At 74.1% G+C, this 109,842-nt stretch carries 112 protein-coding genes and 1 riboswitch (2 of these 113 cut by a window edge); of the genes, 61 read left to right on the top strand and 51 right to left on the bottom strand.

The window, feature by feature from the left end:
• The 8 genes from IE316_RS31615 to IE316_RS31580 all read left to right on the top strand — a co-directional run.
• Positions 1–1,205, top strand: partial view of an ROK family transcriptional regulator gene (locus IE316_RS31615; RefSeq protein ID WP_190207955.1) — the 3' portion only. It extends 4 nt beyond the left edge of the window; the window shows 1,205 of its 1,209 coding nt (coding positions 5–1,209); its start codon lies off the left edge, out of view; its stop codon occupies positions 1,203–1,205.
• A 347-nt stretch (positions 1,206–1,552) separates the two neighbouring features.
• Complete coding sequence (locus IE316_RS31610; RefSeq protein ID WP_190207954.1) at positions 1,553–2,566, top strand: acetamidase/formamidase family protein; 1,014 nt, start codon at positions 1,553–1,555, stop codon at positions 2,564–2,566.
• A gap of 73 nt (positions 2,567–2,639) precedes the next feature.
• Positions 2,640–3,242 (top strand): N-acetylmuramoyl-L-alanine amidase, encoded by a 603-nt coding sequence (locus IE316_RS31605; RefSeq protein WP_190207953.1) that lies wholly within the window; start codon positions 2,640–2,642, stop codon positions 3,240–3,242.
• Positions 3,243–3,448: 206 nt separating this feature from the next.
• Positions 3,449–4,480 (top strand): LacI family DNA-binding transcriptional regulator, encoded by a 1,032-nt coding sequence (locus tag IE316_RS31600; RefSeq protein ID WP_190207952.1) that lies wholly within the window; start codon positions 3,449–3,451, stop codon positions 4,478–4,480.
• 462 nt (positions 4,481–4,942) lie between these two features.
• A complete protein-coding gene (locus tag IE316_RS31595) occupies positions 4,943–6,073 on the top strand; it encodes a glycoside hydrolase family 12 protein (protein ID WP_190207951.1) in 1,131 nt (376 codons plus the stop codon).
• A gap of 241 nt (positions 6,074–6,314) precedes the next feature.
• On the top strand, positions 6,315–7,403 hold the full coding sequence (locus tag IE316_RS31590; RefSeq protein ID WP_190207950.1) for a lytic polysaccharide monooxygenase: 1,089 nt from the start codon (positions 6,315–6,317) through the stop codon (positions 7,401–7,403).
• Positions 7,404–7,527: 124 nt separating this feature from the next.
• Positions 7,528–7,917 (top strand): luciferase domain-containing protein, encoded by a 390-nt coding sequence (locus IE316_RS31585; protein ID WP_190207949.1) that lies wholly within the window; start codon positions 7,528–7,530, stop codon positions 7,915–7,917.
• Between the two features lie 342 nt (positions 7,918–8,259).
• Entirely contained in the window at positions 8,260–9,456 is a 1,197-nt protein-coding gene (locus IE316_RS31580; protein WP_373311364.1) for a phosphodiester glycosidase family protein, read from the top strand.
• Positions 9,457–9,484: 28 nt separating this feature from the next.
• Here IE316_RS31580 and IE316_RS31575 read toward each other — a convergent pair whose 3' ends face one another.
• From IE316_RS31575 to IE316_RS31550, 6 genes are all read right to left on the bottom strand, one after another.
• Positions 9,485–9,679: a hypothetical protein gene (locus tag IE316_RS31575; protein WP_190207948.1), complete on the bottom strand. Its 195-nt coding sequence runs from the start codon at positions 9,677–9,679 to the stop codon at positions 9,485–9,487.
• A gap of 121 nt (positions 9,680–9,800) precedes the next feature.
• Positions 9,801–10,664 (bottom strand): phosphatidylinositol-specific phospholipase C/glycerophosphodiester phosphodiesterase family protein, encoded by an 864-nt coding sequence (locus IE316_RS31570; protein ID WP_190207947.1) that lies wholly within the window; start codon positions 10,662–10,664, stop codon positions 9,801–9,803.
• Between the two features lie 176 nt (positions 10,665–10,840).
• Positions 10,841–11,923 (bottom strand): acyl-CoA dehydrogenase family protein, encoded by a 1,083-nt coding sequence (locus tag IE316_RS31565; protein ID WP_190207946.1) that lies wholly within the window; start codon positions 11,921–11,923, stop codon positions 10,841–10,843.
• Positions 11,920–13,101: an acyl-CoA dehydrogenase family protein gene (locus tag IE316_RS31560; RefSeq protein WP_190207945.1), complete on the bottom strand. Its 1,182-nt coding sequence runs from the start codon at positions 13,099–13,101 to the stop codon at positions 11,920–11,922. Before IE316_RS31560 ends, IE316_RS31565 begins: the two co-directional genes overlap by 4 nt.
• Positions 13,098–14,063: an NADPH:quinone oxidoreductase family protein gene (locus tag IE316_RS31555; RefSeq protein WP_190207944.1), complete on the bottom strand. Its 966-nt coding sequence runs from the start codon at positions 14,061–14,063 to the stop codon at positions 13,098–13,100. Before IE316_RS31555 ends, IE316_RS31560 begins: the two co-directional genes overlap by 4 nt.
• Before the next feature lie 95 nt (positions 14,064–14,158).
• Positions 14,159–14,731: a helix-turn-helix domain-containing protein gene (locus IE316_RS31550; protein WP_190207943.1), complete on the bottom strand. Its 573-nt coding sequence runs from the start codon at positions 14,729–14,731 to the stop codon at positions 14,159–14,161.
• Positions 14,732–14,793: 62 nt separating this feature from the next.
• Between IE316_RS31550 and IE316_RS31545 the strand changes: the two genes are divergently transcribed.
• The 5 genes from IE316_RS31545 (at position 14,794) to IE316_RS31525 (ending at position 19,609) form a co-directional block, all read left to right on the top strand.
• Complete coding sequence (locus IE316_RS31545; protein ID WP_190207967.1) at positions 14,794–15,759, top strand: NAD(P)/FAD-dependent oxidoreductase; 966 nt, start codon at positions 14,794–14,796, stop codon at positions 15,757–15,759.
• Between the two features lie 131 nt (positions 15,760–15,890).
• Positions 15,891–17,429: an ATP-dependent DNA ligase gene (locus IE316_RS31540; protein WP_190207942.1), complete on the top strand. Its 1,539-nt coding sequence runs from the start codon at positions 15,891–15,893 to the stop codon at positions 17,427–17,429.
• On the top strand, positions 17,426–17,884 hold the full coding sequence (locus IE316_RS31535; protein WP_190207941.1) for an NUDIX hydrolase: 459 nt from the start codon (positions 17,426–17,428) through the stop codon (positions 17,882–17,884). Before IE316_RS31540 ends, IE316_RS31535 begins: the two co-directional genes overlap by 4 nt.
• Positions 17,885–17,960: 76 nt before the next feature.
• A complete protein-coding gene (locus tag IE316_RS31530; RefSeq protein ID WP_190207940.1) occupies positions 17,961–19,346 on the top strand; it encodes an NADP-dependent succinic semialdehyde dehydrogenase in 1,386 nt (461 codons plus the stop codon).
• A gap of 26 nt (positions 19,347–19,372) precedes the next feature.
• Positions 19,373–19,609 carry a DUF6213 family protein gene (locus tag IE316_RS31525; protein WP_190207939.1) on the top strand — a complete coding sequence of 79 codons (237 nt, stop codon included), beginning with the start codon at positions 19,373–19,375 and terminating at the stop codon, positions 19,607–19,609.
• On the opposite strand, the gene IE316_RS31520 is transcribed toward IE316_RS31525, so the two are convergent.
• Positions 19,597–20,277: a transcriptional regulator gene (locus tag IE316_RS31520; protein ID WP_190207966.1), complete on the bottom strand. Its 681-nt coding sequence runs from the start codon at positions 20,275–20,277 to the stop codon at positions 19,597–19,599. The genes IE316_RS31525 and IE316_RS31520 overlap by 13 nt on opposite strands.
• A gap of 180 nt (positions 20,278–20,457) precedes the next feature.
• Here IE316_RS31520 and IE316_RS31515 point away from each other — a divergent pair, with 180 nt between their 5' ends.
• The 3 genes from IE316_RS31515 to IE316_RS31505 are packed head-to-tail and all read left to right on the top strand — an operon-like array spanning position 20,458 to position 23,301.
• Positions 20,458–21,534 carry a type III polyketide synthase gene (locus tag IE316_RS31515; RefSeq protein ID WP_190207938.1) on the top strand — a complete coding sequence of 359 codons (1,077 nt, stop codon included), beginning with the start codon at positions 20,458–20,460 and terminating at the stop codon, positions 21,532–21,534.
• The gene (locus IE316_RS31510; protein WP_190207937.1) at positions 21,531–22,772 is read left to right on the top strand and encodes a cytochrome P450; all 1,242 of its coding nucleotides are present in this window, start codon (positions 21,531–21,533) and stop codon (positions 22,770–22,772) included. The genes IE316_RS31515 and IE316_RS31510 overlap by 4 nt, the downstream gene beginning before the upstream one ends.
• Positions 22,773–22,779: 7 nt before the next feature.
• Entirely contained in the window at positions 22,780–23,301 is a 522-nt protein-coding gene (locus IE316_RS31505) for a cupin domain-containing protein (protein ID WP_190207936.1), read from the top strand.
• Between the two features lie 25 nt (positions 23,302–23,326).
• On the opposite strand, the gene IE316_RS31500 is transcribed toward IE316_RS31505, so the two are convergent.
• Positions 23,327–24,553, bottom strand: a complete 1,227-nt coding sequence (locus IE316_RS31500) for an acyl-CoA dehydrogenase family protein (RefSeq protein WP_190207935.1) — start codon at positions 24,551–24,553, stop codon at positions 23,327–23,329.
• A 159-nt stretch (positions 24,554–24,712) separates the two neighbouring features.
• On the opposite strand from IE316_RS31500, the gene IE316_RS31495 reads away from it, so the two are divergent.
• Positions 24,713–25,360, top strand: coding sequence for a TetR/AcrR family transcriptional regulator (locus tag IE316_RS31495; protein WP_190207934.1), 648 nt, complete (start codon positions 24,713–24,715; stop codon positions 25,358–25,360).
• A 22-nt stretch (positions 25,361–25,382) separates the two neighbouring features.
• Here IE316_RS31495 and def read toward each other — a convergent pair whose 3' ends face one another.
• The gene (gene def, locus IE316_RS31490) at positions 25,383–25,925 is read right to left on the bottom strand and encodes a peptide deformylase (RefSeq protein WP_190207933.1); all 543 of its coding nucleotides are present in this window, start codon (positions 25,923–25,925) and stop codon (positions 25,383–25,385) included.
• 158 nt (positions 25,926–26,083) lie between these two features.
• Between def and IE316_RS31485 the strand changes: the two genes are divergently transcribed.
• The 5 genes from IE316_RS31485 (at position 26,084) to IE316_RS31465 (ending at position 30,604) form a co-directional block, all read left to right on the top strand.
• Positions 26,084–27,322, top strand: a complete 1,239-nt coding sequence (locus IE316_RS31485; protein ID WP_190207932.1) for a MurT ligase domain-containing protein — start codon at positions 26,084–26,086, stop codon at positions 27,320–27,322.
• A gap of 26 nt (positions 27,323–27,348) precedes the next feature.
• Positions 27,349–28,077, top strand: coding sequence for a type 1 glutamine amidotransferase (locus tag IE316_RS31480; RefSeq protein ID WP_190207931.1), 729 nt, complete (start codon positions 27,349–27,351; stop codon positions 28,075–28,077).
• Positions 28,078–28,242: 165 nt separating this feature from the next.
• The gene (locus IE316_RS31475; protein WP_190207930.1) at positions 28,243–29,268 is read left to right on the top strand and encodes a 6-phosphofructokinase; all 1,026 of its coding nucleotides are present in this window, start codon (positions 28,243–28,245) and stop codon (positions 29,266–29,268) included.
• A gap of 159 nt (positions 29,269–29,427) precedes the next feature.
• Positions 29,428–30,378: a cytochrome c oxidase assembly protein gene (locus tag IE316_RS31470; RefSeq protein WP_190207929.1), complete on the top strand. Its 951-nt coding sequence runs from the start codon at positions 29,428–29,430 to the stop codon at positions 30,376–30,378.
• Positions 30,379–30,433: 55 nt separating this feature from the next.
• Positions 30,434–30,604: a hypothetical protein gene (locus tag IE316_RS31465; protein WP_190207928.1), complete on the top strand. Its 171-nt coding sequence runs from the start codon at positions 30,434–30,436 to the stop codon at positions 30,602–30,604.
• Between the two features lie 3 nt (positions 30,605–30,607).
• On the opposite strand, the gene IE316_RS31460 is transcribed toward IE316_RS31465, so the two are convergent.
• Genes IE316_RS31460 through IE316_RS31445 form a run of 4 tightly spaced genes read right to left on the bottom strand, consistent with a single transcriptional unit; the run spans position 30,608 to position 34,654 of the window.
• Positions 30,608–31,813, bottom strand: a complete 1,206-nt coding sequence (locus IE316_RS31460) for a sensor histidine kinase (RefSeq protein ID WP_190207927.1) — start codon at positions 31,811–31,813, stop codon at positions 30,608–30,610.
• Entirely contained in the window at positions 31,810–33,528 is a 1,719-nt protein-coding gene (locus tag IE316_RS31455) for a sodium/solute symporter (RefSeq protein ID WP_190207926.1), read from the bottom strand. The genes IE316_RS31460 and IE316_RS31455 overlap by 4 nt, the downstream gene beginning before the upstream one ends.
• Positions 33,529–33,533: 5 nt before the next feature.
• Positions 33,534–33,902, bottom strand: a complete 369-nt coding sequence (locus tag IE316_RS31450; RefSeq protein WP_190207925.1) for a hypothetical protein — start codon at positions 33,900–33,902, stop codon at positions 33,534–33,536.
• Between the two features lie 2 nt (positions 33,903–33,904).
• Positions 33,905–34,654, bottom strand: a complete 750-nt coding sequence (locus IE316_RS31445) for a LytR/AlgR family response regulator transcription factor (protein ID WP_190207924.1) — start codon at positions 34,652–34,654, stop codon at positions 33,905–33,907.
• A gap of 78 nt (positions 34,655–34,732) precedes the next feature.
• Here IE316_RS31445 and IE316_RS31440 point away from each other — a divergent pair, with 78 nt between their 5' ends.
• The 3 genes from IE316_RS31440 to rocD all read left to right on the top strand — a co-directional run bounded on the left by IE316_RS31440 (position 34,733) and on the right by rocD (position 37,401).
• Complete coding sequence (locus IE316_RS31440) at positions 34,733–35,236, top strand: Lrp/AsnC family transcriptional regulator (RefSeq protein WP_190207923.1); 504 nt, start codon at positions 34,733–34,735, stop codon at positions 35,234–35,236.
• A gap of 126 nt (positions 35,237–35,362) precedes the next feature.
• The gene (ddaH, locus tag IE316_RS31435) at positions 35,363–36,184 is read left to right on the top strand and encodes a dimethylargininase (RefSeq protein WP_190207922.1); all 822 of its coding nucleotides are present in this window, start codon (positions 35,363–35,365) and stop codon (positions 36,182–36,184) included.
• Complete coding sequence (gene rocD / locus IE316_RS31430; RefSeq protein ID WP_190207921.1) at positions 36,181–37,401, top strand: ornithine--oxo-acid transaminase; 1,221 nt, start codon at positions 36,181–36,183, stop codon at positions 37,399–37,401. Before ddaH ends, rocD begins: the two co-directional genes overlap by 4 nt.
• 9 nt (positions 37,402–37,410) lie before the next feature.
• Here rocD and IE316_RS31425 read toward each other — a convergent pair whose 3' ends face one another.
• Positions 37,411–37,866 carry an RpiB/LacA/LacB family sugar-phosphate isomerase gene (locus IE316_RS31425; protein ID WP_190207920.1) on the bottom strand — a complete coding sequence of 152 codons (456 nt, stop codon included), beginning with the start codon at positions 37,864–37,866 and terminating at the stop codon, positions 37,411–37,413.
• A 113-nt stretch (positions 37,867–37,979) separates the two neighbouring features.
• Between IE316_RS31425 and IE316_RS31420 the strand changes: the two genes are divergently transcribed.
• The gene (locus tag IE316_RS31420; protein ID WP_190207919.1) at positions 37,980–39,500 is read left to right on the top strand and encodes an MFS transporter; all 1,521 of its coding nucleotides are present in this window, start codon (positions 37,980–37,982) and stop codon (positions 39,498–39,500) included.
• 42 nt (positions 39,501–39,542) lie between these two features.
• Here IE316_RS31420 and IE316_RS31415 read toward each other — a convergent pair whose 3' ends face one another.
• Positions 39,543–39,722 (bottom strand): hypothetical protein, encoded by a 180-nt coding sequence (locus tag IE316_RS31415; RefSeq protein WP_190207969.1) that lies wholly within the window; start codon positions 39,720–39,722, stop codon positions 39,543–39,545.
• Positions 39,723–40,006: 284 nt separating this feature from the next.
• On the opposite strand from IE316_RS31415, the gene IE316_RS31410 reads away from it, so the two are divergent.
• Positions 40,007–40,726 carry a lysophospholipid acyltransferase family protein gene (locus IE316_RS31410; protein ID WP_190207918.1) on the top strand — a complete coding sequence of 240 codons (720 nt, stop codon included), beginning with the start codon at positions 40,007–40,009 and terminating at the stop codon, positions 40,724–40,726.
• A 59-nt stretch (positions 40,727–40,785) separates the two neighbouring features.
• The gene (locus IE316_RS31405) at positions 40,786–41,808 is read left to right on the top strand and encodes an NAD-dependent epimerase/dehydratase family protein (RefSeq protein WP_190207917.1); all 1,023 of its coding nucleotides are present in this window, start codon (positions 40,786–40,788) and stop codon (positions 41,806–41,808) included.
• Positions 41,809–41,872: 64 nt separating this feature from the next.
• Here IE316_RS31405 and IE316_RS31400 read toward each other — a convergent pair whose 3' ends face one another.
• The 7 genes from IE316_RS31400 to IE316_RS31370 all read right to left on the bottom strand — a co-directional run bounded on the left by IE316_RS31400 (position 41,873) and on the right by IE316_RS31370 (position 48,189).
• The gene (locus IE316_RS31400) at positions 41,873–43,480 is read right to left on the bottom strand and encodes an alpha/beta hydrolase (RefSeq protein ID WP_190207916.1); all 1,608 of its coding nucleotides are present in this window, start codon (positions 43,478–43,480) and stop codon (positions 41,873–41,875) included.
• A 129-nt stretch (positions 43,481–43,609) separates the two neighbouring features.
• A complete protein-coding gene (locus IE316_RS31395; RefSeq protein WP_229910637.1) occupies positions 43,610–44,365 on the bottom strand; it encodes an urease accessory protein UreD in 756 nt (251 codons plus the stop codon).
• Positions 44,362–45,045 carry an urease accessory protein UreG gene (gene ureG / locus IE316_RS31390; protein ID WP_190207915.1) on the bottom strand — a complete coding sequence of 228 codons (684 nt, stop codon included), beginning with the start codon at positions 45,043–45,045 and terminating at the stop codon, positions 44,362–44,364. The genes IE316_RS31395 and ureG overlap by 4 nt, the downstream gene beginning before the upstream one ends.
• 129 nt (positions 45,046–45,174) lie before the next feature.
• Positions 45,175–45,849 (bottom strand): urease accessory protein UreF, encoded by a 675-nt coding sequence (locus IE316_RS31385; RefSeq protein WP_190207914.1) that lies wholly within the window; start codon positions 45,847–45,849, stop codon positions 45,175–45,177.
• A complete protein-coding gene (locus IE316_RS31380) occupies positions 45,849–47,570 on the bottom strand; it encodes an urease subunit alpha (protein ID WP_190207913.1) in 1,722 nt (573 codons plus the stop codon). Before IE316_RS31380 ends, IE316_RS31385 begins: the two co-directional genes overlap by 1 nt.
• A complete protein-coding gene (locus IE316_RS31375; protein ID WP_190207912.1) occupies positions 47,563–47,874 on the bottom strand; it encodes an urease subunit beta in 312 nt (103 codons plus the stop codon). Before IE316_RS31375 ends, IE316_RS31380 begins: the two co-directional genes overlap by 8 nt.
• 12 nt (positions 47,875–47,886) lie before the next feature.
• Positions 47,887–48,189: an urease subunit gamma gene (locus tag IE316_RS31370; RefSeq protein ID WP_190207911.1), complete on the bottom strand. Its 303-nt coding sequence runs from the start codon at positions 48,187–48,189 to the stop codon at positions 47,887–47,889.
• A 606-nt stretch (positions 48,190–48,795) separates the two neighbouring features.
• A riboswitch (cyclic di-AMP (ydaO/yuaA leader) is annotated at positions 48,796–48,938 on the top strand.
• A gap of 3 nt (positions 48,939–48,941) precedes the next feature.
• On the opposite strand from IE316_RS31370, the gene IE316_RS31365 reads away from it, so the two are divergent.
• Positions 48,942–49,415, top strand: a complete 474-nt coding sequence (locus IE316_RS31365) for a C40 family peptidase (RefSeq protein ID WP_190207910.1) — start codon at positions 48,942–48,944, stop codon at positions 49,413–49,415.
• Between the two features lie 97 nt (positions 49,416–49,512).
• Positions 49,513–50,214, top strand: a complete 702-nt coding sequence (locus IE316_RS31360; RefSeq protein ID WP_190207909.1) for a DUF6328 family protein — start codon at positions 49,513–49,515, stop codon at positions 50,212–50,214.
• Positions 50,215–50,236: 22 nt separating this feature from the next.
• On the opposite strand, the gene IE316_RS31355 is transcribed toward IE316_RS31360, so the two are convergent.
• Positions 50,237–50,704 (bottom strand): ATP-binding protein, encoded by a 468-nt coding sequence (locus IE316_RS31355; protein WP_190207908.1) that lies wholly within the window; start codon positions 50,702–50,704, stop codon positions 50,237–50,239.
• Positions 50,705–50,921: 217 nt separating this feature from the next.
• On the opposite strand from IE316_RS31355, the gene IE316_RS31350 reads away from it, so the two are divergent.
• Entirely contained in the window at positions 50,922–51,782 is an 861-nt protein-coding gene (locus IE316_RS31350) for a helix-turn-helix domain-containing protein (protein WP_190207907.1), read from the top strand.
• A gap of 9 nt (positions 51,783–51,791) precedes the next feature.
• The gene (locus IE316_RS31345) at positions 51,792–52,019 is read left to right on the top strand and encodes a DUF397 domain-containing protein (RefSeq protein ID WP_190207906.1); all 228 of its coding nucleotides are present in this window, start codon (positions 51,792–51,794) and stop codon (positions 52,017–52,019) included.
• 43 nt (positions 52,020–52,062) lie between these two features.
• On the opposite strand, the gene IE316_RS31340 is transcribed toward IE316_RS31345, so the two are convergent.
• Positions 52,063–53,190 (bottom strand): 8-amino-7-oxononanoate synthase, encoded by a 1,128-nt coding sequence (locus tag IE316_RS31340; protein WP_190207905.1) that lies wholly within the window; start codon positions 53,188–53,190, stop codon positions 52,063–52,065.
• Positions 53,191–53,344: 154 nt separating this feature from the next.
• Here IE316_RS31340 and bioB point away from each other — a divergent pair, with 154 nt between their 5' ends.
• The 10 genes from bioB to mug all read left to right on the top strand — a co-directional run bounded on the left by bioB (position 53,345) and on the right by mug (position 63,470).
• Entirely contained in the window at positions 53,345–54,547 is a 1,203-nt protein-coding gene (gene bioB / locus IE316_RS31335; protein WP_190207904.1) for a biotin synthase BioB, read from the top strand.
• Positions 54,540–55,820: an adenosylmethionine--8-amino-7-oxononanoate transaminase gene (locus IE316_RS31330; protein WP_190207903.1), complete on the top strand. Its 1,281-nt coding sequence runs from the start codon at positions 54,540–54,542 to the stop codon at positions 55,818–55,820. The genes bioB and IE316_RS31330 overlap by 8 nt, the downstream gene beginning before the upstream one ends.
• Position 55,821: 1 nt before the next feature.
• Positions 55,822–56,538 carry a dethiobiotin synthase gene (gene bioD / locus IE316_RS31325; protein WP_190207902.1) on the top strand — a complete coding sequence of 239 codons (717 nt, stop codon included), beginning with the start codon at positions 55,822–55,824 and terminating at the stop codon, positions 56,536–56,538.
• 124 nt (positions 56,539–56,662) lie between these two features.
• Positions 56,663–57,553, top strand: coding sequence for an LLM class F420-dependent oxidoreductase (locus IE316_RS31320; RefSeq protein WP_190207901.1), 891 nt, complete (start codon positions 56,663–56,665; stop codon positions 57,551–57,553).
• Positions 57,554–57,636: 83 nt separating this feature from the next.
• Entirely contained in the window at positions 57,637–58,059 is a 423-nt protein-coding gene (locus IE316_RS31315) for a GNAT family N-acetyltransferase (RefSeq protein ID WP_190207900.1), read from the top strand.
• Between the two features lie 123 nt (positions 58,060–58,182).
• Complete coding sequence (locus IE316_RS31310; protein ID WP_190207899.1) at positions 58,183–59,529, top strand: hemolysin family protein; 1,347 nt, start codon at positions 58,183–58,185, stop codon at positions 59,527–59,529.
• Complete coding sequence (locus IE316_RS31305; protein WP_190207898.1) at positions 59,526–60,539, top strand: hemolysin family protein; 1,014 nt, start codon at positions 59,526–59,528, stop codon at positions 60,537–60,539. The genes IE316_RS31310 and IE316_RS31305 overlap by 4 nt, the downstream gene beginning before the upstream one ends.
• Before the next feature lie 66 nt (positions 60,540–60,605).
• Positions 60,606–61,388, top strand: coding sequence for an SGNH/GDSL hydrolase family protein (locus tag IE316_RS31300; RefSeq protein WP_190207897.1), 783 nt, complete (start codon positions 60,606–60,608; stop codon positions 61,386–61,388).
• A gap of 79 nt (positions 61,389–61,467) precedes the next feature.
• A complete protein-coding gene (purB, locus tag IE316_RS31295; protein WP_190207896.1) occupies positions 61,468–62,910 on the top strand; it encodes an adenylosuccinate lyase in 1,443 nt (480 codons plus the stop codon).
• Between the two features lie 14 nt (positions 62,911–62,924).
• A complete protein-coding gene (gene mug / locus IE316_RS31290; RefSeq protein ID WP_190207895.1) occupies positions 62,925–63,470 on the top strand; it encodes a G/U mismatch-specific DNA glycosylase in 546 nt (181 codons plus the stop codon).
• A gap of 13 nt (positions 63,471–63,483) precedes the next feature.
• On the opposite strand, the gene IE316_RS31285 is transcribed toward mug, so the two are convergent.
• The 3 genes from IE316_RS31285 to IE316_RS31275 are packed head-to-tail and all read right to left on the bottom strand — an operon-like array spanning position 63,484 to position 65,613.
• Complete coding sequence (locus IE316_RS31285) at positions 63,484–63,924, bottom strand: hypothetical protein (protein ID WP_190207894.1); 441 nt, start codon at positions 63,922–63,924, stop codon at positions 63,484–63,486.
• Between the two features lie 40 nt (positions 63,925–63,964).
• Positions 63,965–64,690 (bottom strand): ABC transporter permease, encoded by a 726-nt coding sequence (locus IE316_RS31280; protein WP_190207893.1) that lies wholly within the window; start codon positions 64,688–64,690, stop codon positions 63,965–63,967.
• 2 nt (positions 64,691–64,692) lie between these two features.
• Positions 64,693–65,613 carry an ATP-binding cassette domain-containing protein gene (locus tag IE316_RS31275; RefSeq protein ID WP_190207892.1) on the bottom strand — a complete coding sequence of 307 codons (921 nt, stop codon included), beginning with the start codon at positions 65,611–65,613 and terminating at the stop codon, positions 64,693–64,695.
• Between the two features lie 108 nt (positions 65,614–65,721).
• Between IE316_RS31275 and IE316_RS31270 the strand changes: the two genes are divergently transcribed.
• From IE316_RS31270 to IE316_RS31260, 3 genes are all read left to right on the top strand, one after another.
• Positions 65,722–66,870 carry a sensor histidine kinase gene (locus IE316_RS31270; protein ID WP_190207891.1) on the top strand — a complete coding sequence of 383 codons (1,149 nt, stop codon included), beginning with the start codon at positions 65,722–65,724 and terminating at the stop codon, positions 66,868–66,870.
• Between the two features lie 14 nt (positions 66,871–66,884).
• Positions 66,885–67,550 (top strand): response regulator transcription factor, encoded by a 666-nt coding sequence (locus IE316_RS31265; protein WP_190207890.1) that lies wholly within the window; start codon positions 66,885–66,887, stop codon positions 67,548–67,550.
• Between the two features lie 86 nt (positions 67,551–67,636).
• On the top strand, positions 67,637–68,791 hold the full coding sequence (locus tag IE316_RS31260; protein ID WP_190207889.1) for an ROK family protein: 1,155 nt from the start codon (positions 67,637–67,639) through the stop codon (positions 68,789–68,791).
• Positions 68,792–68,793: 2 nt separating this feature from the next.
• On the opposite strand, the gene IE316_RS31255 is transcribed toward IE316_RS31260, so the two are convergent.
• Complete coding sequence (locus IE316_RS31255; protein WP_190207888.1) at positions 68,794–69,555, bottom strand: GntR family transcriptional regulator; 762 nt, start codon at positions 69,553–69,555, stop codon at positions 68,794–68,796.
• Positions 69,556–69,679: 124 nt separating this feature from the next.
• Complete coding sequence (gene sigJ / locus IE316_RS31250; RefSeq protein WP_190207887.1) at positions 69,680–70,564, bottom strand: RNA polymerase sigma factor SigJ; 885 nt, start codon at positions 70,562–70,564, stop codon at positions 69,680–69,682.
• A gap of 161 nt (positions 70,565–70,725) precedes the next feature.
• Here sigJ and IE316_RS31245 point away from each other — a divergent pair, with 161 nt between their 5' ends.
• Positions 70,726–71,604, top strand: coding sequence for an alpha/beta fold hydrolase (locus tag IE316_RS31245; RefSeq protein ID WP_190207886.1), 879 nt, complete (start codon positions 70,726–70,728; stop codon positions 71,602–71,604).
• On the opposite strand, the gene IE316_RS31240 is transcribed toward IE316_RS31245, so the two are convergent.
• Positions 71,556–72,425, bottom strand: coding sequence for an esterase/lipase family protein (locus tag IE316_RS31240; RefSeq protein ID WP_190207885.1), 870 nt, complete (start codon positions 72,423–72,425; stop codon positions 71,556–71,558). The two genes, IE316_RS31245 and IE316_RS31240, sit on opposite strands and share 49 nt — an antisense overlap.
• Before the next feature lie 123 nt (positions 72,426–72,548).
• Positions 72,549–73,082: an SRPBCC family protein gene (locus IE316_RS31235; protein ID WP_308438953.1), complete on the bottom strand. Its 534-nt coding sequence runs from the start codon at positions 73,080–73,082 to the stop codon at positions 72,549–72,551.
• A 368-nt stretch (positions 73,083–73,450) separates the two neighbouring features.
• Here IE316_RS31235 and IE316_RS31230 point away from each other — a divergent pair, with 368 nt between their 5' ends.
• The 6 genes from IE316_RS31230 to IE316_RS31205 all read left to right on the top strand — a co-directional run bounded on the left by IE316_RS31230 (position 73,451) and on the right by IE316_RS31205 (position 80,288).
• Positions 73,451–74,101 (top strand): HD domain-containing protein, encoded by a 651-nt coding sequence (locus tag IE316_RS31230; RefSeq protein ID WP_229910636.1) that lies wholly within the window; start codon positions 73,451–73,453, stop codon positions 74,099–74,101.
• A gap of 48 nt (positions 74,102–74,149) precedes the next feature.
• Entirely contained in the window at positions 74,150–75,949 is a 1,800-nt protein-coding gene (locus tag IE316_RS31225; RefSeq protein ID WP_190207884.1) for an NAD(P)/FAD-dependent oxidoreductase, read from the top strand.
• A 150-nt stretch (positions 75,950–76,099) separates the two neighbouring features.
• The gene (locus IE316_RS31220; protein ID WP_190207883.1) at positions 76,100–76,624 is read left to right on the top strand and encodes an RNA polymerase sigma factor; all 525 of its coding nucleotides are present in this window, start codon (positions 76,100–76,102) and stop codon (positions 76,622–76,624) included.
• A gap of 69 nt (positions 76,625–76,693) precedes the next feature.
• Positions 76,694–77,419: a hypothetical protein gene (locus IE316_RS31215; RefSeq protein WP_190207882.1), complete on the top strand. Its 726-nt coding sequence runs from the start codon at positions 76,694–76,696 to the stop codon at positions 77,417–77,419.
• A 344-nt stretch (positions 77,420–77,763) separates the two neighbouring features.
• Entirely contained in the window at positions 77,764–79,314 is a 1,551-nt protein-coding gene (locus IE316_RS31210) for an ABC1 kinase family protein (RefSeq protein WP_190207881.1), read from the top strand.
• A gap of 116 nt (positions 79,315–79,430) precedes the next feature.
• A complete protein-coding gene (locus IE316_RS31205) occupies positions 79,431–80,288 on the top strand; it encodes an SAM-dependent methyltransferase (RefSeq protein ID WP_190207880.1) in 858 nt (285 codons plus the stop codon).
• Between the two features lies 1 nt (position 80,289).
• On the opposite strand, the gene IE316_RS31200 is transcribed toward IE316_RS31205, so the two are convergent.
• The 9 genes from IE316_RS31200 to IE316_RS31160 form a co-directional block, all read right to left on the bottom strand.
• A complete protein-coding gene (locus tag IE316_RS31200; protein WP_190207879.1) occupies positions 80,290–81,534 on the bottom strand; it encodes a wax ester/triacylglycerol synthase domain-containing protein in 1,245 nt (414 codons plus the stop codon).
• Between the two features lie 53 nt (positions 81,535–81,587).
• Entirely contained in the window at positions 81,588–82,898 is a 1,311-nt protein-coding gene (locus tag IE316_RS31195; protein WP_190207878.1) for an NAD(P)/FAD-dependent oxidoreductase, read from the bottom strand.
• The gene (locus IE316_RS31190) at positions 82,895–83,476 is read right to left on the bottom strand and encodes a flavin reductase family protein (protein WP_190207877.1); all 582 of its coding nucleotides are present in this window, start codon (positions 83,474–83,476) and stop codon (positions 82,895–82,897) included. Before IE316_RS31190 ends, IE316_RS31195 begins: the two co-directional genes overlap by 4 nt.
• The gene (locus IE316_RS31185; RefSeq protein ID WP_190207876.1) at positions 83,448–83,918 is read right to left on the bottom strand and encodes a type II toxin-antitoxin system RatA family toxin; all 471 of its coding nucleotides are present in this window, start codon (positions 83,916–83,918) and stop codon (positions 83,448–83,450) included. Before IE316_RS31185 ends, IE316_RS31190 begins: the two co-directional genes overlap by 29 nt.
• A gap of 57 nt (positions 83,919–83,975) precedes the next feature.
• Positions 83,976–85,241, bottom strand: coding sequence for an aspartate aminotransferase family protein (locus IE316_RS31180; RefSeq protein ID WP_190207875.1), 1,266 nt, complete (start codon positions 85,239–85,241; stop codon positions 83,976–83,978).
• Positions 85,238–86,362, bottom strand: coding sequence for an SDR family oxidoreductase (locus IE316_RS31175; protein ID WP_190207874.1), 1,125 nt, complete (start codon positions 86,360–86,362; stop codon positions 85,238–85,240). The genes IE316_RS31180 and IE316_RS31175 overlap by 4 nt, the downstream gene beginning before the upstream one ends.
• A 95-nt stretch (positions 86,363–86,457) precedes the next feature.
• Positions 86,458–87,591 (bottom strand): acyl-CoA dehydrogenase family protein, encoded by a 1,134-nt coding sequence (locus IE316_RS31170; protein WP_190207873.1) that lies wholly within the window; start codon positions 87,589–87,591, stop codon positions 86,458–86,460.
• Between the two features lie 37 nt (positions 87,592–87,628).
• Positions 87,629–88,591 carry a bifunctional lysylphosphatidylglycerol flippase/synthetase MprF gene (locus IE316_RS31165; protein WP_190207872.1) on the bottom strand — a complete coding sequence of 321 codons (963 nt, stop codon included), beginning with the start codon at positions 88,589–88,591 and terminating at the stop codon, positions 87,629–87,631.
• Positions 88,575–89,075: a hypothetical protein gene (locus IE316_RS31160; protein ID WP_190207871.1), complete on the bottom strand. Its 501-nt coding sequence runs from the start codon at positions 89,073–89,075 to the stop codon at positions 88,575–88,577. The genes IE316_RS31165 and IE316_RS31160 overlap by 17 nt, the downstream gene beginning before the upstream one ends.
• Before the next feature lie 165 nt (positions 89,076–89,240).
• Between IE316_RS31160 and pdxR the strand changes: the two genes are divergently transcribed.
• From pdxR to IE316_RS31140, 4 genes are all read left to right on the top strand, one after another.
• Positions 89,241–90,689 (top strand): MocR-like pyridoxine biosynthesis transcription factor PdxR, encoded by a 1,449-nt coding sequence (pdxR, locus tag IE316_RS31155; RefSeq protein WP_190207870.1) that lies wholly within the window; start codon positions 89,241–89,243, stop codon positions 90,687–90,689.
• A 291-nt stretch (positions 90,690–90,980) separates the two neighbouring features.
• A complete protein-coding gene (locus IE316_RS31150) occupies positions 90,981–92,567 on the top strand; it encodes an alkaline phosphatase D family protein (RefSeq protein WP_190207869.1) in 1,587 nt (528 codons plus the stop codon).
• Positions 92,568–92,756: 189 nt separating this feature from the next.
• Complete coding sequence (locus IE316_RS31145; protein ID WP_229910634.1) at positions 92,757–94,031, top strand: GNAT family N-acetyltransferase; 1,275 nt, start codon at positions 92,757–92,759, stop codon at positions 94,029–94,031.
• Between the two features lie 131 nt (positions 94,032–94,162).
• Entirely contained in the window at positions 94,163–95,851 is a 1,689-nt protein-coding gene (locus IE316_RS31140; protein ID WP_190207867.1) for a DUF885 domain-containing protein, read from the top strand.
• 17 nt (positions 95,852–95,868) lie between these two features.
• On the opposite strand, the gene IE316_RS31135 is transcribed toward IE316_RS31140, so the two are convergent.
• Positions 95,869–96,714, bottom strand: a complete 846-nt coding sequence (locus IE316_RS31135; RefSeq protein WP_190207866.1) for an SDR family oxidoreductase — start codon at positions 96,712–96,714, stop codon at positions 95,869–95,871.
• A 58-nt stretch (positions 96,715–96,772) separates the two neighbouring features.
• Positions 96,773–97,246 (bottom strand): rhodanese-like domain-containing protein, encoded by a 474-nt coding sequence (locus tag IE316_RS31130; protein WP_190207865.1) that lies wholly within the window; start codon positions 97,244–97,246, stop codon positions 96,773–96,775.
• Between the two features lie 128 nt (positions 97,247–97,374).
• On the opposite strand from IE316_RS31130, the gene IE316_RS31125 reads away from it, so the two are divergent.
• Positions 97,375–97,821 carry an Lrp/AsnC family transcriptional regulator gene (locus IE316_RS31125; protein WP_190207864.1) on the top strand — a complete coding sequence of 149 codons (447 nt, stop codon included), beginning with the start codon at positions 97,375–97,377 and terminating at the stop codon, positions 97,819–97,821.
• Between the two features lie 31 nt (positions 97,822–97,852).
• Here IE316_RS31125 and IE316_RS31120 read toward each other — a convergent pair whose 3' ends face one another.
• From IE316_RS31120 to IE316_RS31105, 4 genes are all read right to left on the bottom strand, one after another.
• A complete protein-coding gene (locus IE316_RS31120) occupies positions 97,853–100,846 on the bottom strand; it encodes an AAA family ATPase (RefSeq protein WP_190207863.1) in 2,994 nt (997 codons plus the stop codon).
• The gene (locus tag IE316_RS31115) at positions 100,843–102,006 is read right to left on the bottom strand and encodes an exonuclease SbcCD subunit D (protein WP_190207862.1); all 1,164 of its coding nucleotides are present in this window, start codon (positions 102,004–102,006) and stop codon (positions 100,843–100,845) included. The genes IE316_RS31120 and IE316_RS31115 overlap by 4 nt, the downstream gene beginning before the upstream one ends.
• A gap of 237 nt (positions 102,007–102,243) precedes the next feature.
• The gene (locus tag IE316_RS31110) at positions 102,244–102,870 is read right to left on the bottom strand and encodes a YigZ family protein (protein WP_190207861.1); all 627 of its coding nucleotides are present in this window, start codon (positions 102,868–102,870) and stop codon (positions 102,244–102,246) included.
• Between the two features lie 47 nt (positions 102,871–102,917).
• Complete coding sequence (locus IE316_RS31105; RefSeq protein WP_190207860.1) at positions 102,918–103,628, bottom strand: hypothetical protein; 711 nt, start codon at positions 103,626–103,628, stop codon at positions 102,918–102,920.
• Between the two features lie 93 nt (positions 103,629–103,721).
• Here IE316_RS31105 and IE316_RS31100 point away from each other — a divergent pair, with 93 nt between their 5' ends.
• Complete coding sequence (locus tag IE316_RS31100) at positions 103,722–104,129, top strand: CoA-binding protein (RefSeq protein ID WP_190207859.1); 408 nt, start codon at positions 103,722–103,724, stop codon at positions 104,127–104,129.
• A 27-nt stretch (positions 104,130–104,156) separates the two neighbouring features.
• Here the strand turns inward: IE316_RS31100 and IE316_RS31095 are convergent, their stop codons facing one another.
• From IE316_RS31095 to IE316_RS31085, 3 genes are all read right to left on the bottom strand, one after another.
• On the bottom strand, positions 104,157–104,714 hold the full coding sequence (locus tag IE316_RS31095; RefSeq protein ID WP_190207858.1) for a YbaK/EbsC family protein: 558 nt from the start codon (positions 104,712–104,714) through the stop codon (positions 104,157–104,159).
• A 35-nt stretch (positions 104,715–104,749) separates the two neighbouring features.
• A complete protein-coding gene (locus IE316_RS31090; RefSeq protein WP_190207857.1) occupies positions 104,750–105,322 on the bottom strand; it encodes a helix-turn-helix domain-containing protein in 573 nt (190 codons plus the stop codon).
• A gap of 91 nt (positions 105,323–105,413) precedes the next feature.
• The gene (locus tag IE316_RS31085; RefSeq protein WP_190207856.1) at positions 105,414–106,178 is read right to left on the bottom strand and encodes an acyltransferase; all 765 of its coding nucleotides are present in this window, start codon (positions 106,176–106,178) and stop codon (positions 105,414–105,416) included.
• Positions 106,179–106,286: 108 nt separating this feature from the next.
• Between IE316_RS31085 and IE316_RS31080 the strand changes: the two genes are divergently transcribed.
• Positions 106,287–106,817 carry a gamma carbonic anhydrase family protein gene (locus IE316_RS31080; RefSeq protein WP_190207855.1) on the top strand — a complete coding sequence of 177 codons (531 nt, stop codon included), beginning with the start codon at positions 106,287–106,289 and terminating at the stop codon, positions 106,815–106,817.
• A gap of 56 nt (positions 106,818–106,873) precedes the next feature.
• Here IE316_RS31080 and IE316_RS31075 read toward each other — a convergent pair whose 3' ends face one another.
• A complete protein-coding gene (locus tag IE316_RS31075) occupies positions 106,874–107,512 on the bottom strand; it encodes a DedA family protein (protein ID WP_190207962.1) in 639 nt (212 codons plus the stop codon).
• 150 nt (positions 107,513–107,662) lie between these two features.
• On the bottom strand, positions 107,663–108,100 hold the full coding sequence (locus tag IE316_RS31070) for a DUF4442 domain-containing protein (RefSeq protein ID WP_190207961.1): 438 nt from the start codon (positions 108,098–108,100) through the stop codon (positions 107,663–107,665).
• 140 nt (positions 108,101–108,240) lie between these two features.
• Between IE316_RS31070 and IE316_RS31065 the strand changes: the two genes are divergently transcribed.
• Positions 108,241–109,263, top strand: coding sequence for a DUF8017 domain-containing protein (locus tag IE316_RS31065; protein WP_190207854.1), 1,023 nt, complete (start codon positions 108,241–108,243; stop codon positions 109,261–109,263).
• A gap of 79 nt (positions 109,264–109,342) precedes the next feature.
• Positions 109,343–109,842: the start of an MFS transporter gene (locus tag IE316_RS31060; RefSeq protein ID WP_229910633.1), read on the top strand. The gene runs 808 nt beyond the window's last position; 500 of the gene's 1,308 nt are visible here — the first part of the coding sequence; the start codon lies at positions 109,343–109,345; its stop codon lies off the right edge, out of view.

Below are 109,842 nucleotides of genomic sequence, written 5' to 3'. Positions count from 1 at the left end.
CCGCACCGCCGCACAAGGCCCACCCGGCCGGACCCGGGCGCGCGCTGCCGGACACCCAGCAGGGAATGCGCCGGCGCAACCTCGCCCGGGTGATGCACACCGTCAGCGCAGAGGGACCGCTCTCCCGCGCGGCCGTCGCCTCCCGGATCGGGCTGACCCGCGCGGCGGTGTCGACCCTCGTGGACGAGCTGATCCGCTCGGGCCTGCTGGAGGAGCTGGGGCCCGAGCGGCCGGGCCGGGTCGGCCGGCCCGGGTCCGCGCTCGCCGTGAGCGCGGGCGGACCGGCGGGGATCGGCGCGGAGGTCGGCGTCGACCATCTCGCGGTCTGCGCGGTCGATCTGCGCGGGCGGATACGGTCCCGGGCCGTGCACCACGGCAGCAACCGCGGCCGCAGTCCGGAGCCGGTGCTCGATGAACTCGCCGGTCTGGTCCGGCGGGTCGTCACCGAGTCCACGGCCGAGGGGCTGTGGCCGGCCGGGCTCGCGGTGGCGGTGCCGGGCCTGGTGGCGCGGGACGCCCGGACCGTCGTACGGGCACCGAACCTGGACTGGCAGGACACGGACCTCGCTCCCCTGCTGCCCCTGGACGTGCCGCTGACCGTGGGCAACGAGGCCAACTTCGGCGCGCTGGCGGAGCTCTGGCTCGGCGAGGGCGCACCGCGCGACTTCCTGCACGTGTCGGCCGAGATCGGCATCGGCGCGGCGGTGGTCGTGGACGGGAAGCTGCTGCGCGGTACCCGCGGCTTCGCGGGTGAGCTGGGCCATGTCCCGGTGCGTCCCGACGGGCCCGCCTGCGCGTGCGGCGGGCGCGGGTGTCTGGAGCAGTACGCCGGTGAGGAGGCGGTGCTGCGCGCGGCCGGCCTGGAACCGGGCACGGACCGCGTCGGCGTGCTGGCCGAGCGCGCCGCCGACGGCGACGAGGGGGTACGGCGTGCCCTGCGCGAAGCCGGTACGGCGCTCGGGATCGCGCTGACCGGGGCGGTCAATCTGCTGGACCCGGAGAGTGTGGTGCTGGGCGGGGCGCTGGCCGGACTGGCGCCCTGGCTGCTGCCGTCCCTGCGGGACGAACTGGCCCGGCGCACGGCGGGCCCGGCCTGCCCGGTGTCCGTGTCGGAACTGGGCTCCGAGGGACCGCTGCTGGGGGCCGCGCACTCGGTGGTACGGGCCGTACTGGACGATCCCGCGGCGGTGGCGGAACGAGCCTGAACACGGGCCACGGCGGTCGCGGAACGAGCCTGAACACGGGCCGCGGCGGTCGCGGAAGGGGCCTGAACACGGGCCGCGGCGATGGCGGAACGAGCCTGAGCACGGGCCACGCAGCCCCCTTCCGGTCCCGCTCGTCCTCTCCTCTCCCGCCCTAACCCTCCCTCTCCCGCCCTGGCCCTCCCTCTCCCGCCCAGGCCGTCGCTCGGACGGGTGACGGAGTTTTCCACAGTCGCGTCGCTGTCCACCGAAATGCTCGGTGTCCTTCTGCCCAACCCTGGGCCGTCGTACGGTGATTCATCCCTCGACCACCGCATCGACCGCCTCGCGCAGAACGGAGCCGCACAGCGATGAGCGACCCCAGGATCCTGACCGTGCGTCCCGAACCGGGCGAGTACGCCTGGACGTTCGGCGGCGCGGCGCCCGTGGCGCGCATCGCTCCCGGCACCGTCCTCGACCTCTACACGGAGGACTGCTTCGCCGGCCGGGTGCGGTCGGAGAAGGACCTCGTGTCCGAGGTGTGCGAGTTCCCGTACCTCAACCCTCAGACCGGCCCCTTCTACGTGGAGGGCGCGGAGCCCGGTGACACGGTCGCCGTGCACTTCGTGTCGATCGAACCGGCCCGGGACTGGGCCGCGTCGACCACCGTCCCCCTGTTCGGCGCGCTCACCTCCACCGCCGCCACGGCCACGCTCCAGCCACCGCTGGAGGAGCGGGTCTGGATATGGCAGCTCGACCGGACCCGGCGCACCGCGCTGTTCCGCGCCCGCGACAGCGACTTCGAGGCGGAGCTGCCCCTCGATCCGATGCACGGCACGGTCGGTGTGGCCCCGGCCAACCTGGAGGTGCGCTCCGCCCTGGTGCCGGACGCGCACGGCGGGAACATGGACACCCCGGAGATGCGGGCCGGCGTCACCTGCTACCTCGGGGTCAATGTGGAGGGCGCCCTGCTCAGTCTCGGCGACGGCCACGCCCGGCAGGGCGAGGGAGAGACCTGCGGGGTCGCCGTGGAGTGCGCGATGCACACGGTGGTGATCGTCGAGCTGCTCAAGGGACTGGCCACGCCCTGGCCGCGCATCGAATCCGACACGCACATCGTCTCGACGGGTTCCGCGCGCCCGCTGGAGGACGCCTTCCGCATATCCCAGCTCGACCTGGTGCGGTGGCTGGTGCGCGACTACGGGTTCAGCGAACTGGACGCCTATCAGTTCGCGACCCAGGCGGTCGAGTCGCCGTTGGCCAATGTGTGCGACACCAACTACACCTGCGTGGCCAAGCTCCGCAAACAGTGGCTGCCCGCGCGCGAGACTCACCGGGGAGTGCACGCGCGGCTGCGCGAGACGGCGGCCGGGCTGCGGAACTGACCTGCCCCCCGCCCGGTCCCCCACCTGCCCGAACCCGACCCGACCCCGACCCATCGGCCGAAAGGTGACCTCCATGGAACGAGCAAGACCGCTGACCAGCAGACGACGGCTCCTCGCGGGCGGTGCCGCGCTCGCCGTCGCGCCCTACGCGCTGCTTGCCGGACCCACGGCCGACGCGCGAGCACGGGCCGTCGACTATCCGGGCGCCGAGTGGCAGCCGGCGAGCACGTCGAACTACACCAGGTCCAGCCGTCCCACGGCCTACCCGGTCGACTACGTGGTCGTCCACGTCACGCAGGAGACGTACGCCGACACCCTCGCCATCTTCCGCAACCCGCAGAAGAAGGTGTCCGCGCACTATGTGGTGCGGTCCGCCGACGGACACATCGCGCAGTGCGTCCGCGAGGCCGACATCGCCTGGCACGCGGGCAACTGGGACTACAACACACGCAGCATCGGCATCGAGCACGAAGGGTGGGTGGACCAGCCGGAATACTTCACCGACGCGCTGTACGAGCGGTCGGCCGCACTGACCGCGGCGCTCTGCGCCAAGTACGGCATCCCCAAGGACCGGGCGCACATCATCGGACACCATGAGGTGCCCGGCAGCGACCACACGGACCCCGGTCCGCTGTGGGACTGGACCCGCTACATCAGACTCGTCAACGTGGCCTGACCGGACGGCGCGGCCTCACCCGCCGCACGGCCGCCCCGAGGCGCCTCCCGACACCCCTCTCCGTCGCCCCGCACCCGCCCGTGACCGGCCGCCTCCGCCCGTATCCGTCACCACCGGCCCTCGCCCGGCCCCACCCACCCCGCCCTCGCTCGATCCCGGCGGCGGGATCACCGTAGTATCGGACGATCTCGTGGGGGGTGACGGGCATGGGCAGGCAGCGTCCTGAAACGCCGACGCTGGAGGAGGTGGCCGCCCTGGCCGGGGTGGGGCGGGGCACCGTGTCCCGGGTCATCAACAACGCGGCCGGAGTGAGGGAGTCGACCCGGCGTGCCGTGCAGCGGGCCATCACCGAGCTGGGGTACGTGCCGAACCTCGCGGCGCGGTCACTGGCCGGGCGGCGGGCCGACGCGGTGGCGTTGGTGATGACGGAGACGGACTGGCGGATGGTCGGGGAGCCGTTCTTCACCGAGATCGTGCGGGCCGTGGGTGACGCGCTGGCCGACATGCCCGCCACGCCGGTGCAGTTGCTGCTCACCCTGGTCCGCACGGACGCCGAGCGGCGACGCTTCGTGGAGTACGCGCGGGGTGGGCGGGTCGACGGTGTGCTGATGATGTCGGTGCACGCGGAGGACCCGTTGCCGGACATGCTGGCCGAGGCCGGGTTGCCGACGGTCATGCTGGGGCGGCGTTCCGGTGAGGAGAGCGTCACCTACGTCGACGCGGACAACACGGGCGGGGCGCGGGGTGCGGTCGCGTATCTGCTGGAGCGGGGGCGTTCGGTGGTCGCGACCATCACCGGGCCGCTCGACATGTATGTCGCCGAGTGCCGGTTGCGGGGGTACAGGGAGGCGCTGGAGCGGGCGGGGGTGGAGGTGCGGTCCTCGCTGGTCGTGGAGGGGGACTTCACGCAGGAGAGCGGTCGCCGGGCGATGACGGGGCTGATCGAACGGCATCCGGAGCTGGACGCCGTGTTCGCCGCGTCGGACAGCATGGCCGCCGGGGCGCTGACCGCGCTGCTGGCGGCGGGGCGGCGGGTGCCGCAGGATGTCGCGGTGATCGGGTTCGACGACTTTCTGCTGGCCGAGCACACGGAGCCGCGGCTGACGACGGTGCGGCAGCCGGTGGAGGAGATCGGGCGGGCGATGGTGCGGTTGCTGCTGGAGGAGATGGAGGACTCGGCGGCTGCCTGGCGGCATGTCATCCTCCGCACGGAGTTGGTGGTTCGGGACTCGGCCTGAGGGGGGGCCGGGAGCGCTCCCGGCCCCCGTGTCCCGTTCCTCTCCCTGCCCACCCTGCGCCCTCGCCTCGCCCTCGCCCTCGCTCCCCCTCGACCGCCTCGCCCTCACTCGCCCTCGCCGCAGTGGGTTTCGCCCCCGCCGCCCCTACCCTTCCCGTCCCTGGGGGCTTCGCCCCCAGACCCCCGTTCTGCGCAGTTCCCCGCGCCCCTGAGGGCGCGGGGTGCCACTCCGCGCCCGTATCCGAGAGCCGGTCCCAACTCTCCCGGCCACACCCCCTGTCACCCACCCCTCCCCCCAGAAAAATGCATCCCTTTCTGCGCACAGTCTTGTCAGGGACATGAACCGCTCCTACAGTCCCCGTCAAACAAGTAATGGGAGCGCTCCCATCAGTGGGGAGGTGGGAGCGCTCCCCCAGTACGGCTCCCCCCAGGTCCAGATCCCCCAGAGAGGTTTCCCCCCCGCATGCGACCGTTACCGCAACAGGCCCAGGCCACGCGTGGTCTTCTGGGAGCACTGCTCTCGGCCCTCGTCCTCATGGGGACGCTGGTGACCGCCGCGGCGCCGGCCCGGGCCGCTGACACCACGATCTGCGAACAGTTCGGCTCGACGACCATCCAGAACCGGTACGTCGTCCAGAACAACCGCTGGGGCACCAGCGCCGAGCAGTGCGTCACCGCCACCGACAGCGGCTTCCGGCTGAGCCGGGCCGACGGCTCGGTGCCGACCAACGGCGCCCCGAAGTCGTATCCGTCGGTCTTCTACGGCTGCCACTACACCAACTGCTCGCCGGGGACGAACCTGCCCGCCCGGATCTCCGGCATCTCCGCCGCGCCCAGCAGCATCTCCTACGGCTACGTCAGCAACGCCGTATACAACGCCTCGTACGACATCTGGCTCGACCCGACGCCGCGGACCGACGGGGTGAACCGGACCGAGATCATGATCTGGTTCAACCGGGTCGGCTCGATCCAGCCGATCGGCTCGCCGGTCGGTACGGCGACCGTCGGCGGCCGGTCGTGGGAGGTGTGGTCCGGCAGCAACGGCTCCAACGACGTGCTGTCCTTCGTGGCGCCCTCGGCGATCAGCAGTTGGAGCTTCGACGTGATGGACTTCGTCCGGCACACGGTCTCGCGCGGGCTGGCCACCAACGACTGGTACCTGACCAGCATCCAGGCCGGTTTCGAGCCCTGGCAGAACGGCGCCGGGCTCGCGGTGAACAGCTTCTCCGCGTCCGTCCAGACCGGTGGCGGGAACCCGGGCAACCCCGGCACCCCGACCGCCTGCAGGGTCACGTACGGCACGAACGTCTGGTCGGGCGGGTTCACCGCCGATGTCACCGTCGCCAACACCGGCAGCGCGGCCGTGGAGAACTGGCAGCTCGCCTTCACCCTGCCCTCCGGACAGCGGATCACCCAGGCGTGGAACGCGTCGGTCACCCCGTCCTCGGGGGCGGTCACCGCGAGCGGCCAGGGATACAACGCGCGGATCGCGGCCGGCGGCAGCCAGACGTTCGGCTTCCAGGGCACGTACAGCGGCACGTTCGTCAAGCCGTCCGCGTTCACGCTGAACGGCACGGCCTGCGCCACCGCCTAGACCTGGTCCGGGCCTGGTACGTCACCCGGCGCGCCGCCCCTCTGCCCCGGGGCACGTCCTGTCTTCCACCCCGCCGACAGGGCGGGCCCCGGCTTCCCCCGGAGGCGTCCGCGTCTCCCCACCAGCCCCTCGCCCGTCCGGTCGGAGCACGTTCCCGGACGGGCGGGGGTTCCAGGGGGTTCCCGCCCTCGAAGGCCGATCCCTTCCCCACCCCACTTCTGCACCCGCAACAGGAGATTCCATGGCTCGACGCAGCAGACTCCTCTCCCTGGCGGCCGTCCTGGCCACCCTGCTCGGCGCGCTCGGCCTGAGCGTGCTCGGGCAGGGCAAGGCCGAGGCGCACGGCGTGGCGATGATGCCCGGCTCCCGCACCTACCTGTGCCAACTGGACGCCATCACCAGCACCGGCGGCCTCGACCCGACCAACCCCGCCTGTCGGGCCGCGCTGAACGAGAGCGGCTCGACGGCGCTCTACAACTGGTTCGCCGTGCTCGACTCCAACGCGGGCGGCCGGGGCGCCGGTTATGTGCCGGACGGCACGCTGTGCAGCGCCGGCAACCGGTCGCCGTACAACTTCACCGGGTACAACGCGGCCCGCTCCGACTGGCCCAAGACGCATCTGACGTCCGGCAAGACGATGCAGGTGCAGTACAGCAACTGGGCCGCGCACCCCGGGGACTTCCGGGTCTATCTGACCAAGCCCGGCTGGTCGCCCACCTCCGCGCTGCGCTGGGCCGACCTGGACCTGATCCAGACGGTCACCAACCCGCCGCAGCAGGGCGGGGCGGGCAGCAACGGCGGCCACTACTACTGGAACCTGTCCCTGCCCTCGGGCCGCTCCGGTGACGCGCTGATCTTCATCCAGTGGGTGCGCTCCGACAGCCAGGAGAACTTCTTCTCCTGCTCCGACGTCGTCTTCGACGGCGGCAACGGCGAGGTGACCGGCATCCGCGGTTCCGGCGGGACGCCGAGCCCGGACCCGACCGACCCCAGCCCCGACCCGACGGACCCGGGGCACACCGGTTCCTGCATGGCCGTCTACAGCATCACCAACGCCTGGAACGGCGGCTTCCAGGGGTCCGTGGAGGTCATGAACCACGGCACCGAGCCGCGTAACGGCTGGGCCGTGCAGTGGAAGCCCGGTTCGGGGACGCGGATCAACACGGTGTGGAACGGCACCCTGTCCACCGGGTCCGACGGCACGTTGACGGTCAAGAACGCGGATCACAACCGGGTGATCGCGGCGGACGGCAGTACCAGCTTCGGGTTCACCGCCACGTCCACCGGCAACAATCTGCCGGTCGGTTCGGTGGAGTGCGTCAACCCGTAGCACCCCTCCCTCCGTCCGGGTTGTCCGGGTTCCGGTGGTGATGCGGGACCCGGACAACCTCACGCGGCGGTTACGAATCGCTCAACCCCTGGTTGCGGGGCGATGATCGAGCGACGATGGGCACATGACTCTGGCCCAGCGTGCCCTGGAGCGACTGCAGGACTGGCCCGACCTGACGGCGGGGCCGGCCAGTTGCGGTACCGGGCGGGCGCTCCGCTCCGCCCGTGCCGAGATCGTGCACTTCCACTCGGACCGGGACGTGGACCTGCATCTGACCCGCCGGGCCATCCAGCGCTTCCACTACGACCTCGGCGGGTCCAGCGCGATCCACCTGGTCCCCGGTTCGCGCTGGGTGACCGTGCACCTCGACTGCGACGCCGATGTCGACCTGCTGATGAGCCTGGTGAGCATCGCGCTCAAGGCCCACCAGACGGGTCCCGCCGGGGAGCCGCCGACGGGCTGCAACTTCCACCGGGTCACGGTCCTCTCCCGCGACGGCGCCCTGGACGGCTGACCGCCCGCACCGCCCGGTCCCGGAACCGGAACCGGAACCGGCCCCGGAACCGAAACCAGAACCGGAGGCCCCGGCCCCGCCCGGGACGGCGAGGCAGCAGTCCCGCCCCGGACGGCGAGGCAGCGGTCCCGCCCGGGACGGCCAGGGCACCGGCCCCGCCGGGACGGCCAGGCACCCGACGGAGTGCGTTTTCCGGCCCTTTCCCGCGTCGTCGGCGCACCGGCACCCGCGAGGCCGCCCGGTTCTGGTGCACTTCCCCTGATCCGCACGTCCGTCGACGAGACATCAGGGGGTCCCGTGGCACATCCCGAGCAACTCGACCGGACCAGGGCGCGCAGACCGGTGCTCGCCCTCCTCGCGTCCTGCGCCGCGCTGGCCGGTGCCGCCCTGATCGGCGCGGCACCGGCCGGCGCCGCACAGGCGGCCGTGGACATCGCGCCGGGCGTGACGTACCGGACGCTGGACCTCACCGCGGGGGCGGGCGCGACCCGCGTCCATGTGCTCGACGTCGACCTGAGCGAGCCGAAGGTCGCGCTGGGGCTGCTCTACCCGGGGGCGGTCGCGGCCCGGGCCCCGGTCTCCCGGCTGGCCGACGCGCAGGGCGCCCTCGGCGGCGTCAACGGGGACTTCTTCAACATCACCGAGAGCCAGCACCCGGGCGTCGAGGCCACCGGCGCCGCCGTCGGACCGGCGGTCGCGGACGGCCGGGCGCTGAAGGCGGCGGTGCCCAAGGGGCAGCGGTTCGGACCCGCGCTGCCGCCCGGCACCAGCACCGAGGACGTCTTCGGGGTCGCCGACGACGGGCGGGCCCGACTGGACGCGCTGTCCCTGGACGGGTCGGTCGGCACGGCCGAGGGCACGCTGCCGCTGGGCGGGTTCAACCAGTACGCGCTGCCGGTCGGTTCGATCGGGGCGTTCACGCACGAGTGGGGAGAGGTCTCCCGGGTGCGCGCGACCTGCGGCACGGACACCGACCGGGCCGCGCCGTGCAGCACGGACACCTACGAGGTGACCGTCCGCGACGGCACGGTGGTGTCCACCTCCGACACCCCCGGCAGCGGGGCGATCGGCGCGGACACCACGGTGCTGGTCGGCCGCGAGGAGGGGGCGGCGAAGCTGCGCAAGCTCGCCACCGGCGAGGCCGTGCGGGTGGCGTACGGGCTGAAGGCCGCGTCCGGGGCGGCGTACCGCTTCGCGCTGGGCGGCTTCCCGGTGCTCGCGGGCGGCGAGCCGCTGGCGGGGCTGGACGACCGGACCTCGGCGGTACGCACCGCCGTGGGCGTCGCCGACGGCGGGCGCCGGGTGCTGCTGCTCGCGGTGGACGGGGCCGCCGCGTACCGTACCGGACTGACGATCGCCGAAGTGGCGGACACCTTGGGCGACTTGGGGGCGACGGAGGGGTTCGGTCTGGACGGGGGCGGCTCGACGACGCTGGTCGCCCGGGAGCCGGGCTCGTCCGGGGTGACGGTGCGCAACCACCCCAGCGGCGGCGCCGAGCGTCCCGTCCCGAACGGCATCGGGGTCTTCGCGGCGTCCTGACCCGCAAGGGCTCGCGGGCGCCGCCGGCTCAGGGGCTGAGGCCGCTGACGATGTCCGCCGTGGCGGTCAGGCCGCTGCTGATGGTGGGGGCGACGCTGGTGCTCGCCAGGTAGAAGCCCAGCAGCAGGCAGACCAGCGCGTGCGAGAACTTCAGTCCGCCGTTGCGCAGGAAGATCACCGCCAGCACGGCGAGCAGCAGCACCACAGAGATGGAAATGGCCATCGACGATCCCTCCGCCACGCCGCCTGTCCGGTTCACGGCGTTTCGGCCGCAAGTGTGGCGTAGCGGAGGGTGCGTCCGGGCGACCGGGCCGTCCGCCGATCGTGTGGTGTCGTCCGGTGGGTCAGGCGGTCCCGCGGGCGTCGAGGAAGGCTTCGAGCCCGGCGAGGTCGTCGGTGTTGAGGTGGTCGGCGCCGGCCGCGAGGAGTTCGGTCCAGACCGCGTCGCGGGCGGGGCCGGGCAGGTCGGGGGTGGCCCAGAAGCGGACCCGCTGTCCCCGGGCGTGGGCGGTGCGGACGATGTCGCGCAGCTTGCGGCGCTCGGCGTCGGGGAAGGCGCCGACGCCCTGCCAGGTGAAGTTCAGCGTCCAGTTGTCGCTGATCAGCGGGATGAAGGAGGCGGGCGCGGCGGTGCCCAGGTCGGTGAGCCGGCCGTCGTAGAAGGCGCGGCGGGTGGTCTGGGCCGCCATGGGCGCGCGGGCGGCGCGGTCGCCGGAGATCACGGCGGTGACCGGGCCGGGGTGCACCCGGCCGTGGGCGTAGGTGGTGAACAGGTGCCGGTAGCGGCGCAGGTGCCGGTCGAGTTCCAGGTAGGTGGAAGCGCCCTCGGTCTTGATGTCGATGAGGAGTTGCAGGGGGCGGTGATGGCCGCGGTAGACGCTGCCGCCCTGGGCGCGGACGCGGGCGGCGAGCGGGTCGAGGTAGAGGGACTCCAGGGTACGGGCGGGGTCGAGGTCCACCGGGTCGTGGGCGACGAGGAGTTGGCCGTCGACGAGGTGGATGTCGGCCTCGACGCTGCCGAAGCGGTGGTCGAGGGCGTCGAGGAGGGGGCGGGGGTGTGCGTAGTCGTTGTGGGCGTGGGCGCGCCACAACGGGCGGGGTCGGTGGGCGCGTTCGCCCGCCAGCGCGGAGGTGGCGGGCAGGGCGAGGGACCCGGCGAGGGCGGCGCCGAGGGTGGTGAGGGCTCTGCGGCGGGTGGTGAGGGCCATGCGCTGCCTCCCTGGTAGGCCGTACGGGACCTCAGTGAGTATGCGAGCCGGACCGGCCCGGGAAGCAGTGCCGCGCGGTGAATTGGCCGAAGGGCCGTCACCTGTTCACTTGGTGACGGCGGGGTACGCGCGAGGGCCCGCCCGGGGTGCGGGCGGGCCCTGGTCCGGCGGCCGTCCTACGGGGCCGGGAGTTCCACCAGGCCGGCCAGGGCGGCGCGGTGGGCGCCGGCCGTGCCGTAGGCGAGGGAGTCGGCCTTGGCGCGCTTGAGGTAGAGGTGGACGGGGTGTTCCCAGGTCATGCCGAGGCCGCCGTGGAGTTGCAGCGCCTCCTCGGCGGCGCGGACGGCGACGGGCGCCGCGTACGCCTGGGCGACGGCGACGGCCACCTCGGTGTCCTGGCCGGTGCTGAGCGCGTCGGCGGCGTTGCGGGCGGCGGCGCGCAGGTGGACGGTCTCCAGCCACATCTGGGCCAGCCGGTGCTTGAGCGCCTGGAAGCCGCCGACGGGCCGGTTGAACTGCTTGCGGTCCTTCAGGTAGCGGACGGTCTCGGTCAGCGTCCAGTCGGCGAGGCCGAGTTGTTCGGCGGCGAGCAGTCCGGCCCCGGCCCGCAGGGCGCGTCGTACGGCGGGCTCCGCGTCGCCGAGCCGCCGCCCCGGCGCCCCGGCCAGGGTGACCGTCGCGAGCGGCCGGGTGAGGTCCAGCGAGGTCAGCGGGGTGACCGTGGCGTCCCCGGCCCGCACGGCGTACAGTCCGCCGTCGTCGGCGGGGACGAGGAGCAGGTCGGCGGCGGCGGCGTCCGCGATGCCGGTCAGCTCCCCGTGCAGCGCGCCGCCTTCGAGCCGTACGGGGGTGAAGGCGGCCCCGGGGGCGAGGTGCAGGGCGACGGCGAGGACGCCGACGCGGCGGCCGGTGGCCAGCTCGGCCAGCAGGTCCCCGGCGGCGCAGTCCAGCAGGGCCTCGGTGGCGACGACGGCGCTGGTGAGGTAGGGCACGGGGGCGACGGACCGGCCCAGTTCCTCCAGTACGACGGCGGTTTCGCGGTGGGTGGCGCCCTGGCCGCCGTACTCCTCGGGGACGAGCAGCCCGGCCAGGCCCATGCCCTCGGTGAGGGACTTCCACAGGGCGCGGTCGTGCGGGGCGTCGGACTCGGTGCGCGCGATGACGCCGGCCGGGTCGCAGTGGTCGGTGAGCAGGTCCCGGACGGCGGCGCGCAGCGCCTCTTCCTCCTCCGAGTACAGCAGGTCCGGCTGGGCGCTCATCGGGCGAGGTCCTTCCATGCGACGTCCTTGTCGGTGCGCGGCTCGGCGGGCAGGCCGAGGACGCGTTCGGCGACGATGTTGAGCAGGACCTCGCTGGTCCCGCCCTCGATGCTGTTGCCCTTGGAGCGCAGGTAGCGGTACCCGGCGTCGCGGCCGGTGAAGTCGACCAGCTCGGGGCGGCGCATGGTCCAGTCGTCGTACAGCAGGCCCTCGGCGCCGCGGAGTTCCACCTCCAGGCCGCTGATCTCCTGGTTGAGGCGGGCGAAGGCCAGTTTCATGCCGGCGCCCTCGGGGCCGGGGTGGCCGGCGGCGAGCTGCTGGCCGAGCCGCTCCCCGGTGAGCCGGGCGACCTCGGCCTCGACCCACAGGGTGAGCAGGCGCTGGTGCAGGTCGTGGGTGCGCAGTTCGGGGCGTTCGCGCCAGGTGCGGGCGGCCGGGCCGATCATGCCGCCCTCGCGGGGCAGGCGCCGGCCGCCGATGGCGACCCGCTCGTTGTTGAGGGTGGTCTGGGCGACCCGCCAGCCGTCGCCGACCTCGCCGAGGCGGCGGTCGTCGGGGATGCGGACGCCGGTGAGGAAGACCTCGTTGAACTCGGCCTCGCCGGTGATCTGCCGCAGCGGCCGGACCTCGACGCCCGGGTCGGTCATGTCGCACAGGAAGTAGGTGATGCCCCGGTGCTTGGGCACGTCCGGGTCGGTGCGGGCGATGAGGATGGCCCAGCGGGCGAGGTGGGCGCTGGAGGTCCACACCTTCTGCCCGTCGACCACCCAGGTGTCGCCGTCGCGGACGGCGCGGGTGCCCAGGGCCGCGAGGTCGGAGCCGGCGCCGGGTTCGCTGAACAACTGGCACCAGACCTCCTCGCCCGTCCACAGCGGGCGCAGGAAGCGGCGCTTCTGCTCCTCGGTGCCGTACTGGAGGATGGTCGGCGCGGCCATGCCGAGGCCGATGCCGATGCGCCGGGGGTCGTTGTCGGGGGCGCCGGCGGCGGCCAGTTCGGCGTCGACGACGGGCTGGAGGGTGCGGGGCAGGCCGAGGCCGCCGAGGCCCTCGGGGAAGTGCACCCAGGCCAGTCCCGCGTCGAAGCGGGCCCGCAGGAAGTCCGTGCGGGCGGTGCTCGCGGGCGGGTGCGCGGCCAGGAACTCCTGGGTGCGGCGGCGCAGTTCGGCTGCGTCGGTCATGCTGCCTCCTCCATCACGACGGCGATCCGGCCGGTGCTCGTGCCGTCGGCGACCTTCTGGACGGCGGCCGCGGCCCGGTCCAGCGGCACCCGCTCGCTCACCAGCGGGGAGATCGCGCCCCGGGCGGCCAGTTCGGTGAGCTGCTCGTGGCAGTGCTGGACCAGCTCGGGGTTCTTCGTGGTGTACAGGCCCCAGTGCAGGCCGAGGACGGCGTAGTTCTTCACCAGGGCGTGGTTCAGCGCCGCGCTGGGGATGGTGCCGCTGGCGAAGCCGACGACGACGATCCGGCCCTCGAAGGCGACGACCTTGGTGGACTGGGTGTAGGCGGTGCCGCCCACGGGGTCGTAGATCACGTCGGCGCCCCGGCCGCCGGTGGCCTCCTTGACGACGGTGATGACGTCCTCGCTCTTGCGGTCGATCACCAGGTCGCAGCCCAGTTCGCGGGCGACGGCGGCCTTCTCGGGGCCACCGACGACGCCGATGACGGTGGCGCCGGCGGCCTTGCCCAACTGGACGGCCGCGCTGCCCACCCCGCCCGCGGCGGCGTGCACCAGCAGGGTCTCGCCGGCCTCCAGGCGGGCCCGGCGGTGCAGGCCGAACCAGCCGGTCTGGTAGCCGATGTGCAGGGCGGCGGCCCGGGCGTCGTCCAGGGCCTCCGGCGCGGGCAGCAGCGCGGCGGTGTGCGCGAGGGTGTACTCGGCGAAGCCGCCGTGCGGCAGCACGGGGGTGGCGATGACCCGGCGGCCGTCCTCGGTCTCGGCGCAGACCTCCACGCCGGGGGTGAACGGCAGCGGCGGCCTGACCTGGTACTGGCCCCGGCACAGCAGCGCGTCGGGGAAGTTGACGGCGGCGGCGCGCACCCGGAGCAGGACCTGCCCCTCGCCGGGCGTGGGCGGGGCCACGTCCGCCAGGCGCATCACCTCGCCCGGCTCGCCGTTCTCGTGCACCTGCCATGCCTGCATGCGGAGCCTCCACCGACTGCGTCGTCCGACCGGGTCCACCGCATACTAAGCGGTCGCTTGCCGATCAGGGAACCGTCGGGGGACCGTCGGGAAGCTCACGCCCGCGCGGGCCGCGCCCGAACGTGCATCCGCTCGCCCTGCGGGCCGAAGAGGCTGAGGAACTCGGCCGGCCCCTCCCCCGCCGCCCCGAACCAGTGCGGCACCCGGGTGTCGAACTCGACGGCCTCCCCGGCGCCGATCACCAGGTCGTGGTCGCCGAGGACGATGCGGAGCCGGCCGGAGAGCACATAGAGCCACTCGTAGCCCTCGTGGGTCTGCAGTTCGGGCTCCTCCTGGCGCGGCGGCACCAGCACCTTGAACGCCTGGAGGCCGCCCGGCTGGCGGGTGAGCGGCCAGTAGGTGCGGCCGTGCCGCTGGACCGGCCGGGAGCGCACCCGGGGGTCGCCGACCGGCGGGGCGCCGACCAGCTCGTCCAGCGGCACCTGGTGGGCCCGGGCGATCGGCAGCAGCAGCTCCAGGCTGGGCTTGCGCAGGCCGGACTCCAGCCGCGAGAGGGTGCTCACGGAGATGCCGGTGGCCTCGGCGAGCGCGGCGAGGGTGACCTCGCGCTCCTTCCTGAGCTGCCGCAGCCGGGGGCCGACCCCCGCGAGTACGTCGTCCGTCGTCATGACTTTATTGCAGTTCCGGCAAACGCGTTTGTCAATGTCGCATCGGCTGGGTGACGCTCGCGGTGGAGGTGGTCACCGTGACCGAGAAGACGCAGAACAGCGAGCGGTACGACGTGGTCGTGGTCGGCGGCGGCACCGCCGGGCTGTCGGCCGCGCTCACCCTGGGCCGGGCCCGGCGCCGGACGCTCGTCGTGGACGCGGGCGAGCCGCGGAACGCGCCCGCCGCCCATATGCAGGGCTATCTGAGCCGGGACGGCATGCCGCCCGCCGAGTTCCTGGCGGCCGGCCGGGCGGAGATCGCGGCGTACGGCGTGGAGCTGGTCCGCGACCGGGTGGTGGGCGTCGCCGGGGAGCGCGACGGCTTCACCGTGGAGCTGGCCGGCGGGCGGACCGTGGGCGCCCGGCGGCTGGTGGTCGCCACCGGCCTGAAGGACGAGCTGCCGGCGGTCGACGGGGTCGCCGAGCGGTTCGGCCGAGATGTGCTGCACTGCCCGTTCTGCCACGGCTGGGAGGTCCGCGACGAGCGCTTCGGCGTGCTGGCGAGCAGCCCGCTCAGCGTGCACCAAGCGCTGATGGTGACCGGCTGGTCGGACGACGTCACCCTGTTCCTGCACACGGTCGGCGAGGACGAGCTGTCCGACCAGGACCTGCGCAGGCTGGCGGCGGCCGGGGTGAAGGTGGTGCCCGGCGAGGTGGCCGGGCTGGTGGCCGAGGACGACCGGATCACCGGCGTCCGACTGGCCGACGGGACCGTGCACGAGCGGTCGGTGGTGTTCGTGGCGCCGCGTGCGGTGCCGCGCAACGGACTGCTGCGGGAGCTGGGCGCGGAGCTGACCCAGACCCCGTTCGGGGCGTACCCGGTGGTGGACCCGACCGGGCTGACCAGCGTGCCGGGGGTGTGGGCCGCGGGCAACGCGATGGGCTTCGCCGAGCAGGTCGTCCACGCGGCCAGCGGCGGCTACCGGGCGGCCTCGGCGATCGTCGGCGACCTGATCATGTCCGACGTGGACGCGGGCCTGGGGGACTGACGGGGGTCCCCGCCGACGACCCGGCCAGGTGCGAGGCCGGCCCTCCCGGGCGTGCCCGCGGGACTGACGGGAGTCGCCGCCGACGGCCCGGCCAGGTGTGAGGTCGGCCCTCCCGGTGCACCATGAAGGGCATGCTGCTCGCCCGCTTGGCCCAGGTGTCCCGGGAGGTCGCGGCCACCTCGGCGCGGTCCCGCAAGACCGCCCTGCTCGCGGAGTTGTTCCGGGAGGCGGAGGCGGCGGACGTCCCGGTCGTCATCCCGTATCTGGCGGGCCGGCTGCCGCAGGGCCGGATCGGCGTCGGCTGGAAGGTGCTGGGCCGGCCGGTGCCGCCCGCCGCCGCACCGACACTGACCGTGCGCGAGGTGGACGCCCGGCTGACCCGGCTCGCGGCGGTCTCCGGCCCCGGATCCCAGGCCGAGCGGACCCGGCTGGTCGGCGAGCTGATGGGCGCGGCCACCGAGGACGAGCAGCGGTTCCTGCTGGGCCTGCTCACCGGCGAGGTCCGGCAGGGCGCGCTCGACGCGGCGGCCGTGGAGGGGCTGGCCTCCGCCACCGGGGCGCCGGCGGCGGACGTGCGGCGGGCGGTGATGCTCGCCGGGTCGCTCCAGGCGGTGGCCGAGGCGCTGCTCGCCGAGGGGCCGGACGCGCTCGGCCGGTTCCGGCTCACCGTCGGCCGGCCGGTGCTGCCGATGCTGGCGCACACCGCGTCCTCGGTCGCCGAGGCGGTGGCCAGGCTCGGGAGCTGCGCGGTCGAGGAGAAGCTCGACGGCATCCGCGTCCAGGTGCACCGCGACGGCGCCACCGTACGGTGCTGCACCCGCACCCTGGAGGACATCACCGACCGGCTGCCCGAGGTGACCGCGGCGGCCCGGGAGCTGCCCGGCGAGCGGTTCGTGCTGGACGGCGAGGTGATCTCCTTCGGCGCGGACGGGCGTCCCCGCTCGTTCCAGGAGACCGCCGGGCGGGTCGGCTCGCGCACGGACGTGGCCACGGCGGCGCGGGCGGTGCCGGTCTCCCCCGTCTTCTTCGACGTGCTCTCCGTCGACGGCCGGGACCTGCTCGACCTGCCGCTGACCGAGCGGCACGCGGAGCTGGCCCGGCTGGTCCCCGGGCCGATGCGGGTGCGGCGCGTGCTGGTGGCCGGGCCCGAGGACGTGCGGGCGGCGGAGGACTTCCTCGCCGAGACGCTGGCCCGGGGCCACGAGGGCGTCGTGGTCAAGGGCACCGACGCCCCCTACAGCGCGGGCCGGCGCGGGGCGTCCTGGCTGAAGGTCAAGCCCGTGCACACCCTCGACCTGGTGGTCCTGGCCGCCGAGTGGGGCCACGGCCGCCGCACCGGCAAGCTCTCCAACCTGCACCTGGGCGCCCGCGCCGCCGACGGCTCGTTCGTGATGCTCGGCAAGACCTTCAAGGGCATGACCGACGCGCTGCTCACCTGGCAGACCGCACGCCTGGGCGAACTGGCCGTCGAGGAGCACCCCTGGGGTGTGACCGTCCGCCCCGAACTGGTGGTCGAGATCGGCTATGACGGCGTCCAGCGCTCCACCCGCTACCCGGCCGGCGTCACCCTCCGCTTCGCCCGGGTGATCCGCTACCGCGAGGACAAGCGCCCCGAGGACGCCGACACGGTGGAGACCCTGTTCGCCGCCCACCCGGAGGCGGCACCGTGAGGCGCAGCGCGGGCCTGCTGCTGTACCGCCGTACCGACGCCGGTCTGGAGGTGCTGCTCGGGCACATGGGCGGCCCGTTCCACGCCCGCCGCGAGCAGGGCGCCTGGACCGTCCCGAAGGGCGAGTACGAGGAGGACGAGCCGGCCTGGGAGGCGGCCCGGCGCGAGTTCCGGGAGGAGCTGGGGCTGGCGCCGCCCGAGGGCGCGGCCGTGCCGCTGGGCGAGGTCCGCCAGTCCGGCGGCAAGCTGGTCACGGTCTGGGCGGTGGAGGCCGACCTGGACCCGGCGGCGGTGGTGCCCGGCACCTTCCGCATGGAGTGGCCGCCGCGCTCGGGCCGGGTCCAGGAGTTCCCGGAGCTGGACCGGGTGGCATGGCTGTCCCTGGACGCGGCCCGCGAGGTGATCGTCACGGCGCAGACCGCGTTTCTCGACCGCCTGGCGGAGCACTCGGGCTGACGAGACGCCTTCGCGTTGCGGTGCGCCGCGCCCGGCGCGAAGGTCGAAGCACAGCCCGCCCCCAGGGAGGTCAGCCATGCCCATCGCGACGGTGAACCCGGCGAACGGCGAGACGGTCAGGACGTACGAGGCCATGGGCGAGGAGGAGACCGGACGCCGTCTCCAGCTCGCCGAGGCCACCTTCCGCACGTACCGGACGACGACGTTCGAGGAGCGGGCCCGGCTGATGCACCGGGCCGCCGATCTGCTGGAGGCCGACCAGGACGAGATCGGCCGGATCATCACCACCGAGATGGGCAAGCCGATCAAGCAGGCCCGCGCCGAGGCGGCGAAGTGCGCCAAGGCGATGCGCTGGTACGCCGACCACGCGGCCGGGCTGCTCGCCGACGAGGAGCCCGCCGAGGCCGATGTGAAGGACTCCGGCGCCTCCCGGGCCCTGGTCCGCTACCGCCCGCTCGGCCCGGTCCTGGCGGTCATGCCGTGGAACTTCCCGCTCTGGCAGGTGATCCGGTTCGCCGCCCCGGCGCTGATGGCGGGCAATGTCGGCCTGCTCAAGCACGCCTCGAACGTGCCGGCGACCGCGCTGTACCTGGAGGACCTCTTCCACCGCGCCGGCTTCCCCGAGGGCTGCTTCCAGACCCTGCTGATCGGCTCGGCGGCGGTGGACGACGTGCTGCGCGACGAGCGGGTCAAGGCCGCCACCCTCACCGGCAGCGAGCCGGCCGGCCGCGCGGTGGCCTCCACCGCCGGGGAGATGATCAAGAAGACGGTGCTGGAGCTGGGCGGCAGCGACCCGTTCATCGTGATGCCGTCCGCCGACATCGACCGGGCGGCCCGGGTGGCGGTGACCGCGCGGGCCCAGAACGCCGGGCAGTCCTGCATCGCCGCCAAGCGGTTCATCGTGCACACCGACGTCTACGACGCCTTCGCCGAGCGCTTCGTCGCCGGGATGAAGGCCCTCAAGGTCGGCGACCCGATGGACGAGGAGACCGAGGTCGGCCCGCTCTCCAGCGAACAGGGCGTGACCGACCTGGTGGAGCTGGTGGAGGACGCGGTGCGCGGCGGCGCCACCGTGCTGTGCGGCGGCGAGCGCCCCGACGGGCCCGGCTGGTACTACCCGCCGACCGTGCTGGCCGGCATCACCCGGGAGATGCGCATCCACCGCGAGGAGACCTTCGGCCCGGTCGCCACCCTGTACCGCGCGGCCGACCTGGACGAGGCGGTCCTGATCGCCAACGACACCGACTTCGGTCTCAGTTCCAACGTCTGGACCCGGGACGACGCCGACGTGGACCGGTTCGTCCGGGACCTGGAGGCGGGCGGTGTGTACGTCAACGGGATGACGGCCTCGCATCCGGCGTTCCCGTTCGGCGGGATCAAGCGGTCGGGGTACGGCCGTGAGCTGTCCGGGCACGGAATCCGGGAGTTCTGCAACATCACCACCGTATGGCACGGGGCGTGAGGCATCCGCGGCTACGATCCCTTTTCGTGACCCGCGAAGTGACCCTCCCCCTGATCGTCGACCACCGCGGCACCTTGCAGGTGGCCGCGGCCGACGTGAGCAAGCTGCTGCGCACGGTGGGCGGACGGTGGCTGCGTCTGGTGGAGAACGGCGAGGTGGCCCTGGACGAGGACACCGTCGCGGCCCTGACCATCGAGCTGGCCAAGCTGGCCGACCGGATCGACGTGGCCTGCATCGCGCACAGCAGCGGTCAGTCGGGCTGAGCCCCCTCCAGCTCCCACAGCGTCCGCCAGAACATCGCCTCGTAGGCCAGCAGGAGCCGCCCGTAGCGCAATGTGAGGTCCTGGTTGAGCCCGCCCGCGGCCAGCCCCTCCTGGACGGCGGCGGTCGCCTTCGCGTCGAGACCGGGCGCGGGCGCGGCGAAGTGGTCGAAGAAGGCGCACGCCTCGTCGGTGAAGCCGTAGTGGCGGCGCAGGGCGGTGGCGATGGTGGCGCAGTAGCCGCCCCAGGCGGAGAAGTTGGCGTGCAGGGCGAGGACGGTCTCGGCGGGCGAGCCGTTGACCGCCAGCCAGGCGACGTACGCCGGGTACGCCTGGCAGCCCGGCAGCGGGTCGTGCCGCACCGCCCGCTCCTCGCCCGCCCCGCAGGCCGCGGCGAACCCGGCGAGCTTCTCGGCGGCGACGGCCTCCCCCTCGGCCAGGGCGGTGAAGTACGCGGCGGTGTCCGGGGCGGGGCCGGCGGTGCGGTGCGCCAGGTACTCGAAGGCCCGGCGGTCGGCCGGGATCACCCAGCGCTGCTCCAGGGCCAGCGCGGCGAGCGTGTCCCGGCTCGCCGCGCCCCGCGCCAGCAGGGGCACCAGCCGGTTGGCGCCGGGGTCGGGGGCCAGTTTTCCGGTGGTGGTCGCCAGCAGTTGCCGTGCCGTGAGGGCCATCGTCTTCTCCGTCGCCTCGGCCGTGCGGTCGTGCTCCACCCTGCCAGGGTCCCCGGTACGGAGTAGCCCGGCGAGAGATCGGCGTCCCGCCGGGTGATCGTGGGTGGACACCCCAAGAGGTGGACCACTTTCCGACCGGGGCGCGCAAGGCCCCCCGGGAGTCGAAAGCAGGCACGGTTCATGGCGACTTTGTGCAGACCCTCGGTGTCCGTACCCGAGCACGTGATCACGATGGAGGAGACCCTTCAGCTAGCCCGTGAGCGCCACGCCGGCCATCCCCAACTGCCGCTGGCCCTCAGGCTGATCGAGAACACCGGGGTGCGTACCCGGCACATCGTGCAGCCCATCGAGGAGACCCTGAAGCACCCCGGTTTCGAGGACCGGAACAAGCTCTACGAGGCCGAGGCCAAGGCCCGGGTGCCCGCGGTGATCCAGCGGGCCCTGGACGACGCGGAACTGCTCGCCAACGACATCGACGTGATCATCTACGTGTCGTGCACGGGCTTCATGATGCCCTCGCTCACCGCCTGGCTGATCAACGAGATGGGCTTCGACAGCACCACCCGGCAGATACCCATAGCGCAGTTGGGCTGCGCGGCGGGCGGCGCCGCGATCAACCGGGCGCACGACTTCTGCACGGCCTACCCGCAGGGCAACGCGCTCATCGTGGCCTGCGAGTTCTGCTCGCTGTGCTACCAGCCCACCGACATCGGCGTGGGCTCGCTGCTCTCCAACGGCCTCTTCGGCGACGGCATCGCCGCCGCGGTGGTCCGCGGCCGGGGCGGCACCGGCGTCCGCCTGGAGCGCAACGGCTCGTACCTGATCCCCAAGACCGAAGAGTGGATCATGTACGACGTGAAGGCGACCGGCTTCCACTTCCTGCTGGACAAGCGGGTGCCGGCCACCATGGAGCCGCTCGCCCCGGCGCTGCGGCAACTGGCCCGCGACCACGGCTGGGACGCGTCCGACCTGGACTTCTACATCGTGCACGCGGGCGGCCCGCGCATCCTGGACGACCTGAGCAAGTTCCTGCGGGTCGACCCGCACGCGTTCCGGTTCAGCCGGGCCACACTGACCGAGTACGGCAACATCGCCAGCGCCGTCGTCCTGGACGCGCTGCGCCGCATGTTCGACGAGGGCGGCGCGCAGGACCGGGCACGCGGCCTGCTGGCGGGATTCGGGCCGGGCATCACCGCGGAGATGTCCCTGGGCCACTGGCGGTCCGCGGACGAGAGCCGAGACGTGAGACGACCGTGAGCGAAGAGACCATCCCCCTGACCGTGCCGCCCGACCCGGCCCCCGGCACCGCCCCGCCGGTGCGGCACTGGCCGGCCCTGGACCTGCCGGGCACCGACTTCGACCCGGTGCTGCGCGAGCTGATGGCCGAGGGTCCGGTGACCCGGATCGCGCTGCCCAACGGCGAGGGCTGGGCCTGGCTGGTGACCCGCTACGAGGATGTGCGCACGGTCGCCAACGACCCCCGGTTCGCCCGGGAGCCGGTGATGGACCGGCAGGTCACCCGGCTCGCCCCGCACTTCATCCCGGCGCGCGGCGCGGTCGGCTTCCTCGACCCGCCCGACCACACGCGGCTGCGCCGCTCGGTGGCCGCCGCCTTCACCGCCCGCGGGGTGGAACGCGTCCGCGAGCGGGCCCGTTCGCTGCTCGACGAACTCGTCGACGCGCTGCTGGCGGAGGGGCCGCCGGCCGACCTCACCGAGGCGGTGCTCAGCCCCTTCCCGATCGCGGTGATCTGCGAGCTGATGGGCGTCCCGGCCGGCGACCGGCACGGCATGCACACCTGGACCCAGCTCATCCTGTCCTCGTCGCACGGCGCCGAGGTCAGCGAGCGGGCCAAGCAGGAGATGAGCGCGTACTTCTCCGACCTCATCGCCCTCCGGCAGGACAGCACCGGCGAGGACGTCACCTCGCTGCTCGGCGCCGCCGTGGGCCGCGAGGAGATCACGCTGGACGAGGCGGTGGGGCTCGCGGTGCTGCTGCAGATCGGCGGCGAGGCGGTCACCAACAACAGCGGGCAGATGTTCTACCTGCTGCTGACCCGCCCCGACCTCGCCGAACGGCTCCGCTCCGACCGGGAGGTCCGCCCCCGGGCCATCGACGAGCTGCTGCGCTGGATCCCGCACCGCAACGCGGTCGGCCTGTCCCGGATCGCCCTGGAGGACGTCGAGATCAGCGGGGTGCGCATCCGCCGGGGGGACGCGGTGTACGTGTCCTACCTGGCCGCCAACCGCGACCCGGACGTCTTCCCCCACCCGGAGACCATCGACCTCGACCGCAACCCCAACCCGCATGTCTCCTTCGGGTTCGGGCCGCACTACTGCCCGGGCGGGATGCTGGCCCGGCTGGAGTCGGAGCTGATGGTGGACGCCCTGCTGGAGCGGGTGCCCGGGCTGAAGCTGGCGGTGGCCGCGCAGGACGTGCCGTTCAAGAAGGGCGCGCTGATCCGCGGGCCCGAGGCCCTGCCCGTCACCTGGTGAGCCGCCGATGACCACCACCGAGGGACTGCTGGTGCCGCCGGGCCACGGCCGGGTCGTCGAGGCCCCGGCCCAGCACGTGACCTTCAAGGTGACGGGTTCGCATTCGCGGATGGCGTCCACCTTCGAGGTGATCGTGCCGCCGGGCTTCGACGTCGGCGCCCATGTGCACACCCGCAGCGAGGAACTCTTCTACGTGCTCGAAGGGGAAGTCGACGTCCTCGCCTTCGAGCCCCGCGTCCGCACCCCCGACAACTGGCAGCGCTGGGAATCGGCCTCGGGCAACCGGGTCGTGCGGGCCACGCCCGGCACGGTCATCGTCGTCCCGCCCGGCTGCCCGCACGCCTTCGCGAACCCGACGGACACTCCGGCGAAGATGTTCTTCCAGGCCAGTCCCCCGCCGGATCACGAACGCTACTTCGAGGAACTGCTGGAGATCCTCCAGGACGGCGGCCCCCCGGACCACGAGGCGATCGAGGCGCTGAGGGCCAAGTACGACATCCAGCAACTGACGCCGCTGAGGCACGGGTGACGCACCCGCACCCGCACCCCGCGGACTACCGAATGGGCATTCCGGAAAGTGTCCGGGCGATCACGAGCCGCTGGATCTCGCTCGTCCCCTCGAAGATCGTGTAGATCGCGCTGTCCCGGTGCATCCGCTCCACCGGGTACTCCCGGGTGTACCCGTTGCCGCCCAGGATCTGGATCGCCTGGGCGGTCACCTTCTTCGCCGTCTCGCTCGCGAACAGCTTGGACATCGACCCCTCGGCCGCCGTGAACGGCTTGCCGTTGATCGCCATCCAGGACGCCCGCCACACCAGCAGCCGCGCCGCGTCGATGGCGGTCCGCATGTCCGCGAGCTGGAAGGCGACCCCCTGGTTGTCGATGATCGGCCGCCCGAACTGCTCCCGGGTCTGCGCGTACTCCAGCGCGACCTCGTACGCGGCCCGGGCCGTGCCGACCGCCATCGCGCCGACGGCCGGCCGGGACGCCTCGAACGTGGCCATCGCCGCGTTCTTGACCCGCTCGCCGCCCTTCCTGGCCTTCTCCCGGGCCCGCGCCAGCCGCGCGTCGAGCTTCTCCTTGCCGCCCAGCAGGCAGGAGCCGGGGACCCGCACGTCGTCGAGGATGACCTCGGCGGTGTGCGAGGCGCGGATGCCGTGCTTCTTGAACTTCTGGCCCTGCGCGAGCCCCTTGGTGCCCGGCGGGACGATGAAGGAGGCGTGCCCCTTGGAGCCCAGCTCGGGGTCGACCACGGCGACGACGACGTGGACGTTGGCGATGCCGCCGTTGGTCGCCCAGGTCTTCGTGCCGTTGATCACCCACTCGTCCTTGGCCTCGTCGTACACGGCCCGGGTGCGCATGGAGGCGACGTCGGAGCCGGCGTCGGGCTCGGAGGAGCAGAAGGCGGCGACCTTGACATCGTTGGCGTCGCCGTACATCTGGGGGATCCAGGTGCCGATCTGCTCCTCGGTGCCGTTGGCGAGGACGCCGACGGCGGCCAGGCCGGTGCCGACGATGGACAGGGCGATGCCCGCGTCGCCCCAGAACAGCTCCTCCATGGTCATGGGGATGCCGAGGCCGGTGGCGTCGAAGTACTGCTGGGCGTAGAAGTCGAGGGAGTAGATGCCGACCTTGGCGGCCTCCTGGATGACCGGCCAGGGGGTCTCCTCGCGCTCGTCCCACTCGGCGGCGGCGGGACGGATCACATCGGCGGCGAAGCCATGGAGCCAGTCCCGGACCTCCTTCTGCTCGTCGTTGAGCTCCATGGTGAACTCGGCCATGTCCCCTCCAGCGGCACCCATGCGTGTTACTTGCGGTAACCGCAGTCTGTTACCGGCTGGTAGGAAAAGTCAACTCCCGGCGGCCCGTTCGAGGTGCGGGGTGTCATGGGTGTTAGTTTGCGCAGGCGTCACCGAATTCAGCACGGGTGGGGAGAGCACATGGACACCACGCAGCGGACCGAGCAGCAGCGGTCCGCCGAGCGCCGGCGGCGGGAGCTGCTGGAGGCCGCCGACCGGGTGGTGCTGCGCGACGGCCCGCACGCCTCGATGAACGCCATCGCGGCCGAGGCGGGCATCACCAAGCCGATCCTCTACCGGCACTTCGGCGACAAGGGCGGCCTGTACGCCGCGCTCGCCCAGCGGCACACGGACGCGCTGCTCGCCTCGCTGCGGGCCGCGCTGGACGCCCCGGCGGAGCGGCGGGCGCGCGTCGAGGCCACCCTGGACACCTACCTTGCGGCCATAGAGGCCCGCCCCCAGGTCTACCGCTTCCTGATGCACCCGGCGGAGGGCGGCGCCGCCCAGGGCGACCAGGGCTTCGACGTCGGCAAGCACTCCGCCCCGCTGCTGCGCCGCATGGGCGAGGAGCTGGCCCAGGTCATCGGGGAGCGCCTCGACCTCGGCCCGGACGGCCAGCGCCAGGCCCGGGTCTGGGGCCACGGCATCGTCGGCATGATGCACGCCGCCGGTGACTGGTGGCTCGGCGAACGGCCCTGCTCCCGGCAGGAGTTGGTGCGCAGCCTGGCCGACCTGCTCTGGGGCCGGCTGGCCGCGGCCGGCGACCGCAGCGGTGGCCCCGGGTTCTAGGACCTGTCGTCTGGATCAGGCCCTAGCCACGGCTCCAGGACGCCTTGGCCGCCTGCCGTTCCAGGCGCCGCTTGCGCCAGCCCGTGAGGCGGTCGGCGTACAGACGGCCCTGGAGGTGGTCGTACTCGTGCTGGAGGCAGCGGGCGAAGAAGCCGCTGCCGCGCACGGTGACCGGCTCCCCGGCCGCCGTGAACCCCTCGATCACCGCGTGGTCGTACCGCTCGGTGCCGGCCTCCAGGCCCGGCAGCGACAGACAGCCCTCCGGTCCGCGCACCACCACCCCGCCGGTCTCCACCAGCGTCGGGTTGACCACATGGCCGAGGTGGCGCGCGTCCTCGTCGTCCGGGCAGTCGTAGACGAAGACCCGCAGCGGTTCGCCGACCTGGTTGGCGGCCAGGCCCACGCCCCGGGCGGCGTACATGGTGGCGAACAAGTCCTCCACCAGGGCGGCCAGTTCGGGGCCGAAGCCGGTCACCTCCCGGCACGGCTCGCGCAGTACCGTGTCACCGAGCAGGGTCAGGGGCCGGACGCGCCCGCGGGCGCCCGGGATCGGGCCGTGTCGCATGGGCGCAAGGGTACGGTCCCGCCGGGTCCCGGCCACCGCGCGGCCCGGGCACGATTCGGGAGTGCGAAGGGATCTCGATAGGCTGAGGCCCACACCACGTGGCCGTCAGGCCCTACAGGCTTCAGGCGCGGCGCGTTCGCAAGGAGGATCGAGAACTGATGGCAGGCACCTCGGACCCGCTCACGCCGCGGGCCAAGCTGGCCGTGACCGCGGGCAAGGCGGTCGCGGCGGCGTCCCGCGCCGCCGGACGCGGCAGCGGATCGGTGATCGGCGGCCGGGTAGCGCTGAAGCTCGACCCCGACCTCCTCGCCCGGCTCGCCCAGCACTTGGACGTGACCCTCGTCTCGGCGACCAACGGCAAGACCACCACCACCCGGCTCATCGCCGAGGCGCTCAAGGCGGCCGGCCCGGTGGTGTCCAACGCGCTCGGCGCCAACATGCCGGCCGGCATCACCTCCGCCCTGGCCGGCGGCACGGACGCCCGGTACGGCGTGATCGAGGTCGACGAGAAGTACCTGGTCGGCGTCGCCCAGGCCACCGACCCCAAGTGCATCGCGCTGCTCAACCTCTCCCGGGACCAGTTGGACCGCGCCGCCGAGACCCGGATGCTCGCCGAGAACTGGCGGGAGGGCCTGGCCGGCTCCAAGGCCGTGATCGTCGCCAACGCCGACGACCCGCTGGTGGTGTGGGCCGCCTCCTCCTCCCCCAACGTGATCTGGGTCGCCGCCGGGCAGATGTGGAAGGACGACGCCTGGTCCTGCCCGTCCTGCGGCGGTGTGATGCAGCGCCCCGGCGACGACTGGTTCTGCGGCGAGTGCGGCTTCCGCCGGCCCACGCCGAGCTGGGCGCTCTCCGGCGACCACGTCCTCGACCCGCACGGCTCGCCCTGGCCGATCCACCTGCAGTTGCCGGGCCGCGCCAACAAGGCCAACGCCGCCTCCTCGGCCGCCGTCGCCGCCGTCTTCGGGGTGCCGCCGCAGGTCGCCCTGGAGCGCATGTACCAGGTGCAGGCGGTCGCCGGACGCTACGACGTGGTCCAGTTCCAGGGCCGGGACCTGCGCCTGCTGCTCGCCAAGAACCCCGCGGGCTGGCTGGAGACGTTCTCCCTGATCGACCCGCCGCCCACCCCGGTGATCCTCTCGGTGAACGCCCGCGGCGCGGACGGCACCGACACCTCCTGGCTGTGGGACGTGGACTACACCCGGCTCACCGGCCACCCGATCTGCGTCATCGGTGACCGCAAGCTGGACCTCGCGGTCCGCCTGGAGGTCGCCGACCAGCAGTTCCAGGTGTGCGAGAACCTCGACCAGGCCGTCCAGGCGTGCCCGCCGGGCCGGATCGAGGTCATCGCCAACTACACCGCGTTCCAGGACCTGCGCCGCCGCGTCGGCAACTGACCCAACGGACCTGTAGGGGACTTGAAGTGAGCGACAACCAACTGCGGGTCGTCTGGATCTACCCGGACCTGCTCAGCACCTACGGCGACCAGGGGAACGTCCTTGTCGTCGAGCGCCGCGCCCGCCAGCGCGGCCTGGACGTGGCCCGGCTCGACGTGCGCAGCGACCAGCCGATCCCCACCTCCGGCGACATCTACCTGATCGGCGGCGGCGAGGACCGCCCGCAGCGGCTGGCGGCCGAGCGGCTGCGCCGCGACGGCGGGCTGTACCGGGCGGTGGAGAACGGCGCGATCGTCTTCTCGGTCTGCGCCGGCTACCAGATCCTCGGCCACGAGTTCGTCAACGACCTCGGCCAGCGCGAGCCCGGCCTCGGCCTGCTCGACGTGGTCTCGGTGCGCGGCGAGGGCGCCCGCTGCGTCGGCGACGTCCTCGGCGACATCGACCCCCGCCTCGGCCTGCCCCCGCTGACCGGCTTCGAGAACCACCAGGGCGTCACCCACCTCGGCCCGACCGCCCGCCCCCTCGCCCAGGTCCGCTTCGGCAACGGCAACGGCACCGGGGACGGCACCGAGGGCGCGTACAACGACACGGTCTTCGGTACCTACATGCACGGGCCGGTGCTCGCCCGGAACCCGCTCATCGCGGACCTGCTGCTGAAGCTGGCCCTGGACGTCAACGCGCTGCCGCCGACCGACGACCGCTGGTACGAGGCGCTGCGCGACGAGCGCATCGCGGCGGCGCAGCAGCCCGCGTAGAACGCGCGCGCGGAGCCCGTCTGATGGGACATACGCACAGGTGAGCGGACCCGTCCACCAGGCGGACGCCTGGTGCGGCTCCGCCCCGCGCCGCTAGGGTGGCGGAGATCGAGCCGGACAGCGCGGTCCGGCCCCCGTGCCCACTTCGAGAAGGTATATCGGGCTATGCGCATTGGTGTCCTCACGTCCGGCGGCGACTGCCCCGGCCTGAACGCCGTCATCCGGTCCGTCGTGCACCGTGCCGTCGCCGACCACGGCGACGAGGTCATCGGTTTCCGGGACGGCTGGAAGGGCCTTCTGGAGGGCGACCACGTCAAGCTCGACCTCGACGCGGTCGGCGGCATCCTGGCCCGCGGCGGCACCATCCTCGGCTCCTCCCGGGTCCGCCCCGAGCATCTGCGGGACGGCGTGGAGCGGGCCCGGGGGCATGTCGCCGAGCTGGGCCTGGACGCGATCATCCCGATCGGCGGTGAGGGCACCCTGAAGGCGGCCCGGCTGCTGTCCGATGCCGGGCTGCCGATCGTGGGCGTGCCGAAGACCATCGACAACGACATAGCCGTGACCGACGTCACCTTCGGCTTCGACACCGCCGTGACGGTGGCGACCGAGGCGCTGGACCGGCTGAAGACCACCGCCGAGTCGCACCAGCGGGTGCTGATCGTCGAGGTCATGGGCCGGCACACCGGCTGGATCGCGCTGCACTCCGGCATGGCGGCCGGCGCGCACGCGGTGGTCGTGCCCGAGCGGCCCTTCGACATCGCGGAACTCGCCGCGAAGGTCGGCGAGCGGTTCTCCGCGGGCAAGCGGTTCGCGATCGTGGTCGCGGCGGAGGGCGCGAAGCCCAAGCCGGGCACGATGTCGTTCGACGAGGGCGGCACGGACGCCTACGGGCACGAGCGGTTCGCCGGGATAGCCCGGCAGCTCTCCCTCGAACTGGAGCAGCGGCTCGGCAAGGAGGCCCGGCCGGTGATCCTCGGGCATGTGCAGCGCGGGGGGACGCCGACGGCGTACGACCGGGTGCTGGCGACGCGGTTCGGATGGCACGCGGTGGAGGCCGCGCACCGCGGGGAGTTCGGGATGATGACCGCGCTGCGCGGGACGGACATCGTGATGGTGTCGCTGGCGGAGGCGGTGCAGACGCTGAAGACGGTGCCGGCGGAGCGGTACGCGGAAGCGGAGTGCGTGCTTTAGCCGTCCCGTGCATGCGGGTGGTTCGTGGTCGCCCGCGCCCACGCGGCGGAGCCGCACAGTGATACGGCCTCTCTGCCCCCGGTGACTGCGGTCGCCGGGGGCCGCTCTAGTCTGGGGGCGGACAGACAGCGGCAATCGGCACGAAATGGGAGCCGGCGGATGGATCACAGCGGGCACGGCATGACGATGGATCTGCCGCCGTTCACGCTGGGGCGGGGGCTCGGCTGGTCGGCCGATCCGTTCTTCCTCGTGGCGTGTGTGCTGGGGCTGACGCTGTACGGGTGGGGGGTCGTGCGGCTGGTGCGGCGCGGGGACGCCTGGCCGGTCGGGCGGACCGTCGCCTTCGTGCTCGGCGTGCTGAGCATCGCCCTGATGATGTGCACCAGGCTCAACGACTACGGCATGGTCATGTTCAGCGTGCACATGGTGCAGCACATGATGATCAGCATGGTGTCGCCGATCCTGCTGCTGCTGGGGGCCCCGGTGACGCTGGCGCTGCGCGCGCTGCCGCCGGCCGCGCGGGGCAGCAAGGGCCCGCGTGAGCTGCTGCTGATGCTGCTGCACAGCCGGTACATGAAGGTGATCACCCACCCGGTCTTCACCATCCCGCTCTTCATCGCCAGCCTGTACGCGCTGTACTTCACGCCGCTGTTCGACTTCCTGATGGGCTCCAAGGTGGGGCACCTCGCGATGATGGTGCACTTCCTCGCCGTCGGCCTGGTCTTCTTCTGGCCGATCATGGGCGTCGACCCGGGCCCGCACCGCCCGGGGTACCTGATGCGGATGCTGGAGCTGTTCGCGGGCATGCCGTTCCACGCGTTCTTCGGCATCGCCTTGATGATGGCGTCCACCCCGATGGTCTCGACCTTCGAGAACCCCCCGGCGTCCCTGGGCGTCGACGCGCTCTCCGACCAGAACGCGGCCGGCGGGATCGCCTGGGCGTTCAGCGAGGTGCCCTCCGTGCTGGTGCTGATCGCCCTGCTGTTCCAGTGGTACGCCTCCGACCAGCGGCAGGCCCGGCGCACCGACCGGGCCGCCGACCGGGACGGCGACAAGGAACTGGAGGCGTACAACGCCTATCTGGCCTCCTTGCGGACGCGCGGGAGCTGAACGAGGATCTTCGGGGCACCATGGAGGGAACGGAACCCTACAGGAGGGTGTCGCGATGCCCGGTTCCACGGACAGTTCCACGAAGACGATGGCGGCGCTCACCATCGGGGGCCTGGTGGCGGTGACGGCCTACACGGTGGCGCTCGGCAGCAACGGCTGGCTCTGGTTCGGCTGGGTCGTGCTGGGTCTGCTCACGCTGGGGATGATCGCCACCCGCAGTGCCTGACCGTCAGGCGCGGGCGGGCCGGGCCGCCGGGTGGACGCCCGGCTGGTACTTCGGCAGCCGGACGGTGATCTTCATGCCCGCGCCGACGGCCGTCTCGATGACCAGGGCGTGCTCGTCGCCGTAGACCTGGCGGAGCCGGTCGTCGACGTTGGACAGGCCGATGCCGCCCGACGGGCTGACCTCGCGGGCCAGGATGCGGCGGAGCAGGGCGGGGTCCATGCCGGCGCCGTCGTCCTCGATGACGACCAGGGCCTCGGCGCCCGCGTCCTGCGCGGTGATCTGGATGTGGCACTGGTCGGACTTGCCCTCCAGCCCGTGTTTGACGGCGTTCTCGACGAGCGGCTGGAGGCAGAGGAAGGGCAGGGTGACCGGCAGCACCTCGGGGGCGATCTGGAGGGTGACCGCGAGGCGGTCGCCGAACCGGGCCCGGACCAGCGCCAGGTAGTGGTCGATGGCGTGCAGTTCGTCGGCGAGGGTGGTGAAGTCGCCGTGCCGGCGGAACGAGTAGCGGGTGAAGTCGGCGAACTCCAGGAGCAGCTCGCGGGCGCGCTCGGGGTCGGTGCGGACGAACGAGGCGATCACCGCGAGCGAGTTGAAGATGAAGTGCGGGGATATCTGGGCCCGCAGCGCCTTGATCTCGGCCTCGATCAGCCGGGTGCGGGACTGGTCCAGGTCGGCGAGCTCCAACTGGACGGAGACCCAGCGGGCCACCTCCCCGGCGGCCCGGACCAGGACGGCGGACTCGCGGGGCGCGCAGGCCACCAGCGCGCCGTGCACCCGGTCGTCGACGGTGAGCGGGGTGACCACCGCCCAGCGCACCGAGCAGTCCGGGGTGTCGCAGGTGAGCCGGAACGCCTCGCCCCGGCCGGTCTCCAGCGGCCCGGCGAGCCGTTCCATGATCTCGGTGCGGTGGTGAGCGCCGACGCCGTCCCAGACCAGGACCTCCTTGGTGCCGGTCAGGCAGAGCGCGTCGGTGCCGAGCAGGGAGCGCAGCTTGCGGGCGGACCGGCGGGCGGTCTCCTCGGTCAGCCCGGCGCGCAGCGGGGGCGCGGCGAGGGAGGCGGTGTGCAGGGTCTGGAAGGTGGCGTGCTCGACCGGGGTGCCGAGCCCGCCGAGGCTCTCCGGGCGGGCCGTGCGCCGGCCCAGCCAGAAGCCCGCCGCCAGCAGCGGCAGCACCGCCACGCACAGCCCGGCCAGGAAACCGCTCATACCGTCGCCTCCGTGCGCAGGTCCTCGGGGAGGTGGAAGCGGGCGAGGACCGCCGCCGTGCCGGGCGGGACCCGGCCCGGGGTGGCCAGGGAGACCAGCACCATGGTGAGGAAGCCCAGCGGCACCGACCAGAGCGCGGGCCAGGCCAGCAGGGCGTGCGGCGCTCCCCCGCCGCCCGGGAAACCGGCCATCGTCGCCGTCACCGCGAGCAGCGCGGAGCCGCCGCCGACCAGCATCCCGGCGGCCGCGCCCGGCGGGGTCAGCCGCCGCCACCAGATGCCGAGGACCAGCAGCGGACAGAACGAGGACGCCGACACCGCGAAGGCGAGGCCGACCGCGTCGGCGACGGGCAGCCCGCCGACCAGGACGCTGGCGGCGAGCGGGACGGCCATGGCGAGCAGGGTGCCGAGCCGGAAGTGCCGCACGCCCCGGGCGGGCAGCACGTCCTGGGTGAGGACGCCCGCGACGGCCATGGTCAGCCCGGAGGCGGTGGACAGGAACGCGGCGAAGGCGCCGCCCGCCACGAGGGCGCCGAGCAGGTCGCCGCCCAGGCCCCCGATCATCCGGTCCGGCAGCAGCAGCACGGCGGCGTCCGCGTCGCCGGTGAGGGTGAGTTCGGGCGCGTAGAGCCGGCCGAGGGCGCCGTAGACGGGCGGCAGCAGGTAGAAGGCGCCGATCAGGCCGAGGACGGCGACGGTGGTGCGGCGGGCGGCGACGCCGTGCGGGCTGGTGTAGAAGCGGACCACGACGTGCGGCAGGCCCATGGTGCCGAGGAACGTGGCGAGGATCAGCCCGTAGGTGGCGTACAGCGGGCGTTCGGTGCGGCTCTCGGCGCGGGACGGTGAGAGGGCGTCGTCGGCGCCGGGTCCGGCGGCCGCCGGTACGGGGGTGCCGGGGGCGAAGGAGAGGCGGGTGCCGGCGTCGATGCGGTGGGTGCCGGCGGGGAGCAGGAGCCGGGTGCCGTGGTGCGGGCGGCCGTCCACGGTGCCGTGCACGGTGACGGTCAGCGGCCGCTCCAGCTTCAGGGCGAGGGCGTCCTGGACGCGGACGGTGCGGTGCTCGCGGAAGGCGGCGGGTTCCTCGAAGGCGCGGGCCGGGGCGCCGTCGGCCTGCCAGGCGAGGATCAGGAAGAGGGCGGGGACCAGCAGGGCGGTGAGCTTCAGCCAGTACTGGAACGCCTGGACGAAGGTGATGCTGCGCATGCCGCCGGCCGCGACGGTGGCGGTGACCACCAGGGCGACGATCACCCCGCCGAGCCAGTCGGGCGCCCCGGTCAGCACGGTCAGCGTCAGTCCCGCCCCCTGGAGCTGGGGCAGCAGGTACAGCCAGCCGACGCCGACCACGAAGGCGCCCGCGAGCCGCCGTACCGCCTGGGAGGCGAGCCGCGCCTCGGCGAAGTCGGGCAGCGTGTAGGCGCCGGAGCGGCGCAGCGGGGCGGCGACGAACAGCAGGAGCAGCAGGTACCCGGCGGTGTAGCCGACCGGGTACCAGAGCATGTCGGGGCCCTGCACCAGGACCAGGCCGGCGATGCCGAGGAAGGACGCGGCGGAGAGGTACTCGCCACTGATGGCGGCGGCGTTCAGGCGCGGGCCGACGGTGCGGGAGGCGACGTAGAAGTCTGAGGTGGTCCGGGAGACGCGCAGCCCGAAGGCGCCGACGAGGACGGTCGCCACGACGACGAGGGCGACGGCGGGGACGGCGAAGCTGGAGTTCACGGCGGCTAGCGGTCCTCCACGAGCCGTACGAAGTCGCGTTCGTTGCGTTCGGCGCGGCGGACGTACCAACGGGCGAGCAGGACGAGCGGGGCGTACAGGGCGAAGCCGAGGACGGCCCACTCCAGGCGGCGGGCGCCGGGCAGCGCGGCGAACAGCAGCGGCAGCGGGCCGACCAGCAGCACCAGCACGGCGAACACGGTCAGCGCGGCGCGCAGTTGGCTGCGCATCAGGGAGCGGACGTAGGTGTGGCCGAGGGTGGTCTGCTCGTCGATCTCGGTGCGCGGCCGGTAGTAGCCGGAGGCTCGGTGGGAGCGCAGGGCGCGGCGGGGCGGGCCGGTGACGGTGACGCGGCGGTCGGCGGGGTCGTGGGGCACCGTCAGGGCCTCCGCATCAGCAGGTCCCGCAGCTCGCGTGCGTGGCGGCGGCTGACCTGGAGCTCCTCGGCGCCGACCAGGACGCTGACGGTACCGGCGTCCAGCCGGAGTTCGCCGATGTGGCGCAGGGCGACGAGGTGGCGGCGGTGGATGCGGACGAAGCCGCGCGAGCGCCAGCGGTCCTCCAGGGTGGACAGCGGGACGCGGACCAGGTGGCTGCCCTGGCCGGTGTGCAGCCGGGCGTAGTCGCCCTGGGCCTCGACGTGGGTGATGTCGTCGACCGGGACGAAGCGGGTGACGCCGCCGAGTTCGACGGGGATGTGGTCGGGGTCGGGTTCGTGCACGGGGATGCGGGGCGGGGTGCCGCTGAGTTCGGCGGCGCGGCGGACGGCTTCGGCCAGGCGTTCCCGGCGGACCGGTTTGAGGACGTAGTCGACGGCCTTGAGGTCGAACGCCTGGACGGCGAAGTCCTCGTGGGCGGTGACGAAGACGACCAGCGGCGGCCGGGCGAACCCGGTGAGCAGCCGGGCCAGGTCCAGGCCGTCCAGGCCGGGCATCTGGATGTCGAGGAAGACCACGTCGATGGCGTCCGGGCCGTCGGGGCCGGACTCCAGGGCGCGGTTGATGCGGCGCAGCGCCCCGGTGGCGTCGCCCGCGCCCTCCGCGCTGCCGACCCGCGGGTCGGCGTTGAGCAGGTACACGAGCTCTTCCAGCGAGGGGCGTTCGTCGTCGACGGCCAGGGCGCGCAGCATGGACGTGGAGTCTAGGGGCGATCCGTCCGCCTGCACACGCCCCGCAGCACACGTGTTCGCGCTGGATACAGTGCCCGCATGAACAGCAGGCCGCCGTCCTTCGACGAACTGGACCGGAAGATCGTCACCGCGCTGATGGCCAACGCCCGGGCGTCCTTCGCCGAGATCGGCGCGGACGTCGGGCTGTCGGCGACGGCGGTCAAGCGGCGGGTGGACCGACTGCGGGAGACCGGGGTGATCACCGGGTTCACGGCCACGGTGCGGCCGTCGGCGCTGGGCTGGCGGACGGAGGCGTACGTGGAGGTGTACTGCGAGGGCGCGGCCCCGCCCCGGCGGCTGGCGGAGGTGGTCCGCAACCATCCGGAGATCGCCGCGGCGATGACGGTGACCGGCGGCGCGGACGCGCTGCTGCATGTGCGGGCGCGGGACGTGGAGCACTTCGAGGAGGTGCTGGAGCGCATCCGGGTGGAGCCGTTCATCCGCAAGACCATCAGTGTGATGGTGCTCTCCCATCTGCTGCCGGACAGTCCGGAGGCGGGCGCCAGCCAGGCGGCCCCCCAGGGCGCAGCGGACGTGCGCTGAACGGCCCGACAACGCAGGATCGGTGCGTGGACACGCAGCTTTCGTCGCTTGTCGCCCGTACGGGTCACTTCCTACCGTGGTGTCACCGAACCGTGACGTACCGTGAGGAAGCGGAGGAACCCCTCTGTGCCCGACTCCCGTGTGCCGCGCCCGCGGCGCTTCCTGCTCTGCGAACCCCGGCACTTCGCCGTGAGCTACTCGATCAACCCGTGGATGCGCACCGACCGGCCCGTGGACCCGGTCCGGGCCCTGGACCAGTGGCAGGCGCTGGTGGACGCCTACCGCGCGCACGGCCACACCGTCGACACCGTCCCTCCGGTGGCCGGGCTGCCCGACATGGTGTTCGCCGCCAACGCGGCGGTGACCGTGGCGGGCCGGGCCCTCGGCTCGCTGTTCAAGGCGCCCGAGCGGCGGCCGGAGTCCCTGCCGTACGAGGCGTGGCTCAAGGCGGAGGGCTTCGAGGTGCACCGTCCGGAGGCGGTGTGCGAGGGCGAGGGCGACCTGGTGCCGGCCGGGCGGTGGATCCTGGCCGGCACGGGCTTCCGTACCGTCCCGGCGGCCCATCGTGAGGCCCAGGAGTTCTTCGGGGTGCCGGTGATCTCGCTGACGCTGGTGGACCCGTACCTCTACCACCTGGACACGGCGCTGTTCGTGCTCGACGACGCGGACGGCGGGAACGTCGCCTACTGTCCGGACGCGTTCAGTCCGGGCAGCCGGGAGGTGCTCGCCCGGCTCTATCCGGACGCGGTGCTCGCCACCCGCGAGGAGGCGCTGGCGTTCGGGCTGAACGCCGTCAGCGACGGGCGCCATGTGTTCCTCCCCCCGGAGGCGCGCGCCCTGGCCGCCCGGCTCGCCGAGCGCGGCTACGTCCCGGTCCCCGTCGACCTGTCCGAGTTCCACAAGGCCGGCGGCAGCATCAAGTGCTGCACTCAGGAGATCCGTTCATGACCGCGTCCGCGCACCCCCGTACGTCCACCGAGCTGATCCGCGCCGAGGAGCCCGTCGTCGCGCACAACTACCACCCGCTGCCGGTGGTGGTCGCCCGCGCCGAGGGCGTCTGGATGGAGGACGTGGAGGGCCGCCGCTACCTGGACCTGCTGGCCGGGTACTCGGCGCTGAACTTCGGGCACCGGCACCCGGTGCTGGTCGAGGCCGCGCACCGCCAGCTCGACCGGCTGACACTGACCTCGCGCGCCTTCCACCACGACCGCCTCGCCGGTTTCGCCGAGCAACTGGCCGCGCTCACCGGCACCGAGACGGTGCTGCCGATGAACACCGGCGCGGAGGCGGTGGAGAGCGGCATCAAGGTGGCCCGCAAGTGGGCCTACGAGGTCAAGGGCGTCCCGGACGGCGCCGCGACGATCGTGGTGGCGGCCGGCAACTTCCACGGCCGGACGACGACGATCGTGGGCTTCTCCACCGACGAGTCGGCCCGGTCCGGGTTCGGGCCGTTCACGCCGGGTTTCCGGATCGTGCCGTACAACGACCTGGCGGCGCTGGAGGCGGCGGTCGACGGGACGACGGCGGCGGTGCTGATCGAGCCGGTGCAGGGCGAGGCGGGGGTGCTGATCCCGGACGACGGCTATCTGGCCGGGGTGCGGGAGGTGACCCGGCGCGCGGGGTGCCTGTTCATCGCGGACGAGATCCAGTCGGGGCTGGGGCGCACCGGGCACACCCTCGCCGTGCAGCACGAGTCGGTCGTCCCGGACGTGGTGCTGCTCGGCAAGGCGCTGGGCGGCGGGATCGTGCCGGTGTCGGCGGTGGTGGGCCGGCGGGACGTGCTCGGGGTGCTGCGGCCGGGCGAGCACGGCTCGACGTTCGGCGGCAATCCGCTGGCCGCGGCGGTGGGCACGGCGGTGGTCGGGCTGCTGGAGACGGGCGAGTACCAGCGCCGGGCGGCCGAGCTGGGCGTCCTGCTCCGGGAGAGGCTGGCGGCGCTGGTCGGCCGGGGAGTGGTGGCCTTCCGGGCGCGGGGGCTGTGGGCGGGCGTGGACGTGGACCCGGCGCTGGGCACCGGCCGGGAGATCAGCGAGCGGCTGATGCGGGAGGGCGTGCTGGTCAAGGACACCCACGGCTCCACGATCCGGCTCGCCCCGCCGCTGACGATCACGGCGGCGGAGCTGGAGGGCGCGCTGAGCACCCTGGAGAAGGTGCTGACGGCCTGAGACCAGGACCTAGTGGGCGGCTCGGCTCCGGTCGAGCCGCTCCACGTGCGTGACGTTCCCCCGGTCCTCGGGGTCCTCGCTGGGCGTGCCCGCGAACCAGGCGTCGAGGATCTCCGTGAGCAGCGGCCCGGAGGTCAGCCGGAGGCTGAGCGCGAGGACGTTGGCGTCGTTCCAGCGGCGGGCGCCGTCGGCGGTGTACGCGTCGGCGCACAGGGCGGCGCGGACGCCCGGCACCTTGTTGGCGGCGATCGAGGCGCCGGTGCCGGTCCAGCAGCACACCACGGCCTGGTCGGCCCGGCCGTCGGCGACGTCCCGCGCGGCCTGCTCCGAGCAGGGCGCCCACTGGGGGTCGGCGCCGGGCCGCAGCGCCCCGTGCGGCAGCACCTCGTGGCCGCGGCGGCGCAGCTCCTCGACGAGGAGGCGGGCCACGGGTTCGTCCAGGTCTGAGGAGACGGCGATCCGCATGACCCGAAGCCTACTCCGCCACTTGCCGACCGATCCGGACGAGTGAATTCCGCATGGTGTGGCAGGCGTGGTTGGAAAGCTGATGTACATGCGATTGTGCCGTTTGGAGCGGTATGTCCCTGGAAAGGAAGCCCGCCACGTCCCCCACCGACCACGGACCCGTGCCCGACTCCGCAGCGGTCAGGCGGCACCCCACCCTGTTCCGTGCCGTCAGGCGCCGGCGGAACCCGCGGCTGCGCAGGTCGGACATCACGGTGACGGACGAGCGGGCCGTCAAGCGGGCGGTCAAGGCGGCCTCCCTCGGCAACGCCATGGAGTGGTTCGACTTCGGCATCTACGCCTATCTGGCCGGCACCATCGGCCGGGTCTTCTTCCCGTCCGGCAGTGACACCGCGCAGTTGCTGTCGTCCTTCGCGACCTTCGCCGTGGCCTTCCTGGTGCGTCCGCTCGGCGGCATGGTCTTCGGGCCGATGGGCGACCGGATCGGCCGCAAGAAGGTCCTGGCGCTGACGATGATCCTGATGGCGGTCGGCACCTTCGCGATCGGGCTGCTGCCGACGTACGCCGCGGTGGGCTTCTGGTCGCCGCTGCTGCTGATCGTGTTCCGGCTGCTCCAGGGCTTCTCCACCGGCGGCGAGTACGGGGGCGCCTCGACCTTCATCGCGGAGTACGCCCCGGACAAGCGGCGCGGCTTCTTCGGCAGCTTCCTGGAGCTGGGCACGCTGGCCGGGTACACCGGCGCGGCCGGTCTGGTCACGGCGCTCACCGCCTGGCTGGGCACCGGCCAGATGGACGCCTGGGGCTGGCGGGTGCCGTTCCTGGTCGCCGGTCCGCTCGGCATCGTCGGCCTCTATCTGCGGCTGAAGCTGGACGACACGCCCGCCTTCCTCAGGCTGGAGGAGGGCACGGTGCACATCTCCGAGGCGGCGGACGCGGTGGAGACCACCACCCGGGGCGACCTCGCGAAGATCTTCCGGCAGCACTGGCGGACGCTGCTGCTGTGCGTGACGCTGGTCGGCGCGTACAACATCAACGACTACATGCTGCTGTCGTACATGCCGACGTACCTCTCGGACGAGCTGGACTACAGCGAGACCCACGGGCTGCTGATCCTGGTGGTGACGATGGTGGTGCTGATGCTGATCGTCAACCGGGTGGGCCGGCTCTCCGACCGGTACGGCCGCAGGCCGGTGCTGATGACCGGGATGCTGGGCTTCCTGGTGCTGTCCGCGCCCTCGTTCCTGCTGGTGCGGCAGGGCGGCCTGGCGGCGGTCGCGGCGGGGATGCTGATGCTGGGCCTGTCGCTGGTCTGTCTGCTGGGCACGATGTCGGCGGCGCTGCCGGCGATGTTCCCCACGCCGGTGCGCTACGGGTCCCTGTCGGTGGGCTACAACCTGTCGACGTCCCTGTTCGGCGGCACCACCCCGCTGGTGATCACCGCGCTGATCGGGGCGACCGGCTCGGACATGATGCCCGCCTACTACTCGATGGCCGCGGCCCTGATCGGTGTGATCGCGGTGGCCTGCATGAAGGAGACCGCGCGCAAGCCGCTGGCCGGCTCCCCGCCCTCGGTGCAGAGCGAGGCGGAGGCGGCGGCCCTGGTGGAGGAGCAGGCGCCGGTGCCGAGGTTCTGAGGTCCGCCGTGCGGCGCCCGGGGATGCCGGGCGCCGCCGGGCTCAGCGGGTTCCCGGGGGGCGGACGGCGGCGCGGGCCGCGTTGTTGTAGACGCGGCGCAGGTGCTTGGCCGCGGGGCAGGGCGCGGCGTCGGCGTGGCACTGGCGGCAGTACCGGCGGTGCGCGTCGTAGTCCTCGCGCGCCTGGTCGACCGTGACCTCGGGCTGGTTCATGGGGTGCATACGAAACTCCTGGCGGACCTGCCGACGCCCCGGACATCCGGACATCATTGCCCGAGGCTCCCGGTTGGCATGATCAACTTGTTACTCGCAGTACGGCAAGGCGGGCCCCGATCACCGCCCGGACGGACCGGGACGCTGCCCCGGGACACGAGGTCCGCGGGGTGGCTCGGGCCACCGGGCCGGGGGCGGTCCCTTCGGGCCGCCGGGTCCGAGGGGGTCCCTTCCGGCCGTCCGCCTGTCAACATCGTCCTCAGGGGTTCTCCGGTGCGAGCGAGAGGCGATCCGTGTTCTACAACCTGCTCAGATTCGTGCTCCTGGGCCCGCTGCTGCGACTGGTCTTCCGGCCCCGCATCGAGGGTCTGGACCAGGTGCCGGCGTCCGGGGCGGCCATCGTCGCCGGCAACCACCTGTCGTTCTCGGACCACTTCCTGATGCCGGCCGTCCTCAAGCGCCGGATCACCTTCCTGGCGAAGGCCGAGTACTTCACCGGGCCGGGCCTGAAGGGGCGGCTGACCGCCGCGTTCTTCCGCGCCGCCGGGCAGATCCCGGTCGACCGGTCGGGCAAGGACGCGGGCCGGGCCGCCATCACCGAGGGGCTGCGCGTCCTCTCCCGGGGCGAGCTGCTCGGCATCTACCCCGAGGGCACCCGGTCCCACGACGGGCGCCTCTACAAGGGCAAGGTCGGCGTCGCGGTGATGGCGCTGCGGGCCGGGGTGCCGGTCGTGCCGTGCGCGATGATCGGCACCTTCGAGGCCCAGCCGCCCGGCCGCAAACTGCCCCGCGTCCGCCCCGTGGTCATCCGCTTCGGCGCGCCCCTGGACTTCTCCCGCTACGCCGGGATGGAACAGGAGAAGGCGGTCCTGCGCGCGGTCACCGACGAGATCATGTACGCCGTCCTGGAGCTGTCCGGCCAGGAGTACGTCGACCGGTACGCGGCCGACGTCAAGGCCGAGGCCGAACGGGGCACCCGGGCCCGGCGCTTCCCCCGGATGCCGCTCACCTGAGCTCTGCTGTCGGCGAAGGCCCGTGGCGCGCGCGGCCCCGGCGTGCCTACGGTCCCGGTATGACACGTGCTGTGGTGGTCGGAGCGACGGGACAGATCGGGCGGGCGGTGGTACGGGCGCTGGCCGGGGAGGGCTGGGAGGTGACCGCCGTCTCCCGGGGCGGCGGCCGGGGCCGCGACTGGCCGGACGGCGTACGGGCGGTGCGGGCCGACCGGGAGGACGACGCGGCCCTCGCGTCGGCGGTCGGCGACGGCTGTGACGTACTGGTCGACACGGTGGCCTACGGGCCCGCGCACGCCCGGCAGTTGACGGCGCTGGCCGGGCGGATCGGCTCGGCGGTGGTGATCTCCAGCGTCTCGGTGTACGAGGACGACCAGGGCCGCGGCTTCGACACCCAGGACCGGCCCGGCGGCTTCCCCGAGTACCCGGTGCCGCTCACCGAGGGGCAGCGCACGGTCCGGCCGGGCGACGCCTCGTACAGCACCCGCAAGGCCGCGCTGGAGCGGGAGCTGCTGGGCGCGGGGGACGCGCTGCCGGTGACGCTGCTGCGGGCGGGCGCGGTGCACGGGCCGTACTGCCGCACCCCGCGCGAGCTGTGGTTCGTCAAGCGCAACCTCGACGGCCGGCGCCGCCGGGTGCTGGCCTACCGGGGTGCCAGCCGGTTCCATCCGGCGGCGGTGGGCAATGTCGCCGAGCTGGTCCGGCTGGCCGCCGCGCGGCCGGGGACCCGGGTGCTGAACGCGGTGGACCCGGATGCGCCGACGGTGGCCGGGATCGGGGCGGCGATCGACGCGGTGATGGGTGTCGAGGCCGAGGACGTGCTGGTGGACGGCCCGCCGCCCGCCGAGGGGGTGGGCGACACGCCCTGGTCGGTGCCGGCACCGGTGGTGTGCGCCATGACCGCGGCCGAACGGGAACTGGGCTACCGGCCGGTGAGCCACTACGCCGAGACGCTCCCGGAGACCGTCGCCTTCATCGAACGCCGGCTCGCCGGCCGGGACTGGCGGGAGGCGTACCCGAAGATGGCCCAGTCGTACGGGAACCTCTTCGACTACGCGGCCGAGGACGCCTGGCTGGCCTGAGCGCACCGGGAGACGGAGAAGGGGCGGCCGGTGGTCCCGGCCGCCCCTGTCGTGCGTGGGGCCGCTACGGCTTCGGCGTGGCGTGCGGGGCGCAGGTGACGTCCCGGCCGTCCACCTCGCCGGTGAGCAGGTAGGTGTCGACCCGGTCGTTGACGCACGGGTTGACCAGGCTGGTGACGCCGTGCGAACCGGCGTCCTTCTCGGTGATCAGGCGGGAGCCCTTGAACCGCTGGTGCAGTTCGACGGCGCCGCCGTACGGGGTGGCCGCGTCCCGCTCGGACTGGACGATCAGCACCGGCGGCAGGCCCTTGCCGGTCTTCACCTCCAGCGGGGTGTGCTGCTTGACCGGCCAGGTCGCGCAGGGCAGGTTCATCCAGGCGTTGGACCAGGTCAGGAACGGGTGGTCACGGTGCAGCCGGGTGTTGTCCCGGTCCCAGGTCTTCCAGTTCGTCGGCCACTTGGCGTCCGTGCACTCGACCGCCGTGTAGACGGCGTTGCCGTTCTCCGAGGAGGCGTTGCCCGCGGTGTCCGACAGGTCGGGGGCGGCGGCGTCCACCAGCGCCTGGGTGTCCCCGGCGACGTACTTGCTGAAGACCGAGGCGACCGGCGCCCAGGAGGAGTCGTAGTACGGGGCGCTCTGGAAGAAGCCGAGCAGCTCGGCCGGGCCGACGACCCCGCCGATCGGGTTCTTCTTGGCGGTGGCGCGCAGCTTCAGCCACTGGGCCTGGACCTCGGCGCGGGTGTCGCCGAGGTGGTAGGTGGCGTCGTTCTTCGCGACCCAGTCCTGCCAGTCCTGCCAGCGGGTCTCGAAGGCCACGTCCTGGTCCAGGTTGGCCTGGTACCAGATCTTCTCCCGCGAGGGGTTGACCACGCTGTCCACGACCATGCGGCGGACGTGGCCCGGGAAGAGGGTGCCGTAGACGGCGCCGAGGTAGGTGCCGTAGGAGACACCGAGGTAGTTGAGCTGCTTCTCGCCGAGCGCGGCGCGGATCACGTCGAGGTCGCGGGCGGTGTTCGGCGTGGTCATGTGCGGCAGCATCGCGCCGCTGCGCTCGTAGCAGCCCTCGGCGTACTCCCGGGCCAGCTTGCGCTGGGCGAGCTTGTCGGCCTCGGAGTCGGGCACCGGGTCGGGCTTGGGCGCCTTGACGAACTCCTGCGGGTCGACGCAGGAGATGGGCGCCGACCTGCCGACGCCGCGCGGGTCGAAGCCCACGAAGTCGTACGCCTGGGCCGCCTTCGCCCACACGGCGTTCTTGTTGGTGACCCGGGTGGGGAAGCGCAAACCCGAGCCGCCGGGGCCGCCGGGGTTGTAGATGAGGGCGCCCTGGCGCTGGGCCGGGGTGCCGGTGTTGCCGATGCGGTCGACGGCGAGCTTGATCTGCTTGCCGTTCGGCTTGGCGTAGTCGACCGGGACCGTGACCCAGCCGCACTGGATCGGCTTGGGCAGGTTCCAGTCGGCGGGGCAGTCCTGCCAGTCGATGCCCGCCTGGGCGGCCCGGGCCGCGGCGACGGCCGCGCCCTTGGCCTCGCGGTCCTGGGGCTGCCCGTGCCGGGCGGCCGGGCTGGCGCTCGCCGCGGGAGCGGTGACGGCGCCCGCTATCAGCGTCGCGGTCACCAGCGTTCCGGCGGACGCGAGCGCCGCCGTGCTCCGCCTCAGTCGTCTGTTCCTCAAGTGGACCCTCCCCGGACATCCGTGCGATGAACAAGGGGATCCTCTCGGCTGTGTGTTCGCCGAGAACAGAGGCGGCGCGGGTTCTTTGCCAATCCGATAAACGGAGAGAGCCGTTCGGCCGACGGAGCGTCAGCCCAGCGCCGCCAGCGCCTCGTCCAGCGCCCGGCGCAGTTGCAGGGCGTCCGGGGCGACGGCCGTCAGCAGCACGGCGGGCCCGGCCAGCGGCAGCACCGCGGCGCCCGCCGGGCACACCCGGGCGGCCGGCGGGTGCGGGGCGAACTCCGGACGGACCACGACGATCTGCCCGACGGCGCGGTGTCCTGCCAGGACGGCGGGGCCGTCCCAGCCGCCCGGGGCGCCGGGGCCGCAGGACAGCTCCTGGTCCAGCACACAGCGGCCGGCGATCCGCACGGTGAGGCGGCTGGTGAGCCGGCCCGGTTCCTCCCCGGTCCGGCCGAGCACCTGTTCCTCGCGCAGCACCAGCCGGGCCCTCGCCGCGAGGTCGGCCCGGGTGGTGACGTACAGGTCGCTGCCGCCCGCGGAGATCAACTGCTCGGGCAACCAGCGCAGTTCGCCGCCGTCGGCGACGGTGAGCCGCACGTCGTAGCGGGCCTCGTCCTGGTGCCGGCCGGGCAGGGCGAGGGTGGCCGCCGCGGAGCCGACGCGCAGTCTGGCGCCCTCGGCGACCTCGGTCTCCACCCGGAGGCGGTCGCCGCCGAGCGGTCCGCTCATCGCGCCGACCAGCACGACGGACGCCTCGCCGGCCGTACCCCGGGTCCGCCGGGGCGCCAGGGGGCCCTCGCCGGCCAGCACCGGCAGGGCGGTGCCGCCCCGTCCGTCGGGGCGGGCGTGGATGCGGGCGGTGGCGGTGACGGCGGCCGTCACGCCGGGGCCGTCCAGTCGGCGAGCCGGGCGCGCACCCAGTCGGCCACGTCCCGCACGCCCGTCTCCTCGCGCAGCGACTGGAGGACGACGGGGAGTTCGCCGCGCTGGGCCTTGGCGTCGGCGGCCATCCGGGGCAGGTCGGAGCCGACGTACGGGGCGAGGTCGGTCTTGTTGACGACGAGCAGGTCGGCGGTGGTGACCCCGGGCCCGCCCTTGCGGGGGATGTCGTCCCCGCCGGCCACGTCGATGACGAAGATCTGCGCGTCGACCAGGCCCTTGGAGAAGGTGGCGGTGAGGTTGTCGCCGCCGGACTCGACCAGGATCAGGTCCAGCGGGCCGGCCGTGTCCTCCAGGTCCTCGACGGCCTCCAGGTTGGCGGAGATGTCGTCCCGGATCGCGGTGTGCGGGCAGGCCCCCGTCTCCACGGCGCTGATCCGCTCGGGCGGCAGCACGGCCTCCCGGAGCAGGAACTCGGCGTCCTCGCGGGTGTAGATGTCGTTGGTGACGACCGCCAGGGACAGCTCCTCGCGCAGCGCCCGGCAGAGCGCCGCGACGGTGGCGGTCTTGCCGGAGCCGACGGGCCCCCCGAGCCCGATCCGCAGCGCCCGCCGGGTGCCGTCGGGGCGGCGGGCGTCGGCGCTGAGGGCGACGGGGCCGGAGTGGGTGTGGTCGAGATGCATGGGAACGGCTCCTCAAGGTGGGGGCCCGTCCGGGGCGGGGGGACGGGCGGGGGTGAACGGGGACGGGCCCCGGAAGGCGGGCGGGTCCGGGGGTTCGGGCGGACGGGGGGGGAGGCGGGGATCGCGTCCCTAGGACGCGAACAGCCGCGCGGGCGATGCGGCGTGGGTCTCGGCGAGGATCTCCAGCAGCGGCGCCGACGCGCCGGGCAGCGTCTCGGGCCCCTCGGCGAGGGCCTCCCGCGCCGCCGCCACCGCCCGGTCCACCACCAGGTCGACCTCCGGTGCCAGGCGTGCCAGCACCCCGGTGGCGTCGAGCGGGTCCAGGCTCAGCAGCCGTACCGTCGCCGAGGCCGCCCCGCCGACGCTCTCGTACGCCGAGCAGTACGCCGCGTCCGCCGCCCCGAGCCCCGCCGCGCGGGCCGCGAGTCCGAGGACGACGGGCTGGTGGGCGCCCTTGGGGAAGTCCCGGGCGAGGGCGTCGAGCTCGGCGGACGGCCAGGTCGCCCGCGCGGCCCGCAGCAACTGCCGGCCCAGTCGGCGGGCCGCCCCCCGCAGGGCGGGCGAGGGGGTGCGCGCGTCGGCGGCGGCGTCCAGTCCCGCCGGGTCCATGCCGAGCGCGGCGGACGCGGCGAGGGCGGCCGACACCAGCCCGGTGGTGTGCAGCCGGCCCCGGCAGAACTCCGCCAGCTCCCCGGCGCCGGTGATCCGCCCCGCCCGTACGGCCGCCTCGGCACCACCGGAGTGGGCGTGCCCGCCGGCCGGGAAGCGGCCGTCGGCCAGGACGAGAAGCGCTGCGCGGGACATCAGAAGAGGAAGTAACGCTGGGCCATGGGCAGTTCGGCGGCGGGCGCGGCCTCGATCAGCTCCCCGTCGACGTACACGGCGAAGCTGTCGGGGTCGATGCGCACATCGGGCCGCGCGTCGTTCTCCCGCATGTCGGCCTTGGTGACCCCGCGCGTGGAGTCGATCGCCGCGAACCGCTTGCCGAGCGCCAGCTTCTCCGCCAGGCCGTCCTCCAGGGCCGGGGCGGTGACGAAGTTGACCGAGTTGGCGGCGGGGGCGCGGCCGATCGCCCCGTACATCGGCCGGGGCAGGATCGGCTGCGGGGTCGGGATGGAGGCGTTGGCGTCGCCCATCTGCGCGTACGCGATCTGCCCGCCCTTGATGACCAGCAGCGGCTTGACGCCGAAGAACGCCGGTTCCCACAGCACGAGGTCGGCGAGCTTGCCGGTCTCCACCGAGCCGATCTCGCGGGCCATGCCCTGGGCGAGGGCCGGGTTGATCGTGTACTTGGCGACATAGCGGCGGACGCGGTGGTTGTCGGCGCGGCCGTCGCCGGGCAGCGCGCCGCGCCGCCGCTTCATCACGTGCGCGGTCTGCCAGGTGCGCATGATCACCTCGCCGACCCGGCCCATGGCCTGGGAGTCGGAGGAGATGATCGAGATCGCGCCGAGGTCGTGCAGCACGTCCTCGGCGCCGATGGTGGAGGGCCGGATGCGGGACTCGGCGAAGGCGAGGTCCTCGGGGACGGCCGGGTTGAGGTGGTGGCAGACCATCAGCATGTCGAGGTGCTCCTCGACGGTGTTGACGGTGAACGGCCGGGTCGGGTTGGTGGAGCTGGGCAGCACGTGCGGCTCGGAGACCACGGTCATGATGTCCGGCGCGTGCCCGCCGCCGGCGCCCTCGGTGTGGTAGGCGTGGATGCCTCGGCCGCCGATCGCGGCGAGCGTGTCGCCCACGAAACCGGCCTCGTTGAGGGTGTCGGTGTGGATGGCGACCTGTGCCCCGGTGGCGTCGGCGGCGGTGAGGGCCGCGTCGATGGCGGCGGGCGTCGCGCCCCAGTCCTCGTGGATCTTCAGGCCGACCGCGCCGCCCCGGATCTGGGAGAGCAGCGCCTCCTGGGAGACGGTGTTGCCCTTGCCGAGCAGGCCGACGTTGACGGGGTACGCCTCCATCGCCTCCAGCATCCGGGCCAGGTGCCAGGGCCCGGGGGTGACCGTGGTCGCCTTGGAGCCCTCGGCCGGTCCGGTGCCGCCGCCGACCAGGGTGGTGATGCCGGACGCGAGCGCCTCGTCGGCGACCTGCGGGCAGATGAAGTGCACGTGCGCGTCGACGGCACCGGCGGTCAGGATCCGCCCGTTGCCGGCGATGACCTCGGTCTCGGGGCCGATGACGAGGTCGGTGTGGACGCCGTCCATGGTGTCGGGGTTGCCGGCCTTGCCGATGCCGGTGATCCGGCCGTCGCGGATGCCGATGTCGGCCTTGACGACGCCCCAGTGGTCGACGACGACCACGCCGGTGATGACGGTGTCGGGGGTGCCGTCGGCGCGGGTGGCCCGGGACTGGCCCATGGACTCGCGGACGACCTTGCCGCCGCCGAACACGGCCTCCTCGCCGGAGCGGCCGGGGCCGCCGCAGCGGTCCTCCTCGATCTCGATCAGCAGATCGGTGTCGGCGAGCCGGATGCGGTCGCCGGTGGTGGGGCCGAACAGGTCGGCGTAGGCGGCGCGGGAGATCTCAGGCATCGAGGGCACCTCCGGTCTCCCCGCGCAGTCCGGGCACGATCCGGGCGCCCGCGAGGGGGACGAGTCCGACGTCGACGGGGATGCCGGGCTCGAACCGCACGGCGGTGCCGGCGGGGATGTCGAGCCGCTTGCCGCGCGCGGCGGCGCGGTCGAAGTCCAGGCCGGGGTTGGCCTCGGCGAAGTGGTAGTGGGAGCCGACCTGGACCGGCCGGTCGGCGGCGTTGAGGACGGTCAGCCGGGTGACCTCGCGGCCCTCGTTGTAGACGATCGGCCCGTCGGCGAAGAGGATCTCTCCGGGAATCACGGCGCTCCCCCGTCAGGCGATCGGGTCGTGGACGGTGACGAGCTTGGTGCCGTCCGGGAAGGTGGCCTCGACCTGGACGTCGTGGATCATCTCCGGGATGCCGTCCATGACGTCGTCACGGGTGAGCAGCCGCCGTCCGGAGGCCATGAGTTCGGCGACGGTGCGGCCGTCCCGGGCGCCTTCCAGGACGTGCGAGGTGATGAGGGCGACGGCCTCGGGGTGGTTGAGCTTCACCCCGCGGGCCCGGCGCTTCTCGGCGACGTCGGCCGCCACATGGATGAGCAGCCGCTCTTGCTCGTGCGGGGTCAGTTGCACGTCCCACCTCACAGTCCTCGGTCCGGGCCGGCGGGGTCCGGCCGCCGCGCGGCCACGGGGAAGTCGTCGCAGGTGGCCGGGTCCGCAGGCTAGTTGCGCCGCGTTTCGCTCACGTTAACCCCGAGATGATCAAGGTCGGCCGCCCCCGGCCACTTCTTGAGCCTCCTTTTGCCAGCGGCTGACCCGGAGCCGCCCGGCCGTCGGCGCGGCTTTCGTGCGGGCCGCCGCCGGGTGTCCGGATCGGGACGGGCAAGGGCCGAACGGGGTACCGCCTTTCGGCGTACGGTCCCGTCGTTCTCCGGGCCCGGCCGGCTTGCGCGACGCGCCCGCCGCACCGGCGTCACGAGGGGCTCCGCCGCTGGTCCGGGGAGCCCCGGCCGCCGCGCCGCGGGGTCGGACACAGGGGCGTCCACCCGAACGGGCGAGTGGTGAGTAACAACACAAATCCCCGATTCCATTGGGTATTTCGGACGTGAGTACGCCAAGATCCCTGACTGACGACAAGACCCCGCCGCAGCGGCGGGGCGATCCGGGCGGACGCCGAGTCCTGCCGCCGCCCGGATGACCGGTCGACAGGAGTGGATCGGCAGGAGTGGAGGACCCGAGCAAGACGGGTCGCCGGTACGGCCGTCTCCGTGGGAGGCGCCGGGCCGAGCAGCCCTTGGGGTGAAGCCGCACTCGTGCGGCCGGGCAACTTCGCCAGCCCGAATCCGACAGGTCATCCTTCACAGGCGGCTGACGAAGGGTTGCGCATGACTGCGCTCAATCGTGTCCCGTCGCTCATGGCCCGAGCCGGTACGGCCTCGGCCCTCACCATCGCCGCCGTGGGCGGCTCGATCGCGGTCCCCGGCCTCGCCTCCGAGGCCGCCGCGGCCACCCCGGCGACGAAGGCGCTGAAGATCGCGGCCTCCAAGAAGGGCGCCCCGTACCGCTACGGGGCCACCGGGCCGTCCCGGTTCGACTGCTCCGGGCTGACGCTGTACTCGTTCAAGAAGGCCGGCAAGAAGCTGCCGCGCACGGCGGCCCAGCAGTACAACAAGACCCGGCACATCTCCGCCGGCAGCCGCAAGGCCGGGGACCTGGTGTTCTTCCACTCGGGCCGGAGCGTCTACCACGTGGGCATCTACGCCGGTAAGGGCAAGATCTGGCACGCCCCGAAGACGGGGGACGTGGTGCGCCTGCAGAAGATCTGGACCAAGAGCGTCTGGTACGGCCGGGTCAAGTAGACCCGGACGGGCCCGTACGGCCGGGGACGCCCGCGTACGGGCCCGCAGGGGGCCGCTCGGGAGCTTGACACGCGCCCGAGCGGTTACCCGTTCGAACATGGCCGACCACCGTCCCTGCACCGCCCGCAACGAGACCCCGCTCCAGCGCGCCGACCGCAACTTCGGGGAACTGCTCCAGGAACTGCGGGTCACCCAGACCGGGGTGCAGATCCTCTTCGCGTTCCTGCTGTCGCTGGCCTTCACCTCGCGCTTCCCGGAGCTCGACACGTTCCAGCGGACCGTCTACGTCGCGACGCTGCTGCTGGCGGTGCTGGCCGCGACGCTGTTCACCGCGCCGGCCGCGCTGCACCGCTCGCTGTTCCAGCAGGGCGCCAAGCCCCGCATCGTGCAGGTCTCCTCACGGCTCGCCACGGCCGGTCTGGGCGTGCTGGTCCTCGCGTTCACCGGGTCGGTGCTGCTCGTGGTGGACGTGACCACCGGCCGGGCCGGCGGTCTGGCCGCCGGGACGGCGACGCTGCTGGTCTGCCTGGGGCTGTGGGGGCTGCTGCCCCGGCTGGTGCGCCGCGCCGGGCTCTCCGCCGCCGCCCCCGGCACCGGGACCGCGTCGACGGCGGCCCCGGGGGCGGACGCGGACGTGGACGCGACCTCGAACACTTCCTCGAACGCACCCTCGGCGGCGTCCTCCTACACCGCCACGCGGGTCGCCGCCCGGACCCCGCGCCGGGTCCCGGCGCCCGCCCGCCGTGCCCCGTCCGGCCGGTCGCCGTCCCGCCGCACGCCGGCCGCCCGGCGGCGCTGACCCCGGGGGGGCGGCCCGCCGCTCAGGCCCGCCGGTGGTTCCCGTGGCACCGCGCCGGGACCGGGGCCGCCGGGAGGGACCAGGGCAGTTCGACCGAGACCGTCTTGCCGCCCTCGCGGGTGGGGCGGACCCGGAGCCGGCCCCCGTACTCCGCGGTGAGGCAGCGGATGATGACCAGTCCCCGCCCGTTGTCCTGCTGGACGGCCGCCGGGAGGCGCCTGGGCAGGCGGGGGTGGCTGTCCGTGACGCCGATGCGCAGCCGTTCGTCACGGACCAGCGCGAGGTCGACCGTGAAGGTCGGTGACTGCCCGAGGGTGTGCTGCACCACGTTGGTCGCCAGTTCCGAGACGATCAGCCGGGCCGTGTCGGACACCTCGGTGTCGGCCGACATGCCCCACTCCGCCAGCGTGCCCACCACGTACGTCCGGGCGGCCGCGACCGAGGCGGGATCGCTCGGCAGAGTGACGGATGCTTCCAAGTGGTCTGCCATGGCGACGTCGTCCCTTTCCGACGGGACCGCGGTCCGACACAGAGCGGATGGTTCGAGTACGGTCCCGGACTGGTGCTTCTTCGCCAGAGTGCCATCACCGAGCCGGTGACGGGTGGCGATCCACCAAGATATGCATATATCTGTCGCTCGAAGCGGTGAACTCTACGACGGGAGACCGTTTTTGGGCGACTCATAAGGAGTAGAGGAGTGGGGGCCCATGCAGCACGGTCCGGTGGTGCGACGCCGCAAGCTGGGTGCCGAATTGCGCGCCCTGCGCGCGACGGCGGGCATCACCAGCGGTGAGGCGGCCCGGCTGGTGGGCTGGCACCAGTCGAAGGTCAGCCGGATCGAGACCGGAACGAGCGGCGCCAAACCGGCCGATGTACGGCTACTGCTGGACGCCTACGGTGTGACCGATCCCCAACTGCGCGAGCTGCTGCTGGTGCTGGCGGGCTCGGAGGACCGCGGGGACCGGCAGCACTGGTCGCACGCCTACCGCGGCGTGCTGCCGCCGACGTACCGGGACTTCATCAGCCTGGAGTCCCAGGCGAGCGCGATGCGCACCCTGGAGACCACCGTCGTCCCCGGGCTGCTCCAGACCGCCGAGTACGCCCGGGAGGTCACCCGGGCCGCCGTGGACGGGCTCTCCGAGCAGCAACTGGACGCGCTGGTGGAGGTGCGGCTGGCCCGGCAGGACGTGCTGAACTCCGGGACCCCGCTGCGGCTGAGCGCCGTCCTGGACGAGGCCGTGCTGCGCCGGGAAGTGGGCGGCCCCGAGGTCATGAGCTGCCAGCTCCGGCGGCTGATCCAGGCGGGGCGACTGCCCCATGTGCGCCTCCAGGTCCTGCCGTTCGGCGCCGGGGCGCATATCGGTGTCACCGGCTCTTTCGTCATTTTCTCATTTTCGAGCACATCCGATCTTGACGTGGTTGTTCTCGACCACTTGACGAGTAGCCTCTATCTGGAACGGAAAGAAGACCTGGAGGCTTATACCGAAGCCTTCGACGCCCTTCAGCATCACGCGCTTTCGCCCGACGACACGCTGGAACTCATCGCCGCGACAGCGGCCGGCGCGTAAGGAGGCACCATGTCCGCACTGCCCCGGCACGTTTCCCCTGCCCGATTACCCGAGGTGCGGTGGCTGCGCAGCAGTTACAGCACCGGAGCGAACAACTGCGTGGAGACGGCTCGTCCGTCGGCCGGCCCCTGGGCCGGACTCGTCGCCGTCCGGGACTCCAAGGACCCGGCGGGGCCCGCGCTGCTCTTCTCCCCCGCTAGCTGGACCCGCTTCGCCGACCGGATCGATCGCCTGTAGGAGGCGTCCGGCATCGCGCGACGCACGGCCGTGCCACGCCGACTCATGGCCGCGTCTCGCCGATCAACCGCACAGCGCGATCCACCTGTTCCCCGGAGAGGTCCGCCCGGGCGGTCAGCCTGAGCCGTGAGATGCCGTCGGGCACGGAGGGAGGACGGAAGCAGCCCACGCTCAGGCCGGCCGCACGGCAGTCGGCCGCCCAGCGCACGGCCCCCTCCGGGGACGGGGCACGCACCGAGACCACCGCGGCGTCCGGCCGGACCGCGTCCAGCCCCGCGGTGGTCAGTTCCGTATACAGCCGGCCGGCCACCGACCGGGCCCGCGCCGCCCGCTCCGGTTCACGGCGCAGTAGTTGCAGGGCCGCCAGGGCCGCGCCCGCCGCCGCGGGGGCGAGGCCGGTGTCGAACATGAACGTCCGGGCGGTGTTGACCAGGTGGTCGATCACCCGGGCGGGCCCGAGGACGGCGCCGCCCTGGCTGCCCAGCGACTTGGAGAGGGTGACCGTCACCACCACGTCCTCGGCGTCCGCGAGTCCCGCCGCGTACGCGCTGCCCCGGCCGCCGTCGCCCAGTACCCCCAGGCCGTGGGCGTCGTCGAGGATCAGCCCGGCGCCGCGCTCCCGGCAGGCGGCGGCGAGGCCGGGCAGCGGGGCGGCGTCGCCGTCGACGGAGAAGACCGCGTCGGACACCACGACGGCCGTCCCCCCGTGCGCCGCCAGTGCCTTGCGCACGGCGTCCGGGTCGGCGTGCGCCACCACCTGCTTGGCGCCGCGGGCCAGCCGGCAGCCGTCGATGAGGGAGGCGTGGTTGCCGGCGTCGGAGACGATCAGCGCGCCGTGCGGGGCGAGGGCGGTGACCGCGGCGAGGTTGGCCGCGTAGCCGGAGGAGAGCACGAGGGCGGCCTCGAAGCCGCAGAAGCCGGCCAGTTCGCGCTCGAGATCGGTGTGCAGCGTGGTGGTGCCGGTGACCAGCCGGGAGCCGGTCGCGCCGCCGCCCCAGGTCCGGGCCGCCCGGACCGCGCCCTCGGTCACCTCGGGGTGCCGGGCCAGGCCCAGGTAGTCGTTGCTCGCCAGGTCCAGCAGCGGGCAGTCGGCCCGGCGGGGCCGCAGGGTCCGGGCGAGTCCGGCCCGGTACCGCGAGGCCGCCCGCTCGTCGATCCAGCCGAACGCCATGGGAGTCCTCCCGGACGGGAATTTTGTAGGCAGTGCACAGACATTAGCGGTCCGGCGCCCCGGGCACAGTGTGGCCGTACCCACACACCGAACCCTCTTCGTTGTATGAAGTCTCCTTGGCCCGGGGCCGTCCGGTAGGACAGGATCGGCTCCCATGGACCTGCTGAACACGCTGGTGGACAAGGGACTTCGGCGCGAGCCGCCAACCCGCGAGGAGGCGCTGGCCGTCCTCGCGACCTCCGACGACGATCTGCTCGACGTGGTGGCCGCGGCCGGAAAGGTGCGCCGGCACTGGTTCGGGCGACGGGTGAAGCTCAACTATCTCGTCAACCTCAAGTCCGGGCTCTGCCCCGAGGACTGCTCCTACTGCTCGCAGCGGCTCGGCTCCACGGCCGAGATCCTCAAGTACACCTGGCTCAAGCCCGATCAGGCGTCCGAGGCCGCCGCGGCGGGCGTGGCCGGGGGCGCCAAGCGGGTGTGCCTGGTGGCCAGCGGCCGGGGCCCGACCGACCGGGACGTGGACCGCGTCTCCGAGACCATCAGGGCGATCAAGGAGCGCACCGGGGACGTGGAGGTCTGCGCCTGCCTCGGACTGCTCTCGGACGGCCAGGCGGAACGGCTGCGCGAGGCCGGGGCGGACGCCTACAACCACAACCTCAACACCTCCGAGGCCACGTACGGGGAGATCACCACCACGCACACGTACGCCGATCGGGTGGACACGGTGCGCAAGGCGCACGCGGCCGGGCTGTCGGCGTGCTCGGGGCTGATCGCCGGGATGGGCGAGAGCGACGAGGACCTGGTCGACGTGGTGTTCTCGCTGCGCGCGCTGGACCCGGACTCGGTGCCGGTGAACTTCCTGATCCCGATGGAGGGCACGCCGCTGGAGAAGGAGTGGCACCTCACCCCGCAGCGGTGCCTGCGCATCCTGGCGATGACGCGGTTCGTCTGCCCGGACGTGGAGGTGCGCATCGCGGGCGGCCGGGAGGTCCATCTGCGCACGCTGCAGCCGCTGGCGCTGCACCTGGCCAACTCGATCTTCCTCGGCGACTACCTCACCAGTGAGGGCCAGGCCGGGAAGGCGGACCTGGAGATGATCGCGGACGCCGGGTTCGAGGTGGAGGGCACCGACCAGGTGACGCTGCCGGAGCACCGGGCGGGCGAGCGCGGCGGGTGCGGCGCGGACCGTGCCGGTCGCGCGGGCTGCGCGACCGGTGCGGACGGTACCGGGTGTGCGGGCGGTACGGACGAGGCGGCCGGTGCGGGTGCCGCCGCTCCGGGCCCGGGGCGGCCGCGGACCGACCTGGTCGCCGTGCGCCGCCGGGGTGCCGGGACGGACCTCGCGCCCAATGCCTGACCTGAGCGTGCCGGAGCTGCTGGAGCTGGACCGGCGGCACGTCTGGCATCCGTACGGGCCCATGCCCGGCCGCCAGGACCCGCTCGTCGTCGCCTCGGCGAGCGGGGTCCGGCTGCGCCTGGCGGACGGCGGCGGCGAACTGGTCGACGGCATGTCGTCCTGGTGGTCGGCGATCCACGGCTACAACCACCCGGTGCTGAACGAGGCCGTGCGCGAGCAGACGGCACGGATGAGCCACGTGATGTTCGGCGGGCTCACCCACGAACCCGCCGTACGCCTGGCGAAGCTCCTTGTCGACATGTCGCCGCAGGGCCTGGAGCACGTCTTCCTCGCCGACTCCGGGTCGGTCTCCGTCGAGGTCGCCCTCAAGATGTGCCTCCAGTACTGGCGTTCGCTCGGCCGGCCCGGCAAGCGGCGGCTGCTGACCTGGCGCGGCGGCTACCACGGCGACACCTGGCACCCGATGTCGGTGTGCGACCCGGAGGGCGGGATGCACGGCCTGTGGAGCGGGGCGCTGCCGCGTCAGGTGTTCGCGGACGCGCCCCCGGCCGGATACGAGGAGGCGTACGCGGAGCATCTGCGGGCCCTGGTCGGGCGGCACGCCGACGAGCTGGCCGCGGTGATCGTGGAGCCGGTGGTGCAGGGAGCGGGCGGGATGCGGTTCCACTCCCCCGCGTATCTGCGGGTGCTGCGCGAGGCGTGCGACGCCCATGACGTGCTGCTGGTGTTCGACGAGATCGCGACCGGGTTCGGGCGGACGGGTGCGCTGTTCGCGGCCGAGCACGCGGCGGTCACGCCGGATGTGATGTGCGTGGGCAAGGCGCTGACCGGCGGCTATCTGACGATGGCGGCGACGCTGTGCACGTCCCGGGTGGCCGAGGGGATCTCCCGGGGCGAGGTGCCGGTGCTGGCGCACGGGCCGACGTTCATGGCCAATCCGCTGGCGGCGGCCGTGGCGTGCGCGTCGATCGGGCTGCTGCTCGGCCAGGACTGGCGGGCCGAGGTGAAACGGATCGAGGCGGGGCTGCGGGACGGGCTGGCGCCCGCCGCCGGGCTCCCGGGCGTACGGGACGTACGGGTGCTCGGCGCCATCGGGGTGGTGCAGCTCGACCACCCCGTCGACCTGCGGGCGGCGACGGCCGCGGCGGTACGCGAGGGCGTGTGGCTGCGGCCGTTCCGCGATCTGGTCTACACCATGCCGCCGTACGTCACCGGGGACACGGACGTGGCGCGGATCGGGCGCGCGGTGTGCGCCGCGGCGCGGGAGGGATGACATGACGGTCGTGGTGATCACGGGGACGGGCACCGAGGTCGGCAAGACGGTGGTGACCGCCGCCGTCGCGGCGAGCGCGCTGGCGGCCGGCCGGTCGGTGGCCGTGCTGAAGGCCGCGCAGACCGGGGTGGCGCCGGACGAGCCCGGGGACGCCCAGGAGGTCGCGCGGCTCGCGGGCGCGGTGACGGCCGTGGAGGTCGACCGCTATCCGGAGCCGCTGGCGCCGGCCACGGCCGCACGGCGGGCCGGGCGGGCGCCGGTACGCCCGGACCAGGTGGCGGAGACCGCGGCCAAACTGGCCACCGAGCACGACCTGGTCCTGGTCGAGGGCGCGGGCGGGCTGCTCGTACGGTACGACGCGGCGGGCGGCACCCTGGCCGACGCCGCCGCGCTGCTCCGGGCGCCGGTGCTGGTGGTGGCGGCGGCGGGGCTGGGCACGCTGAACACCACGGAGCTGACGGCGCGTGAACTCGCTGCCCGGGGGATCGAGCTGCTCGGTGTGGTGATCGGGAGCTGGCCCGAGCGTCCGGACCTGGCCGCCCGCTGCAATGTGGCCGACCTGCCGGACGTGGCCGGTGCCCCGCTGCTCGGCGCGCTGCCCGCCGGGGCGTCCGGCCTCGCCCCGGCCGCCTTCCGGGCCACGGCCCCGCGGTGGCTCGCCCCGCGCCTGCACGGCACCTGGGACGCGGAGACGTTCACGGTCCGCCAGTCGCCGTGAGGGGCTGGGCGTCCGGGACACGGGGGCCGGGCGGGCCCGTCGGCGAATACGCTGGCGGGCCTCCCGGCCGGGTGATGGAATCGCGGACGGCAACCCAACTGGCGTGCTCGCGAAGGGAGTCCGCATGTCCCGTCCGTTCCGCTTCGGCGTGAACCTGACCGTCCCCGCGCCCCTGGAGGAGTGGCAGGCCAAGTGCCGCCGGGCCGAGGAACTGGGCTACGACGTGATCCTGGTCCCCGACCACCTCGGCATGGTCGCCCCGTTCCCGGCGCTGGTCGCGGCGGCCGGGGTGACCGAGCGGGTCCGGCTGGGCACGTTCGTGCTCAACGCCGCCTTCTGGAACCCGGCGCTGCTGGCCCGCGAGGTCGCCACGACCGACGCGCTGACCGGCGGACGGCTGGAGGTGGGGCTCGGCACCGGGTACGTGGCGGCCGAGCACACCGCGGCGGGGCTGCCGTTCGGATCGCCGGGCGAGCGGGTGGACCGGCTGCGGCGCACGGTCGAGGAACTGCGCGAGCTGCTGGACTCCCCCGAGCACCGGCCGCGGCCCGCGCAGGAACCCCGGGTGCCGCTGATGATCGGCGGCAACGGCGACCGGGTGCTGCGGCTGGCCGCCGAGCACGCCGACATCGCGGCCTTCACCGGCGCCCGCTCGGTGCCGGGCAGCACCACCGGGCAGTTGGTGCCGATCTCCGCCGGGGAACTGGACGAACGGGTCGCCCGGTACCGGGAGCTGGCCGCCGGCCGCGCGGAGGAGGCGGAGCTCAATCTGCTCATCCAGATGGTGGCCGTCACCGACGACCGCGAGGCCGTCGCCCGGCCGCTGACCGAGCAGCTCCCCGGCTCCACCGTGGAGCAGATCCTCGACCTGCCGCTGCTGCTCGCCGGACCGCTGGACCGGATCGTCGACCAGGTGCTGGCCCAGCGCGAGCGGTACGGGTTCTCGTACCTGACCGTGCTGGAGCCGTCCATGGAGGCGTTCGCGCCGGTGCTGGCCGAGCTGCGCGGCCGGTGAGCCGGCCGGGCCGCCCGGCCGGCGGGCCGTCCGGATCGCGGAATTCCGGTGCCGTCCGGCGGCGGGTGTGGTGAGGTCGCCGCATGACCGACCTGCGGATACGGGCCGCGACGCCCGACGACCTGGACGATGTGCTGGCCTTCTGGAAGGTGGCCGCCGAGGGCACGAGCATCAGCGACGACCGGAGCGGGGTGGAGCACCTGGTCGCCCGCGACCCCGGGGCGCTGCTCCTCGGGGAGCGGGACGGCACGCTGGTCGGCACGGTGATCGCCGGGTTCGACGGCTGGCGCTGCCATCTGTACCGGCTCGCGGTCCATCCGGACCACCGGCGCCGGGGCATCGCCTCGGCGCTGCTCGCCGCCGCCGAGGAACGGTTCGTGGCGCTCGGCGGGCGGCGCGGCGACGCGATGGTGCTGGTCCGCAACGAGCGGGCGCAGCACGCCTGGCGGGCCGCCGGGTACCGGCCCGAGGAACGGTGGCGGCGCTGGGTGAAGCACCTCACCTGACCGTTCTTTGCCGATCGTTTACCCGGCGCGGGCGACTTGGCGGACCATGACCGGTGAACCGCACGGCATGCGACGACGCGCGTACCGCCCCGTCCTGGCCGATCATGGGACGGAGGTGACCCGATGACCGAAGTGCTCCTGCTGCTGGTGGCCGTCCTGCTCTCGCTGGCCTGCGGCGCCTTCGTCGCGGCCGAGTTCTCCCTGACCACCGTCGAACGCGGTGAGCTGGAGCGGGCCGCGGCGCGCGGGGAGCGCGGGGCGGCCGGCGCCCTGAAGGCCGTACGCAACCTGACGTTCCAGCTCTCCGGGGCGCAGCTCGGCATCACGGTCACCAACCTGGTGGTCGGCATGCTGGCCGAGCCCTCGGTCGCCGCGCTGCTCGCGGGCCCGCTGCGGGCCCTCGGCGCGTCCCCGTCGACGGCCTCCTCGATCGCGCTGGTGCTGGGCACCGCCCTGTCGACGGTGGTGCTGATGGTGGTCGGCGAGCTGGTGCCGAAGAACTGGGCGATCTCCTCGCCGCTCGCGGTGGCCCGGCGGGTGGCCACGCCCCAGCGCTGGTTCAGCGCCGCCTTCCGGCCCTTCATCACCCATCTCAACAACACGGCCAACCGTGTGGTGCGCCGGCTCGGCGTGGAGCCCGCCGAGGAGCTGGCCTCCGCGCGGGGGCCGCAGGAGCTGGCGGCGCTGGCCCGGCACTCCGCCAAGGAGGGCGCCCTGGAGGCGGACACCGCCGAGCTGTTCGTCCGGACGCTGAACCTGGCCGACCTGACCGCGGAGAACGTGATGACCCCGCGCGTGCAGGTGATCGCCCTGGAGTCCCGGGCGACCTGCGAGGACGTGGCGAACGCGACCCGGGCGACCGGGCTGTCCCGGTTCCCCGTCTACCGGGACAGCCTGGACGCGGTGGTGGGCACCGCGCACATCAAGGACGTCCTGGCCGTGCCCGCCGGGCGCCGGCCGCACGTCCCCGTCGCCGATCTGATGCGCGAGCCGCTGCTGGTGCCGGCCACGCTCACCGTCGACCGGCTGCTGGACCGGCTCTCCGGGCGGCGCACCATGGCCGTGGTGATCGACGAGTACGGCGGGACGGCGGGCGTGGCCACGCTGGAGGACATCGTGGAGGAGGTGGTCGGCGAGGTCCGCGACGAGCACGACCCGCACGAGACGCCCGAGCTGGCCCCGGCCGGCACCGACGAGCTGGGCCGCGCCCTGTACCGGGCGGACGGCTCGGCCCGGCTGGACCGGCTCGCGCGCCTCGGGCTGCGGGCGCCGGAGGGGCCGTACGAGACGCTGGCGGGGCTGGTCGCGGCGGGGCTGGGCCGGATCCCGGAGGCCGGTGACATCGTCCGGGTGGCGGGCTGGCGGCTGGACGTCGTGGACGCCACCGGCCACCGGGCCGCCCGGGTGCTGCTGCACGCCCCGCTGGACGACCGGCGGCCCGCCGCCGGGGACGAGGAGGCCGGGCGGTGACCGCCGTACAACTGCTGATCGGCCTGCTGACGCTGGTCGTCAACGCCTTCTTCGTGGGCGCCGAGTTCGCGCTGATCTCGGTCCGCCGCAGCCAGGTCGAGCCGTACGCCGACGAGGGCGACCGGCGGGCGCGGAGCGTGCTGTGGGGGCTGGAGCACGTCTCCGCGCTGCTGGCCGCCGCCCAGTTGGGCATCACGCTGTGCACCCTGGTGCTGGGCATCGTCGCCGAACCGGCCATCGCGCACCTGCTGGAGCCGGTCTTCCACGCGGTGGGCGTGCCGTCCGGCGCGGGCCACGCGGTCTCCTTCGTGATCGCGCTGACCCTGGCCACGTATCTGCACATGCTGCTGGGCGAGATGGTGCCGAAGAACATCGCGCTGGCCGAGCCGGTGCGCAGCGCGCTGCTGCTCGGGCCGCCGCTGGTGGCGCTGTCGCGGGCGCTGCGCCCGGTGATCTTCACGGTGAACGCCGTCGCCAACGCCCTGCTGAAGCTGCTCCGGGTGGAGGCGAAGAACGAGGTGGCGGCGACGTTCACCGACGCGGAGCTGGCCGAGATCGTCAAGGACGCCGGGGAAGCCGGGCTCATCGACGACCGCGCCCAGGAGCGGCTGCACGACGCCCTGGAGCTGGGGCGGCGGCCGGTGCGGGACGTGGTGCTGCCGCTGGAACGCGTGGTGCACGCGCGCGTGGGCATCACCCCGGAGCAGTTGGAGCGGCTCTCCGCCGAGTCCGGGTTCTCCCGGTTCCCGGTGGTGGACGACGGGCGGCGGATCGTCGGCTACCTCCATGTGAAGGACGCCCTGGACGCCTCGCCGCGCGAGGCGCCGTTCACCCTGCGGGACATGCGGCCGATCGCCCGGGTGCGGGAGGGCACACCGCTCGACGACGTGCTGACCGCGATGCGCCGGAGCCGCACCCACGTGGCCGCCGTGCTCGGCGCGGACGGCAGGCTGGCGGGGCTGGTGACCATGGAGGACGTGCTGCGGGAGCTGTTCGGCCGGCTGCCCTGACCCGGCGGCCGGGTCACCGACCGGCTGGTATGCGATCGGGTGCCCCGGGATACCATCGCTGTCGCCATGCAGAAGAACCCCACGTACACCAGCCTGGTCGCGGTCGGCGACTCCTTCACCGAGGGCATGTCGGACCTGCTGCCCGACGGCTCCTACCGGGGCTGGGCGGATCTGCTCGCCGCCCGGATGGCCGCCCGCACCCCCGGATTCCGGTACGCCAACCTCGCCGTGCGCGGCAAGCTGATCGGGCAGATCGTCGACGAGCAGGTGGACGTGGCCGCGGCGCTGGGCGCGGACGTGATCACCCTGGTCGGCGGGCTCAACGACACCCTGCGGCCCAAGTGCGACATGGGCCGGGTGCGCGGTCTGCTCACCGAGGCGGTGGAGCGGCTGGCCCCGAACTGCAAGCAACTGGTGCTGATGCGCAGCCCCGGCCGCCGGGGCCCGGTCCTGGAGCGGTTCCGGCCCCGCATGGAGGCGCTGTTCGCCTGCATCGACGACCTCGCCGCCCGGCACGGCGCCGTCGTCGTCGACCTGTACGGGGCGCCCGCGCTGGCCGATCCGCGGCTGTGGGACGTGGACCGGCTGCACCTGACCGCCGAGGGGCACCGGCGGGTCGCCGAGGCGGTGTGGCAGACGCTCGGGTACGAGGCCGAGGACCCGGAGTGGCACGTCCCGCTGCCGACCGCGCTGCCGCCGGGCTGGGTGCTGCGCCGGGCCGCCGACCTCCAGTTCGCCCGGCAGCACCTGCTGCCCTGGATCGGCCGCCGGCTGACCGGCCGCTCCTCCGGCGACGGCCGCCCGCCCAAGCGGCCGGAGCTGCTGCCCTACGACGGCCCCCTGGGGTGATCCCGGCGCCGCCCTCGTAGGTTCCTCCAGCTCCCCCCTCGGCGCCGGCCTGCACGAATCGCCAGTAGAATCCGTATCCGTGACTTCCGCTCCCGCCAAGCCCCGCATCCCCAACGTCCTCGCCGGACGCTACGCCTCCGCCGAACTGGCCGTCCTCTGGTCGCCCGAGCAGAAGGTGAGACTGGAGCGGCAGCTCTGGCTCGCCGTGCTGCGGGCGCAGAAGGACCTCGGCATCGAGGTGCCCGACGAGGCGATCGCCGCCTACGAGCGCGTCCTGGACCAGGTCGACCTCGCGTCGATCGCCGAGCGCGAGAAGGTCACCCGGCACGACGTGAAGGCGCGGATCGAGGAGTTCAACGCCCTCGCCGGGCAGGAGCACGTGCACAAGGGCATGACCTCCCGGGACCTGACGGAGAACGTCGAGCAGCTTCAGATCCGGCTCTCCCTGGAGCTGGTGCGGGACCGCGCCGTCGCCGTCCTGGCCCGCCTGGGCAAGCTGGCCGGGGAGTACGCCGAGCTGGTCATGGCCGGCCGCTCGCACAATGTCGCGGCGCAGGCCACCACGCTGGGCAAGCGCTTCGCCACCGCCGCCGACGAGCTGCTGGTCGCCTACGCCCGGGTCGAGGAGCTGCTCGGCCGCTACCCGCTGCGCGGCGTCAAGGGGCCGGTCGGCACCGCCCAGGACATGCTGGACCTGCTCGGCGGTGACGCGGACAAGCTCGCGGAGCTGGAGCGGCGGATCGCCGGGCACCTCGGCTTCGGGCAGGCGTTCACCTCCGTCGGCCAGGTCTACCCGCGCTCGCTGGACTACGAGGTGGTCACCGCGCTGGTGCAGGTGGCGGCGGCCCCCTCCTCGCTGGCCAAGACGATCCGGCTGATGGCCGGGCACGAGCTGGTCACCGAGGGCTTCAAGCCGGGTCAGGTCGGCTCCTCGGCGATGCCGCACAAGATGAACACCCGCTCCTGCGAGCGCGTCAACGGCCTGATGGTGATCCTGCGCGGCTACGCCTCGATGACCGGCGAGCTGGCGGGCGACCAGTGGAACGAGGGCGACGTCTCCTGCTCGGTGGTGCGCCGGGTGGCGCTGCCCGACGCGTTCTTCGCGCTGGACGGGCTGCTGGAGACGTTCCTGACCGTGCTCGACGAGTTCGGCGCGTTCCCCGCCGTCGTCGCCCGGGAGCTGGACCGCTATCTGCCGTTCCTCGCCACCACCAAGGTGCTGATGGGCGCGGTCCGCGCGGGCGTCGGCCGGGAGACCGCGCACGAGGCGATCAAGGAGCACGCCGTGGCGACCGCGCTGGCGATGCGGGAGCGGGGCGCCGAGCGCAACGACCTGCTCGACAAGTTCGCCGCCGACGAGCGGCTGCCGCTGGACCGGGCCGAGCTGGACGCCCTGATGGCCGACAAGCTGTCCTTCACGGGCGCCGCCGCCGACCAGGTGGCCGCCGTGGTGGCCCGCGTCGAGGAGATCGTCAAGCAGCACCCCGAGGCGGCCGGTTACGCGCCCGGCGCGATCCTCTGACGCCCCGGCCCGCCATGCCCCGCTTCACCCCCGCCGAACTGGAGGCCGCCCGCGACCGGCTGCTGCCGGACGTCGTCGCGGACGGCCTCCGGGTGCTGTTCTGCGGCATCAACCCCGGTCTGCTGTCGGCCGCGACGGGCCACCACTTCGCCCGCCCCGGCAACCGCTTCTGGCCGGTGCTGCACCGGTCCGGGTTCACCCCCCGTCTGCTCAAGCCGTCCGAGCAGGAGGAACTGCTGTCCTACGGGCTCGGCATCACCAACGTCGTGGCGCGGGCCAGCGCGCGGGCCGACGAGCTGACCGCCGAGGAGTACCGGGAGGGCGGCCGGCAGCTCGCCCTGAAGGTGGCCCGGCTGCGGCCGCGCTGGCTCGCGGTCGTCGGCGTCACCGCCTACCGCGCCGCCTTCGACGACCGCAAGGCCCAGGTGGGGCCGCAGGAACGGCGGATCGGCGACACACGTGTGTGGGTGCTGCCCAACCCCAGCGGCCTGAACGCGCACTGGACGGCGCAGACCATGGCGGAGGAGTTCGCCCGGCTGCGGGAAGCCGCGGAGGCGTGAGCGGCCCGGCGGGTCAGGGCGGTGCCGTCCGCGTGACGGCGGCCAGCAACTGCACCTCGTCCGCCGGGTCCCGGTCGGCGACCGCGAGAGCGACCCAGCGGCCGGTCCCGGTGACGTCCCGGAGGTAGGCGACGCGGGCGCGGGCGCTCAGCTCGGCCCAGGGCTCGGGTATCTCCTCCGCCCGCTCGGCGCGCAGCAGGACCGTCCCCAGGTTCCAGATCTCCGACTCCCCCCAGCGCTCGGCCAGCAGGGCGTCCACCGCGTCCCGCTCCTTCTCGTACTGGTCCACCACCGCGGCGCGCTCCGCCGGGTCGCCGCCCCGCACCCCGTGGCTGGTGCGCAGCACCACCAGGTGCCGCTCCCCTTCCCCGCCGTCGTCCGACGGGCCGTGCCCCGCCGGGAGGGGGCGGGAGCACAGCTCGTCGATCAGCGCGATGTGCCGTGCGATGTCCATGGCTCCAGTAAAGCGCCCGGCACTGACAATTGGCGGGCCGTCAGACGTCCGACCGCCGCAGCTTCCACGCGCCGGCCCCCACCGCGGCGGCCGTCCACAGCGCGGTCACCGCGAGCCCGGTCCAGGGGCCGACGCTCCCGTCGTACGACTCGTGCAGCACCACCTGGCCGGCCCGGTCGGGGAGGAAGTCGGTGAGGCCGCCGGCCAGGTCGCCGATCACGAAGGAGACGATGAGGACGAACGGGATCATGAGGGAGAGGGTGGCCGTGCCGCTGCGCAGCAACGCGGTGAGCCCGGCCGCGAACAGGGCCATCAGCGTCAGGTAGACACCGCAGCCGACGACCCCGCGGACCTGCTCGGCGGCGCTCAGCCCGCTCGCGGCCGGGCCGAGCCCGGCCCGGGCCGCCAGCAGCGCGGCGAGGGCGCCGGCCAGGCCCACGGCGAGCGCGGGCAGGGCGACGGCCGTGAGCTTGGCCGCGAACCACCGGCCGCGGCGCGGCACCGCGGCCAGCGAGATGCGGATCGCGTGCCCGTGGTACTCGGAGGACATCGCCAGGGCGCCGAAGGAGATCGCGGCGATCTGTCCCGGCGTCACCCCGGACAGCGCCATGAACAGCGGGTCGAACTCCGGGTCCGAGGTGTCGGAGACACCGGCGACCGCGGAGAAGGCGATGGTCGCGGCGAACACCGCCAGCAGGGCGCCGTACAGCGACCGCAGGGTGCGGACCTTCGTCCACTCCGCGCGCAGAACGGGAACGAACGGCATGGTCAGACCTCCTGGGGACGGGTGGCGAACTCGGTGGCGGCGGCGGTCAGATCGAGGTACGCCTGCTCCAGCGTGCCCTCCTCGGCGGCGAGTTCCAGCACCGGTACCCCGGCGGCCGACAGGGCGCGTCCGATGTCGTCCACGCGCGCGTCGTCCACGCTCCAGTGCCCGTCCTCGTGCCGCACCGCCTCGTGGCCGTGCCGGGCCAGGACGCCGCCGAGGGCGGCGGCGTCCGTCGTACGGACCCGGACCCGGGGCCGCACGCGCGCGTGGATGAACTCCCGCATCGGGGTGTCCGCCAGGAGCCGCCCCCGGCCGAGGACCACCAAGTGGTCGGCGAAGGACGCGGTCTCGTTCATGAGGTGGCTGGAGACCAGGACGGTCCGGCCCTCGGCGGCGAGCCGGCGCAGCAGCCCCCGGAGCCAGACGATGCCCTCGGGGTCGAGGCCGTTGGACGGCTCGTCCAGCATCACCACCTCCGGGTCGCCGAGCAGCGCGGCGGCGATGCCCAGCCGCTGCCGCATGCCCAGGGAGTACGTCTTCACCCGGCGGTGTGCCACGGCGGCGATCCCGGTCTCCGCCAGCACCTCGTCCACGCGGCGGGCGTCGAGGCGGTTGCCGAGCGCCAGGATGCGCAGGTGGTCCCGGGCGGTGCGGGAGGGGTGGGCGGCGTGCGCGTCGAGCAGGGCGCCGACGTGCCGCAGGGGTGCGCCGAGGGCGGCGTAGGGGCGGCCGCCGACGGTGGCGGTCCCGGAGGTCGGCCGGTCCAGGCCGAGCACCAGCCGCATGGTGGTGGACTTCCCGGCGCCGTTGGGTCCGAGGAAGCCGGTGACGCGGCCGGGGCGGACGGTGACGGTGAGGTCGTCGACGGCCCGTCGGCCGCCGTACTCCTTGGTGAGGGCGTGGAGGTCGATGCTGGTCATGGCAGCAGCGTGGCCGCCGGTGCCGGTCCGGGGCCTCCCCCGCCGGTGGTGATCGTCTCCCCCGTGCGAGGGAGGTCCGCGGTCGGTGCCGGCTGGCACGATGACGCCATGGTCCGCTTGCTGCGCCCGCTGGTGCGGGGGACGACGTACACCCGGCTGCTGCACCTGTGGGTGCCGATGCTGTGCGTGAGTCTGTGGTTCCTCATCGACGACACGACGCTGTGGGTGCCCGCGGTGGCGGCGGTTCCGCTGGGGCTGGTCGCGGGGGTGCGCGGCGGCGAGCGGGTGCAGGCGCGGTGGCTGCTGACACCCGGCGGGGCGGACCCCGGTCTCCCCGAGGGGCCGTCGGTGACCTGGCGGGACCGGCTGCGCACGGTGGTGTGGCTGGAGGTGCGGATGGCGCTGGGCTGGCTGACCACGTTCGCCTGCGTCTGGCTGCCGGTCACCGGGTACTGGCTGGTCCGCCTGGCGCTGGGCGAGCGGACCGGCACGGTCGCCGGGGAGCTGGCGCCGCACTGGGCGTACGGGCTGCTGGTGCCGCTGCCGCTGCTCGCGCTGTACGCCGTGGTGGTCGGCCTGGGGGCGGTGGTCACGGCGGCGGCCCGCGCGCTGCTCGGTCCCTCCCCCTCCGAGCGGCTCGCCGCCCTGGAGGAGCGCACCGAGCACCTGCTGGAGCGCACTCGGATCGCCCGTGAGCTGCACGACTCCATCGGGCACGCGCTGACCGTCGCCGTGGTGCAGGCGGGCGCGGCGCGGACGGCCGGCGATCCGGAGTTCACCGACCGGGCGCTGGCCGCCATCGAGGAGACCGGCCGGGCCGCGCTGGCGGACCTGGAGCGGGTGCTCGGCGTGCTGCGCGAGTCGGGGCGGCCGGTGAGCGCCCGGCCGACGCTCACGGACGCCGGCCGGCTGCTGGAGTCGGCGCGGGCCTCCGGCGCCGAGGTCGACGCCGAGCTGACCGGCCCGCTGGGCAGCGTGCCGGGCCCGATGTCGAGGGAGGGGTACCGCATCCTCCAGGAGGCGCTGACCAACGTGCTGCGGCACGCGGGTGCCGTGCCGGTCGTCGTCCGCGTCGACGTGGCGGACGCCACCCTCGGCCTGGAGATCCGCAACCCCCTCCCGGCCGGCGCCGCCGACGCGGGCCGGGGCAGCGGCCTGCGCGGCATCCGCGAGCGCGCCGCCCTGCTCGGCGGCCTCGCCCGGGCCGGCCCGGACGCGGGCGACTGGCGGGTGCGGGTGGAGCTGCCGCTGCGTTGATCTAGGCTGGCCGGATGCCGGTCACCGTTCTGCTCGTCGACGACGAACCCCTCGTCCGCGCGGGGTTGCGGGCCGTGCTGGAGGCGCAGGCCGGGATCGAGGTGGTCGGGGAGGCGGCCGACGGGGCGGCGGTGGTGCCGCTGGTGCGGCGACTGCGTCCCGACGTGGTCGCCATGGACGTGCGGATGCCGCTGATGGACGGCATCGAGGCCACGCGCGTGCTGCTGCGGACCCTGGACGCGCCGCCGAAGATCCTGGTGGTGACGACCTTCGAGAACGACGAGTACGTGTACGAGGCGCTGCGCGCGGGCGCCGACGGGTTCCTGCTGAAGCGGGCCCGGCCCGCGGAGATCGTGCACGCGGTCCGGCTGATCGCGGAGGGCGAGTCCCTGCTGTTCCCGGCCTCGGTACGGCGGTTGGCCGCCGAGTACGGCGACGACGGCGGCGGGAACCGGGCGGCGCGGGCCGCGCTGGAGCGGGCCCGGCTCACCGAGCGGGAGGGCGAGGTACTGCGGCTGATGGCCCGGGGCCTGTCGAACGCGGAGATCGCCGCCGAGCTGGTCGTCGGCACGGAGACGGTGAAGTCTCATGTCAGCGCCGTACTGGCCAAGTTGGGCGCCCGGGACCGCACCCAGGCGGTGATCGCGGCCTACGAGTCGGGGTTCGTCTCGCCGGGCTGAGCCCGGCCGGGCGGACCGGCGCTCGCCGGGCCGGAGCGCGCCGAGTACGATCCGGCCAACACGCGCACGAGCTGGGAGGACGGACGGTGGGGCGGCTGACCGGCGGGGATCCCTCGCTGCTGCGGAGGATCAACTCCGCGGTGGTGCTGCACGCCCTGCGTGCCACGGACTGCGCGACACTCACCGAGATCACCGCGGTGACGGGCCTGTCCCGGCCCACCGTGGAGGGCGTGGTGGAAGGGCTGATGGAGGCCGGCCTGGTGGCGGAGGCGGCGCCCGAGGAGACCACCGCGCGGCGGCAGGGCCGGCCGGCCCGGCGGTTCCGGTTCCGGGCGGAGGCGGGGCATCTGCTGGGGCTGGAGATCGGGCCGCACCGGGTCGCCGCGCTCCTGGCCGACCTGGACGGGCGGGTGATCGGCGCCCAGGCCAAGGACGTCGACGTGAGCGCGCCGGCCGACGAGCGCCTGGAGAAGCTGCGTTCGGCCGTCGCCGAGCTGCTGCGGCGGGCCGGGGTGGCGCGCGGCTCGCTGCGCGCCGTGGGGGTGGCGACGCCGGGGATCGTGGAGGCGGACGGCACGGTACGGCTGAGCACCGCGCTGCCCCAGTGGACGGGGCTGCGGCTGGGCGAGCGGCTGGGCCGTTCCTTCCGGTGCCCGGTGCTGGTGGAGAACGACGCCAACGCGGCGGCGGTCGCCGAGCACTGGAAGGGCGCGGCCACCGACTCCGACGACATCGTGTTCGTACTGGCGGGGCTGAGCCCGGGCGCCGGTTCGCTGATCGGCGGGAAGCTGCACCGGGGGTACGGCGGGGCGGCCGGGGAGATCGGCGCGCTGCACCTGCTGGGCCGGGAGGTGACGCCGGAGAAGCTGCTGTCCACCACCAGCGAGCCGCTGCACCCGCTGGACGAGCAGGCGGTCGCCGAGGTCTTCGCGCAGGCCCGGGGCGGGGACGAGCGGGCCCGCGCGGCGGTCGACCGGTTCCTGCGGCGGCTGGTGCACGACGTGGCGGCGCTGGTGCTCGCCCTCGACCCGGAGCTGGTGGTGGTCGGCGGCTGGGCGGCCGGTCTGGACGGCGTACTGGAGCCGCTGCGGCGGGAGCTGGCCCGCTACTGTCTGCGGCCGCCGAGGGTGACCCTGTCCCTGCTGGGCGAGGCCGCCGTGGCGACGGGCGCGCTGCGGCTGGCGCTGGACCATGTGGAGGAGCAGCTCTTCGCGGTGGAGGGCACCACGGCCCGCCGCTGAGGTCAGCAGGCCCGGCTGCGCGGACCGCCGTGGTGGATCTCCACGTCGCCGGAGTCGCCGAAGGTGAGGCGGCAGGTGTCCGCGCGGTAGGTGGCGACGGAGAGGGCGGCGATCCGGGACCCGGCGCAGTACCGGGTGGTGACGACGAGGACGGGGGCGCCGGGCAGCCGGTCCAGTTGGCGGGCGTCCTCCGCGTGGGCCGAGCCGAGTTCGACGGCGTTCTCCTGCCGCTCCAGCTCCAGGCGGCGCAGTTCGCGCAGCACCGCACGCGCGCGGGCCGCCCCGGACGGCGCGTCGATCGCGGTGAGGTCGGGCACGGAGGCCGGGGGGATGTGGAGCAGTTCGGCGGCGACCGGCCGGCCGTCGGTGACGCGGGAGCGGCGCACGGTGTGCACGGGCTCGTCGCGGCCGGTGCCCAGGGCGTCGGCGACGGCCGGGGGCGGCACCGCCAGGACGCTGTCCAGGGGCTGCCAGCCGTCGTCGGTGCCGGGCCAGTCGTGCTTGCGGGAGCCGACGGCCACGCCGACGCGCGGCGGGGCGACGGTGGTGCCGACGCCGCGGCGGCGCTGCAGGCGGCCCTCCAGTTCGAGCTGTTCCAGCGCCTGGCGGAGGGTGGCGCGGGCGACGCCGAAGCGGGCGGCGAGGTCGCGCTCGTTGGGCAGGATCTCCCCCACCGAGAACTCCGAGTCCAGTGCCTCGGTGAGTACGGTCCTGAGGTGCCAGTACTTCGGTTCCGGCACCGTGTCGAGCTGCGTGGTCCCCACCCTGTCCTCCGCGATCGCCGGGTCCGGCGGCGTTTATAGCGCCCTTGTTTATTAAAGGTTGTTGCACTTCTCTGCGACCATAGGACGCCCCTCACCCTTGGTCAATACCAATCCCGCTCCGTGGTCAGGCGGTCGGCAGGGCGCGCAGCTTGTCGGGGTTGCGGATGATGTACACGGTCTGGATCAGGCCGTCGGCGACGTCGAGCTGGAAGACGGCGTCGGGCCGGCCGCCGGAGAGGACCAGCAGCGCGGGGCCGCCGTTGAGCTCCAGGAGGCGGTAGTCGGCGTCCGGGACGCCCTTGCGCGCGGCGCCGGCCAGGAAGCGGCCCACCTTGTCGGCGTTCTCCAGCACCCGCAGCGGGGCCTTGGACTTGCCGCCGCTGTCGCCGACCAGCCGGACGCCGGGGGCGAGCAGGGCCAGCAGCGCGTCGAGGTCGCCGCCGGCCGCCGCGGCGAGGAACCGCTCGGTGAGGTCGCGGCGCCGGCCGGGGTCGACGTCGTAGCGGGGGCGCCGTTCGTCGACGTGGCGGCGGGCCCGTCCGGCGAGCTGGCGCACCGCCGCCTCGCCGCGCTCCAGCATGGCGGCGATCTCGGCGTACGGGTAGCCGAACGCCTCCCGGAGGACGAACACCGCCCGCTCCAGCGGGGACAGCGACTCCAGCACGACCAGGACGGCGAGGGAGACGGAGTCGGCGAGCACGGCGCGCTCGGCGGCGTCCGGGGCGGTGGCGCCGAGGTCGGTGACCCAGGGCTCGGGGAGCCAGGGGCCGACGTAGGTCTCGCCGCGGGCCTTGATCTGGCGGAGCCGGTCGACGGCGAGGCGGGTGGTGACGCGGACCAGGTAGCCGCGCGGCTCGCGGACGCCGTCGCGGTCGGCGCCGGACCAGCGCAGCCACGCCTCCTGGACCACGTCCTCCGCGTCGGCCGAGCGGCCCAGCATCCGGTAGGCGACGCCCAGGAGGAGGGGGCGGTGCGCTTCGAAGACCTCGGTCGCGGTGTCGGTGGTCACCGCTCCATCCCAGCGGACGGCTCCGGCGGTTGTCCAGGCGGTGCCGTCCGCGCCCGGCTTTCGAACAGCAGCGTGACGAACAGAGGCGCGACACAGGTCTACCCGTCGGTAGCTTTTGCTGACAACCTGTCTACAACTCATCCGACCCGACGAGGAGCCTCATGTCCGCCACCCTCTCCTTCCCGGTCCCCACACCGCACGGCCCCCAGGAAGCGACCCTCTCCTACGCGCGCGTGGGCGCTGGCGAGCCGCTCGTCCTGCTGCACGGCATCGGCCATCACCGCCAGGCGTGGGACCCGGTGGTGGACATCCTGGCGACCGAGCGCGAGGTGATCGCCGTGGATCTGCCGGGGTTCGGCGCCTCTCCGGCGCTGCCCGAGGGCCTGCCCTACGACCTGGCGACGACGCACGCGGTGCTCGGCGGGTTCTGCTCGGCGCTGGGCCTGGACCGGCCGCACGTGGCCGGGAACTCGCTGGGCGGGCTGCTCGCCCTGGAACTGGGCCGCCAGGGGCACGTCCGGTCCGTCACCGCCCTGTCCCCCGCCGGTTTCTGGTCCGAGTCCGAGCGGCGCTACGCCTTCGGTGTGCTGGCCGGGATGCGGGCGACCGCGCGCCGGCTGCCGCTGCCGCTGGTCGAGCGGCTGTCCCGTACGGCCCTCGGCCGCACGGCCCTGACCAGCACGATATACGCGCGCCCGGGCCGCCGTTCGCCCGCGGACGTGGTCGCCGAGACCCTCGCCCTGGCCCACGCCGAGGGCTTCGCCGAGACGCTGCGGGCCGGGCGGGATGTGCTGTTCACCGACGACGTGCCCGGGATACCCGTCACCATCGCCTGGGGCAGCCGCGACCGGCTGCTCATACCCCGGCAGGGCGCCCGCGCCAAGCGGGTGATCCCGGGGGCCCGGCTGGTCCGGCTGCCCGGGTGCGGCCATGTCCCGATGAACGACGACCCGGCGCTGGTCGCCCGCGTCCTGCTGGACGGCAGCCGGCCTCAGCCGTCCAGCGCCGCCAGCACCTCGCTGAGCACGGTCGCGTTGTAGGGCATGCTCACGTGCGGGGTGCGGTCGGCGGGGTCGAGGTCCTGGAGCACGATGTTGCGCACCTCGACGCCCTCGGCCGGCGCCAGCGCGCACGAGGTGTACGGCGTGACCACGTCGTCGTAGGCGGTGGCGATCACGGTGTGCCGGACGCCCGGGGTGGTCTCGCCGAGGGCGGCCAGTTCGCGCTGGAAGGGGTGGTCGTGCTGGAGCTGCGGCCAGGCCGGCACGACCGTCCCGACGGCGCCCTGCTCGACGAGTTCCCTGGCGCCGGTGATCTGCCGGGCGAGGTTCATCAGGCCCTGGGCGGTGACGCCGTGGTTGCTGGGCGCGATGCCGACGAGGGTGTGCACCTTGGGGGCGCCGCCCAGGGCGTTGAGGTAGTAGCGCGGCATCATGCCGCCCTGCGAGAAGCCGACGATGTCGACCTGCTGCGCGCCGGTGCGCCGCAGCACCTCGTCGACGAACTCGCCGAGCTGCCGCGCCGACCGCTTGATGTCGCCGAGGCCGAAGATCAGCGGGTTGCCGTACTGGCCGTAGTCCAGGCGGAAGACGCGGTACCCGTGCTGCCGCAGCAGGGGCGCGGCCGAGGTCCAGGTGTAGCCGCGGTTGCCGAAGGTGCCGTGGACCAGCACCACGGGGCGCGGGTGCTCCTCGGTCAGCGGCTTGGTCCAGTCGTCCTCGCCGGCCGGGACGTCGACGGTGGCGATGACGACGGCACCGGCGACCTCGATGAGGGGCGACCCGAGGTAGAGGGTCCCGAAGACGTCGGTGCCGCGGTTCGGCGCGTTCGGTCCGGGAAGCGGCGGGTCGCAAGCACTCATGGGCGTCTTCTTCGCTGAAGGAAATCCGGCTGGACTTCTCGGACTCCCCAGTCTCACGTCCGGCGAACGCCATGACGATCCCTCGTCCGGGGGAACGAATTCCGCCCATCGAGTGACCAGGGTTCACTCTCTGCCCTGCGTACCGCGCGCCTCGGCGCCCAGCTCGGGGGCGAGCCGGACGGACGCGGCCCGCAGCAGCCGTACGTACGGGCTCCACCGGCGGGGGCGGGCCACCCGGCCGGTCAGGGTGCGCTCCGCGCGGTCGAGGCCGTCGAGGAAGACGGCGTCGTGCAGGGGCCGGAAGAACAGCGACCAGACCGGCCAGCGGGGGCCGCGCGGCCGGACCACCAGGGTGTGGCGCAGCACCGAGCGCCCGGCGTCGACGCGCTCGACCCCGAACTCGTGGAAGCCCTCGAAGCCCCGGGGACCGGTGAAGCGGAACCGCACCCACCGCCCGGGGACGTAGTCGCTCACCACGTACCGCACCAGTCCGTGGCCGCCGGGCACGCCGACGGCCAGCGGGCCGTCGAAGCGGACGGGCGGCCACTCGGGCGGCCAGAGCCGGTCGTCGCGGCCGCCGAGGGAGTCGATCAGCTCCCCGACGGTCTCCGGCGGGACGGACAGCGGGCGTTCATGGACCTTGAGCACGGCGATCACGGACAGAGCCTTCCCGGCCCGGCACCGGAGCGGAACTCCCTCGAACGGGTGCCGACTCGCACGCCCGGGGCGTGCGGCGGGCCCCGCGCGCCAGGGAGTTCACCCCGGCACGTCCCGCAGGTGGCCGGAAAGCGTCGTCGCATCCCACCCATGCGGGGCTCCCGGGCGTCTCACCTGCCAACTCCGCCGGAAAAACGGCTGGTTGGCCGGGCGCCGGCGGACCGCGCGACGGGAGGGCGAAGACCGGACAGGTCGCGCGGAGCCGGGAGCCGGCGGAGGGGGGAAGCCGAATCCGAGCGTAAAGACGGGTGAGAAGGACGACGCGACCGGTGGCGCCCCAGTGCCGCCGTCGACACAGGGGGTTGGCCATGGCCGCACGGCCCGACGGGCCCGGTTCCGGAGGCGGTGCCACCGGCCGGGATCCGGTGCCACCGGAGGCGCTGCCGAAGGCGTGGCGCCCGCTGCTGGCGCGGCCGGCGCTGGCGAAGCAGCTCGGCGATCCCCTGGGCAGCGCCGCCCTCACGGAGATGGCCCGGCTGCTGCCGACCCAACTGGCGCTGCACTCGCTGCGCGTGTTCCTGCTGGCCGACGCCTGGGCGCAGGCCGAGGGGACGCGGTTCGACCGACCCGGGCTGCTGGCCGCCGTGGCGTTCCACGACACCGGGCTGGTGGGGTGGGCGCCGCTCGGGCGCGGTGGATTCCCGCGCCGCTCCGCCGAGTTGCTCGACCGGTTCCTGGCCGAGCGGAAGGTGGACGACGCCCGGCGGGCGGCCCTCACCCGCGCGGTGCGCGAGCACATGCGGCCGTTTCCCCCGCGGAACGCCGGGCCCGAGGCGCGGCTGCTGCACTTCGGTGTCTGGCTGGACGTCACCGGACGCGGCGAGCGCCGGCTGCCCGGTGAGCGGCGGATGGTCACCGCGCCGGCGCCGACGCCGCTGTTCGCCGTCACCTTCTTCGCCCGGGTGGCGGCCTGCGGGCTGCGCCGGGTGCGGCCGGGCCCGGCCTCCACCGCACGGTGAACCGCCGGGCCCGGCACCTCGCTCTGTCGTCGCGAAAGGACCGTACACATGCAAGAGGACCAGCGGGAGTTCGACGTCGCCATCGTCGGAGGGGGCATCGGCGGCACCATGCTCGGGGCGATCCTCGCCCGGCACGGCGTCCGCACGCTGCTGCTGGAGGGCAGCGGGCACCCTCGGTTCGCCATCGGGGAGTCCACCGTCCCCGAGACCACGTTCGGCCTGCGGGTACTGGCCCAGCGGTACGACGTGCCCGAGATCGGGCACCTGGCGACCAACGGGGCGCTGCGCCGGCATGTGTCCTCGAACTGCGGAGTGAAGCGGAACTTCGGCTTCGTGTACCACCGGGAGGGCGAGCCCGCCCGGGCCGACGAGTGCAACCAGAACCCGACCTGGGGACCGCCGCTCGGCCCGGACTCGCACTTCTTCCGGCAGGACGTGGACGCGTACATGTTCCACGTCGCCGTCTCGTACGGCGTCACCGCGTACACCCACACCCTCGTCGACGACGTGAAGTTCGAGGAGGACCGGGCCACCCTGGTCACCCGGGACAAGGGCTCCTTCCGGGCGTCGTACGTGGTCGACGCGGGCGGGATGCGGGCCGTGCTGCCCGAGCGCCTGGGGCTGCGGCAGGAGCCGCCGTACCGGACGCGCTCGCGGACCGTCTTCACGCACATGGTGGGGGTGCGGCCCTACGACACCGTGGCGCCGCCGCGCGAACAGCACGGGATGACCAGCCCATTCAGCGAGGGCACGCTGCACCATGTGTTCCGGGGCGGCTGGATCTGGGTGATCCCGTTCGACAACCACTCCACGAGCACCAGCGAGCTGTGCAGCGTCGGCGTCAACCTCGACCTCGACGCCTATCCGCGGCCCGAGGGCGTCTCCGCCGAGGACGAGTTCTGGCAGCAGGTGCGCCGGTTCCCCACGGTGGCGCGGCAGTTCGAGCACGCCCGGGCGGTGCGGCCGTACGTGTCGACCGACCGGACCCAGTTCTCCTCGCAGCAGGTCGTCGGCGACCGCTGGTGCCTGCTGCCGCACGCCAGCGACTTCATCGACCCGCTGTTCTCCAGCGGGCTCGCCGTCACGGTGATGTCCCTCAACGCGCTCGGCCACCGGCTCATCGACGCGGTGCGGCAGAACGACTTCGACACCGCCCGCTTCGCGTACCTGGAGCACTGGACCAAGCGGATGTTCCGCTTCTACGACGACCTGGTGGCGTGCAGCTACATCTCCTTCGACGACTTCGACCTGTGGAACGCCTGGATCCGGGTGTGGATCATCACCACGCTGTACGGCACCAACGCCCAGAACCAGGCCGCCGTCGCCTTCGACAAGAGCGGCGACCGCGCCAGCTTCGACATGCTCGAACTGCCGCCGTACCGGGGGCTGCAGGGCGTCGACAACCCCTGGGTGGAGCGGCTGTTCGAGCAGTCGCGGGACGCCGTGCTCGCCTACCGCGCGGGCGAGGCCAGCAAGGAGCGGACCGTCGCGCGGATCTACGAGCTGCTGCGCGAGAGCGGGCTGTGCCCGGCCGTGTGGGGCACCCTCGACCCGGAGAACCGCTGCCCCGCCGGGGCGTTCACGCTGTGGCCGCTGATGAAGGTCCTGCTGTGGGGCAAGTTCCGCTCCCCCCGGCACGTCCGCGGCGCCTACTTCACCGGCGGCGCCCGCCTGATCGGCAAGGAGGCGGTGCAGACGTGCGCCACCGAGCTGCGCGGCGGCGTCGGCCAGGTGCAGCAGACCGTACGGGACATGTGGGTCAACTGGAACCGTGACTGGACGCGGCGGCCGGCGCCGCGCACCACGGCCGGGCCGCGGCCCGGGGAGGAACGCGGCACCGGGAAATAATACCGAAAAGTCATTCGCCCAGCATATCGGAGGACCACATTCCGGTTTGCCGCCCCAAATACTCGGGTAGGAAAATCTCAGCCGAAGAAAGAAAAAATCGGCTTCCGATTCATCTGCCTGAAACCGAGAGACAACGGGCTGCAATCCACAATGGCACCACATTCCACCTGCCAATCGCCCGCTGCATGCTCCTGGGAAGAAATCTTCCAGCATCAGGACCGCCTCATGCGGTTGGTTCGACGACGACTGCCGAGTTTCCAGGACGCCGAGGACTGCGTACAGGAAACCATGGCCCGCGCTGCCGCCCACGCCACGTTGGACAGAAATCGGCTCGGTCCTTTTCTGACGTCCGTGGCGCTTCGCCTCTGCATCGACTTCTACCGTGACATGGACCGTCGCAGCAGGTTGTTGCAGCGGGCGGCACTGATCGATGCGCCCCTGACGACCGAGGAGGACGTCTGTGACGAGGATTTCGGCAGATGGCTGCTGAGCCAGGTCAGGCAACTGCGCGGCCGGGAGCAGGAAGTCATACTCGCACGCGCCGCGGGGATTTCCACTGCGGAATTCGCCCGTATGCACAATATCTCGCTGAAATCGGCTGAAGCCGCTTTCACCAGAGGTCGGGCACGGCTTCGGACCGCGTGCTCGCAATCTCTGGAGGGCCGTGCGGTGTGAATTCATCACCGTGCCCCGAGGAATGGCAACCGCCAGATCACCGGACGACAACGCGAAGGGAACACAACCATGAGCGGGAAAAACATCCAGGACATTATGCGGGACTTCGTCGGCGGCGTCACCGACAACTGGAAGGACATGGTCGACGACCTGCTCAACCGCGACGACGACGATGACGACGACGACCGGGACGACCGGAAGAGGAAGGGCTCGCGCCGGTCGGTGAGCGGGCTGCCCGGGGACCTGCTCGGCGGTCTCTCCGGTGCCCTCAACCCGGCCGCCGGGCTGGCCCTGCTCGGCGGCGGGAACACCAACCCGCTGGCGGTGCTGCAGTTGCTGGCCGCGAGCGGGGCCAATCCGCTGGCCGTGCTCCAGTTGCTCAACAGCGGTGCGCTGGGCTCCAACCCGCTGGCCACGCTCCAGACGCTGGGCGCCCTGGGGGGCGGGAACCCGCTCGCCGGGTTCCAGGCGCTGGGCGGCTACGGCCAGTTGGCGGGCGGGCTGGGGCAGATGGCCGGGCTGCCGTACCAGTACCCGTACGGCCCGGGGGGCGGTGGGCTGCCGGGTCAGCTCGGCCAGTTGGGGGGCCAGGCCGGCCAGTTGGCCGGGCAGGTCGCCGCCGCACCGGGCCAGATCGGTCAGGCGGCCGCGCAGGCGGCCGGGCAGGTCGCGGATCAGGCGGCGGCCGGGCTGAGCCAGGCGTCCAAGGCCGCGCAGGGGCTCGGGGAGACCATGTCCGGCCTCACCGGCGGTCAGCAGCACCAGCCGCACCAGCAGCAGAAGCCCCAGCAGTAACCGGAAGGCGACGGTGCGGGTCGCGACCGCCGGGCCGCCGGGCGGGACCCGCGTCCCCGTCCGGCGGCCCGGCGCGCGCCGCAAGGGCGCCCCGGCCTGTCCGGCGCCCGGCGGCGTCCGCACGCCGCGCGCCCACCGGGGCCCGGCGCGTGCCCGGCGCGTTCCTGGTGTGTGCCCACCGCGTACCCGGTGCGCGCCCGGCGCCCGCGAGCGCGTACCGGCGCGTGCGGCGCCCGTGCGCGGCCGGTCGGCGCCCGTGCGCGGCCGGTGGGGTGCCGGGCGCCCGTGTGACCCGGACGGACCGCGTGCCGCCGGCCGTTTCGCCGATCGAGGAGGAGTCCGCCATGCCGTCTGCCGTCGGCGACCGGTTGCGTCTCGTCGTCAAGGTGCTGGGCAGCCTGGTCGCCGACGAGGTCGGCCAGGCCACCAAGGTGCGTCGCCGCCGACGGGAGGCCGGGCCCCCGGACGCGTACCCGCCGGACGCCGAGGGGACCGAGCGGCGCCGGGCCAAGGCGGTCCGGCAGGCGCTGGAGAGCCTCGGCCCCTTCTACGTCAAGCTCGGCCAGATCCTGTCCACCCGGCCCGACATGGTGCCCGACTCCATCCGGGAGGAGCTGCAGAACCTGCACGACCAGGTGGACGTCCAGCCGTTCTCGGAGTTCGAGCCGGTGCTGGCCCAGGACCTCGGGCCGGACTGGAAGCTGCGCTTCGACGACATCGAGACCGTACGGCCGCTCGGTGCCGCGTCCCTCGCCCAGGTCTACCGGGTGGTCATGCCCGGCGGCCGGCCCGCCGTGGTGAAGATCCAGCGGCCCGGCATCCGCGAGGGCGTCCTCGCCGACATGGCGCTGATGCGCCGCGCCGCCCGGATCGTGGCCCGGGTCGCACCCCGGTTCAACGAGGTCATCGACGTCGAGGCGATGCTCGGATCGGTCTTCGACGCGATGGAACCGGAGCTGGACTTCACCGGCGAGGCCCGCAACATGGACGAGGCCCGCCGGCACGTCCGTGCCTTCCGCAATCTGGCGGTGCCCCGGGTGCTGCACGCCAGCCCCCGGGTGCTGGTCCAGTCGCTGGCGGCGGGCACCTCGGTGCGGCACATCGACCCGGACCACTTCACCGACAGCGAGCGCATCGACATCGGCAAGGACCTGCTGCGGTTCATGTACCACGGGTACTTCGTGCACCGCTTCTTCCACGCCGACCCGCACGCCGGGAACGTCTTCGTCGCCCCCGGCGGGCCCGCCACCCTCATCGACTGGGGCATGGTCGGCCGCCTGGACCGGCGGACCAGTCTGCAACTGCTGCCCCTGTTCATGACGCTGGCGCAGAACGACGGGGCCGGGCTGGCGCAGCACTGGGCCGAGATGGGCCGGATGACGCCGTGGGCCAACATGCCCGCGTTCACCGCCGACATGGCCGCCTTCGTCCCCAAGGTCTCCCGGCTGTCCCTGGAGGAGCTCAACTTCGGCGTGGCGCTGACCACCGTGCTGGCCAAGGCGACCAAGCGGGGCATCGGCTCCCCGCCGGCGGTGTCGCTGCTGGGCAAGTCCTTCGCCAACCTGGACGGTTCGGTCCGGCACCTGGCCCCGGAGATCACGCTCTCGGAGGTGTTCGAGGGCGAGGTGCCGAGGATCCTGTTCACGCTGGGCCGCGAGTTCCTGAGCCGCAACCAGTTCGCCCGCAACTCCATGGAGATGCTGCTCGCCACCGTCACCAGTCCCGAGCAGGTGCGCACGATCCTCGGGGACGTCTCGAACCGGCAGTTCGCGCTGCACGTCCACGAGCCGCGGACGCCCCCCTCGATGGGCGGCCAGCGCCCCACCCGGCCTTCCCGGAGCCTGCTGGCGCTCGGCGCCGCGGCCCTCCTGCTCGCCCGCCGCCGCACCCGCTGACCGGCCGCCCGCCACCGCGCCCCCGGGCCGGCCGGCCGCCGGCACCCCCGCCGGCCCACCTGCCGCCGCCGGCCCCGCCGAACGAACAGATCCCCCCTCGCACCCCGGAGGCCCCCATGCCCCACCCCGCAGGCCCGCAGTCCCTCCCCGCGCCGGACGGCCTCTCCCAGGTCGCCCTGTGGACGGCCGCCGCGCACGCCGCGGAGTACGGCCGCGAGGCGCCGTACGTCCGTGATCCGTGGGCCGGTGACTTCCTGCACGCGGCCGGGTACCGGGGCGGTCCGCCGGGGGACGGGCCGATGCAGCGGCTGCTGCCCGAGTGGGCCGTGGTGCGCAGCCGGTTCTTCGACGAGCACCTGGTGGCGGCGGCCCGCGCGGGCTGCCGCCAGGTGGTGCTGCTGGGCGCCGGTCTGGACACCCGGGCGTTCCGGCTGGACTGGCCGACCGGGGTGCACGTCTTCGAGGTGGCCGACCCCGCCCTGCTGGCCTTCAAGGAGTACGTCCTGGACGGGGCCCCGGCCTCCTGCGGGCGCCGGAGCGCGGTCGGCGCCGACCCGGCCGGCGACTGGCGCGCGGAACTCCTCGCCGCCGGGTTCGATCCCGCGCGGCCCACCGCCTGGCTCGCCGAGACCCTGCTGTACCACCTGCCGCCGGAGACGGTGGAGTCGGTCGTTACGGCGATGACGGAACTCTCCGCGCCGGGCAGCACGTTCGGCGCCGAGTGCGTCAACGCCGAGACCGTGACCTCGTCGTTCGTGGCACCGTTCCTCGACGCCCTGGCGGACACCGGCCTGGCCTGGCACTGGCGGCTCGCCGAGCCGGAGCGCTGGTGGGCCGGCCACCACTGGGACGCCCGGGTGGCCGACCCGTTCACGCTGCCCTACGCCGTCGAGCGGCTGGGGCCCTGCCTGCCGATGCTGCCGGAGGCCGCCGCCCGGACGGTGTTCCTGATCACCGGGACGCTCCGCACGTGACTCAGCTCCGCTCCAGCTCCAGCAGGGCCGCCAGCCACAGGTCCGGGAGTTCCTCGGCGCCGGCCAGCGTCTCGTCGTGCACCACGGTCAGGCAGGCGACGTCCTGCTGGCTGGTCAGCGTCACCATGCAGCGGATGCCGGCGGCCGTGCCGGTGTAGGCGGCCGACCAGCGCGATGCGGCCCCCCGGTGGACCAGCGGGGCCCCGACGTCGACCCGGCTGACCGGCGCGGCGACGACCGTCCCGGTGACCAGGCGGACGCCGAGCCGGGCCCCGACCGGCCGGGGGGTGGCCGCCAGCAGCAGCCGGAAGGAGTCCCGCCGGCGGCCCTCCCGCAGGCGCTCCGTGCTCTGCCGGACCCGCCGGAAGGCCCGCTGCGGCACCGCCTCGTCGCAGGGCAGCACCACGTGTGCGAGGGCGATGCGGTTGCCGGGGGCGTACTCCTCCCCCGGCGCCCGGACCGACATCGGCACCGCCACCGGCAGCGGCGGATGGGTCTCGCCGGTGGCCTTGAGGTGCCAGGTGCGCACGGCGTGCGACAGGGCGGTGAGGTAGACGTCGTTCACGCTGCCGCCCTGGACCCGGCCGGCGGCGCGCAGCCGGGCCAGCGGCGTGGTGGCGTGGCAGACCCGGAGGCCGGGGCCGACCGGCCCGTCGAAGCCGGGCTTGGCGACGGGCCGGCCGAGGCTGCGCAGCACGTCGCCGAGGACCCCGGCGACGCCCCGCGGGGCCGGCCGGGCGAGCGCCTGCGCGGGCGGGCCGCTGGCCGGGTCGTCGTCGAGCAGGGCGCGGGCGGCGTACACGGCGCCCATGCCGTCCTGGAGGCGGTGGTCGGTGCGGTAGCACAGGGCGTGGCCGCCGCCCGCGCCGTGCACCAGCCACACCTCCCACAGCGGACCGTCGGCCACGCTCATCGGCCGGGACAGCAGCAGCCGTCCGGTCGCCGTGCAGTCGGTGTCGCCGGTCAGCCGGACCTCCCGGACGTGCCGCTCGACCGCGATCCGGTCCACGCGCCGGAACACCTTGCCCTCGCGGGACGGGCGGTAGTTCGCCGCGGGGACGTGGGGGGCCCGTTCGGCGACGCGGGCACGGACCGTGTCCAGGGCCGGGGCGGGGCCGTCGAAGACGAAGACGACGGGCAGCGGCAGCGCGCCGCCGCGCACGGCCCGGCGGTAGGCGAGGTCGGCGGCGCCCATCGGCAGGGTCGGGGGCAGCGGTCCGTCGGTCCCGGGTCGCGTGAGTCGCATCGTGAGCCTTCCTGTGGGGGGTACGGGGAACAGCCTGCCGTGTCGCGCGGCCGTCACCGTCCGTGACGCGCGGCCAGGCCGACGGCGTCCACGTAGGCGCGCAGCAGGGGCCGGCCGGGCAGTGCCGGGGCCTTCGACCGGTGCCAGGGCATCCGCTCGCCGGTCTCCGGGTCGCCGAGCAGGGCGGCGGCGACATGGGCGCCGTGCGCGACGGAGAGGGCGAGGCCGTGGCCGCAGCAGCCGCCGATGTACCAGACGTCGGAGAAGCCGTGCACCGGCCCGACCACCGGCAGGTCGTCGCCGGTCATGCCGATCCGCCCGGACCAGCGGTGGGTGATCTCCACCCGGGCCAGTTCGGGGCGCAGGCTCCGCAGCCACCCCTCCAGCCAGCTCCAGGCCCGCTCCCGCACCGCCTGGAGCCGGGAGGCGCCCAGCCCGTCGGGGACGGTCGCGGTGCCGCCGCCGGCCACCAGGCCCCGGTCGGGCAGCACCCGGAAGTAGGGCGCGAGGGGCACCGCGTCGATCAGCGCGTCCCCCGTGCGCCCGCCCAGCGCCTCGTACGCCGGGACGCTCAGGGGCGCGGTGGCGATCGCGTACACCTCCAGGGGGAAGACGGAGCCGACGGGCAGGCCGATGGCGCGGGCGGCGGAGTTGACGGCGAGCACCGCCTGACCGGCGTAGAGCCGGCCGTGCGGGAAGACCAGTTCGGGGCCGACGAGTTCGCCGGGGCGCACGGTCAGCAGGGGGCTCTCGCCGTAGAACCGTACGCCCTTGGCGGCGCAGGCGCGGGCCAGGGCGCAGGTGAGGGCGGCCGGGTCGAGGGTGGCGGCGGGCTGGTGCAGCATCCCGGCCCGGTAGGGCACGCCGACCCGGTCGCGGACGGCGTCGGCGGTCAGCACCGGTACGTCGAGGCCGAGTTCGCGGTAGACGCGGGCCTGCCGGGCGAGTGCCACCAGGCCCGCCGGGGTGCGCGCGGCCATGATCTGGGCGCCGGGGCGCAGCCCGCAGGGCACGTCGAGGCGGCGGCACAGGTCGAGGACCTCCTCCACGGCGCGCAGGCTCGCCCGGTGCATCCGGCGGGCGGCGCGCGGGCCGTGGCGGCGTACCGCGCGGTCGACGGCCGGCCCGGCGCGGGGGCCGAGCAGGCCGGTGCCCCGGCCGCTGGCCCCGGCGGCCGGGCGGCCCGCGTCGACGACGGCGATGTCCAGGCCGGGGGCGCGTTCGGAGAGGTGGTAGGCGCAGGCCAGCCCGGCCAGGCCGGCGCCGACGACGGCCACGTCCGCGGTGACCACGCCGTGCAGCGGGGGCTGCGGCGGCAGTTCCGCCGGTTCCCAGCACGGCGTTCCGGCCGGGGCGCTGATCATCCGGGGCCGTCCGGGAACCGCTCGGTCAGCGACCGGAACCGGCGGTCGTGCCAGAGCAGCGGGCGGCCGCCGCCCACGTGCACGGCGGCGATCCGGCCGACGACGAGGTGGTGGTCGCCGTAGCGGCGCACGTCCTCGGTCAGGCACACCGACCAGGCCAGCGCCCCGGCGAGCACGGGGACGCCCAGCACATGGCGCAGCTCGGTGCCGGCGAACCGTTCGGCGGCGGGCGTCGTCGGGGACGCGAACCGGGTCGCCAGGTCCTGCTGTTCCTCGCGCAGCAGGTGCACGGCGAAGGCCCGGTGGGCGCGGACCGCGGTGAGGGTGCGGGAGCCGTCGCGCAGGCAGACCAGGAGCAGCGGCGGGCGGGCGGAGAGCGAGGTGACGGCGGAGACGGTCATGCCCAGCGGGCCGCCCGCGCCGGCCGCGGTGACGACGCTGACCCCGGCGGTGAGCTTGGCGTACAGGGTCAGGCAGCGGGCGGCGCCGGGGCCGGGTTCCTCGCCCAGCAGCGGTTCGGGCGGGGGCGGGGCCGGGGCGGTCGTCCGGTCAGTCACGAGCCGCAGCCGCGCGCCCATCGGTCACCACCTCGGCGTCGAGCAGGCCGGTCACGATCTGCCCGATGAGGGTGCGCAGCGTGGCCTCGGCGACCGGGTCGAGGATCTCGGCGAGGCTGGGGATGCCCAGGTCGAAGGTGGCCTCGAAGACGACGAGGGTGCCGCCGTCGCGCGGGGCGCAGCGCCAGCTCCCGGTGAAGGTCTTGAAGTCGCCGCTGAGCTGTTCGAAGGCGATGGTGCGGGTGTCCGGGTCGAAGGTGTCGCGTTCGCGCCAGCGCATCAGGCCGCCGCGGAAGACGACGGCCCACTCCGAGATCGCGGAGCCGTCGGCCAGCGGCGGTTCGACGGTCACCTCGCGGACGGTGTCGGTGAACTCGGGGTAGCGGCGGAAGTCGCTGATGCGCCGGTACGCCTCGGCCGGGTCGAGTGCGTCGGTGCGGGCCTGCAGTACCACGTGGGGCATGGTGGGTTCGGTTCCTTCCGGTGCGGGCGGGTCATACGGGGGCTCCGGGCGGGCGGGTCATACGGGGATGCGGGCGGCGGTGCTGCGCAGTCCCTCGGTGAAGGTGGTGAGGAACAGCTCCAGCGCCGCGTCGTCGACCACGGCGGGCGGGGTCAGCCGCAGGACCCGGGTGGCGTTGAGGGAGTGGTTGACGAGGACGCCGCGGCCGATCATCTCCAGCAGCAGGTCGCCGACGGCCTGCTCCTTGGTGAACTCGATGCCGATCAGCAGGCCCCGGCCGCGCACCTCGCGGACCAGTCCGCCCTGGTACGGCGCGCAGATCTTCCGTACGCCGTCCAGGACGCGGGCGCCGAGGGCGGCGGCGCGGGCGACGGTGTCCTCGCGTTCCATCGCGGTGACGGTGGCGAGGGCGGCGGCGCAGGCGATCGGGGAGGCGCCGAAGGTGGAGGTGTGCAGGTAGGGGTCGCGGCCGAAGGGGTCGTACGCCTCGGCGGTGGCGACCATGGCGGCGATGGGCACCACCCCGCCGGACAGGCCCTTGCCGACCAGCATGATGTCGGGCCGTACGTCCTCGGCGTCGACGCCCCACCAGGTGCCCAGGCGGCCCATGCCGGTCTGGATCTCGTCGACGACGAGCAGGGCGCCGTACGTCCGGCACAGCTCGACGACCCGGCGGAGGTAGCCGGGGCGGGGGATGCGGACGCCGCCCTCGCCCTGGACGGGTTCGAGGATGACGACGGCCCGGTCGCGGTGGGCGGCGAGGGCCTGTTCGAGGCCGGCCGGGTCGTCGTGGTCGACCTGGGTGACGTCCGGGAGCAGCGGCCGGAAGGGGTCCTGGTAGGTGTCGTTGGCGGTGACGCTGAGGGCGCCGAGGGTCTTGCCGTGGAAGCCGCGGCGGGTGGTGATCACCGCGGTGCGGCCGTGCGCGCGGGCCAGTTTCAGGGCGGCTTCGGTGGCCTCGGCGCCGGAGTTGACGAAGTGCACGAAGTCCAGGCCGGGCGGGGTGTGGGTGGCCAGCGCCTTGGCGGCGCGGGCGGCGACGGGCTCCAGGAAGACCCGGCTGGCCAGCGGGTGGGTGTCGATCTGCCGGTGCACGGCCTCGACGACGGCCGGGTGGCGGTGGCCCAGCAGGAAGACGCCGTAGCCGCCGAAGTTGAGGAAGCGGCGGCCGTCGTCGGCGTGGATCCAGGGGCCTTCGGAGCCGATCTCGGCCATGCCGCCCATGACCCGGCCCATCACGGCCCGGCCGGAGCCGATGTGCCGCAGGTAGAGGTCGACGACGTCCTCGCCGGTGGTGCGGGGTGCCGGGGGCGAGACGGTCATGACGCCACCTCCGTGGGGGTCGGGCCGGCCGCCGGGCGGCACCGGCGGCGGGATACGGGACGGGTCTCGGCCCAGCTCCGCAGGTTGCGGGCGAGGGCGGCGCGGATGTCGGCGCGGGTCGGCCGGGTGCCGCAGTCGGGCTCGCCGAGGGAGGTGTCGAACGGCAGCTCGCGCTGGAAGACGAGGAGCAGTTCGGCGTAGTACCGGAACCGCTGGTGCACCGGGCCGGGCAGTGCGGTGCCCGCCAGTATCGGCAGCAGCAGGCGGTGCACCGCCTCGATCGGGATGAGCCGGGGGCGTTCGGGGCGGGGCAGGCCCTGCTGGGCGGCGAACTCCGCGCAGGTGTCGGCGATCTCCCGCAGTTCGACGGCCTCCTTGCCGGCGGTGAGCCAGTACTCGCCGTTGCCCACCCCGCCCCGGACGAGGTCGCCGACGGCACGGGAGACGTAGTCCTGCGGGACCATGTCGATGCGGGCCTCGGGGGCGCCCGGCAGTACCGGGACCTGGCCGAGGACCATCGCGGCGAGGACCTTGGTCAGGCCCTGCTGCTCGGCGATCCGGCCGGTGACGGAGTGCCCCATGACGACGGAGGGCCGCACGATGGCCCCCGGCTGGCCGCTGTCCCGCATCATCTGCTCGGCGCGGATCTTGGAGTCGAGGTAGGCGGCGGCGCCGGGGAAGCGCTCGCGGTCCTGGTCGGTCAGGGTGTTGGCGACGAACGCCGTGCTGACCAGGTACACGGGCGCGTCCGCGCGGGCGGCGAGGTCGAGCGCGGTGTCGGTGCCGAGGGTGTTGGTGCGCACGATCTCGCCGGGCGGGATGTGCCAGTTGGTCTGGGCGCCGGAGTGCACCACCACGTCCACGCGCAGGGCGAGTTCGTACCACTGCCGGGGGGTCAGGCCGAAGCGGGGGGCGAGCAGGTCGCCCGGGATCTCCCGGACCCGGGGGTCGTGCAGGGGCCGGGTGCGGCGCAGGCAGAGCAGGTCGAAGTGCGGGGCGAGTTCGTCGATCAGGGCACGTCCGAGGACTCCGGAGCCGCCGGTGAGCAGCAGGGTGGGGCGTGCGAGCGGGGCGGTGCGGGGTGCGGGGGGAGGAACGGGTCGCGCGACGTTCAGCGGCATGGTGGGCTCCAGATAGGGGGCTCCCTCGCGGTGGTCTCAGCCGGTGTGGGGCCCGGTGAGCGGGGTGCTGGCCGCGGGGGCGGGGGGCGGGGCCGTCAGGCGATGGCCAGCGGACGGTCGGCCAGGTACGCGGAGAACGGGCCGGTCATGCGGGAGCGGGACGGCGGGTGCAGGGAGAGGCCGTGGGCGCAGGCGGCGAGGTGGCCGATCTCGTCGGAGGCCATGAAGTTCAGGCCGCCGAGCAGTTCGACCGCGCGGGGGACGATCCGGGCGAGGGCGTCCTGGACGCCGTAGCGGGCGCACAGGGCCTGGGAGAGGGCGGCCTCGTCGAGTTCCCCGGCGTCGACGCGGCGGGCGACGCCCTCGACGGTGGCCATGGCCGACTCGGTCTCCAGGAACAGCCGGACCCGTTCGGCCTCGGGGATGCGGTCGTTGAGCAGCACCCGTTCCACCAGGGCGCTGGCCGCGCCGAGATAGCTGCCGGTCATCAGGACCTGGAACCAGATGAGTCCCGCGGTCTGCAGTTCGTCGAGGGACTCGCCGGCCGCGGAGTGGGTGCGCAGCACCAGGTCCTGGGGGACGAGGACGTCGGTGAGGGTGACCTGTTCGCTCTCGGCGCCGGCCAGGAAGCTGCTGGACCAGAAGCCGGTGACGGAGATGCCCTCGCTGTCGGCGGGCACCAGCGCCACGGCCAGTTCCTCGCCCTGGCCGTCCTCGCGCGGGATCAGGACGCTGGCGGTCAGCACGTCCATGGAGCGGGCCAGGCTGCAGGGCCGTTTGACGCCGTTGATGCGGATGGCGTCGCCGGTGACGGTGGCGGTCATCGACGGCTCCAGGACGCCGGCGCCGCTGCGGCCCTCGGCGAAGCCGGAGGCGAGGATCCGGTTGCCGGCCGCCACCCCCTCGATCAGCATCCACTCCAGGCCCTCGCCGAGGCCGCCGAGGCCGACCAGGGTCGCCATGGAGAAGTGGTGCATGGTGGTCGCCACCGCCAGGGACGGCGAGCGGCTGCCGATGGCCCGCTGCACCCGCAGCGCGTCCAGGGTGCTGGCGCCCCGGCCCCGGTGCGACTCGGGCACCAGCAGGCCGGGCCCGCCGCTGTCCCGGAACAGGCCGATGCCCGGACCGCCCGGCCGCTCCAGTTCCATCAGCGGCGTCTCCCGCAGCGCGGAGTCCAGGTCGGGGAGGAGCTTGGCGAGGGTGGTGCGTTCACGTTCGAGGAATCTCATGGGCGTGCGGTCCTCCCGGACGACGGCATGGGGGATCTCATACGGCGTTGGTGGCGCGCAGCAGTTGCCAGACCGCGCCGGGGCGGGGTCTGCCGTGGAAGGCGATGTATTCGGGGAGGACCACGTGGGGGGCCCATTTCTGCTTGTACTCCAGTTGGGAGGCGGCCGGGTAGATCGCCTCGCCGTGCGCGGCGAGCAGCCGGACGAACCGGGTGAACAGGGCACTGGCGGCGGGCAGTTCGTGGTCGGGGTCGAGTCCGGTGAACGGGGTGAACCCGAAGTGCAGCCAGCCCGCGCCCTCCTGTCCCAGGCGTTCCATGACGGTGGCGTTGAGCGCCTCCATCACCCCGGGCGGCGCGTCGGGCCGCCGCCGGCTGAGGTCGTGCAGCCAGCCGGGCCGGCTGCCGTAGACGGGCGAGTAGTTGATGTAGCCGACGGTCTCGCCGGCGATCCGGCCGGCGAACAGCCGCCGGTGGCGTTGCAGCGGGCCGGTGCGCTGGCCGACGAGGAACCGCAGCTCCTTGACGCGCCGGCCCTTGTCCCGCAGCCAGCTCTGGTCGATCCGGTCGAGGTCGGTGCGGTCGTCGCCGTCCTCGACCTCGGTGACCTCCAGGCCGGCCCGCCGGGCCCGGGAGATCTTGTTGCGCAGCCGGACGAACCGGGAGCCGCGCAGCGTGAACCGGGACAGGTCGACGGCGTACGACGCCCCGATCTGGTTGACGGTGAAGCCGTGCCGGGCGTACAGCTCGGCGTCCTCGCGCTGGAGCTGCACCGCCAGGAGCCGCCGGCCGGCGTGCGCCACGAAGGCGTCCAGCAGGGCGTCCCGGTGTTCCGGCGCGGTGAACGGGCCGCCGAACTGCAGGACGTAACGCCCCGAGGTGCGGTAGGCGCAGGTCCCGTCGTACCGGTCGTCGCGGAAGTACTCGTTTCCGCTGTTGAGCGCGAGGAAGCAGCTCGGGTTGTCGCTGTGCGCGGCGAGGGTGTCAAGCACGGACGGCATGCGTGCCCTCCACGGGAGTGCGCGGGGCGGAATCCCCGGGGAACACCGGCCGGTATTTCCGCTGGAATTCGCGGAACTCCGGGTCGGTCTCCGGTTCGAAGGGGACCCCGAAGGGTTTCAGGGAGTTCCCGAACAGCGCCCGGTCGACCATGAGGTGGATGGGCAGCGCCAGCAGGGCCCATTCCGGGCGGACCAGCAGCGCCCAGGCGCCCGCCAGGACACCGGCCGTGACCAGGCTGTGCATCACGTTGTAGGCGACGTAGTAGCCGCGCGGGATCCGCCGGTCGGGGCTGCGCCGGAAGGCGATCGCGCCGGGCAGATAACCGATGACGTCGATCACCGCGAAAAGCAGCACGAACACGCCCCACCGGATGTCCGACAGGTGCTGGAAGGCGAGCACGAGCGACACGGCCAGCACGGCCAGCCATTCGAGTCGGGAGAGGGCGAAGGTGGTCTTCGTCTCGAATCGGTTCTTGGCGTCCACGGGCGCTCCAGATCTGCGCGTACGATTCCGGGGCCCGACATCAGCCTGCCCCCTCGCTGTGGTCTGTCACTCCTGTTTACGCACCAGCGGCGGTCACCCCTCGGCGCTCAACACCTCGTAGAGTGGGGGCGTTTGAGACACGGCGATCTTCCGGGGGCCCTTTCCATGACGTCGGCCGGGAACGGCCCGGACACCGCGGCCGGCACCGCGGCCGGCACCGCCGCCTGGGAACTGCTGCTGCCGGCCGTGTCCGCACCGGCACGCGCGCGGGGCCGCACCCTGCGGGCGGCGCTGCGGGACGCGGTCCGCTCGGGCAGGCTCGCGCCGGGCACCCGGCTGCCGTCCAGCCGGGACCTCGCCGCCGACCTCGGCGTGTCGCGCGGGCTGATCACACAGGCGTACGAGCAGTTGACCGCCGAGGGCTATCTGCGCAGCGGGCGGGGCGCGGGGACCTGGGTGGGCGACGCGGTGCGGGCCGCCCGTCCGCGCGCCCGTGACCTCGCGCCCGGCGCCCGGGGGGCGCGCGCCGACTTCGTGCCCGGCACCCCCGACCTGTCGCTGTTCCCGCGCCCGGCGTGGGCCGCCGCGCAGCGGGCGGTGCTGGCCGAGCTGCCGCACCAGGGCCTCGGCTACCCCGACCCGCGGGGACTGCCCCGGCTGCGGACGGCACTGGCCGGGCTGCTCGCCCGGCGCCGGGGCGTGGTCGCCGACCCGGAGCGGATCGTGGTGGTCTCCGGGGTGGCCCAGGCGGCCGCGCTGCTCGGTCTGGTGCTGCACGCGCGCGGGACGACCGCCGTCGGCGTCGAGGATCCCGGCAGCCCGCAGCACGCCGCCCTGTACGCGTCGGCGGGGGTCACCGCGGTGCCGGTGCCCCTGGACGACGAGGGGATCGCCCTGGGGCCGCTGCGCGCCTCGGGCGTGCGGTCGGTGGTGACGACGCCGGCCCACCAGTTCCCGACCGGTATCGCCTACTCGGCGCGGCGCCGCACCGGCCTGCTGGACTGGGCGCGGTCGGTGGACGGCTACGTCCTGGAGGACGACTACGACGGCGACTTCCGCTACGACCGGGCTCCCGTGGGCGCCCTCCAGGGCCTCGATCCGGAACGCGTCGCCTATACGGGGTCGGTGAGCAAGTCGCTCGCCCCGGGACTGCGGCTGGGCTGGCTGCTCGTGCCGGAGTCACTGGCTCAGGCGGTGGTCGAGCGCAAGCGCACCCTGGACCTCGGCCACCCGGCCCTCGACCAGGAACTCTTCGCCCGGTTCGTGGAACGCGGCGACTACGACCGCCAGTTGCGCCGCTGCCAGGCCGCCTACCGGGAGCGGCGCGACGCCCTGGTGGCCGCGCTGGCGGCGCACTTCCCCGGCGCGGAGGTGACCGGCATCGCGGCCGGCCTGCACGTCATCGCCGCGCTGCCCGAGCGGTACGGCCCCGAGGACGCCTTCCTCGCGCGCGTGCGGGCGGCGGGAGTGGCGGTACGGGCGTTGACGGAGTACGCGCACCCAGGTGGCGCCGGCGGGAACGCGGGGGTGCGGCTGGTGCTCGGGTACGCGCACCTGTCCCCGCGGCGGATAGCGGACGGGGTGCGGCTGATGGCCGGGGCGGCGGGGTCCTGACGGGGCCTTGTCCCGGCGGGGGCCGCCGCCTGACCGGCCCTGACGCGCGCGCCGGGTGCGAACGGCCGACGAAGGGATGCCGCCCTGACCGGGTCGTGATGTGCGTACCGGGTGCGAACGGCCGGCGGCGGGTGCCGCACTGCCCGGGCCGTGACGCGCGCGCCGGGTGCGGCCGGTCTTCCCCGGCGGGGTTCGTACCGTTGTTCACCTGGGGTTCGCGTGGCCGCCGTACCGCACCAGTAGGTGTGGCGGTGACCATTTGGCCGGATCACGCCCCTGGAGGCCGCAGCCATGTCCCACCGTCCCTTCCCCGGCCGCCGCAGCGTCCTGCGCGGCTCCCTCGCCGCGTCGGCGGCGCTCACCCTGCCCACCGCCCTCGGCGCGGCACCGGCCTTCGCCCGCTCGGGGCGCCCGGGCGCGGGCTGGGGGGTGCAGACGGGAGACGTGACCCGGGACTCCGGCCTGGTCTGGGTACGGTCCGACCGGCCGGCCCGGATGATCGTCGAGACCTCCGCGACCGAGTCGTTCCGCAACCCGCGCCGGTTCCACGGCCCGCTGCTCGGCCCCGGCACCGACTTCACCGGCACCACCCGGGTGCACGGCCTGCCGGCCGGCGAGCAGATCCACTACCGGGTGCTGCTGGCCGACCCGGACGACCCGCGCCGCACCGGCGAGCCGGTCACCGGCACCTTCCGCACCGTCCCGGTCCGCCGCCGCGACGGCGTGCGCTTCGTGTGGTCCGGCGACCAGGCCGGCCAGGGCTGGGGCATCAACCCCGACCTCGGCGGCTACCGCATCTACGACGCCATGGGCGCGCTGGACCCGGACTTCTTCCTGTGCAGCGGCGACAACATCTACGCCGACGGCCCGATCCCCGCCACCCAGGCCCTCCCCGGCGGCGGCGTCTACCGGAACATCACCACCGAGGAGAAGTCCAAGGTCGCCGAGACCCTGGCCGAGTTCCGCGGCAACTTCCGCTACAACCTGCTCGACGACAACCTGCGGCGGTTCAACGCCCAGGTCCCGTCGATCATCCAGTGGGACGACCACGAGGTCCGCAACAACTGGTACCCGGGCCAGGTGATCGCCGACTCCGACGGCCGGTACACCGAGAAGAGCGTGGACGTGCTGACCTCCCGCGCGCGGCGCGCGTTCGCCGAGTACTTCCCGATCTCCACGCTCCGGCCGGGCGCCCGCGAGGGCCGGGTGCACCGGGTGCTGCGCCAGGGCCCGCTGCTGGACGTGTTCGTGCTGGACATGCGGACGTACCGCAACGCCAACTCGCCCGACGACCAGAGGACGGACCCGCGCGGCATCCTCGGCCGCGAGCAGTTGGAGTGGCTCAAGCGGGAACTGTCGCGGTCCCGGGCGGTGTGGAAGGTGATCGCCGCCGACATGCCGATCGGCCTGGTGGTGCCGGACACCACCGAGGGCCGGCCCAACTTCGAGGCGGTCGCGCAGGGCGACCCGGGCGCCCCGCTCGGCCGGGAGCTGCAGATCGCCGAGCTGCTGCGGTTCATCAAGCACCGGCGGATCACCGGCACGGTGTGGCTGACGGCCGACGTGCACCACACCTCGGCGCAGCACTACCAGCCGTCGCGGGCCGCGTTCACCGACTTCGAGCCGTTCTGGGAGTTCGTCTCCGGCCCGCTGAACGCGGGCGCCTTCCCGGCCAGCGCGCTGGACGGCACGTTCGGCCCGGAGCGGGTCTTCGTCAAGGCGCCCACCGCCTCCAACGTCTCGCCCGCCGAGGGCTACCAGTTCTTCGGCGAGGTCGACATCGACGGCGACAGCGCCGAACTGACGGTGAGGCTGCGCGAGCAGGACGGCACCGTGCTGTTCACCAAGGTGCTCCAGCCGGGGCGGATCGGCCAGTAGCTCCCGTAGCCTGTCCCCGTGCCGCGCACCGGTGTCATCCCCCGGTGCGCGGCCCCGGGCGGTTCCGGCACGCCCGGCCAAAGGTTCAAGAGCCGACAATCCAGGGCAGAAGTACTCTTTACCCATCGGACACAGGGCGTTCGTGATCAGGCAACACCGTACCTTCACAGTGGCCGTATGAGCCGAGACATGTCCGATGTGACGCGCAGCGCGAAGAACCGTCGACGGGGAGCGGCCGGGGCCGCCGCCGCGATCACGGCGGGCCTGGGCAGTTGGTGGACACGCCGCCACGGCCACGCGCCGCCGGCGGACGATACCGGTGCCCGGCCGCGGGCCGGGACGGAGACCGGGGCCGGGACCGCGGCGGGGGCCGCGGAGAGCGCGCTGTGGCGGATGCGGACCACGGTGCGGGACGAGCCCGGTTCGCTGGCCGCGCTGTGCACGGCCCTGGCCGAGCGGTGGGTGGACATCCTCAGCCTCCAGACCCACCCGCTGGCCGAGGGCACGGTGGACGAGTTCCTGCTGCGCGCCCCGGCCGCGCTGCCCGGCCCGGAGCTGACCGCGGTGGTCGCGGCGGCGGGCGGCACCGACACCTGGCTGGAGCGGGCCGACGCCCACGATCTGGTCGACGCGCCGACCCGGGTGCTGGGCCTCGCCGCCCGCACCGCCCTGGACGCGGCGGAACTGCCGCTGGCGCTGCGCCAGTTGCTCGGCCGGTGCACGATCCGGTCGCTGCCCGCCCCGGCGGCCGGCGCGGCCGCCGGCGTGCCGGCCGAGGGGGTCCTCGACGGCACGGTGCTGAGGCTGCGGGCCCCGGAGGGCGGCACGATCAGCGTGGAGCGGCCCCATCTGCCGTTCACGCCGACGGAGTTCGCCCGCGCCCGGGCCCTGGTCGAGCTGGACGCGCGGCTCGGCCCCCGGGTGCCGCGCGGCCAGGAGGTACTCGCGCTGCCGCGGGGTGCCGACCTCACGGTCCGCCGCGCCGACCCCGGCGACCTGGCGGCGGCCAAGGCGATGCACGACCGCTGCTCGCCGCGCACCCTCGGGCTGCGCTACCACGGGCCGGTCGGGGACGCCGACCGCTACCTCGGCCATCTGCTCAGCCCGCGCTTCGGCCGGACGCTCGCCGTGCAGACCGCGGCGGGACGGATCGTCGGGCTCGGGCACCTGCTGTGGGACGGGGACGAGACGGAGGTCGCGCTGCTGGTCGAGGACGCCTGGCAGCGCCGGGGCATCGGCGCCGGGCTGCTGGCGCGGCTGGTGGCGATGGCCGCCGAGGCGGGCTGCGCCCAGGTGTACGCGGTGACCCAGGCGTCCAACACCGCCATGGTCGCGGCCATGCGCGGCCTGGGCCTGCCCCTCGACTACCAGATCGAGGAGGGCACCCTCGTCATCACCGCGACCCTGGACCCGGCCGCCGCCGGCACCCGGTCGCCGCACGGGCAGCGGGTGACCCAGGAGTGACCCCCCGCCCCGGGACCGGCGCCCCGTCGTCCCGCCGGCCCGCCACGCCCTGAGCGAAATCCGGTCCCGCACGGCACCCGGCCTGCCCGGGCGGGCTGACGCGCCACCGGTCTGCGTACGAGGATGTCCGCATGTCAGAGACGAAGAGCCCGCTGCCCCGCGAGGTCGCCGACGCCTACGTCGACGCCCTCATCGCCCTCGACCCGGTCACCGGTACGTACCTCGGCGTCCCCGAGAGTTCCAGTCGGCTGCCCGACTACTCACCGGCGGGCCAGGAGGCGCTCGCGGAGCTGGCCCGGACCACCCTGGCCGAGCTGGACGAGGCGGAGCGCCGGCCCGGCGGCGACAGTGACGTGGAGCGGCGCTGCGCCCGACTGCTGCGCGAGCGGCTCACCGCCGAACTGGCCGTGCACGAGGCCGAGGAGGGCCTGCGCTCGGTCGGCAACATGGACACCCCCGCGCACCACGTGCGGGAGGTGTTCACGGTGACGCCGACCGGGACGGACGGGGACTGGACCCGGATCGCCGAGCGGCTGCGGGCGGTCCCGGCCGCGCTGGCCGGCTACCGCGAGTCGCTGACGCTGGGGCTGGAGCGCAAGCTGCCGGCCGCCCCGCGGCCGACCGCGACGTTCGTCGGGCAGCTCGGCGAGTGGGCGGACACCGGCGAGGGCCGCGGCTGGTTCGAGGACTTCGCCGCCGCCGGCCCCGAGTCGCTCCGCGCCGAGCTGGACGAGGCGGCCCGGACGGCGACGGCGGCCGTGGCGGAGCTGCGCGACTGGATGCGCGACGTGTACGCCCCGGCCGTCGCGGACGCCCCGAACACGGTGGGCCGGGAGCGCTACGCCCGCTGGGCGCGCTACTTCAACGGCACCGACCTGGACCTGGACGAGGCGTACGCGTACGGCTGGTCCGAGTACCACCGGCTGCTGGCCGAGATGAAGCGGGAGGCGGAGAAGATCCTGCCGGGCGCCGAGAGCCCGTGGGCGGCCCTCGCCCACCTGGACGAGCACGGCCGGCACATCGAGGGCGTCGACGAGGTCCGCGACTGGCTCCAGGGCCTGATGGACCGGGCCATCGAGGAGCTGGACGGCACCCACTTCGAACTCGCCGAGCGGGTGCGCAGGGTGGAGTCGCGGATCGCCCCGCCCGGCAGCGCGGCGGCGCCGTACTACACCTCCCCCTCGGAGGACTTCTCCCGTCCGGGCCGCACCTGGCTGCCGACGATGGGCCAGACCCGTTTCCCGGTGTACGACCTGGTGTCGACCTGGTACCACGAGGGCGTGCCGGGCCACCACCTCCAGCTCGCGCAGTGGGCGCACGTCGCCGGCGACCTCTCCCGCTACCAGGCGTCGGTGGGGCTGGTCAGCGCCAACGCCGAGGGCTGGGCGCTGTACGCGGAGCGGCTCATGGACGAACTGGGCTTCCTCACCGACGCCGAGGAGCGGCTCGGCTACCTGGACGCGCAGATGATGCGGGCCGTCCGGGTCATCGTCGACATCGGCATGCACCTGGAGCTGGAGATCCCCGCCGAGTCGCCGTTCCACCCGGGTGAGCGGTGGACGCCGGAGCTGGCGCAGGAGTTCTTCGCGGCGCACAGCAGCCGGCCAGCCGACTTCGTGGAGAGCGAGCTGACCCGGTACCTGACCATTCCGGGCCAGGCGATCGGCTACAAGCTGGGCGAACGGGCCTGGCTGCTGGGCCGGGAGAAGGCCCGCGCCCGCCACGGCGACGCCTTCGACCTCAAGGCGTGGCACATGGCCGCGCTCTCCCAGGGCTCGCTCGGCCTGGACGACCTGGTGGACGAACTCGCCCGCCTCTGAACCGGCCGGCGCGGTCCTCAGCGGCGGAACCCGCCCTCGGAGCCGATGACCTGACCGGTGATCCACTCCGCCTCGTCCGTGGCGAGCCACGCGATGAGGCGGGCCGGGTCGTCGGGCATCCCCCAGCGTCCGCCGGGGAACATCGCGGCGACCGCGTCGTACGCCTCGCCGGTGAGGTAACCGGTGTCGACGGGGCCGGGGTTGACCGCGTTCACGGTCACCGCCCGCTCCGCCAGGGCGGTCGCCAGCGAGCGGGTGACGGAGGCGAGCGCGCCCTTCTGCAGGGCGTAGGCGATCTCGCCGGGCATGCCGCCTCCGAGGTCCTGCCCGGAGGTCATCAGCACCACGCGTCCGCCCGGCGTGCGCGGCTCCAGCGCGGCGCGCGAGCGGGCGTACGCCTGGACGAGCAGCAGGACCGAGCGGGTGTCGACGGCCCAGTGCGCGTCGAGCATGGCCGCGTCGACGGTGTCGAGGGTGCCGTCGCTGCCGCTGAGGGCGTGGTTGGCGACGAGGATGTCGAGCCGCCCGCCGAGCGCCCCGGCGGCGGTGGCGACCAGCGCGGCCGGGGCCTCCGGGTCGGCGAGGTCCCCGGGCCCGGCGGCGACGGTGGCGCCGGGGTCGCCGAGCGCCTCGCGGACGGAGGCGAGCACCTCGTCGATCCGGTCGGCGCCCCAGGGCATGGCGGCGTCGTGCGGCACATGGTGGTGCAGGTAGACGCCGGCCCCGTACGCGGCGAGCCGGCGCGCCACCGCGTGGCCGATGCCGTCGCGCCGGCTGGCGCCGGTCACCAGCGCGGTCCGGCCGCGCAGGGGCAGCGGGTCGCGGCGCAGTTCCTCGGGGGACGGGTGGGGAAGTCGTGGCATGGTCGTCCATGATGGTCGGCCGCTCCCCCGCCCGCACCCGGATATCGGGTCCGGGCCGTCAGCAGCCGCAGTCGGCGGCGTCCACGGGCGCGGTCAGCGGGTCGGCCGGGCGCCGCTCCTGCCCCTGCCAGGTCTCGTAGGCGAAGCCCTCGCGCACCCAGTACTCGAAGCCGCCGAGCATCTCCTTTACCTGGTAGCCGAGTTCGGCCAGGGCGAGGGCCGCGCGGGTCGCGCCGTTGCAGCCGGGCCCCCAGCAGTACGTGACGACCGGCACGGACGGGTCGAGGAGCGCGCCGGCCTGCTCGGGCACGAGCGCGGTCGGCAGGTGGACGGCGCCGGGGATGTGGCCCTGGTCCCAGGCGGCGGTGGAGCGGGAGTCGACCACCACGAACCCGGGGTCCCGGCCGGCCGCGAGCGCGGCGGCGACGTCGGACACGTCGGCGTGGAAGGCGAGGCTCGCCCGGAAGTAGGCGGCGGCCTCGGCGGGCGTGACGCTCGGAGCGGGGGCGGGGGCGGGGGCGGTGCGGGTCATCGAACGGGCCTTTCCTCGGCGGAGGGGATCTTCTGTCCGGAAATCTACGGTCGTCCGGCCGCCGCCAGAAGGGACGATCCCCGGCACCCCGCTTGATCCGCCGGGGATTCCCCTGCTATTCCTCGGGCATGACCGCGTATTCCCCGGACGCCACCGACTGGCGCATCCTCGATGTCCTCCAGCGGGACGGACGGGCCAGCTTCGCCGAGCTGGCCCGGGCCGTGTCGATGTCCGCGAGCGCGGTGACCGAGCGGGTGCGCCGCCTGGAGGAGGCGGGCGTCATCCAGGGGTACGCGGCGGTCGTCGACCCCGACCGGCTGGGGCTGCCCATCCTGGCGTTCGTGCGGCTGCGCTATCCGACCGGCAACTACAAGCCGTTCCACGACCTGGTCGCCGCCACCCCGGAGATCCTGGAGGCGCACCACGTCACGGGCGACGACTGCTTCGTGATCAAGGTCGCGGCCCGTTCGATGCGGCACCTGGAGGAAGTCTCCGGCCGGATCGGCGCCCTCGGCTCGGTGACCACCAGCGTCGTCTACTCCTCGCCGCTCCCCCGCCGCCCGGTCGGCCGCTGAGGGGGCACAACCTGCGCCGACCGCTTGGGGCTCAGCCCGTGCCGCGCTGCCGCAGCGCCGACCCGGTACGGCCCTTGACGACCTCCAACTGGGCGTGGATCCGCCGCCGCAGGTCGCCGACGTGGCTGACGATGCCGACGCTGCGGTCCCGTTCGCGCAGCGAGTCCAGCACGTCCAGGACCTCGTCCAGGGTCTGGTCGTCGAGGCTGCCGAAGCCCTCGTCGATGAAGAGGGTGTCCAGCCGGACCCCGCCGGCCTCCTCGGTGACCACGTCGGCGAGGCCGAGGGCGAGGGCGAGGGAGGCGAAGAAGGTCTCGCCGCCGGACAGGGTCGCGGTGTCCCGCTCGCGCCCGGTCCAGGCGTCCACGACGTGCAGACCGAGACCGCTGCGCCCGCGCCCGGCACGGTCGTCGGAGTGGACCAGGGTGTACCGCCCGGACGACATGCGCCGCAGCCGTACGGTCGCGGCGGCGGCGACCTGCTCCAGGCGGGCGGCGAGGACGTAGGACTCCAGGCGCATCCGGCGTTCGTTGTCGGCGGAGGTGCCCGCGGTCAGCGCGGCCAGCCGGGCCACCCGGTCGTACTCCTCGCGCAGCGGGGCGAGCGCGCGGACGGCGGCGGTGGCGCGGGCGGACAGCCGGTCGAGTTCGGCGCAGCGCCGGGCGGCGGCGTCCCGCGCGGAGGCGGCCTCGCGCAGTTGCCGGGCGGCGGCCTCGGCGGCCCGCTCGGCCGCGGCCAGGTCGACGGGCGGGCGGCGGGCCGCGGCGGCGGTGTCCTCCTCGGCGAGGACCGCGCGGACGGCGGCCTCCTCGGCCCCCCAGGCGTCCAGTTGCCGTTGCAGTTCGCGGTGGGCGGCGTCGTCCAGGAGCGCCTCGGCCGCGGCCCCCGGGGTGTCGAACCCGGCGCGGAAGGCGGCGTCCGCGAGGCGCGCGTCGGCGTCCTTGAGCCGCTGCGCGGTGTCCTCGGCGGCCCGGGCGGCCTCGGCGGCCTCGGTGAGCAGGGCGGCCCGCCGGCGAAGCTGGTCGGCGCGCGCCGCCACGCTGGCCGCGCTGCCGCGCGCCTGGGCCAGCTCCTGCTCCAGGACGGCCCGTTCGCGTTCCAGGCGGTCCCGGCGGCCGACCCGGGAGGCGGCGCGGACGGCGGCGTCCCGCTGGTCGGCGATCCGCCGCTCCCGTTCCTGTTCGGCCCGGCGCAGCGCCTCGTGCGCGGCGTGCAGCCCGGAGGCGGCGGCGCGCGCCTCGGCGTACCGGCGTTCCAGTTCGGCCGCTTCCTCGGCGAGCCGGTCGGCGGGGGTGTCGCCGGCCTCGGCGGTGGCGGCGGCCAGCGCCTCGCGGACGGCACCGAGGCGCCGTTCGTCCTCGGCGCGCCGTTCCTCGGCCTCCTGGTAGGCGGCGAGGGCGCGTTCCTCGGCCTCGCGGTCGACGTGCCCGGCGTCCTTGCGGGCGGGCGCGGGGTGCTCGGTGGCGCCGCAGACCGCGCAGGGCCGGCCGTCGGTGAGGCGGGCGGCGAGTTCGGCGGCGATGCCGTCCAGGCGCTGCTCCTTGAGGTCCAGCCAGTGGGCGCGGGCCTCGGCGGCGCGGGTCGCGGAGGCGAGGGCGCGCCGCTGGGCGGTGTCGGTGTCGCCGGCCAGCCGGTCCCGCTCCCGGGCGGCCCGCAGTTGCCGCTGCACGGGTTCGCGCTGGACGGCGAGGTGTTCGGCGCGGGCCGCGGCCTCCTGGGCGGTCTCGACGTCGTGCTGGAGGGCGGCGCGGGTGGTGTCCCAGGCCGCGAGCCAGCTCTCGGCCTCGGCGAGGAGTTCCTCGTCGGCGCGTTCGTCGCGGTCGAGTGCGGCGCGTTCCCGGACGAGTCCGGCGAGCCGGTCCTCGGCGCGGCGGGCCGCCTCCAGGCCGCCCAGTTCCTCGGCGGCCCGGCGGGCGGCGGCGGCCAGCCCGGCCGCCCCGGCGTCCGCGAGGCCGTCGGGCAGCAGGGCCCGGGCGCGGGCCTCGGCGCCGGCCGCCCGCCGGTGTTCGGTCTCGGTGGCGTCCCGCAGCTCCAGCGCGGGGGCGACGGCCTCCGCCTTGCGGGCCCGCTCCATCCGCTGCCGGGCCTCCCGGTGGGCGCCGGCCCGCTCGGCCAGCCGGTCGGCCCGCTCCCGTGCCTCGGTGAACCGCCGCCGCAGCCGGTCGAGTTCGCGGGCCTCGGCGAGGTGGCGTTCGGCGGCCGCCTGGGCGGACTCGGCGGCGGTGAGCCGGCAGCGGGCGACGGCCAGTTGCTCCCGGGCGGTGCTGCGGGCGACGGCGGCGGCGCCCAGCACGGCCTCGGCGAGGCCGGGTTGGCCCGGCGCGAGGTCGGGCAGGGCCATGGTGTGGCCGGCGGCCTGCTGCATCCGGTGGGCGTCGGCGAGCAGCGCGCCGTCGCCGTCGCGGACCCGGGCCTCGGTGGTGCGCCGCCGCTCGGCGAGGCGCTTCTCCACCTCGGCGAACCTGCGGGTGTCGAAGAGGCGGCCCAGCAGTCTGCCGCGGGCCTCGGCGTCGGCGCGCAGGAACCGCGCGAAGTCGCCCTGGGGCAGCAGCACGACCTGGCAGAACTGCTCCCGGTTCATGCCGAGGAGCTGGGTGATCCCCTCGCCGGCCTCCTGGTGGGAGCGGCTGAGGTCCTTCCAGGTCCCGGTGGCGGTGTCGTACTCGCGCAGCCAGGTCTGGGCCTTGTCGACGGTGGTGCCGGTGCCGCGTTTCTTGGGCCGTTCCCAGGGCGGCTGGCGGGTGATCTCCAGCCGGCGGCCGGCGACGGTGAGGCCGAGGCGGACCTCGGTGCGCACGCCGGGGGCGGCGTGGTCGCTGCGCAGGGCGGTGCCCTGGCCGTTCTGCCGGGCGCCCGGCACCGATCCGTACAGCGCGTAGCAGACGGCGTCGAGGACGGAGGTCTTGCCGGCGCCGGTGGGGCCGTGCAGCAGGAACAGTCCGGCCGCCGACAGGGCGTCGAAGTCGACGCTCTGGGTGGTGCCGAACGGCCCGAACGCGGTGATGTCCAGCTTGTGCAATCTCACCGGGCCACCTCCCGGGCGGTGTCGTCGGCGCGGACCGCGTCGAAGGCGTCCCGCAGCACGGCCTGTTCGCGGGCGTCGGGTCCGGCGCCGCGCACATGGGCGACGAAGTCCTCGGCGATCTCCTGGTCGCCGCGCCCGGCGAGCCGGCGGGCGTAGGAGAGGCCGGGGTCGTCGGGGGCCCGGTCGGGGTCGAAGACCAGGTGGAGGGTGTGCGGGAAGCGGGCGGTGAGCCGGGCCATGGGGTCGGCCGGGCGCACCGGGTCGGTGAGGGTCGCCTCCACCCACGCCTCCTCGTGCCGGGTCAGCTCCGGGTCGGCGAGCAGGTCCTCCAGGGTGCCGCGGAGCCGGGCCAGGGGGCGCGGGACCGGGCAGTCGAGGCGCTCGGCGGTGACCGTCCCGGCGGCGTCGAGGTCGACGAGCCACATGCTCTTGCGGTGGGTGGCCTCGGAGAAGGAGTACGGCAGCGGGGAACCGGAGTAGCGCACCCGGTCGGTGAGGGTCTGGCAGCCGTGGAGGTGGCCGAGTGCCACGTAGTCGACGCCGTCGAAGATCCCGGCCGGGACGGCGGCGACCCCGCCGACGGTGATGTCGCGTTCGCTGTCGCTGGGCTCGCCGCCGGTGACGAAGGCGTGCGCGAGGACGACGGACCGGGTGCCGGGGGCACGGGCGGCGAGGTCGGCGCGGACCCGGTCCATGGCGGCGCCGAGCACCGCCTCGTGGTCGGCCCGGGGCACCGCGAACTCGTCGCGGACCAGGGCCGGTTCGAGGTAGGGCAGCCCGTAGAAGGCGACCTCTCCGTGGGCGTCGGCCAGCAGGACGGGGGTGCCGCACCGGGCGGGGTCGGTACGCAGGTGGATGCCGGCCCGGTCGATCAGTCCGGCGCCGACGCCGAGGCGGCGGGCCGAGTCGTGGTTGCCGGAGATCATCACGGTGGGGACGCCGAGATCGGCGAGGCGGTGCAGGGCCCGGTCGAAGAGTTCGACGGCGGCCAGCGGCGGGACCGCGCGGTCGTAGACGTCCCCGGCCACGACCACGGCGTCCACGGCGTGGTCGCGGACGGCCGTGACGAGGTGGTCGACGAACGCGGCCTGGGCGCCGAGCATGTTCACCCGGTGGAAGGACCGGCCGAGGTGCCAGTCGGACGTGTGCAGCAACCTCACGACAGCGCTCCGGCCCGCACGTCTCTCCCTCTTATGCCTCCAGCACCAGCAGCGACCAGCACTGGCCCGTGGTCAGCACGGACCACGTTAACGCCTTCCGGCCCCGCGTATCCCAGAGACCTCGACGCGGCCATCCGACCCGGTGCCGGAATGGCAGGGGATGTGCGAAATGCCGGTCTCGGAGGCGGAAGAGGTCACACGCCGACGGTGGCCGCCCGGACCGGAAGCGGGCATCCCTCAGGCGTCCCCGTACGCCTCCCCGCCCAGGACGAGTCCGGCCGTGCCGGCGGTGGCGTCGGCGAGCCAGGCGCGGAAGGCGGGCACGTCGGCGTCCGGGAGGCCGATCTCCAGGGTGACGGCCTCCCCGTAGCGCACCTCGCGGATCTCGCGGCCGGTGGCGCGCAGGTCGTTCTGGAGCTTGCCGGCCCGCTGGTGGTCGACGGTCACCGTGGCGAGGCGGAACCGGCGCCGGGTGAGCGTGCCGAGCGCGTCGAGGGCCTCGCCGACGGCACCGCCGTAGGCCCGGATGAGGCCGCCGGCGCCGAGCTTGATCCCGCCGTAGTAGCGGGTGACGACGGCGACCACGTACCGCATGTCGCGGCGGAGCAGCATCTGGAGCATGGGCAGGCCGGCGGTGCCGCCGGGTTCGCCGTCGTCGCTCGCCTTCTGCACGGACGCGTCGGCGCCCACCACGTAGGCCCAGCAGTTGTGGGTGGCGTCCGCGTGCTCCTTGCGCACGGCGGCGATGAAGTCCTGGGCCTCGCGCTCGGTGGCGGCCGGGGCGAGGGCGCACCGGAAGCGGGAGCGGTTGACCTCGGTCTCGTGCACTCCGGCGCGGGCGACGGTGCGGTACTCGTCCTGCATCCGGCCAGCCTAAGCCCTGGTCACGGGCGGTGCGGCGGCCCGGCCCCTCACAGCGGGGCGCCGATGTCGCGGGTGAGTTCCAGGCCGAGGAACCGGTCGGCGTAGGCGTACGTCTCGAAGCGCGCGCCGTCGGTGAGGCCGGGGTCGGCCGCCGCCCGGTCGAGCACCCGCAGCACGCCGGGGGCGTCCAGGTCGTCGTCCCAGGCGGCGCGGAGCCGGCCGCGCACCTCCTCGGGGACCGGGCGGGAGGGCCGGCGGGCCCAGTCGGCGACCGCGCGGCGGCGGCGCAGCAGGCCGGCCCCGGCCTGAGCCAGCGCGGCGGCGTCCAGTTCGACCGGCGTCCGGTGGTGCCGGGCGAGCAGCGCCGCGCGCAGGGCGAGGGGGTCGTCGGCGGGTGCCGCCGGGGTGGCGGGGGCGACGGCGACCAAGGCGCCGTCGGGGGCGGTGCCGCCCTCGGCGACCACATGGACGGTCGCCGCGCCCAGCCGGGCACCGGCGTCCCGGCCGTCCTCCAGCGGCCGGACGCCGAGGGCCGCGGCGTCCGCCCGCAGCTCCGCCTCCTCCCGGTCGCCGGTGAGCACCGGCAGTACGGGGGTGCCGCCGAGTTCCAGGGCGCGTACCAGCAGATCGGTGACGAGCAGCACGCGCAGGCCGGTGGCGTCCCGGGCCGGTACGTGCGCCTCGACCCGGGTCAGGCCCCGGCGGGCGGGGGCGGCGGTGACCGGTTCGCCGGTCCGGGCGTCGATGATGCGCAGCACAGGGCGAGCCTAGGCTGCCGGGGCGGGAATCTCCGCCCCTCGCCGTCCGTTGGCGCAGGAGACAGCGGAAAGACCAGGACGAGGAGGCCGCCGGTGTACGGCGACGAGGCAGCGGTCCGCAGGATCCTCACCGAGCTGGGCGACACCTGGGCCGTGGTCGGCCTGTCGGCCAACCGGAACCGGGCGGCGTACGGCGTCGCCGAGGTGCTCCAGCGCTTCGGCAAGCGGATCGTGCCGGTGCATCCGAAGGCGGAGACGGTGCACGGCGAGCGGGGGTACGCCTCGCTCGCGGAGATCCCCTTCGACGTGGACGTCGTGGACGTCTTCGTCAACAGCGGCCTGGCGGGCGCGGTCGCCGACGAGGCGGTCGCCAAGGGAGCGGACGCGGTCTGGTTCCAGTTGGGCGTCGTCGACGAGGCGGCCTACGAGCGGACCCGCGCGGCGGGCCTGGAGATGGTGATGGACCGCTGCCCGGCGATCGAGATACCCCGTCTGCGCTGACCGGCCGGACGGCGGCCGCGCCCCCGGTCAGGCGACGCCGAGCCCCTCCAGGACGACGGCGCCCGGCAGTTCGGTGAACGCCTTGCCCGGCACCAGCAGTTTGCCGCGCCGGCGTCCGCTGCCGACCAGCACGTAGGGCAGGTCGGCGACGGCCGCGTCCACCAGGACCGGCCAGTGCGCGGGCAGCCCGACCGGGGTGATGCCGCCGTACTCCATGCCGGTCTCGCCGGTCGCGGTGTCCATCGGCGCGAACGACGCCTTGCGGGCGCCGAGATGGCGGCGGACGACGCCGTTGACGTCGACCCGGGTGGTGGACAGCACGACACACGCCGCGAGGGTGGTCCCGCCGCCGCGCTTGCCGGTGACGACCACGCAGTTGGCGGACCGCTCCAGCAGGTCGCGGCCGTAGTGCTCGACGAAGGTGGCGGTGTCGGCCCACTCCGGTTCGGTGTCGACGTAGACGATCTGCTCGGCGGGGACGCTGCCGCGCCAGTGGCGCACGGCGTCGGCGACCGGGCGGGTCAGCTCGTCGAGGCAGTCCGGGGCGGGAAGAGCGCGGTCGAAGTCGCCGAGAGGTGGGTGCATGCCCGTCACGCTAACAAGAGCCGCCGGGCGGCCGCTCACCGCACGGGCGGCACCGACACCGCCATGATCATTTCCATGGGGGTGCCGCCGGTGTTGCCGTACGTGTGCGGGGCGTCGGCCTCGAAGGAGGCGCTCGACCCGGCCGGTACGCGGTGCTCGGCGCCGTCCACGGTGAGGGTCAGCTCCCCGGCCGTGACGTGCACCAGCTCGACCGTGCCCGCGGGGTGCGGGTCGGAGGGGCTGGACTCGCCCGGCATCAGCCGCCACTCCCACAGCTCCAGCGGGCCGGGCGCCTCGGTGCCCGCGAGCAGCCGGTTGAAGCTGCCCGCGTCGGTGTGCCAGAGCCGGACCGCCTGGTCGGCGGGGACGATCCGGACTTTGGGGCCCTGCTCGCAGTCGAGCAGCGTGGTGATGCTGACGCCGAGCGCGTCACCGATCTTGACGACGGTGCCGAGGCTGGGGTTGGTGCGGGCCTGTTCGATCTGGATGAGCATGCCCCGGCTGACCCCGGCGCGGGCGGCGAGGGTGTCCAGGGTGAAGCCGCGCTCGGCGCGCCAGCGTCTGACGTTGCGCGCCAGGGACTGGGTCAGCAGGTCGAGGTCCGACACGTTCCGTCCATCGTTCGCGGGGGTGCGGGGGTGGGGTCGCACGGCGTCCGGCGGTGCCCGCTCGCGCACCGCACTGTACTGCGCGGCCCGTTCAGGACTCGGTGTCGAGCCGGGCCAGGGCGGTCGCCGTCTCCTCGTCCAGCAGGGACAGCGCGCGCAACTGCGCCGGGGTCACCCCGTCCGGGATCGGCACCGGCGCCGGGGTGCGCAGCGGCGGCTGCCAGCCGTCCTCGGGCGTCCAGCGCCGTACGACGCGGGCGGGGGCGCCGGCCACCACGGCGTGGTCGGGCACCGTGCCGCGGACCACCGCGCCGGCGGCCACCACCACGTTCCGGCCGATCCGCGCGCCGGGCAGGATCACCGCGCCGGTGCCGACCCAGCAGCCGGGGCCGATCTCGACCGGCTCCATCCGCGGCCACTGCTTGCCGATGGGCTGGTGCGGGTCGTCGTAGGAGTGGTTCGTGGAGGTGACGTAGACGTACGGCCCGAAGTAGCAGTCGCCGGCGATGGTGACGGTGGTGTCGGCGATGACGTGGCTGCCGCGGCCGAGGACCACGCCGTCGCCGATGCGCAGGATCGGCTCCGGGCCGAGGTCGAGGTCGGGCATCAGACCGGCGGTCAGGGTGACCTGTTCGCCGATGATGCAGTGGGAGCCCAGGTGGATCCAGGGTTCGCCGAAGATCGTGCCGAGCGGGAAGGCGAGCCGGGTGCCGGTGCCGAGCGCGCCGAAGCGGAACCGCCCGGGGTGCTCGGCGGTGACCGAGCCGGTGCGCTGCGCCCAGGCCCAGCCCGCGTGCACGGCCCGCTGGGCGAGGCGGCGCCGCCAGGAGGAGAACGAGTTTCTGCGCTTGGGCACCCGCTCACGGTACTCAGCGCGCCGCGCGGCGTCGGACCCGGACGGCTGTGATCTTCACCCCACCGGGTGGCGTACGGTGCCGTACATCATCCGACCAGGAGGCGAGCGATGACGCACAAGGCGCTGATCACGGGCATCGGCGGCAGGGAACCGAAGGTGGACCAGGAGGCGTTCGTGGCGCCGGGGGCCACCGTGATCGGGGACGTGACGCTGCACGCGGGGGCGAGCGTCTGGTACGGCGCGGTGCTGCGCGGCGACGTCGAGCGGATCACGGTCGGGGCGGGCAGCAACGTCCAGGACAACTGCACGCTCCACGCCGACCCCGGCTTCCCCGTAACCGTCGGCGAGCGGGTCTCCATCGGGCACAACGCGGTGGTGCACGGGGCGGCCGTCGAGGACGACTGCCTGATCGGGATGGGCGCGACGGTGCTCAACGGGGCGGTGATCGGCGCGGGGTCGCTGGTGGCGGCGCAGGCGCTGGTGCCGCAGGGGATGCGGGTGCCGCCGGGGTCACTGGTGGCGGGGGTGCCGGCGAAGGTGCGCAGGGCGCTGACGGAGGAGGAGCGGGAGGGGCTGACGCTCAACGGCACGCTGTACACGGCGCTGGCGGGCGAGCACCGTGCGGTGCACGAGGGGTGACCGCGGGGCGCGGGGCGGGGGTCCACGGTGGCCGGCCGCGCGGTGCCCCGCGCCCCTTACGGCGTCTCCGCCTCCGGTGCCGGAAGGGCCGCCTGGGCCTTCTTCGCCTTGCGCTTGAGGACCAGCATCGAGGTGAGGCCGATCAGGGCGGCCACGACCAGGCCCAGCCAGGAGAACCGCTTCAGCCAGGACTCGGCGACGACGCCGACGTAGTAGATGACGGCGGTGGTGCCGCCGGCCCAGGCGATGCCGCCGAGCACGTTGGCGATGAGGAACTTCCAGTACGGCATGTGCAGCACACCGGCCAGCGGGCCCGCGAAGATGCGCAGCAGGGCGATGAAGCGGCCGAAGAACACCGCCCACATGCCCCACTTCTGGAAGGACCGCTCGGCGGTGGCGACATGGCCCTCGCTGAAGTGGCGGGGGAACTTCCGGCCCAGCCAGGCCAGCAGCGGCCGTCCGCCCTTGCGGCCGATGGCGTAGCCGATGGAGTCGCCGATCACGGCTCCGGCGGTGGCGCAGAGGCCGAGGACGAACGGGTCGATGCCGCCGTGCTGGGACGACAGCAGCGCCGCCGACACCAGGATGATCTCGCCGGGCAGGGGGATGCCGAGGCTCTCCAGTCCGATGACAAGTCCCACGACCGCGTAGACGGCCGCCGCCGGCACGGTGTCGAGCCACTCCTGGACGTGCAACGCCAGACCCTCCGATTCGCGCGTCCTGCTGTCCCGGGAAGCGTACTGCGTCACCGCACCGGCGTGCGTCCCGCGCCGGAGGTCCCCGGCCGACCTCGCCCGAGGTCCCCGGGGGCCGGCCCGACCGTCCCCTCCCCCGGTCCGGCCCCCTCAGCCGTTCGGCCGCAGCGTCCAGACGACCGTCATCTCGCCGGTCACCGCGCCGTCCGCCCGCTGGATGGTGACGCTCACCGGGAACTCGGGGCGGCTGCCCGCGTCCAGCTCCGCGACCACCTCGGCGATCGGCCGGCCCAGCGTCGCGGTGGCGGTGACCGGGCCCAGCGCCAGCTTCTTGAACGCGATCTCCGCGGTGACCGGCAGCGGCACGGCCCGCGCGAGCTGATCACCGAAGGCGGCCAGCACGATCGCGCCGCTGGCCGACTCGCCCAGCGTGAACATCGCCCCGGCGTGCGGCCCGCCCACGTGGTTGCGGTACTCGCTCTGGTCCGGCAGGGCCAGCACCGCCTTGTCCGGACCGGTCTCCAGGTACTCCAGGTTCAGGGTCCGCACCATCGGCACCGTGGCGGCGAGCAACTCGCCGATGGACATCTGCTCTGCGCTCATGCCCGCCACGTTACCCGCGAGTAGCTTCCGGGGCCAGGGGCCCCTGAGCGGGGACCGGATTCGGTACGTCCCTGACAAAGCCCGGTGACCGAATCGTGTCCTCGGCGCGGCTAGGGTTGCTGCCCATGTGGCCAGGACAGCAGCCGCCCGGGGGCGAGCAGAACCCGCAAGCGAACAACCCTTACCAGCAGCCGGGGTACCAGCAGCCGAATCCGTATCAGCAGCCCGGCTACCAGCAGACCCCCACCTACCCGGGGAGCCCGCAGTGGGGTCCCGCGCAGCCCGCGGGGGCGCCGCGGCCGGGTCCCGGCGGCCCCGGCGGGGGTGGCGGGAACCGGACCAAGCTGGTCGCGATCGTGGCGGCCACCGCCGTGGTGGTCGCCGCCGGTGTCACCGGGTTCCTGGTGCTGGGCGGCGACAAGGGCGACGAGGCGGAGGGCAAGGACGCCAAGCCGTCGGCGAGCCGCTCGGCGGAGCCGGAGAAGCCGGCCGAGCCCAGCGCCTCCGGCAGCGCCGACAACCCGCGCGGCGGCGAGGAGCTGAAGGCCACCGTCCCCGGCTGGAAGGTCGTCGCCAACCCCCGGTTCGGCACCATGTTCGACGTACCCGCCGAATGGGAGATCGAGAACACCGGGACCAGCGTCGGCTTCGAATGGGAGGAGAAGGACGGAACGCTGGACCGCACCAGCGTCACCGCCCCCGCCTATCTGAAGTCCAAGTGGTGCACCAGCGACGACGACAAGGACGGCCGGGAGGAGGACACCGCCCTGGCCACCGCCGGCACCCGGGGCGAGAGCGGCGCCAAGGACACCGAGATGGCCGCCGAGACGCGGGTGCCGTGGTGGATCTACGGCGGTTACACCCAGCCGGACAAGAAGAGCGTGAAGTACGGCAAGCCGAAGCCGTACACCACGGCGTCCGGCATCAAGGGCAGCGTCGCCACGGCGTACTCGGAGAACACCCCGCAGAAGGGGAAGTGCGCCACCGACGGCAAGGCGATCACGTTCGCGTTCAAGAACGGCGCGGGCGACTTCGTCACCTGGAACCTGTACGGCGCCAAGGGCGTCGACGAGGAGATCCCGGAGGCGACCGTGCGGAAGATCCTGAGCACCGTGCGTCTCACGGAGGAGCCGCCCACGGACTCCTGAGGCCGGGGGCGGCCCGACCGCGCGGGAACGGCCGGAATCGCATTTGGCAAGTCGGGTCCGCCGCGGCGATAGTCACCGGGTGCCGAATCGTCCCCTCCTCCGCCGTCCCGCCTGGGCGGGCCGCAACTACACGCTGCTGACCGCCGCCGCGGTGGTCACCGGCCTCGGCAGCAGCGGCGCGCTGATCGCCGCCGCCTTCGCGGTCCTTCAGGCGGGCGGCGACGGCGGTGACGTGGGTCTGGTGGCCGCCGCCCGCACCCTGCCGCTGGTGCTGTTCCTGCTGGTCGGCGGCGCGATAGCGGACCGGGTGCCCCGGCACCGGGTGATGGTCGCGGCGAACGCGCTGAACTGCCTGTCGCAGGGCGCGTTCGGCCTGCTGGTGCTCACCGGCGAGCCGAGGCTGTGGCAGATGATGCTGCTGACCGCGCTGGGCGGCACCGGCCAGGCGTTCTTCGGCCCGGCCTCCGAAGGCATGCTGCTCTCCTCGGTCCGGGGCGAGCAGGCCGGGCGGGCGTTCGCGGTGTACCGGATGGCGATGCACGGCGCGGGCCTGGGCGGCGCGGCGCTGGGCGGGGCGAT

The sequence above is a fragment of the Streptomyces fumanus genome (assembly GCF_014655295.1).
Classification (GTDB): domain Bacteria; phylum Actinomycetota; class Actinomycetes; order Streptomycetales; family Streptomycetaceae; genus Streptomyces; species Streptomyces fumanus.
The sequence above is the reverse complement of the archived record's forward strand: the minus strand, read 5'-3'. Positions and strand labels throughout refer to the sequence as shown.

Bases quoted from the DNA above. Each gene is read 5' to 3' on its own strand.
- IE316_RS31610 (WP_190207954.1), top strand. From the start codon at position 1,553: ATGAGCGACCCCAGGATCCTGACCGTGCGTCCCGAACCGGGCGAGTAC.
- IE316_RS31605 (WP_190207953.1), top strand. From the start codon at position 2,640: ATGGAACGAGCAAGACCGCTGACCAGCAGACGACGGCTCCTCGCGGGC.
- IE316_RS31600 (WP_190207952.1), top strand. From the start codon at position 3,449: ATGGGCAGGCAGCGTCCTGAAACGCCGACGCTGGAGGAGGTGGCCGCC.
- IE316_RS31595 (WP_190207951.1), top strand. From the start codon at position 4,943: ATGCGACCGTTACCGCAACAGGCCCAGGCCACGCGTGGTCTTCTGGGA.
- IE316_RS31590 (WP_190207950.1), top strand. From the start codon at position 6,315: ATGGCTCGACGCAGCAGACTCCTCTCCCTGGCGGCCGTCCTGGCCACC.
- IE316_RS31585 (WP_190207949.1), top strand. From the start codon at position 7,528: ATGACTCTGGCCCAGCGTGCCCTGGAGCGACTGCAGGACTGGCCCGAC.
- IE316_RS31575 (WP_190207948.1), bottom strand. From the start codon at position 9,679: ATGGCCATTTCCATCTCTGTGGTGCTGCTGCTCGCCGTGCTGGCGGTG.
- IE316_RS31570 (WP_190207947.1), bottom strand. From the start codon at position 10,664: ATGGCCCTCACCACCCGCCGCAGAGCCCTCACCACCCTCGGCGCCGCC.
- IE316_RS31565 (WP_190207946.1), bottom strand. From the start codon at position 11,923: ATGAGCGCCCAGCCGGACCTGCTGTACTCGGAGGAGGAAGAGGCGCTG.
- IE316_RS31560 (WP_190207945.1), bottom strand. From the start codon at position 13,101: ATGACCGACGCAGCCGAACTGCGCCGCCGCACCCAGGAGTTCCTGGCC.
- IE316_RS31555 (WP_190207944.1), bottom strand. From the start codon at position 14,063: ATGCAGGCATGGCAGGTGCACGAGAACGGCGAGCCGGGCGAGGTGATG.
- IE316_RS31550 (WP_190207943.1), bottom strand. From the start codon at position 14,731: ATGACGACGGACGACGTACTCGCGGGGGTCGGCCCCCGGCTGCGGCAG.
- IE316_RS31540 (WP_190207942.1), top strand. From the start codon at position 15,891: ATGCTGCTCGCCCGCTTGGCCCAGGTGTCCCGGGAGGTCGCGGCCACC.
- IE316_RS31530 (WP_190207940.1), top strand. From the start codon at position 17,961: ATGCCCATCGCGACGGTGAACCCGGCGAACGGCGAGACGGTCAGGACG.
- IE316_RS31520 (WP_190207966.1), bottom strand. From the start codon at position 20,277: ATGGCCCTCACGGCACGGCAACTGCTGGCGACCACCACCGGAAAACTG.
- IE316_RS31515 (WP_190207938.1), top strand. From the start codon at position 20,458: ATGGCGACTTTGTGCAGACCCTCGGTGTCCGTACCCGAGCACGTGATC.
- IE316_RS31505 (WP_190207936.1), top strand. From the start codon at position 22,780: ATGACCACCACCGAGGGACTGCTGGTGCCGCCGGGCCACGGCCGGGTC.
- IE316_RS31500 (WP_190207935.1), bottom strand. From the start codon at position 24,553: ATGGCCGAGTTCACCATGGAGCTCAACGACGAGCAGAAGGAGGTCCGG.
- IE316_RS31495 (WP_190207934.1), top strand. From the start codon at position 24,713: ATGGACACCACGCAGCGGACCGAGCAGCAGCGGTCCGCCGAGCGCCGG.
- def (WP_190207933.1), bottom strand. From the start codon at position 25,925: ATGCGACACGGCCCGATCCCGGGCGCCCGCGGGCGCGTCCGGCCCCTG.
- IE316_RS31485 (WP_190207932.1), top strand. From the start codon at position 26,084: ATGGCAGGCACCTCGGACCCGCTCACGCCGCGGGCCAAGCTGGCCGTG.
- IE316_RS31475 (WP_190207930.1), top strand. From the start codon at position 28,243: ATGCGCATTGGTGTCCTCACGTCCGGCGGCGACTGCCCCGGCCTGAAC.
- IE316_RS31470 (WP_190207929.1), top strand. From the start codon at position 29,428: ATGGATCACAGCGGGCACGGCATGACGATGGATCTGCCGCCGTTCACG.
- IE316_RS31465 (WP_190207928.1), top strand. From the start codon at position 30,434: ATGCCCGGTTCCACGGACAGTTCCACGAAGACGATGGCGGCGCTCACC.
- IE316_RS31460 (WP_190207927.1), bottom strand. From the start codon at position 31,813: ATGAGCGGTTTCCTGGCCGGGCTGTGCGTGGCGGTGCTGCCGCTGCTG.
- IE316_RS31445 (WP_190207924.1), bottom strand. From the start codon at position 34,654: ATGCTGCGCGCCCTGGCCGTCGACGACGAACGCCCCTCGCTGGAAGAG.
- IE316_RS31440 (WP_190207923.1), top strand. From the start codon at position 34,733: ATGAACAGCAGGCCGCCGTCCTTCGACGAACTGGACCGGAAGATCGTC.
- rocD (WP_190207921.1), top strand. From the start codon at position 36,181: ATGACCGCGTCCGCGCACCCCCGTACGTCCACCGAGCTGATCCGCGCC.
- IE316_RS31425 (WP_190207920.1), bottom strand. From the start codon at position 37,866: ATGCGGATCGCCGTCTCCTCAGACCTGGACGAACCCGTGGCCCGCCTC.
- IE316_RS31420 (WP_190207919.1), top strand. From the start codon at position 37,980: ATGTCCCTGGAAAGGAAGCCCGCCACGTCCCCCACCGACCACGGACCC.
- IE316_RS31415 (WP_190207969.1), bottom strand. From the start codon at position 39,722: ATGCACCCCATGAACCAGCCCGAGGTCACGGTCGACCAGGCGCGCGAG.
- IE316_RS31405 (WP_190207917.1), top strand. From the start codon at position 40,786: ATGACACGTGCTGTGGTGGTCGGAGCGACGGGACAGATCGGGCGGGCG.
- ureG (WP_190207915.1), bottom strand. From the start codon at position 45,045: ATGCATCTCGACCACACCCACTCCGGCCCCGTCGCCCTCAGCGCCGAC.
- IE316_RS31385 (WP_190207914.1), bottom strand. From the start codon at position 45,849: ATGTCCCGCGCAGCGCTTCTCGTCCTGGCCGACGGCCGCTTCCCGGCC.
- IE316_RS31380 (WP_190207913.1), bottom strand. From the start codon at position 47,570: ATGCCTGAGATCTCCCGCGCCGCCTACGCCGACCTGTTCGGCCCCACC.
- IE316_RS31365 (WP_190207910.1), top strand. From the start codon at position 48,942: ATGACTGCGCTCAATCGTGTCCCGTCGCTCATGGCCCGAGCCGGTACG.
- IE316_RS31360 (WP_190207909.1), top strand. From the start codon at position 49,513: ATGGCCGACCACCGTCCCTGCACCGCCCGCAACGAGACCCCGCTCCAG.
- IE316_RS31355 (WP_190207908.1), bottom strand. From the start codon at position 50,704: ATGGCAGACCACTTGGAAGCATCCGTCACTCTGCCGAGCGATCCCGCC.
- IE316_RS31350 (WP_190207907.1), top strand. From the start codon at position 50,922: ATGCAGCACGGTCCGGTGGTGCGACGCCGCAAGCTGGGTGCCGAATTG.
- IE316_RS31345 (WP_190207906.1), top strand. From the start codon at position 51,792: ATGTCCGCACTGCCCCGGCACGTTTCCCCTGCCCGATTACCCGAGGTG.
- IE316_RS31340 (WP_190207905.1), bottom strand. From the start codon at position 53,190: ATGGCGTTCGGCTGGATCGACGAGCGGGCGGCCTCGCGGTACCGGGCC.
- bioB (WP_190207904.1), top strand. From the start codon at position 53,345: ATGGACCTGCTGAACACGCTGGTGGACAAGGGACTTCGGCGCGAGCCG.
- IE316_RS31330 (WP_190207903.1), top strand. From the start codon at position 54,540: ATGCCTGACCTGAGCGTGCCGGAGCTGCTGGAGCTGGACCGGCGGCAC.
- bioD (WP_190207902.1), top strand. From the start codon at position 55,822: ATGACGGTCGTGGTGATCACGGGGACGGGCACCGAGGTCGGCAAGACG.
- IE316_RS31320 (WP_190207901.1), top strand. From the start codon at position 56,663: ATGTCCCGTCCGTTCCGCTTCGGCGTGAACCTGACCGTCCCCGCGCCC.
- IE316_RS31315 (WP_190207900.1), top strand. From the start codon at position 57,637: ATGACCGACCTGCGGATACGGGCCGCGACGCCCGACGACCTGGACGAT.
- IE316_RS31310 (WP_190207899.1), top strand. From the start codon at position 58,183: ATGACCGAAGTGCTCCTGCTGCTGGTGGCCGTCCTGCTCTCGCTGGCC.
- IE316_RS31300 (WP_190207897.1), top strand. From the start codon at position 60,606: ATGCAGAAGAACCCCACGTACACCAGCCTGGTCGCGGTCGGCGACTCC.
- mug (WP_190207895.1), top strand. From the start codon at position 62,925: ATGCCCCGCTTCACCCCCGCCGAACTGGAGGCCGCCCGCGACCGGCTG.
- IE316_RS31285 (WP_190207894.1), bottom strand. From the start codon at position 63,924: ATGGACATCGCACGGCACATCGCGCTGATCGACGAGCTGTGCTCCCGC.
- IE316_RS31280 (WP_190207893.1), bottom strand. From the start codon at position 64,690: ATGCCGTTCGTTCCCGTTCTGCGCGCGGAGTGGACGAAGGTCCGCACC.
- IE316_RS31275 (WP_190207892.1), bottom strand. From the start codon at position 65,613: ATGACCAGCATCGACCTCCACGCCCTCACCAAGGAGTACGGCGGCCGA.
- IE316_RS31270 (WP_190207891.1), top strand. From the start codon at position 65,722: ATGGTCCGCTTGCTGCGCCCGCTGGTGCGGGGGACGACGTACACCCGG.
- IE316_RS31265 (WP_190207890.1), top strand. From the start codon at position 66,885: ATGCCGGTCACCGTTCTGCTCGTCGACGACGAACCCCTCGTCCGCGCG.
- IE316_RS31245 (WP_190207886.1), top strand. From the start codon at position 70,726: ATGTCCGCCACCCTCTCCTTCCCGGTCCCCACACCGCACGGCCCCCAG.
- IE316_RS31240 (WP_190207885.1), bottom strand. From the start codon at position 72,425: ATGAGTGCTTGCGACCCGCCGCTTCCCGGACCGAACGCGCCGAACCGC.
- IE316_RS31230 (WP_229910636.1), top strand. From the start codon at position 73,451: ATGGCCGCACGGCCCGACGGGCCCGGTTCCGGAGGCGGTGCCACCGGC.
- IE316_RS31225 (WP_190207884.1), top strand. From the start codon at position 74,150: ATGCAAGAGGACCAGCGGGAGTTCGACGTCGCCATCGTCGGAGGGGGC.
- IE316_RS31220 (WP_190207883.1), top strand. From the start codon at position 76,100: ATGGCACCACATTCCACCTGCCAATCGCCCGCTGCATGCTCCTGGGAA.
- IE316_RS31215 (WP_190207882.1), top strand. From the start codon at position 76,694: ATGAGCGGGAAAAACATCCAGGACATTATGCGGGACTTCGTCGGCGGC.
- IE316_RS31210 (WP_190207881.1), top strand. From the start codon at position 77,764: ATGCCGTCTGCCGTCGGCGACCGGTTGCGTCTCGTCGTCAAGGTGCTG.
- IE316_RS31205 (WP_190207880.1), top strand. From the start codon at position 79,431: ATGCCCCACCCCGCAGGCCCGCAGTCCCTCCCCGCGCCGGACGGCCTC.
- IE316_RS31200 (WP_190207879.1), bottom strand. From the start codon at position 81,534: ATGCGACTCACGCGACCCGGGACCGACGGACCGCTGCCCCCGACCCTG.
- IE316_RS31195 (WP_190207878.1), bottom strand. From the start codon at position 82,898: ATGATCAGCGCCCCGGCCGGAACGCCGTGCTGGGAACCGGCGGAACTG.
- IE316_RS31190 (WP_190207877.1), bottom strand. From the start codon at position 83,476: ATGGGCGCGCGGCTGCGGCTCGTGACTGACCGGACGACCGCCCCGGCC.
- IE316_RS31185 (WP_190207876.1), bottom strand. From the start codon at position 83,918: ATGCCCCACGTGGTACTGCAGGCCCGCACCGACGCACTCGACCCGGCC.
- IE316_RS31180 (WP_190207875.1), bottom strand. From the start codon at position 85,241: ATGACCGTCTCGCCCCCGGCACCCCGCACCACCGGCGAGGACGTCGTC.
- IE316_RS31175 (WP_190207874.1), bottom strand. From the start codon at position 86,362: ATGCCGCTGAACGTCGCGCGACCCGTTCCTCCCCCCGCACCCCGCACC.
- IE316_RS31170 (WP_190207873.1), bottom strand. From the start codon at position 87,591: ATGAGATTCCTCGAACGTGAACGCACCACCCTCGCCAAGCTCCTCCCC.
- IE316_RS31165 (WP_190207872.1), bottom strand. From the start codon at position 88,591: ATGCCGTCCGTGCTTGACACCCTCGCCGCGCACAGCGACAACCCGAGC.
- pdxR (WP_190207870.1), top strand. From the start codon at position 89,241: ATGACGTCGGCCGGGAACGGCCCGGACACCGCGGCCGGCACCGCGGCC.
- IE316_RS31150 (WP_190207869.1), top strand. From the start codon at position 90,981: ATGTCCCACCGTCCCTTCCCCGGCCGCCGCAGCGTCCTGCGCGGCTCC.
- IE316_RS31145 (WP_229910634.1), top strand. From the start codon at position 92,757: ATGTCCGATGTGACGCGCAGCGCGAAGAACCGTCGACGGGGAGCGGCC.
- IE316_RS31140 (WP_190207867.1), top strand. From the start codon at position 94,163: ATGTCAGAGACGAAGAGCCCGCTGCCCCGCGAGGTCGCCGACGCCTAC.
- IE316_RS31135 (WP_190207866.1), bottom strand. From the start codon at position 96,714: ATGCCACGACTTCCCCACCCGTCCCCCGAGGAACTGCGCCGCGACCCG.
- IE316_RS31130 (WP_190207865.1), bottom strand. From the start codon at position 97,246: ATGACCCGCACCGCCCCCGCCCCCGCCCCCGCTCCGAGCGTCACGCCC.
- IE316_RS31125 (WP_190207864.1), top strand. From the start codon at position 97,375: ATGACCGCGTATTCCCCGGACGCCACCGACTGGCGCATCCTCGATGTC.
- IE316_RS31110 (WP_190207861.1), bottom strand. From the start codon at position 102,870: ATGCAGGACGAGTACCGCACCGTCGCCCGCGCCGGAGTGCACGAGACC.
- IE316_RS31095 (WP_190207858.1), bottom strand. From the start codon at position 104,714: ATGCACCCACCTCTCGGCGACTTCGACCGCGCTCTTCCCGCCCCGGAC.
- IE316_RS31080 (WP_190207855.1), top strand. From the start codon at position 106,287: ATGACGCACAAGGCGCTGATCACGGGCATCGGCGGCAGGGAACCGAAG.
- IE316_RS31070 (WP_190207961.1), bottom strand. From the start codon at position 108,100: ATGTCCATCGGCGAGTTGCTCGCCGCCACGGTGCCGATGGTGCGGACC.
- IE316_RS31065 (WP_190207854.1), top strand. From the start codon at position 108,241: ATGTGGCCAGGACAGCAGCCGCCCGGGGGCGAGCAGAACCCGCAAGCG.